Annotated in this window: 85 protein-coding genes, 2 tRNA genes, 1 other RNA gene and 2 pseudogenes (1 of these 90 cut by a window edge); 54 read left to right on the forward strand and 36 right to left on the reverse strand. The window is 59.3% G+C overall.

Features of this window, described 5'->3' with window-relative positions:
• Together ACCD02_RS16830 and ACCD02_RS16835 are read left to right on the forward strand one after the other, a co-directional pair.
• On the forward strand, positions 1-75 hold the 3' end of the coding sequence (locus ACCD02_RS16830; RefSeq protein ID WP_413303946.1) for a LysR substrate-binding domain-containing protein. 843 nt of this gene lie to the left of the window's left edge; the window shows 75 of its 918 coding nt (coding positions 844-918); its start codon lies beyond the left edge, outside the window; the stop codon is at positions 73-75.
• A gap of 6 nt (positions 76-81) precedes the next feature.
• Positions 82-231 (forward strand): annotated as a pseudogene (locus ACCD02_RS16835) (aldehyde dehydrogenase family protein); the annotation flags it as partial.
• Positions 232-357: 126 nt separating this feature from the next.
• Here the strand turns inward: ACCD02_RS16835 and ACCD02_RS16840 are convergent.
• The 5 genes from ACCD02_RS16840 to ACCD02_RS16860 are packed head-to-tail and all read right to left on the reverse strand — an operon-like array spanning position 358 to position 5751.
• Positions 358-1269, reverse strand: coding sequence for an SMP-30/gluconolactonase/LRE family protein (locus tag ACCD02_RS16840; RefSeq protein WP_413303948.1), 912 nt, complete (start codon positions 1267-1269; stop codon positions 358-360).
• A 15-nt stretch (positions 1270-1284) separates the two neighbouring features.
• The gene (locus ACCD02_RS16845; RefSeq protein WP_413303951.1) at positions 1285-2247 is read right to left on the reverse strand and encodes an ABC transporter permease; all 963 of its coding nucleotides are present in this window, start codon (positions 2245-2247) and stop codon (positions 1285-1287) included.
• Positions 2244-3230: an ABC transporter permease gene (locus ACCD02_RS16850; RefSeq protein WP_413303954.1), complete on the reverse strand. Its 987-nt coding sequence runs from the start codon at positions 3228-3230 to the stop codon at positions 2244-2246. Before ACCD02_RS16850 ends, ACCD02_RS16845 begins: the two co-directional genes overlap by 4 nt.
• A complete protein-coding gene (locus ACCD02_RS16855) occupies positions 3227-4681 on the reverse strand; it encodes a sugar ABC transporter ATP-binding protein (RefSeq protein ID WP_413303958.1) in 1455 nt (484 codons plus the stop codon). The genes ACCD02_RS16850 and ACCD02_RS16855 overlap by 4 nt, the downstream gene beginning before the upstream one ends.
• Before the next feature lie 47 nt (positions 4682-4728).
• On the reverse strand, positions 4729-5751 hold the full coding sequence (locus ACCD02_RS16860) for a substrate-binding domain-containing protein (protein WP_413303961.1): 1023 nt from the start codon (positions 5749-5751) through the stop codon (positions 4729-4731).
• A gap of 278 nt (positions 5752-6029) precedes the next feature.
• On the opposite strand from ACCD02_RS16860, the gene ACCD02_RS16865 reads away from it, so the two are divergent.
• The 4 genes from ACCD02_RS16865 to ACCD02_RS16880 all read left to right on the forward strand — a co-directional run bounded on the left by ACCD02_RS16865 (position 6030) and on the right by ACCD02_RS16880 (position 9417).
• Positions 6030-7292, forward strand: a complete 1263-nt coding sequence (locus tag ACCD02_RS16865; RefSeq protein WP_413303963.1) for an ATP-binding protein — start codon at positions 6030-6032, stop codon at positions 7290-7292.
• Positions 7289-8059 carry a response regulator gene (locus ACCD02_RS16870; RefSeq protein ID WP_413303966.1) on the forward strand — a complete coding sequence of 257 codons (771 nt, stop codon included), beginning with the start codon at positions 7289-7291 and terminating at the stop codon, positions 8057-8059. The genes ACCD02_RS16865 and ACCD02_RS16870 overlap by 4 nt, the downstream gene beginning before the upstream one ends.
• 239 nt (positions 8060-8298) lie before the next feature.
• On the forward strand, positions 8299-8982 hold the full coding sequence (locus ACCD02_RS16875; protein ID WP_413303969.1) for an N-acetylmuramoyl-L-alanine amidase family protein: 684 nt from the start codon (positions 8299-8301) through the stop codon (positions 8980-8982).
• Between the two features lie 57 nt (positions 8983-9039).
• Positions 9040-9417, forward strand: coding sequence for a lysozyme inhibitor LprI family protein (locus ACCD02_RS16880; protein ID WP_413303973.1), 378 nt, complete (start codon positions 9040-9042; stop codon positions 9415-9417).
• Between the two features lie 210 nt (positions 9418-9627).
• Here the strand turns inward: ACCD02_RS16880 and ACCD02_RS16885 are convergent, their stop codons facing one another.
• Entirely contained in the window at positions 9628-9885 is a 258-nt protein-coding gene (locus ACCD02_RS16885) for a DUF1652 domain-containing protein (protein WP_413303976.1), read from the reverse strand.
• Between the two features lie 180 nt (positions 9886-10065).
• Between ACCD02_RS16885 and ACCD02_RS16890 the strand changes: the two genes are divergently transcribed.
• From ACCD02_RS16890 to ACCD02_RS16915, 6 genes are all read left to right on the forward strand, one after another.
• Positions 10066-10302 (forward strand): hypothetical protein, encoded by a 237-nt coding sequence (locus ACCD02_RS16890; protein ID WP_413303978.1) that lies wholly within the window; start codon positions 10066-10068, stop codon positions 10300-10302.
• A gap of 105 nt (positions 10303-10407) precedes the next feature.
• Positions 10408-10878, forward strand: coding sequence for a helix-turn-helix transcriptional regulator (locus tag ACCD02_RS16895; RefSeq protein ID WP_413303980.1), 471 nt, complete (start codon positions 10408-10410; stop codon positions 10876-10878).
• A 323-nt stretch (positions 10879-11201) separates the two neighbouring features.
• Positions 11202-13184, forward strand: coding sequence for a type I restriction-modification system subunit M (locus tag ACCD02_RS16900; RefSeq protein ID WP_413303982.1), 1983 nt, complete (start codon positions 11202-11204; stop codon positions 13182-13184).
• Entirely contained in the window at positions 13181-14578 is a 1398-nt protein-coding gene (locus ACCD02_RS16905) for a restriction endonuclease subunit S (RefSeq protein WP_413303984.1), read from the forward strand. The genes ACCD02_RS16900 and ACCD02_RS16905 overlap by 4 nt, the downstream gene beginning before the upstream one ends.
• Entirely contained in the window at positions 14579-17779 is a 3201-nt protein-coding gene (locus ACCD02_RS16910; RefSeq protein ID WP_413303986.1) for a type I restriction endonuclease subunit R, read from the forward strand. It begins immediately after the preceding gene.
• A gap of 27 nt (positions 17780-17806) precedes the next feature.
• Positions 17807-18718: a restriction endonuclease gene (locus tag ACCD02_RS16915; protein WP_413303989.1), complete on the forward strand. Its 912-nt coding sequence runs from the start codon at positions 17807-17809 to the stop codon at positions 18716-18718.
• A 282-nt stretch (positions 18719-19000) separates the two neighbouring features.
• On the opposite strand, the gene ssrA is transcribed toward ACCD02_RS16915, so the two are convergent.
• The 4 genes from ssrA to ACCD02_RS16935 all read right to left on the reverse strand — a co-directional run bounded on the left by ssrA (position 19001) and on the right by ACCD02_RS16935 (position 24809).
• Positions 19001-19392, reverse strand: a transfer-messenger RNA (tmRNA) gene (gene ssrA, locus ACCD02_RS16920).
• Between the two features lie 125 nt (positions 19393-19517).
• A complete protein-coding gene (locus ACCD02_RS16925) occupies positions 19518-19808 on the reverse strand; it encodes a hypothetical protein (protein WP_413303992.1) in 291 nt (96 codons plus the stop codon).
• A 366-nt stretch (positions 19809-20174) separates the two neighbouring features.
• The gene (locus tag ACCD02_RS16930; protein WP_413303994.1) at positions 20175-22985 is read right to left on the reverse strand and encodes an FAD-binding and (Fe-S)-binding domain-containing protein; all 2811 of its coding nucleotides are present in this window, start codon (positions 22983-22985) and stop codon (positions 20175-20177) included.
• A 129-nt stretch (positions 22986-23114) separates the two neighbouring features.
• A complete protein-coding gene (locus ACCD02_RS16935) occupies positions 23115-24809 on the reverse strand; it encodes a lactate permease LctP family transporter (RefSeq protein ID WP_413303997.1) in 1695 nt (564 codons plus the stop codon).
• Positions 24810-25141: 332 nt separating this feature from the next.
• Between ACCD02_RS16935 and ACCD02_RS16940 the strand changes: the two genes are divergently transcribed.
• Positions 25142-25909, forward strand: coding sequence for a GntR family transcriptional regulator (locus ACCD02_RS16940; protein WP_413304000.1), 768 nt, complete (start codon positions 25142-25144; stop codon positions 25907-25909).
• Between the two features lie 360 nt (positions 25910-26269).
• On the opposite strand, the gene smpB is transcribed toward ACCD02_RS16940, so the two are convergent.
• On the reverse strand, positions 26270-26752 hold the full coding sequence (smpB, locus tag ACCD02_RS16945) for an SsrA-binding protein SmpB (RefSeq protein WP_413304003.1): 483 nt from the start codon (positions 26750-26752) through the stop codon (positions 26270-26272).
• A 114-nt stretch (positions 26753-26866) separates the two neighbouring features.
• Between smpB and ACCD02_RS16950 the strand changes: the two genes are divergently transcribed.
• Genes ACCD02_RS16950 through ACCD02_RS16960 form a run of 3 tightly spaced genes read left to right on the forward strand, consistent with a single transcriptional unit; the run spans position 26867 to position 29025 of the window.
• Positions 26867-28270, forward strand: a complete 1404-nt coding sequence (locus ACCD02_RS16950) for a sodium-dependent transporter (RefSeq protein WP_413304156.1) — start codon at positions 26867-26869, stop codon at positions 28268-28270.
• A gap of 7 nt (positions 28271-28277) precedes the next feature.
• Positions 28278-28712, forward strand: coding sequence for a type II toxin-antitoxin system RatA family toxin (locus tag ACCD02_RS16955; RefSeq protein WP_413304006.1), 435 nt, complete (start codon positions 28278-28280; stop codon positions 28710-28712).
• The gene (locus ACCD02_RS16960; RefSeq protein ID WP_413304009.1) at positions 28705-29025 is read left to right on the forward strand and encodes an RnfH family protein; all 321 of its coding nucleotides are present in this window, start codon (positions 28705-28707) and stop codon (positions 29023-29025) included. The genes ACCD02_RS16955 and ACCD02_RS16960 overlap by 8 nt, the downstream gene beginning before the upstream one ends.
• Positions 29026-29090: 65 nt before the next feature.
• Here ACCD02_RS16960 and ACCD02_RS16965 read toward each other — a convergent pair whose 3' ends face one another.
• The gene (locus tag ACCD02_RS16965) at positions 29091-29615 is read right to left on the reverse strand and encodes an outer membrane protein assembly factor BamE (protein ID WP_413304011.1); all 525 of its coding nucleotides are present in this window, start codon (positions 29613-29615) and stop codon (positions 29091-29093) included.
• Positions 29616-29713: 98 nt separating this feature from the next.
• On the opposite strand from ACCD02_RS16965, the gene fur reads away from it, so the two are divergent.
• Positions 29714-30121 (forward strand): ferric iron uptake transcriptional regulator, encoded by a 408-nt coding sequence (gene fur, locus ACCD02_RS16970; protein ID WP_413304013.1) that lies wholly within the window; start codon positions 29714-29716, stop codon positions 30119-30121.
• 219 nt (positions 30122-30340) lie between these two features.
• On the opposite strand, the gene recN is transcribed toward fur, so the two are convergent.
• Complete coding sequence (recN, locus tag ACCD02_RS16975; protein WP_413304016.1) at positions 30341-32014, reverse strand: DNA repair protein RecN; 1674 nt, start codon at positions 32012-32014, stop codon at positions 30341-30343.
• Between the two features lie 272 nt (positions 32015-32286).
• Here recN and grpE point away from each other — a divergent pair, with 272 nt between their 5' ends.
• From grpE to ACCD02_RS17015, 8 genes are all read left to right on the forward strand, one after another.
• Complete coding sequence (gene grpE, locus ACCD02_RS16980; RefSeq protein WP_413304018.1) at positions 32287-32850, forward strand: nucleotide exchange factor GrpE; 564 nt, start codon at positions 32287-32289, stop codon at positions 32848-32850.
• Between the two features lie 106 nt (positions 32851-32956).
• A complete protein-coding gene (gene dnaK / locus ACCD02_RS16985) occupies positions 32957-34879 on the forward strand; it encodes a molecular chaperone DnaK (protein WP_413304021.1) in 1923 nt (640 codons plus the stop codon).
• Positions 34880-35057: 178 nt separating this feature from the next.
• The gene (gene dnaJ, locus ACCD02_RS16990; RefSeq protein WP_413304024.1) at positions 35058-36194 is read left to right on the forward strand and encodes a molecular chaperone DnaJ; all 1137 of its coding nucleotides are present in this window, start codon (positions 35058-35060) and stop codon (positions 36192-36194) included.
• 10 nt (positions 36195-36204) lie between these two features.
• Complete coding sequence (gene dapB / locus ACCD02_RS16995; protein ID WP_413304027.1) at positions 36205-37008, forward strand: 4-hydroxy-tetrahydrodipicolinate reductase; 804 nt, start codon at positions 36205-36207, stop codon at positions 37006-37008.
• A 394-nt stretch (positions 37009-37402) separates the two neighbouring features.
• Positions 37403-38539 (forward strand): glutamine-hydrolyzing carbamoyl-phosphate synthase small subunit, encoded by a 1137-nt coding sequence (gene carA / locus ACCD02_RS17000; RefSeq protein ID WP_413304030.1) that lies wholly within the window; start codon positions 37403-37405, stop codon positions 38537-38539.
• A 133-nt stretch (positions 38540-38672) separates the two neighbouring features.
• Positions 38673-41894, forward strand: a complete 3222-nt coding sequence (gene carB / locus ACCD02_RS17005; protein ID WP_413304032.1) for a carbamoyl-phosphate synthase large subunit — start codon at positions 38673-38675, stop codon at positions 41892-41894.
• Positions 41895-41896: 2 nt separating this feature from the next.
• Positions 41897-42373 carry a transcription elongation factor GreA gene (greA, locus tag ACCD02_RS17010; RefSeq protein WP_413304158.1) on the forward strand — a complete coding sequence of 159 codons (477 nt, stop codon included), beginning with the start codon at positions 41897-41899 and terminating at the stop codon, positions 42371-42373.
• Positions 42351-42794 (forward strand): MFS transporter, encoded by a 444-nt coding sequence (locus tag ACCD02_RS17015; protein WP_413304035.1) that lies wholly within the window; start codon positions 42351-42353, stop codon positions 42792-42794. The genes greA and ACCD02_RS17015 overlap by 23 nt, the downstream gene beginning before the upstream one ends.
• A 24-nt stretch (positions 42795-42818) precedes the next feature.
• Here the strand turns inward: ACCD02_RS17015 and ACCD02_RS17020 are convergent, their stop codons facing one another.
• A complete protein-coding gene (locus ACCD02_RS17020; RefSeq protein ID WP_413304037.1) occupies positions 42819-43127 on the reverse strand; it encodes a YhbY family RNA-binding protein in 309 nt (102 codons plus the stop codon).
• A 103-nt stretch (positions 43128-43230) separates the two neighbouring features.
• On the opposite strand from ACCD02_RS17020, the gene rlmE reads away from it, so the two are divergent.
• The 16 genes from rlmE (at position 43231) to ACCD02_RS17100 (ending at position 59247) form a co-directional block, all read left to right on the forward strand.
• Positions 43231-43881: a 23S rRNA (uridine(2552)-2'-O)-methyltransferase RlmE gene (gene rlmE, locus ACCD02_RS17025; protein WP_413304039.1), complete on the forward strand. Its 651-nt coding sequence runs from the start codon at positions 43231-43233 to the stop codon at positions 43879-43881.
• 193 nt (positions 43882-44074) lie between these two features.
• The gene (ftsH, locus tag ACCD02_RS17030) at positions 44075-45985 is read left to right on the forward strand and encodes an ATP-dependent zinc metalloprotease FtsH (RefSeq protein ID WP_413304041.1); all 1911 of its coding nucleotides are present in this window, start codon (positions 44075-44077) and stop codon (positions 45983-45985) included.
• Between the two features lie 8 nt (positions 45986-45993).
• A complete protein-coding gene (gene folP / locus ACCD02_RS17035; protein ID WP_413304044.1) occupies positions 45994-46845 on the forward strand; it encodes a dihydropteroate synthase in 852 nt (283 codons plus the stop codon).
• A 15-nt stretch (positions 46846-46860) separates the two neighbouring features.
• Positions 46861-48201, forward strand: coding sequence for a phosphoglucosamine mutase (gene glmM / locus ACCD02_RS17040; RefSeq protein WP_413304047.1), 1341 nt, complete (start codon positions 46861-46863; stop codon positions 48199-48201).
• Between the two features lie 66 nt (positions 48202-48267).
• Entirely contained in the window at positions 48268-49023 is a 756-nt protein-coding gene (tpiA, locus tag ACCD02_RS17045; RefSeq protein WP_413304049.1) for a triose-phosphate isomerase, read from the forward strand.
• Between the two features lie 4 nt (positions 49024-49027).
• Positions 49028-49411, forward strand: a complete 384-nt coding sequence (gene secG / locus ACCD02_RS17050) for a preprotein translocase subunit SecG (protein WP_413304161.1) — start codon at positions 49028-49030, stop codon at positions 49409-49411.
• A gap of 47 nt (positions 49412-49458) precedes the next feature.
• Positions 49459-49544 (forward strand) — tRNA-Leu (locus tag ACCD02_RS17055).
• A gap of 96 nt (positions 49545-49640) precedes the next feature.
• Positions 49641-49717, forward strand: a tRNA-Met gene (locus ACCD02_RS17060).
• A gap of 131 nt (positions 49718-49848) precedes the next feature.
• Positions 49849-50307 (forward strand): ribosome maturation factor RimP, encoded by a 459-nt coding sequence (gene rimP / locus ACCD02_RS17065; RefSeq protein ID WP_413304052.1) that lies wholly within the window; start codon positions 49849-49851, stop codon positions 50305-50307.
• A gap of 59 nt (positions 50308-50366) precedes the next feature.
• Positions 50367-51848: a transcription termination factor NusA gene (gene nusA, locus ACCD02_RS17070; RefSeq protein ID WP_413304054.1), complete on the forward strand. Its 1482-nt coding sequence runs from the start codon at positions 50367-50369 to the stop codon at positions 51846-51848.
• Between the two features lie 27 nt (positions 51849-51875).
• On the forward strand, positions 51876-54422 hold the full coding sequence (infB, locus tag ACCD02_RS17075) for a translation initiation factor IF-2 (protein WP_413304057.1): 2547 nt from the start codon (positions 51876-51878) through the stop codon (positions 54420-54422).
• Between the two features lie 158 nt (positions 54423-54580).
• Positions 54581-54982: a 30S ribosome-binding factor RbfA gene (gene rbfA, locus ACCD02_RS17080; RefSeq protein WP_259106687.1), complete on the forward strand. Its 402-nt coding sequence runs from the start codon at positions 54581-54583 to the stop codon at positions 54980-54982.
• A 3-nt stretch (positions 54983-54985) separates the two neighbouring features.
• Positions 54986-55903: a tRNA pseudouridine(55) synthase TruB gene (gene truB / locus ACCD02_RS17085; protein ID WP_413304061.1), complete on the forward strand. Its 918-nt coding sequence runs from the start codon at positions 54986-54988 to the stop codon at positions 55901-55903.
• A 144-nt stretch (positions 55904-56047) separates the two neighbouring features.
• Positions 56048-56317, forward strand: coding sequence for a 30S ribosomal protein S15 (gene rpsO / locus ACCD02_RS17090; protein WP_002555121.1), 270 nt, complete (start codon positions 56048-56050; stop codon positions 56315-56317).
• Between the two features lie 173 nt (positions 56318-56490).
• Positions 56491-58596: a polyribonucleotide nucleotidyltransferase gene (gene pnp, locus ACCD02_RS17095; protein WP_413304066.1), complete on the forward strand. Its 2106-nt coding sequence runs from the start codon at positions 56491-56493 to the stop codon at positions 58594-58596.
• Between the two features lie 294 nt (positions 58597-58890).
• A complete protein-coding gene (locus tag ACCD02_RS17100; protein WP_413304069.1) occupies positions 58891-59247 on the forward strand; it encodes a BON domain-containing protein in 357 nt (118 codons plus the stop codon).
• Positions 59248-59378: 131 nt separating this feature from the next.
• Here ACCD02_RS17100 and ACCD02_RS17105 read toward each other — a convergent pair whose 3' ends face one another.
• The 16 genes from ACCD02_RS17105 to dksA all read right to left on the reverse strand — a co-directional run bounded on the left by ACCD02_RS17105 (position 59379) and on the right by dksA (position 79082).
• On the reverse strand, positions 59379-59666 hold the full coding sequence (locus tag ACCD02_RS17105; protein ID WP_413304164.1) for a DUF2845 domain-containing protein: 288 nt from the start codon (positions 59664-59666) through the stop codon (positions 59379-59381).
• 33 nt (positions 59667-59699) lie between these two features.
• Positions 59700-62642 (reverse strand): DUF748 domain-containing protein, encoded by a 2943-nt coding sequence (locus ACCD02_RS17110; RefSeq protein WP_413304072.1) that lies wholly within the window; start codon positions 62640-62642, stop codon positions 59700-59702.
• A 112-nt stretch (positions 62643-62754) separates the two neighbouring features.
• Positions 62755-63771 carry a class I SAM-dependent rRNA methyltransferase gene (locus tag ACCD02_RS17115; protein ID WP_413304075.1) on the reverse strand — a complete coding sequence of 339 codons (1017 nt, stop codon included), beginning with the start codon at positions 63769-63771 and terminating at the stop codon, positions 62755-62757.
• Between the two features lie 186 nt (positions 63772-63957).
• Complete coding sequence (locus tag ACCD02_RS17120) at positions 63958-65136, reverse strand: acetyl-CoA C-acetyltransferase (RefSeq protein ID WP_413304077.1); 1179 nt, start codon at positions 65134-65136, stop codon at positions 63958-63960.
• A gap of 116 nt (positions 65137-65252) precedes the next feature.
• A complete protein-coding gene (locus ACCD02_RS17125; RefSeq protein ID WP_413304079.1) occupies positions 65253-66122 on the reverse strand; it encodes an oxygenase MpaB family protein in 870 nt (289 codons plus the stop codon).
• Positions 66123-66252: 130 nt separating this feature from the next.
• Positions 66253-67917 carry a glucose-6-phosphate isomerase gene (gene pgi / locus ACCD02_RS17130; protein WP_413304082.1) on the reverse strand — a complete coding sequence of 555 codons (1665 nt, stop codon included), beginning with the start codon at positions 67915-67917 and terminating at the stop codon, positions 66253-66255.
• A gap of 167 nt (positions 67918-68084) precedes the next feature.
• Complete coding sequence (panD, locus tag ACCD02_RS17135; protein ID WP_259106727.1) at positions 68085-68465, reverse strand: aspartate 1-decarboxylase; 381 nt, start codon at positions 68463-68465, stop codon at positions 68085-68087.
• Between the two features lie 8 nt (positions 68466-68473).
• Complete coding sequence (gene panC / locus ACCD02_RS17140) at positions 68474-69325, reverse strand: pantoate--beta-alanine ligase (RefSeq protein WP_413304086.1); 852 nt, start codon at positions 69323-69325, stop codon at positions 68474-68476.
• Positions 69322-70122, reverse strand: coding sequence for a 3-methyl-2-oxobutanoate hydroxymethyltransferase (panB, locus tag ACCD02_RS17145; RefSeq protein ID WP_413304089.1), 801 nt, complete (start codon positions 70120-70122; stop codon positions 69322-69324). The genes panC and panB overlap by 4 nt, the downstream gene beginning before the upstream one ends.
• A gap of 234 nt (positions 70123-70356) precedes the next feature.
• The gene (gene folK, locus ACCD02_RS17150; RefSeq protein ID WP_413304092.1) at positions 70357-70842 is read right to left on the reverse strand and encodes a 2-amino-4-hydroxy-6-hydroxymethyldihydropteridine diphosphokinase; all 486 of its coding nucleotides are present in this window, start codon (positions 70840-70842) and stop codon (positions 70357-70359) included.
• 5 nt (positions 70843-70847) lie between these two features.
• A complete protein-coding gene (locus tag ACCD02_RS17155; RefSeq protein ID WP_413304095.1) occupies positions 70848-72251 on the reverse strand; it encodes a polynucleotide adenylyltransferase PcnB in 1404 nt (467 codons plus the stop codon).
• Between the two features lie 709 nt (positions 72252-72960).
• A complete protein-coding gene (locus tag ACCD02_RS17160; RefSeq protein WP_413304098.1) occupies positions 72961-74394 on the reverse strand; it encodes a sigma-54-dependent transcriptional regulator in 1434 nt (477 codons plus the stop codon).
• 22 nt (positions 74395-74416) lie between these two features.
• On the reverse strand, positions 74417-77371 hold the full coding sequence (locus ACCD02_RS17165) for a sensor histidine kinase (RefSeq protein ID WP_413304101.1): 2955 nt from the start codon (positions 77369-77371) through the stop codon (positions 74417-74419).
• Positions 77355-77531, reverse strand: coding sequence for a hypothetical protein (locus ACCD02_RS17170; RefSeq protein WP_259106756.1), 177 nt, complete (start codon positions 77529-77531; stop codon positions 77355-77357). Before ACCD02_RS17170 ends, ACCD02_RS17165 begins: the two co-directional genes overlap by 17 nt.
• 139 nt (positions 77532-77670) lie before the next feature.
• A complete protein-coding gene (gene gluQRS / locus ACCD02_RS17175; RefSeq protein WP_413304104.1) occupies positions 77671-78558 on the reverse strand; it encodes a tRNA glutamyl-Q(34) synthetase GluQRS in 888 nt (295 codons plus the stop codon).
• Between the two features lie 86 nt (positions 78559-78644).
• Entirely contained in the window at positions 78645-79082 is a 438-nt protein-coding gene (gene dksA / locus ACCD02_RS17180; RefSeq protein WP_413304107.1) for an RNA polymerase-binding protein DksA, read from the reverse strand.
• Positions 79083-79431: 349 nt separating this feature from the next.
• Between dksA and ACCD02_RS17185 the strand changes: the two genes are divergently transcribed.
• Together ACCD02_RS17185 and sfsA are read left to right on the forward strand one after the other, a co-directional pair.
• Complete coding sequence (locus ACCD02_RS17185) at positions 79432-80604, forward strand: pyridoxal phosphate-dependent aminotransferase (RefSeq protein ID WP_413304110.1); 1173 nt, start codon at positions 79432-79434, stop codon at positions 80602-80604.
• The gene (gene sfsA, locus ACCD02_RS17190) at positions 80604-81377 is read left to right on the forward strand and encodes a DNA/RNA nuclease SfsA (RefSeq protein WP_413304113.1); all 774 of its coding nucleotides are present in this window, start codon (positions 80604-80606) and stop codon (positions 81375-81377) included. Before ACCD02_RS17185 ends, sfsA begins: the two co-directional genes overlap by 1 nt.
• Here sfsA and ACCD02_RS17195 read toward each other — a convergent pair.
• Entirely contained in the window at positions 81312-81641 is a 330-nt protein-coding gene (locus ACCD02_RS17195) for a Rieske (2Fe-2S) protein (RefSeq protein WP_413304166.1), read from the reverse strand. The genes sfsA and ACCD02_RS17195 overlap by 66 nt on opposite strands.
• A 215-nt stretch (positions 81642-81856) precedes the next feature.
• On the opposite strand from ACCD02_RS17195, the gene ACCD02_RS17200 reads away from it, so the two are divergent.
• Together ACCD02_RS17200 and deoC are read left to right on the forward strand one after the other, a co-directional pair.
• The gene (locus ACCD02_RS17200) at positions 81857-82582 is read left to right on the forward strand and encodes a ChaN family lipoprotein (protein WP_413304115.1); all 726 of its coding nucleotides are present in this window, start codon (positions 81857-81859) and stop codon (positions 82580-82582) included.
• 270 nt (positions 82583-82852) lie between these two features.
• Complete coding sequence (gene deoC / locus ACCD02_RS17205) at positions 82853-83629, forward strand: deoxyribose-phosphate aldolase (protein WP_413304117.1); 777 nt, start codon at positions 82853-82855, stop codon at positions 83627-83629.
• 188 nt (positions 83630-83817) lie between these two features.
• On the opposite strand, the gene ACCD02_RS17210 is transcribed toward deoC, so the two are convergent.
• The 3 genes from ACCD02_RS17210 to ACCD02_RS17220 form a co-directional block, all read right to left on the reverse strand.
• Entirely contained in the window at positions 83818-84084 is a 267-nt protein-coding gene (locus ACCD02_RS17210; protein WP_413304119.1) for a TfoX/Sxy family protein, read from the reverse strand.
• Between the two features lie 202 nt (positions 84085-84286).
• A complete protein-coding gene (locus tag ACCD02_RS17215; RefSeq protein ID WP_413304121.1) occupies positions 84287-84631 on the reverse strand; it encodes a pentapeptide repeat-containing protein in 345 nt (114 codons plus the stop codon).
• Positions 84632-84720: 89 nt separating this feature from the next.
• Positions 84721-86256 carry an AAA family ATPase gene (locus ACCD02_RS17220; protein ID WP_413304123.1) on the reverse strand — a complete coding sequence of 512 codons (1536 nt, stop codon included), beginning with the start codon at positions 86254-86256 and terminating at the stop codon, positions 84721-84723.
• A gap of 128 nt (positions 86257-86384) precedes the next feature.
• Here ACCD02_RS17220 and mrcB point away from each other — a divergent pair, with 128 nt between their 5' ends.
• Genes mrcB through ACCD02_RS17235 form a run of 3 tightly spaced genes read left to right on the forward strand, consistent with a single transcriptional unit; the run spans position 86385 to position 89822 of the window.
• Positions 86385-88706, forward strand: coding sequence for a penicillin-binding protein 1B (mrcB, locus tag ACCD02_RS17225; RefSeq protein ID WP_413304126.1), 2322 nt, complete (start codon positions 86385-86387; stop codon positions 88704-88706).
• 16 nt (positions 88707-88722) lie between these two features.
• Positions 88723-89496: a hypothetical protein gene (locus tag ACCD02_RS17230; RefSeq protein WP_413304129.1), complete on the forward strand. Its 774-nt coding sequence runs from the start codon at positions 88723-88725 to the stop codon at positions 89494-89496.
• Positions 89496-89822, forward strand: a complete 327-nt coding sequence (locus ACCD02_RS17235) for a YqcC family protein (protein ID WP_413304132.1) — start codon at positions 89496-89498, stop codon at positions 89820-89822. The genes ACCD02_RS17230 and ACCD02_RS17235 overlap by 1 nt, the downstream gene beginning before the upstream one ends.
• Positions 89823-89945: 123 nt before the next feature.
• Here the strand turns inward: ACCD02_RS17235 and ACCD02_RS17240 are convergent, their stop codons facing one another.
• Positions 89946-90383: a DUF4124 domain-containing protein gene (locus ACCD02_RS17240; protein WP_413304134.1), complete on the reverse strand. Its 438-nt coding sequence runs from the start codon at positions 90381-90383 to the stop codon at positions 89946-89948.
• A gap of 401 nt (positions 90384-90784) precedes the next feature.
• Here ACCD02_RS17240 and ACCD02_RS17245 point away from each other — a divergent pair, with 401 nt between their 5' ends.
• The 6 genes from ACCD02_RS17245 (at position 90785) to msrQ (ending at position 96841) form a co-directional block, all read left to right on the forward strand.
• A complete protein-coding gene (locus tag ACCD02_RS17245; protein ID WP_413304137.1) occupies positions 90785-92509 on the forward strand; it encodes an acetolactate synthase 3 large subunit in 1725 nt (574 codons plus the stop codon).
• Positions 92510-92511: 2 nt separating this feature from the next.
• On the forward strand, positions 92512-93003 hold the full coding sequence (gene ilvN, locus ACCD02_RS17250; RefSeq protein WP_032625001.1) for an acetolactate synthase small subunit: 492 nt from the start codon (positions 92512-92514) through the stop codon (positions 93001-93003).
• A 46-nt stretch (positions 93004-93049) separates the two neighbouring features.
• Complete coding sequence (ilvC, locus tag ACCD02_RS17255; protein WP_259106813.1) at positions 93050-94066, forward strand: ketol-acid reductoisomerase; 1017 nt, start codon at positions 93050-93052, stop codon at positions 94064-94066.
• Positions 94067-94212: 146 nt separating this feature from the next.
• Entirely contained in the window at positions 94213-95064 is an 852-nt protein-coding gene (gene pssA, locus ACCD02_RS17260; protein ID WP_413304141.1) for a CDP-diacylglycerol--serine O-phosphatidyltransferase, read from the forward strand.
• A gap of 131 nt (positions 95065-95195) precedes the next feature.
• On the forward strand, positions 95196-96209 hold the full coding sequence (msrP, locus tag ACCD02_RS17265) for a protein-methionine-sulfoxide reductase catalytic subunit MsrP (RefSeq protein ID WP_413304144.1): 1014 nt from the start codon (positions 95196-95198) through the stop codon (positions 96207-96209).
• On the forward strand, positions 96209-96841 hold the full coding sequence (gene msrQ, locus ACCD02_RS17270; RefSeq protein ID WP_413304147.1) for a protein-methionine-sulfoxide reductase heme-binding subunit MsrQ: 633 nt from the start codon (positions 96209-96211) through the stop codon (positions 96839-96841). The genes msrP and msrQ overlap by 1 nt, the downstream gene beginning before the upstream one ends.
• A 177-nt stretch (positions 96842-97018) precedes the next feature.
• Here the strand turns inward: msrQ and ACCD02_RS17275 are convergent.
• Positions 97019-97299: pseudogene (locus tag ACCD02_RS17275) on the reverse strand (hypothetical protein); the annotation flags it as partial.

Genomic DNA, 97299 nt, shown 5'->3' on the forward strand with positions numbered 1-97299 from the left:
CGCAATTTACCGGCGGCGGTTTCTGCATTCAGGGATTTTCTGATTGCTGAACTGACGAAGGCAAAGCGTCGTTGAGAAGGCGTCAGCTCGCCGCTGGAAGGCGACGCCTTGGTGCAGGAAGAAGTATTTGGGCCTGCCACCATCGTCATTAAAATCGCCGATCAGGCAGAGTTGGTTGCGACACTCAATGGCCTGCGCGGTCAGCTGACCGCCACGATATTGGGTGAGACCGACGCACGAGGCACCTTGGTGGGAACATTGGCCATACACGGACGGAGCACTTTAGGAATAAGTGGCGCTACCCATAGAAAAACCGCCTTGAGGCGGTTTTTTATTATTAATACGGCGCTGGCAGGTTTACGGCATCTGCGCCCCTGCCACCGCTACATGGATCATGTACAGCGAGGTATTGGCGGTGATGAACAAGCGGTTGCGGCGCGGCCCGCCGAACGTCAGGTTGGCGACTTTCTCCGGCAACAGAATCTTGCCCAGTAACGTCCCATCGGCGGCAAAGCATTGAATGCCATCTCCTGCGCTGGTCCAGACGTTCCCTTGCACATCGACACGAAACCCGTCGGGAATCCCGGGTTCGATCTCTGCGAATATCCGCGAGCGACCCAGTCGGCAATTGTCGAGTACGTCCAGCGCACGGATGTGGTGGGGGGCTGAGGCAGAGTGGGAGCGCGCTGAGTCGGCCACGTACAGAGTGTTGCCGTCTGGTGAAAACGCCAACCCGTTGGGTTGAACGAAATCCGCGGCCACGCAGCGAATTTCAGCCGTATTCGGATCGACCCGATAGACGTTGCGCCCCGCCTGTTCCGGCTCGGCCTTGAAGCCTTCGTAATCGCTCATGATTCCGTAGGTCGGGTCGGTGAACCAGATGGCACCATCGCGATGAACCACTACGTCGTTCGGTGAGTTCAGACGCTTACCCTCGAAGCGGTCCGCAATCACCGTAATCGACCCGTCCGGTTCAGTACGTGTCACGCGTCGCGTACCGTGCTCACAGGTGACTAGTCTTCCCTGGAGATCGCGGGTATTGCCGTTGGCGAAGTTGGAGTCGGGACGAAACACCGAGACGCCTTGCTCTGGGGTCCAGCGCAAAATACGTTGATTGGGAATGTCACTCCACAACAGGTAACCACCGTCGTTGAACCAGACCGGCCCCTCGGCCCAGCGGCATTGGTTGTACAGCTGCTCAAGCTGGGTGTTGGGCAGGGTCAACGCCCGGAAGCGCTCATCGATGTATTCATACTGAGGTTCAAACATGGAAATACCCTTGCTTCAGGCAGTGCGTGCCGTTTTACGGCCACTGACGGCGGTGATGACCGCAATGATGATCAGGCCAGTGAGTATCAGGCGCACCCCGGCGCTGGCGCCAAAGGTGTTGAGCATGCTCACCAGCAGGTAGAGAAACAGCGCCGCGCCCCAGATGCCTGGCACGTTGGAAAAGCCGCCCGCCACCGACGTCCCGCCGATCACCACCACGGCAATCGACGCCAGCAGGTACTCCTCGCCCATGCTCAACGACGCACCACCGGAAAAGCCGGCCAGTAGCAGGCCGCAGACACTGGCGAAGACCGCACTGAGTACGTAGGTCGCGAAGCGGATACGGTTGACGCGTCCCCCGGCGAGTTCTGCTGCACGGGCGTTCTGGCCAATGGCGATGGTCCAGCGACCGTAAAGGCTGCGCGTCAGCACGTAGCCCATGACCACAGCCAACAACACGACACTGATTGCCAGATAAGGCACGCCCAAAATGTGACCTGTGCAGAACTGATAGAAAATCTCTGGTGGCTGGATGCGTACGCTACGGCCGTAGGCGATCGCCATGGATTGCAACAGGAAACTGGCCGACAACGTGGCAATAATGGGCGGGATGCGCAGTAGCCGGATCAGCGCGTAGTTGGCGCAACCAATCAACACGCCAGCGGCTAAAACGCCCAGCACGCCTAGCCAGATCAAGCCGGCCTGGCTGTCCATCAACTTCATCCCGATGGCCCCGCTCAGGGCAATGTTGGCCGGTATCGACAAATCAATGTTGCCGGGGCCGGTCGTGATCACGAACATCTGACCGATGCCGACGATAACGAAGAACGCCGAGAAACTGAGTGCACCTGATAACAGCGAACCGGCGCCTTCGCCGCCGGTGAAGGCGATGGTGGCGATCCAAATCAGTAACGCCGCCAGAAACGACCATAACCAGGGCTTGCCCATGACCGTATTCAAGAAAGGAGCAGTCTTCATAGTGGGTGCGCCTCAAGACGGTTGACGGACGTACGCAGCGCCAGGACCAGAATCAAGATCGCGCCTTGCGCGCCGATCTGCCAGTCCGGGGAAATGCGCATGAAAGACAGCAATGAACCGGCCAACACCAACGTCAGTGCCCCGAGCACGGCACCAGTGGGCGAGACCCTGCCACCGACAAACTCACCGCCGCCAAGGATTACGCCAGCGATGGACAGCAGGGTGTAGCGCAGCGCAATGCTGGCGTCGGCGGAGGTGGTCAGGCCCACCAGAAAGAGACCAGAGAACACCCCGAACGTACCGGCCAGCGCGTACATCGTCACTTTGATGCGCAGCAGCGACCAACCCGCCTTGGCGATTGCCAGCGGGTTGCCGCCCGCGCCCCGCAATACGACGCCCAGCGTGGAACGCATCAAAAAGACATGCACCGCAATCGCCAGGACCACACAGACGATGATCGCGAACGGCAGCAACGGCGTCTTGATGCGTACCAGGCTTTGCAGCCATTGCGGCGCACTGCCGCCTGGCGCTGGCAACAGCAGCACGGCACCGCCCATCCAGATGAACGACATGCCCAGGGTCACGACGATGGAAGGCAAGTTGCGCAGGTGGATCAGCGCACCCAGCAAGGCATACACCGCGATGCAGCCCAGCAACACCAGGCAGCCGAGTACCGGTTGCTGGTTGAGCAACGTTGCCGAAACGCAGGCCACGAAACTGATAAAGCTGCCCATCGACAGATCAAGGTCGTTGACTGTGATGATCAGCATCTGTGCGATAGTCGCCAAGGCTATCGGTACTGCCAGATTGAGCATCAGGTTCATGCCCATGTAACTCATCGCCCTGGGCTGCATGATGAAAATGGTGATGAGCAGTACCGTTAGCGAGACCCCCGGCAATGCACTGCGCAACAGGCGTGCGCGGTTTAATCCGGGGGGCTTTACGGGGACTGCCTTCGACGGGAGAGAGGTGGATGCATTCATGCCATTTGCTCCTTGAAGGAGCAGCGCAGGATCTGCTCCTCGCTCAATTCACTGCGTGGCAGGTCCAGCACAGCCTGGCCATCACGAAAAACATAGATGTGGTTGCAGTAATCGAGCTCTTCCAGCTCAGTGGTGTACCAAATGAAGGTGCGGCCTTTGGCCGCCTCCTCGGTGATGATGGAATAAACCTCACGCTTGGTGCCGACATCGACGCCACGCATGGGGTCGTCCATCAGGATCAAATCGCTACGGGACGCCAGTGCACGGGCGAACAGGGCTTTTTGCTGGTTGCCCCCGGACAGCGACAAAATCGGATTGGCCATGTCGGGTGTGCGGATAGCCATGCGTTTTTGCCATTCCTGCGCCATGGCCTGCTCTGCATCCGGGTCGATCAGGGCGCCGCGTTTCAGATGGCCCAGGGAGCTGATCGTGATGTTTTGCGCAATCGACCACATTGGAAATATGCCGTCACTTTGCCGATCCCCCGCGACTAGCGCGGCCCCTTGCCCGCTGGCAATACGTTGGCGCAGCACCTGAATAAGCAACTGGCTTTGACCATGCCCGGCAAGCCCGGCCAAGCCAACGATTTCGCCGGGATGCGCATTGACGGTGAGCGCGTTGGTCTGACGGGCCGGGCGCTGAGCGACCGCAGGGGATGTGTGGGTGCGTCGCGAGACAAATACCTGCTGCTTGGCAGCCTCCTTGGCAGCACTGCCCATGCACTCCACAAGCGACGCATGGGTAAAGTCATTCGCTGCGCGAGTCTCCACCACGCTGCCATCTCGCATGACTGCGATACGGTCACAGGTGTCGAGCATTTCCCCAAGGATATGGCTGATCAGGACGATACTGCCGCCAGCCCCGACGAAGCGCCGGACGAACTGCAGCAGTTGTTCGGCAACGCGCGAGTCCAGTGATGATGTGGGTTCGTCGAGGATCACCAGGTCAAGGCGCTCATCGACCCGCACAAAGGCCCGAGCGATCTCGACCATTTGGCGTTTGCCGATCGGTAACTCTGCGACGATATCGTCGGCGTGAATATCGTGACCCGGAAAAATCTCATCAAGCTGCGTGTCGATCAGCGCCTTGGCTTTGCGTCGCCAGCCCCATCCACGAATGGCCGGTGACATCAGCCGGGTATTTTCGGCGACGCTGAGGTTGGGGCACAACGACAGCTCCTGAAACACACAGCGAATACCGCGCAGGCGCGCCGCCTGCACGCCGTAGCTGGACCGCACGTCTTCAGCGCCGACCAGCAGTACCCCGCTGTCAGCCTCAAGGGTACCCGCCAGAACCTGCATCAGGGTCGATTTGCCTGCGCCATTGTGACCGATCAAGCCCAGGCACTCACCGGCTTGCACACTCAGGTTGACGTTACACAGGGCACGCACGGCGCCAAACGATTTGCTGGCATCCTTGAAGGTCACCAGCGCACGTTGAAAGGTAGTCATGACATTCTCCTCGGCATTGCCGCGCACGTGGGCGCGGCATGCGTTGGTCATTGAGCGGATGGGCTTTTCAGCTTGGCGACGTCATCGACGCTGTACACCTGGCTGACGATCCCGCCCTTTTCAAGACCCTTGAGCGAGGCTTCGAGGGTGTCCTGGGTCACGCTGACCGCTGGCGATAGCAAGTCATGAGGCATTTGTTTGCCATCGAGCAGTTGCTGGGCAACCCAGAACGCGAGGCTGGAGATGCTCGGCGCGCTGGAAATCGAAAAACTCTGATAACCGTTGGCGTCTTTTTGCTTCTTCCACCACGACAACTCTTCTTCGCGGTTACCGAAGATAATCGTCGGTGTCGGCCGCCCCGCAGCGGCGAAGGCCTGGGCCGCGCCATAACCGTCATCACCCTGAGTCACCAGAGCATCGACCTTGGGCAGGCTGGGCAAGATACCAGCCACTGCTTTTTGCGCGGCCGTCTGTGACCAATTGCCGTTGACTGCGCCGACGATCTTCAGGTTCGGGTGTTTTTTCGCGCCGGCGATGATCCCGGAATGGATCAGCTCATCCACAGAGACGCCCGCCAGACCACGGACCTCGAGGACGTTCGCGCCGTCAGGAAATCGCTTGGCCAGATAGTCCATCTGGTCGATCCCGCTTTGCTTGAAGTCCATGGAAATACGATAGGCGCAGGGTTCGGTGACCACGCCGTCGAACGAGACGACGATGATGCCCGCGTCGCAGGCCTGCTTGATGGCGCCGTTCAGGGCAGTAGGGGAGGCCGCGTTGACGACGATGGCGTTGTAGCCCTGCAGGATCAGGTTCTGGATTTGTGCCGCTTGCTCGGTCGGCTGGTTCTCACCGGTGGTGAAGGAGTCTGCCGAGGCGATAATGCCTTTTTTGACAGCATCCTCGGTGGTCTGCTTCCAACTGCTGAGCATGTTCTGACGCCAGGAGTTACCGGCGTAGTTATTGGAGAGGGCGATGGTTTTATCGGCCGTATCGGCCTGAGCCTGCATGAAGGGAGACAGTAACAGCGCACTCGATAGAAGCACGCACCGCAACGGGTGAGTTTTCATGGATTGACCTTTGTTATTGTTTTTGGATGTCTGGCGGCCCGATTGATCGGTGCTCGCCGGTTTACAGCATGCTCGCGATTCAGTCTGCGCTGTCTTGTCGTCAGCGTCTGTGACCATCGGTGCAGACATTGCGCGCAACGCCGCACTTAATATGCGTGATCACGCAACACAAGTGCGGGGCCTCGCAGCTCTTCAGGCGGGCACCTGTTTACCGTTGCGTAGAGCGTGCCAGTGCTCATCGATAGCGCGTATGGTGGGGCTTACAAGAATAAAGGTGCATGACCGTGCAACGACCAAAGTTTCAGCCCGAGGATGTGCTCCATCACTTTCTCGGCATCTCCAGGGCCTTGGCCGGGCAGCTGGATTTTCAGTCGATGATTGACGCGATTTCCGAGGAAATACGCATCATCCTGCCCCATGACCACCTGGACGTCAGCTTGCTGCTGCTCGATGGGGAAAACCATCTGCATGCCTATGAAACCGGGATGCATACCGCATGGAGCGACTTCGTCAATCACCCGCTGCCGATAGCGCAAAGCCCTCTGCGTACGGTATTGCTGGGAGAAGAGCCGTTCATCCTCAGCAAGGACGCGATGACCGATCCACGCTTTCGGTTTGCCGAAGCCTTCAATCATCCGATTTTTGATGCCCAGCTTCGCAGCCGGCTCCACGTACCATTGCGCGCGCGGGGTGAAATCATCGGCGCATTGAGCTGCTCCAAGCATGCCGCCGATTACTACACCCTGGACGATGTACACCACACCCAGCATGTCGCTGACCTGCTGGCGTCCTATCTCTACGCACTGCGTCAGACCGATCAGGCAAAAAAACTGGCAATTGCCGAGACCCGGATCCGTGCCCGGGAAGAAGGCCTGCGCCTGGGGGCTCTGCGATTGACCGAAGAGTTGGAAAGCGAACGGCAGCGCATTGGGATGGATCTACACGATCAGACGCTGGCCGACATGACACGCCTGCATCGCCGCATCGCTCGCCTGACGTTGCTCGATACGCTGTCAGGGCGCGATTTACAGCCCGTCAGCGAGGCCTTGCAAGAGAGCATGCAGGAGCTGCGCCTGATCATCGACGCGGTCAAACCCACCGTGCTCCAGTTGTTCGGTTTCGAGGAAGGGCTGGAGGACCTGTTACTGCGTAGCGTGCGCAACAGTGGTTTGAACATTGCCACACACTTGCGCGACAACACCGACGGGCAAGCCAACAAGCTGGCGGAACCACAAAAAATTGCGCTGTTCCGCATCATCCAGGAAGCGGTTAACAACGCAATCAAACACGCTTATCCAGAGTCCATCGACATTGACATCAGCCGTGTGGATGGCCACCTGCTGTTGTCCATTATCGATGATGGCCTGGGGCTTGAACGCGACAATCTGCTGGATACCGGCGGTATCAAGAACATGCAGATACGCGCCCAGTTGCTTGACGCCGATCTGCAGATTGACTGCGGCCCGCAGGGCAAGGGCACCCACGTTCGCCTCAGCCTGCCGTTGCCTGACCGCCACATCGACCCGGAGCACGCCTTATGATGGATGTCTTGTTGATAGAAGATGACCCCGTGCATCGCGCATTCCTCAAGGAGGTGATTGAGCAGGCGTTGCCTGAATGCACCCGCTTGCTGGAAGCCGAAGACGGGCAAATAGGTGAGCGCCTGGCCCATGAGCACAGCGTCGCGGCAGTGGTCATGGATTTGCAGATGCCTAGACGCACCGGCGTAGAGGCCGCCAAGACGATCTGGAAGGACCGGCCCGATACGTCGATTCTGTTCTGGTCCAACTACGCCGATGAAGCCTATGTGCGAGGAATCTCGCGCATCGTCCCAGAGGGCGCGGCCTATGGTTATGTGCTCAAGACCGCCTCTGAGGAGCGCTTGCGGCTGGCATTGCGCAGCCTGTTTATCGAACAGCAATGCGTTATTGATCGCGAGATACGCGGTGTGCAGCAAAAGTCGCAGGACCAGGTGCTGGGTTTATCCGACACCGAGTATGAAGTTCTGCAAGACATCGCATTAGGGCTGACCGACCGCGCCATTGCCAGCCGCCGCAGCCTGTCGCTGCGCAGCGTGCAAAACCGCTTGCAGCAGTTGTACGAAAAGCTGGGCGTCTACCGACCCACCGACCCCCAATGCGGTAGCCACGCGTTCAACCTCAGAGCACGGGCTGTCAGCATCGCGCTGCTGCGCAAACTGCTCAATCGCAACGCCCTGGAACAGGCCGAGGCCGAGTTACAGCAATGGCTCAATGATCCTCGGCATGGGTACTCTGCAATGGCGGGCAGCAGGGGAGGGGGCGCGTAATTCGGTGCGTTGGAAGCGTTGGCTGTGGTCATGCGCCAGCATCCACTCATGCGGTTTTTCAGCGATGGGCCTGTTGTTTGGCGCAATCGCCAACGGTCTTCGTCGCCCCCACATTCGAAGGCCGTAATTCGCTACACTGCATGTCAAATGTCAGCAGCATTTAGGCGCAATGCATTTTGGATACGCATCTTCGCTATGATCGATGACGCTCCATCAACCAACACGGTCTGCAAAATACAATGCTCAAAGTGCTGACTTCGAGAATTATGCCGTTTGTTTTCGTGTTGTGCGCCTCGCCTTGCTACGCAGACCGGGTCATCGTCGATGCGGGTCACACACCTGCTCATCCAGGTGCAACGGGGGCAAGCGGCAGGGTCGAGCATCTTTACAACCTGGATATGAGCGCGGCAGTCGCACACGACCTCCAGACCGACGGTTATCGCGTCACGCGTACAGGTGCCGACAATCGCGAAATCGGGCTAGCCGACAGACCTAATGCCGAACCGGGTGCGAACCTGTTCGTTTCAATTCACCATGACTCGATGCAGCAGGCGTGGATCGACGCGGGTCGCCGTCGAGAGTTCAAGGGATACTCGATTTTCGTGTCCACACTGAACCCGCATTATCAACAAAGCCTCGCCTGCGCCAAGGCAATTGGTGAAAAGCTGCTCGCTGCTGGCGAAATGCCCTCTCTTTATCATGCTACGCCGATCAAAGGCGAAAACCGGCCACTTATCGATCAGCGACTCGGTATTCACCGTTTCGACGATCTGATCGTGCTCAAAACGGCTCCGATGCCGGCTGTACTCGTTGAAGCGGGTGTAATTGCCAATCCCGACGAGGAACCCCGCCTGCAGGGCCCTGCAACGATTGCGAAAATCGCAAATGCAATTTCGCAAGGGGTCGTTGCTTGCCAGCCGTGACGGGCTGGAATATCTCTACTCAGCCAAGAATTTCAACCCAGAGAAGTGAGTGTGACGATGAAGAAAATCGCAATTGTCCTGATGGCTGTCGTTTTTCCCCTCGGGGCACAAGCCGCGGGGTGCGCCAAGCCCCGTAATGCGTTTGATCAGGTTTACTGTGCAGGTAACCTGTTCTCGCAGGCGGACCGCGATCTGAATCAGGAATACACAGGCCTGCGTAAACATCTCAATCCAACGCAGCAGACTTCGCTGAAAAATGGCCAACTCGCCTGGATCAAGCAGCGCGATAATCAATGCAGCGAAGAGAAGCCGAGCGGCTACTTCGTCAATCTGGACTGTGCGGTAGACATGACCCAGAAACGCATGGCATTCCTGCAGGAACGCGAACGCGAGTGCACCAGTACCGGCTGCGTCGAGTCGAAGCTCGGCCAGTAAGACCGCGAGCGACCCCGTACGCACGGGGTCGTTCCCCGCAGCTGCGGCGCACGGTTTCTATCATAGCGTCGCGCAAACCGCTCGATATCCCGATCATTCTCGACGGGGGATAAGGACACGACCGCTGTCGCGAGCCGGTTAATGGCTGCCCGTAGTGCCAGGCGCGATCTGCACGCCTCCCGGCCCAGCGCCGGGCTTTTTTTATCGGGCCTACCCCAGCCGCTTCATCGATAATTCCATCTTGCCCATAAGGTCTCTCTGCTCTCTCAGCGAGAGTACCAACCTGGCTATGGACCTGCTGGTAGACAGCTCAGACAAAGGCATGCTTGTTACATACAGCTCGATATCGCCTGATTCGGGATTGATGAGCTTCACCGAGAAGCTGTCGTTCGCACCGATGACGCATTCGCACCTCGAGGGTAAAAACGCTGTTTCAAGAACTCGCTGGATATCTGGTTTTGAATGCATCGTGCGTCCTCTGCTGGCCAATAGTTTCCTCAACTATGGACAATCCTACGCCGATTTGTTGCAGATAAAAGCCCGGGCAAGCGCTGGGCTTTTTCGTTTTGCCCCACCCTGCTAACCTGACCGGCTCTGTTCGCCAGGGCGAGCGCACTCCTGTTGCGCTCCATCAGCCCCGAGACAGTCATGAGCAGAAGCCGCCGTAAAAACCCCATCTGCGCAATTACCACCGCCACAACCGAGCGCCTGGGCAAACAATGCTGGCATCGAGCATTCCGCAAGGCTGTCCGCCAGCGTATTGCGATCGACCTTGACTCTGAAATTCCTCACCTGCGCGAGTTTTTCAACCCATGGACGATGGAGAAGGACGGCAAGCGCTATTGGGGCGCGCGCCACGCCAAGGCAGACTGGTTGCGCAAGTAATCGGCCAAGGCAGACGCCAATGCGCCGCTTGCCTCGAAGTTCGAGGCGACCATCGCGACCACCACCGAATAAACCCTTCGCCGGCCGCGCGGGACGGAGCAGTAAATGAACACGGCATTGAAAGGCGAGCCAATTGAACTCATCAGGCGGCCGGCCGTGAAAGCATTGACCCGCATCGGCACCACCAATATTTATGAGGTGGCCAGGGCCGGGGCATTTCCGCGACAGGTCAAGCAGGGCGGGCGAGGCGTGGAGTGGGGCAAGGCCGAGGTCATGGCGTGGAACCGGGCGCAAGTAGCCGCTGCCAGGCCCACTCATACGTCATCGCCAGCCGCTGATCGGGGGGAAGAAAGCCAGAAGTTGGCCTGCGGCGTGCACATCAACGACTTTGCTGATTATCTGGATGCGCAGCATCGGTTTGCGAAGATAGAGCACGAGCGGCGGGTGGGGTGCAGGTGGGATGCTGACGTGTGCACTACATCCTCAGTACAAAAGCTGGCATTAAGCTGGCATAGCCGAGCCAAGTCAGCCCATATAGGCATAAAAAAGCACTTACGATATTCGCTAAGTGGCTGATTTTTATAGATTGTTTGGTAGGGCGGGGTAAGTTGAGTTGGTTCGGCAGTTTATTGATTTATGGCGTTAATTTCGATTTTTGTTTTTGGCTGCAATACCAATTGGAATACTAGCCACTTCAATCCTCCGTTTTCACTCGATTCATTCAGAACCTTTTGCACCCTAGTTGGCGACGACCTGCCTATAGCTAGTTGTCAAAACTGACAAACCCGGCGATTAGCGGCATTGCGCTCGGCGATCGTTCACAACCTAAGCGGACGCTCCTGGTAGGCACCCTCGGGTGTTAGAATCGCGGTTTTGCCCCTACTCCAAGGAATTGTTGCGTGAACACGGAAAATCATTCCCAGACGGCCGCGTTTCTTTGGTCCATTGCCGATCTGTTGCGCGGTGACTTCAAGCAATCGCAATACGGCCGCATCATCCTGCCGTTTACCTTGTTACGCCGGATGGAGTGCGTGCTCGCGCCGACCAAGGAAGAGGTGATTAAGCAGACCTTCGCTCAAGAAGGCCGCCCCGATACCGTGCGTGAGATGATCCTGCTGCGCGCGGCCGGTCAGCAGTTCTTCAACGCCTCACCGCTGACCCTTGGCACGCTGTCCGACACCCAGACCGCCGCCGACCTGATGAGTTACGTGCAGGCCTTCAGCAAGGATGCCCGCGAAATATTCGAGCATTTCCACTTTGAAGATTTCGTTCATCAGCTGGAAAGCGCCAACCTGCTGTATCAAGTGGTGCAGCGCTTCGCCGTCGCACCATTGGAGCCCGAGGTCATCAGCAACTTCGGTATGGGCATCATCTTCGAAGAGCTGATCCGCAAGTTTGCAGAAAGCTCCAACGAAACCGCCGGTGAGCACTTCACCCCGCGCGATATCGTGCACCTCACCACATCCTTGCTGATTACCAATCAGCACCACAAGCTCGCGCCCAACAGCATCGTCACCATCTATGACCCAACCGCTGGCACGGGCGGCTTTCTGTCGGAGGGTGATGAGTACATCCAGTCCATCAGCGAAAAGGTCAGCGTGTCGCTGCACGGCCAGGAGCTCAACCCCGAGTCCTACGCCATCTGCAAGGCGGACATGCTGATTAAAGGGCAGAAGGTCGAGAACATTAAACTCGGCAACACCCTGTCCAACGACCAACTGGCCGGCCCAGAACATCACTTCGACTTTATGCTCAGCAACCCGCCGTTCGGCGTGGAATGGAAGAAGGTGCAAAAGCAGATCACCGACGAACACAGCCACAAGGGCTTCGACGGTCGCTTCGGCCCGGGCCTGCCGCGTGTGTCCGACGGCTCGCTGCTGTTCCTCTTGCACCTGGTCAGCAAGATGCGTGACCCACGCGACGGTGGCTCGCGCATTGGTATCATCCTCAACGGTTCGCCGCTGTTTACCGGCGGCGCGGGTTCGGGTGAGTCGGAGATTCGCCGCTACCTGCTGCAGAACGATCTGGTCGAAGCCATCGTCGCGTTGCCGACGGACATGTTCTACAACACCGGCATCGCCACCTATGTGTGGATTCTCTCCAACCACAAAACCAGTGCGCGCCAGGGCAAGGTGCAGTTGATCGACGGCAGCCAGCACTACGCCAAGATGCGCAAGTCGCTGGGCAGCAAGCGCCAGTACATCACCGACGAGCAAATCAGCGAGCTGGTGCGCCTGTATGGCAGCTTCGAGCAAACCGCACAGAGCAAAATCTTCCCGATCGAAGCCTTCGGCTACCGCCGTATCACCGTCGAGCGCCCGCTGCGGCTGAACTTCCAAACCAGCGCCGAGCGCATCGCTAAAGTGCTGGAAGAAAAAGCCCTGCAGAAGCTCGACAGCGCCGCCCAGCAACAGTTGCTGGCTGCCCTGCAATCCATCGATGCCAGCCAACTGCACCGCAACCGCGAGCAGTTCAGCAAACTGCTGAAAAAAGCCCTCACCGCGCACAGCGTCAGCCTTCGCACGCCGGAGCTAAAAGCCCTGATGAGCGTCCTGAGCGAGCGCGACCCCGAGGCGGATATCTGCATGACCAAAGGCCAGCCGGAAGCCGACGCTGGCCTGCGCGACAACGAGAACGTGCCGTTGGGCGAATCGGTGCACGACTACTTCCTGCGCGAAGTCATCCCCCATGTGCCGGATGCCTGGATCGACGAGAGCAAAACCGATGCGCAGGATGGTGAGGTCGGCATTGTCGGTTTCGAGATTCCCTTTAACCGCCATTTCTATGTGTTCCAACCACCGCGCCCGTTGGCCGAGATCGATAGCGACCTGAAAGCCTGCACCGACCGTATCAAACAGATGATTGAGGGGCTGTCGGCATGACGTTTCCAGCGTATCCGGACTACAGGGATTCTGGGGTCGAGTGGCTAGGGGTTGTACCTGAACATTGGGGTGTTAAACCGCTCAGGTATCTCGGTCGCTTTAGAAAGGGGTTGACGATAACAAAGGCAGATTTAACTGATACAGGTATCCCTTGTCTGAACTATGGTGAAGTTCACTCCTTGTATCCTTTCGAGGTGAACCAAGACATACAGGCTCTAAAATGCGTGCCTGCGGAGTATCTGGAAACAGAGCCATCTTCTTATATTAGCTACGGCGATTTTGTGTTTGCCGATACCTCGGAAGACCTTGAAGGCGTCGGCAATTTCACTCATGTGTCAGGCTTGGAACCTCTTTTCGCTGGCTATCACACGATTATCTACAGCTTGGATTCGGATGTAAGTTCACGGTTTCTTGCCTATTGCTTAGAGTCTTTCGCCTTCAGAACCCAGTTACGTATGGGCGTAAAAGGGGTCAAGGTATTCAGTGTTACTCAGGAAATTCTTCGTGGAGGTATTGCTTGGATTCCTACAACAGCCGAGCAAACCCAAATCGCCCGCTTCCTCGATCACGAAACCACCCGCATCGACGCGCTGATCGAAGAGCAGCAACGCCTGATCGAACTGCTCAAGGAAAAGCGCCAGGCCGTGATCTCCCACGCAGTCACCAAAGGCATCGACCCGACGGTACCTATGAAAGACTCTGGCGTGGAGTGGTTAGGCGAGGTGCCGGCGCATTGGGAACTAACCCGAGTAGGTTGGCAGTGCATAGTCGGTAACGGCTGTACACCAGCAAGAGATAATCAAGGCTACTGGGACGACGGACATTACCCTTGGCTGAATAGCTCAAAAGTCAATTTGGAGCGGGTGGATGAAGCTGATCAATTTGTCACAAGTCAGGCATTAAAAGAGTGTGCTCTCCCAATTGTTAAGCCCGGCAGTGTTCTGATGGCAATCACAGGCGAGGGCAAGACTCGGGGCATGGTGACCATCACTGAAATTGAAGCGACGATCAATCAGCATGTTGCATTTATAGAGCCTAGAGGAAGTGAGTTACTTCCTACCTTTCTTCATGATTGGTTAAAAGCCAATTACTGCCGGCTTCGTCACGATTCAGCTGACTGGGGGAGCACTAAAGCGGCTATAACTTGTAGTGACATCCGGGCTTATCCGCTTCCACTTCCGCCGCTTGCTGAGCAGGTGGCGATTTGTCAGTTCGTTGACTCAAAGTCTTCGCTCCTCGACGAGTTAATTTTTTCAGCTGATGAAAATGTAAGCCTTCTCTACGAACGCCGCTCCGCCCTAATCTCCGCCGCTGTCACCGGCAAAATCGACGTGCGCGGCTGGCAGCCACCGGCCCGCGCGCAAGCCCCCGTATTACAAGCAGAGGCCGTATAAATGGCGGACAGCAAGGAAGCGCAATTTCAGCAGGACATTATCGTCGCCCTGGCCGCCCAAGGCTGGCTGGTCGGCACCGCCAGCGGCTACGACCGGCGCACGGCGCTGTATACCGAAGACGTGCTGGGTTACTTCAAGGACGCCTGGCCGGAGCGTTGGGACAAGTTTGCCAAGGCCAACCCGAACAACCCGGATGATGTGCTGGTGCAAAAGCTGGTGCGCGAGCTGGAGCAGAGCGGCACCCTGGATGTGCTGCGCCATGGCTTCAAGCTGCCGGCGGTAAAGGTGGAGCTGTGCAGCTTCCAGCCCGACCACGGCATGAACCCGGATACCTTGAAACGCTACCGCTGCAACCGCCTGCGCGTGGTGCCGGAGGTGTCTTATTCGCCACATGCACGTGAAGCCGGCAGCGATGGGCAGAGCTACAACCCACGGCTGGATCTGGTGCTGTTCGTCAACGGCATCCCAACCGCCACGCTGGAGCTGAAAAGCGAGTTCAAACAGTCGGTGGAAAACGCCAAACGCCAGTATCGCTACGACCGCCCAGTAAAGGACCCGCTCACGCGCAAACCCGAGCCGTTGCTGACCTTCAAACGCGGCGCGCTGGTGCACTTTGCAGTCGGCCAGAACGAAGTGGCGATGACCACCAAGCTGGAGGGTAAAGACACCTTCTTCCTGCCGTTCAACCTCGGCAGCGCGGAAGGCGGCGCGGGCAACCCTATGCCGGATGACGACAGCCAATACGTCACCAGTTACCTGTGGCAACGCCTGATGCAGCCGGATGCTTGGCTCAAGGTGTTGGGGCGCTTTTTGCACCTGGACAAGAAAACCAGCGAAGGCTTCGACGGCACGCCGGTGACCAAAGAGTCGATGATCTTCCCGCGTTACCACCAGTGGGAAGTGGTCAACAGGCTGATCAACACCACCCGCGCCGAAGGGCCGGGCCAGCGTTATTTGATCCAGCACAGCGCCGGCTCGGGCAAGTCCAACTCCATCGCCTGGACCGCCCATCAACTGGCCTCGCTGTACGACGAGGCCGGCCAGCGTTTGTTCAACTCGGTGATCGTGGTCACCGACCGCACGGTGCTGGACAGCCAGTTGCAGAACACCATCTACCAGTTCGAGCACGCGCAGGGCGTGGTCAAGCCGATCAGCCGGGATGTCGGCAACCAGAGCAAATCCGAACAACTGGCCGAGGCGTTGGCTGAGCAGACGCGCATTATCATCGTCACCATCCAGACCTTCCCGGCGCTGTTTGATGCCCTGGACAAGTACCCCAAGCTGGCCAGCGGGCGCTATGCGGTAATTGCCGACGAGGCGCATTCCTCGCAAACCGGCTCATCGGCCAGCAAGCTGAAACAGATTCTCGGCAGTGATGCGTTGGATGCCGAAGAGGTCAGCGCCGAAGAGCTGCTGGACGCGGCCGTGCAGGCGCGCCAACCGAACGAGCGCATCAGCTACTACGCCTTTACCGCCACGCCCAAGGCCAAGACCTTGGAGCTATTCGGTCGCCCGGCCGATCCGACACTGCCGGCCAGTGCTAGCAACAAACCAGAGGCGTTTCACCTGTACTCCATGCGCCAGGCCATCGAGGAGGGTTTTATCCTCGACGTGCTGCGCAATTACACCACCTACAGCACCGCCTGGAAGATCGCCCACCCGGATGGCGAAGACGACGAGGTAGACAGCAAAAAGGCGCGTATCAAGCTGGCCCGCTGGGTGCGTTTGCACCCTTACAACATCAGCCAGAAGGTCGAGGTGATCGTCGAGCACTTCCGCGCCAATATCCGTGGCCTGCTGGGTGGTCAGGCCAAGGCCATGGTAGTGACCAGCAGCCGTCAGGAGGCAGTGCGTTACCAGTTGGCAGTGAAGGCTTATGTGCAGCAGATGGGTTACAACGATGTGCACCCGTTGGTGGCGTTCTCCGGCAGCGTGTTGCCGGATGAGGTGATCCCCGAAGAGGTGACGGAAAGCAGCAGCCTGCTTAACGCCGGCCTGAATGGCCGCGACTTAGCACAGGCCTTCGACACCCAGGACTTCAACGTGATGATCGCCGCCAACAAGTACCAGACCGGCTTCGATCAGCCCAAGCTGTGCGCCATGTACGTGGACAAGAAGCTGCAAGGCGTGGACTGCGTGCAAACCCTGTCGCGGCTGAACCGTACCTTCGGTGACAGCAAGGAAACCTTCATCCTCGACTTCTTCAACGAGCCGCAGGACATTCTCGACGCCTTCTTGCCGTACTACACTAAGGCCGAACTGACCGACGTGACCGACCCGCAGATCATCTATGACCTGCAGAAGACGCTGGATGCCGAGGGCATCTATCACTGGCAGGAGGTCGAGGCGTTCGCCGTGGCCTTTTTCGACCCCAAGGCAGCGGCCAGCAAGCTCAGCTATTACTGCACGCCGGCCAAGGAGCGCTTTGCCAAGCGTTATGCCTTCTCCACGGAGTCGCGTCAGCAGGCCTTGGATTACAAGCGCACCGCCGAAGCCAACGGCGACAGCGCCGGCCTGAAAAAAGCCGAGCACGCGCTGAAAGAAGCTGGCGAGCAGGTGGACCAGCTCGATCTGTTCCGCAAGAACCTGCAGAGCTTTGTGCGCCTGTATGAGTTCCTATCGCAAATCGTGCCGTATGAGGACCGTGAACTAGAGCAGCTGTGCGTGTACGCCAAGCACCTGCACCCGCTGCTGCGCGTGGACCGCCTGCAACAAGACGACGTGGACGTGGCCGAGCTGCAACTGAGCCACTACCGCCTGAGCAAGCGCGCCGAGCATCAATTGCGCCTCAGCGAGGAAGACGGCGAATACCAGCTAAAACCGGGTAGCGACGTGGGCAGCGGCAAGCCGCATGACCCGGAGAAAAAGCGCCTGTCGGAAATCATCGAGGCGCTGAACGATATCTTCGGTGCCGAGGTAAGCGACGACGACCAGCTGCAGTTCCTCACCGGCATCGCCCAGCGCATCAGCCGTCAGGAAGATGTGATGGCCCAGGTGAACAACCACTCGGTGGAGCAAGTGATGCACGGCCTGTTTCCCAAGCGCGTCCTCGACACCGTGCTGGACGCCATGACCGACCACGAGAAGCTGTCACTGGAAGTATTGGATAACGAAAAGAAGAGCCGCGCGTTTGCGCTGGTGATTTTGAAAATGCTCAAGAGCGTAGCTAGCCTCGATGAGACTCGCGTGGGCGACGCCTAAAACAGCCGGTAAGATTAAGGAGTAATAGTGGCAATTCCGGACTTTCAAAGTGTGATGCGCCCAGTGCTGAGCACCGTGCAGAACGGTGCGCCGCTGCCGCTCAATGAATTGCGCGAGCGGGTGGCCGATCAGTTTCAGTTGACCGAGAACGAACGCAAGGAGCGCCTACCCTCAGGCCAGCAGACGGTGATCAACAACCGAGTAGGTTGGGCTCGCACCTATTTGAATAAGGCTGGGTTGCTGTGCATTCCGGCCAAGGGAATGGTGCAAATTACCCCGCGTGGCCTTGATGCTTTGACCAATGGTCCACAGCGCATCACTGTGAGCTGGTTGAAGCAGTTTCCCGAGTTTGCGGACTTCCATACGACCAAACCGCAATCAGTTGACGCTCCCTCCCTGCTAAACGTGAGTATTTCCGAAACCACGCCAGACGAACAGTTAGCCGAGGCGCATCAAGCTCTGATGCAGTCCCTGGCGGATGAGCTGCTGACGCAAGTCCGGATAGCCACCCCCAGCTTCTTTGAACAGTTGGTAGTCGATCTCATGATCGCCATGGGTTACGGCGGCTCGCGTAAAGAGGCTGGTAAGGCGACCCGAGCGACCAATGATGACGGTATCGACGGCATCATCAAAGAAGACAAGCTCGGCCTCGACGTTATCTATCTGCAGGCCAAGCGCTGGACCAACACGGTTCATCGTCCAGAGATCGACAAATTTATCGGCGCACTGACTCGTCAGCGTGCGCGCAAGGGCGTGTTCATCACGACCTCGGAGTTTTCCGAGGGGGCTCGTACTGCGGCGCTGGGGTTGGACATCAAGGTGGTATTGATCGACGGAGTTGCGCTGGCGCGGTTGATGGTGGAAAACAACCTGGGTGTGAGCGTTAAACAGGTTTATGAAGTGAAGCAACTGGACAGTGATTACTTCGCTGAAGAGTGAGTCGCAACGCTGGTTGCTGGCTTATGTGTCGGCATGTGTGGGTCTCTGCGTGTAAGCCGACACAGATTTAAAAACGCTCACAGACCGCTGTGGCGCGTTTTCAAACCGGAAAAGCGACGGAAAACGTTTTGTCGGTTGTTGAGATAAAGGCGACAGCCAAGGATGGGCTTCGTGGGCAGGCAGGCTGTAATAAAGCTGGCATAACCGAGCCAAATCAGCCGCTATGGGCACAAAAAAAGGCACTTGCGAGATTCGCTAAGTGCCTGATTTGTATAGCTTGTTTGGTGGAGCCGGGGGGATTTGAACCCCCGTCCGCCAGTACTCCGCTGTCGGTCCTACATGCTTAGCCGTGTCTATTAAGTTAACCCTCAGCGACCCGACGGGCAGGGTGCTTTGGGCGAGTTGTGTAAGTTTTAGCCGCTTCGTCCACAACGTACTGCACGGCGATTCTGTTCTATATGACAATCACTTCGGGTTTACAGACATCCCCTAGTGATTGCTGGACCCGAAGGTACCAGGAGGAAGGCTAGCGCCGCTTACGCAGCGAGAGCTTGTTCCCCGTAATGGTCGTCATTGGCAACTATAAGTAGTTGCAACAGTGGATTTACGACTTCTGTTACCAAGTCGGCATGCACCTAAAGTTTCATCACCGGCGTCGAATCCTAATCGGCCCCAGTGGCTGCCAGAAGCAGCCAGGTGGTGGAGTCTACGCCAATCAATAGCTTGCGTCGACCCGTGTTGCATTTTGCCAGTGGCGAAGGGGGCTCGTCGAGAGCCCCTTCGGCCAATGGATCAGCCTTTACTTGGCGGTGCCGCCGTCGGTGCCGGAGCCGGTATTTTTCAGCTCGCTGATTTGCTTGGTGGTCAGCTCGATGCATTTTTTATCATCGCCAGCTGTTTGTGCAGCTGTGGCTGCCTTAATGGTTTTTTCGATTTCCGCTTTCGTTTCAGTGCTCTGGTTGGTGCTGGACGAGGTGTGTGCGTCCTTGAGGGTCTGCAGATTGGCACCACACAGATTGTCAGCGGCAAATACCGGGGAAGCCAACAGTGCGGTAGTGAGGAACAATCCAGCGAATACGGTACGTTTCATGTGTATCTCCTTGGCCTGTGGACCTGGTTTGACCGGTCTATGAGGGCCGAATCCAAAGTCAGAAATAAGCCCCGTCTGGTTGAGGGGCTTAAATAGATGACTGTGGTGGTTCGCAGGGGTTCTATTTATTTTGCGCTGGGAAGGAGTGATGGTCGTCGGTGGCTTCGCTTGCTGGCGATGGCGTCAGGTCAGTCACGGGTGCCTTTGCGAGCGCTTTGCGCTTGATCGCCAGCAAGCTGGCTCATACAAAATATCGTTTTAATTCAGTGTGTTGTGCTGATTGTGGGATAAGCGGCTTTGGCCGTGAGATTGCTCTCGCGGCTAAAGCCGGTTCTATCCCGGTCTTGTGAATGGATTTGTTACAAATCACGCCCGGCGCGGTTGGGTCACGCGATCTACCAGGTAGACCAGCCCGTGGTAATCGATGCCGCCGTGGCGGGTCAGGCCGATTTCGCAGGTGCGGCTGGTGGAGATGCCTTCTTCGCAGTACTGCACGGCGTTCTTGAGGGTGCGCAGTGAGTGGGCGTTGAGTTCGGGCTGGGTGAAGCCCTTGTCGCCGGCAAAGCCGCAGCAGTGAATGCCTTCGGGAATGACCACGTTGACGCTGCACAGCCGCGCCAGCTCGATCAGCGCCTGGCTTTCGCCCAGGTGCTGGGTGCTGCACGTCACGTGGACGGCAATGGGTTGTTGCTGTGGGGTGAAGGTCAGTTTGTCCAACAGATGCGTGCGGATGAAACGCACCGGGTCATAGAGGTCGAGGCGGGTATCCTTGAGGTCCTGGACCAGACGCAGGGTGCAGGGGCTGGTGTCGCAGTAGATCGGATCGAGGCCGCCGCGACTGGCCTTGCTCAGGGCCGCGAGCAGTTCGTCGCGCTTGGCGTCGGCCTGTTCGTTGTAGCCCTTGGAGGCGAACGGCTGGCCGCAGCAAAGGCTGTCCTGGTTGTCCGGGAACACCACCTGATAACCGGCTTTTTCCAGCAGGCCGCGGGTTTTGTCCAGCAGCGACATTTGCTCGCGATCGCCCGCCGCCGGGCCCATGACCCGTGATACACAGGCCGCCAGATAGACCACCCGTGGCCGCTGATCTTCAACCACCGGGCTGATGCGGATGGCCTGTTCGGCCTGGGGCATGGCCGGGGTCCATTGCGGGACGCGACCGGCTGAGACCCTGGTCAGCGCTGCGGAGATTTTTGCCAGGCGCGGCGCGCCCAGCAGCATGCGTGCACCATTGGCGGCATGCAGGGTAAAGCGTGCGCCTTGCAGGGCCGTCTTGAAGTGGTCGGCCAGCCAGGTGGCGGTCTTGTCGTGGTGGGCTTCGCGGCTGCGCAGTTTTTTCACCAGTTCGCCGGTGTTGATCCCCACGGGGCAGCGTTGTGAGCACAGGCCGGTGGCGGCGCAGGTGTCGATGCCCTGGTAGTGGTAGTCCCGTTCCAGCTCGGTGGTGTCGATGCCGGCGCGTTTTTTTGCCTGAATATCGCGCCAGATGACGATGCGCTGGCGTGGGGTCAGGGTCAGGCCATTGGAGGGGCAGACCGGTTCGCAGAAGCCGCACTCGATGCACTTGTCGACGATCTCGTCGGCAGCGGGCAGCGGCTTGAGGTTCTTCAGGTGGATCTGTGGGTCGGTGCTCAACACCACGTCGGGGTTGAGGATGCCGTTGGGGTCGAGCAGGCGCTTGAGCTGCCACATCAACTGATAGGCGTCGTGGCCCCATTCCAGCTCGACGAAGGGCGCCATATTGCGGCCGGTGCCGTGTTCGGCCTTGAGCGAGCCACCGAATTCCACTGCCACCAGTTGCGCGACGTCTTCCATGAAGGCGCTATAGCGCGCTACTTGTTCGGGGTTGTCGAAGCCCTGGGTGAAGACGAAGTGCAGGTTGCCCTCAAGCGCATGGCCGAACAGGATCGCCTCGTCGTAATGGTGTTTGTCGAACAGCTCGATCAGACGGCGTACGCCGATGGCCAGTTGTTCTACCGGGAAGGTCACGTCTTCGATGATCACCGTGGTGCCGGTCTGGCGCACGGCGCCGACGGCGGGGAAGGTGTCTTTGCGTATGGCCCAGAGGCGGGCGTTTTCCTGCGGGTCTTCGGTGAAGTCGACCTGCTTCTCCACGGCGAAGGGCGCCAGGGAGGCCATGATCTGCGCCAGTTGCTCGTGCAGCAGTGCTTGCGACGCAGCGCGGGCTTCGATCAGCAGGGCGCAGGCGTTGTCCGACAGTTCGCGCACGAAGGCGGGCATGCCGGGCTTGTCCTGCACCGAGCGCATGCTGCGCCGGTCGAGCAGTTCGACGGCGGAGACTGGCTGGCTTTTCAGTACGGTCACGGCGTTGCAGCAGATTTCCACATCGGGGAAGATGATCAGCGCCGAGGCTTTGTGCGGGTGATCGGGTACGGTGTCGTAGGTCACCGCACTGATGAAGCCTAGGGTGCCTTCGGAGCCGACCAGCAGGTGGCTGAGGATATCCAATGGCTCATCGAAGTCGACCAGGGCATTGAGCGACAGGCCGGTGGTGTTTTTCAGGCGGTATTTGTGCCGAATTTTTGCTGCCAGTTCAGTGTTGGCGCGGGTTTCACGGCCCAGGCGGGCCAAGTGTTCCAGCAGGTCGCCATGGCTGGCGCGAAAGGCCGCGACGCTGGCCGGGTCTTCGCTGTCCAGGCGCGTGCCGTCGGCCAGGACCACGCGGATACCGGCCAGGGTGTGATAGCTGTTCTGGGCTGTGCCGCAGCACATGCCACTGGAATTATTGGCGACGATGCCGCCGATCTTGCAGGCGTTGATCGAGGCCGGATCAGGGCCGATCTTGCGCCCGAATGGTGCCAGCCAGGCGTTGGCCTGGGCGCCGATCACCCCGGGTTGCAAACGAATCTGCGCGCCTTGCTGGCGGACTTCACGACCGTTCCAGTTATCCCCCAGCACCAGCAGCACCGAGTCGGTAATCGCCTGGCCGGACAGGCTGGTGCCTGCGGCGCGGAAGGTTACCGGGACTTTTTCGGCCTGGGCCAGTTTCAGCAGGGCGACTACTTCGTCCTCGGATTCGACGCGGATCACCAGCTTGGGAATCAGTCGATAGAAGCTGGCGTCGGTGCCGAAGGCCAGGGTCGAGAGCGGGTCATCGAAGCGCCGTTGCGCCGGGATCAGGCGTTGGGCTTCGCGGATAAAGGCTGCGGGCAGACTCATGGCTACTCCAGGATCATCAGGCGTTTTTTCCGGGGCTGACTGGGTGGTCCCGGATATCCGTCCGGTGGGCCGGACTGGTTTAAGAATGGGGGGCGCCGCAGGCGGGCTGCGGCGTCCGGGGTGAGGCTATCAGTGCACCAGCATGCCAGTCAGCCAGTACGCCTGTGCATAAGTAATGCAGCCGACGATGGTGGCGAAGAACAGACTGTGCTTGAGGGTGAAACGGAACAGGTCCGATTCCTTGCCGACCAGGCCGGTGGCGGCGCAGGCGACAGCGATGGATTGCGGCGAGATCATCTTGCCGGTGACGCCACCGCTGGAGTTGGCCGCCACGGTGAGCACATCACTGATACCGAGCTGGTGTGCGGTGGTGGCTTGCAGTGAGCCGAACAGGGCGTTGGCCGAGGTGTCGGAGCCGGTCAGGAACACGCCCAGCCAGCCGAGGAACGGCGAGAAGAACGGGAAGGCCGCGCCGGTTCCCGCCAGCACCAGGGCCAGGGTCGATGACATGCCTGAGTAGTTCATGACGAAGGCGAAGGCCAGCACCATGCCGATGGAGACGATGGCCCAGCGCAGTTCGATCAGTGTTTCCTTAAAAGTGGTCAGACCAGTTTTTGCGCTTATGCGCAGGATGACCATCGATAGCAGCGCCGACAGCAGAATGGCGGTGCCGGAGGCAGCGATGATGTCGAACTTGTAGATCGCTGGCATCGCCGTGGGGGCGGCAACGATAGGCGCGGCTTTCATCACCAGTTGATCGAGGTGCGGGACCACGAAGCTGATGGTGAAGTCTTTCAGCGCGCCGCCTGCGGCGAACAGGGCCTTGAAGGGTTTCAGGGTCCAGATGGTGACGATCACGGTGAGGATCAGGAACGGTGACCAGGCCTTGAAAATCTGCCCGCTGGTGTAAGGCGAGGCAACGCGGCTGCGTGGCGCGGTAAAGCTGCCACCGGGGCCGCCGGCCAGTGCTGCACCGCCGCTGCCGACCACGACTGCGTCGGATTCCCGCGCCGGTTGCCAGACTTTAAGGAACAGGGTCAGGGAAACCAGGCTGACCAGTGCCGAAGTGATGTCCGGCAGTTCCGGGCCAATGAAGTTGGAGGTCAGGTATTGGGTCACGGCGAAGCTGGCACCGGCCACCAGGGCGGCTGGCCAGGTTTCCCTGACGCCGCGCAGGCCGTCCATCATGAACATCAGCCAGAACGGTACGAACAGCGACAGCAGCGGCAGTTGACGGCCTGCCATGGCGCCGATCTTGAACGCATCAATGCCCGAGACTTGCCCGGCCACGATGATCGGAATGCCCAATGCGCCGAACGCTACCGGCGCGGTATTGGCAATCAGGCACAGACCCGCTGCATACAACGGGTTCAGGCCCAGGCCCACCAGCAATGCCGCAGTAATGGCAACCGGTGCACCGAAGCCTGCCGCACCCTCGAGAAAGGCGCCGAAGCAGAAACCGATCAGCAGCACTTGCAGGCGCTGGTCATCGGTAATGGACATGACCGAGCTGCGGATGATTTCGAACTGGCCGCTCTTGACGGTCAGTTTGTAGAGAAATACCGCCGCGACAATGATCCAGGCGATGGGCCACAGGCCATAGGCAAAGCCGTAACCGGCCGCTGCGAAAGCCATGTCGGCGGGCATCTTGAAGGCAAAGATCGCCACCAGGATCGACAGTGCCAGGGTAATACTGCCGGCGATATGGCCTTTGAGCCGGAACACGGCCAGGGCCAGAAAGAAGAAAACGATGGGGATCAATGCCGCGAGTGCGGATAGACCGAGACTGCCGAGAGGTGCGTAGATCTGCTGCCAGGTTTGCATGTGGGATGGCCCCTAATTGTTTTTGGTTAGGCCCGGAGTCCGCCGTAACGGTCACCAGTTATAAAGCCTTTCATTGTGTGAAAGGTCTTGCAGTGCCCGTCCCCCGAACACTGGCATTGGATAATTGGTAATACCAATTTACAATGGCTGGTCGCTAGGTTAAAAGCCTTGTCTGTGGTGTGTCAATTTGTCTCTCTTAAACTTTGGTCGAGGTTGCCCGTCGATATGCGTCTGATGGGCTGTCTGTGGCGATATCTGGAGGGTGCTTGCGCGCCGTCAATCAGCCAGAATAGGCGGTCCCGGCAATTCTTCGGGGATGTGGAGTGAGGGTTATGGGGTTTGATCAGGTGCGTCAGCGCCGTTTGTCTGACGATATTGTCGAGCAGCTGGAAAGAATGATCCTGGAAGGAACATTGAAGTCGGGCGGTCGTTTACCCGCCGAGCGTGCACTGGCCGAGCGGTTCGGCGTGTCGCGTCCCTCCCTGCGTGAGGCGATTCAGAAGCTGACGGCCAAGGGCCTGTTGGTCAGTCGCCAGGGTGGCGGCAACTATGTGGTGGAAAACCTCGGCTCGACATTCAGCGACCCGCTACTGCATCTGCTGGAAAGCAGCCCTGATGCCCAGCGCGATCTGCTGGAGTTTCGCCAGACCCTTGAAGTGTCCTGCGCCTACTACGCGGCCGTCCGCGCCACGGACGTGGACCGCGAGCGTTTGAAGGCGGCGTTCGAGACCCTGCAGGATTGCTACACCCGGGTCGATGAAGTCAGCCGGGCGGAAGAGGGGGCCGCAGATGCCAACTTCCATCTGGCGATTGCCGAGGCCAGCCATAACGCTGTGCTGCTGCACACCATTCGCGGCCTGTTCGACCTGCTCAAGCGCAACGTGGTGACCAATATCGGTGGCATGTACAAACAACGCACGGAAACCCGCGACATGCTGATCGATCAGCATCGGGAGCTTTATTCGGCGATCATGGAAGGGCGTGCCCAGGACGCGCGGGAAGTCTCGGCACGGCATCTGTTGTATGTGCAGGAGGTGCTGGAAGAGGTGCGCCAGCAGGTGCAGCGCGCGGCCAGGGCGGAGCGGCGCAACGGAATGTGAGATCGCTGTAGATGTATTGTGGGAGCGGATTTATCCGCGAAGGGGTCGGTACACCCAGAAGATTGTCATCGTCTGGAATACCGCTTTCGCGAATGAATTGGCTCTGTCTGCATTAAGTGTTGCTTACGAGGTATCGCAAATTATGTGGGAGCGGATTCATCCGCGAAAATATCGTGATTGTGCACACTTCTTCGCGGATAAATCCGCTCCCACAACATCTACACCTCATTAGAACCGATGACGATGCAGCTGCCTGAATCGGCCAGGTAAATCGCTGGCCGCAACACCTGACGCAGACAGAGCGAATGAATTCGCTCCCACAATCGGCCATGCAAACCAGGCGGCAGGGCTGATCGTGCCCTACTCGTCCTTGCCCTTGTTGCGCACGGCGCGTTGCAGCTCGCGATTGGAGTCGCGTTCGCGCTCGGTGTCGCGCTTGTCGTACTCCTTCTTGCCTTTGCCCAGAGCGATTTCGCACTTGATCAAGTGCGCTTTCCAGTAAAGGGAGAGGGCCACGCAGGCATAGCCTTTCTGCGACACCGAGGTAATGAGCTTTTCCAGCTCGCGCTGGTTGAGCAGCAGTTTACGGGTGCGTGTCGGGTCAGCGATGACGTGTGTGCTGGCAGTCGTCAGTGGCGAGATATGGCTACCCATCAGCCAGGCCTCGCCATCCTTGAGCAGCACATAACTGTCGACCAGCTGTACCTTGTTGGCACGCAGGCTTTTTACTTCCCAGCCAGCCAGGACCAGACCGGCCTCGAACTTGTGTTCGATGAAGTAATCGTGTCGCGCCTTTTTGTTTTGCGCGATGGTCCCTGTGGGATGTTTCTTGAGCTTAGCCATAGGGGACGCATTATAGGGAGTCGCGGCATTGTCGGCTATGGGTAACCTGCGTGCTTGAGCACGTTGATTGAATCCCGGACAATGCGCGCTCTTTTTTGGTTGGGCGTGGGTGCGATGTCGACGGATAAGGTTTCGGTCCATGGAAGTTGGGCCAGTCGCTGGGTGTTCATTCTGGCGGCAACGGGTTCAGCGGTCGGGCTGGGCAGTATCTGGAAGTTTCCGTACATGGTCGGCGTCTATGGCGGCGGCGCGTTCGTACTGATGTTCCTGGCCTGTATCGCCCTGATCGGCATCCCGGTGATGATGGCCGAGACCCTGATCGGTCGCCGCGCCCGCCTGAGCCCGGCCAATGCGTTGAAGGTGCTGGCGCTGGAAGCCGGGCATTCGGCGCGCTGGTCATGGGGCGCCTTTGCCGGGATGATCACGGCGTTGCTGATCCTGTCCTTTTATAGCGTGGTGGGTGGCTGGTCCCTGGACTACATCATCGATATGGGCCGTGGCGATTTTCAGGGCGTGACCCCGGACAAGGTCGGCGCCTATTTCGGCGCAGTGATTGCCGACCCCTGGCGGCTGACCGCCTGGCATACGGCGTTCATGCTGCTGTCGGCGGTGGTGATCGCCAAGGGCGTGGTCGCCGGGCTTGAGCGCAGCCTGCGCATCATGATGCCGTTGCTGTTTCTGCTGATGATCATTCTGCTGGGCTACAGCCTGACCACCGGGCACTTCATGGAAGGCGTGCATTTCATGTTCGACTTCAATCCGGACAAGGTCCTCGATGGCTTGCTGCCGGCCATGGGGCATGCGTTCTTTTCCCTGAGCGTCGGCGTGGGCTCGATCATGATCTACGGCGCCTACATGACCAAGGGCGCCTCGATCAGCTCGACCGTCGTCGGCGTGGCCCTGCTCGACACCTTTGTCTCGCTGCTGGCCGGGCTGGCGCTGTTCCCCATCGTGTTCCAGGCCGGTTTGAACCCCAGTGAAGGCCCTGGCCTGATGTTCGTGACCTTGCCTTATGCGTTCGGTAACGTAGCCTTTGGCCAGGTGATGGGGGTAGTGTTCTTCGTGTTGGTGGCCATTGCCGCCTGGAGTTCTGCGATTTCCCTGCTGGAGCCAATGGTGGCTTATCTGGTCGAGCGGACCAAAGTCAGCCGCGCCTGGGTGACGTTCTGGCTGGCCTTCAGCTGCTGGTTTGTCGGTCTGGGGACGGTGTTCTCGTTCAACATCTGGCAGAAAGCCAAGTTTTTCGTGAACGATGCCAATGGCTTTCATCTCTACCAGTGGGGCGCGGAAAAAGGCCTGGATTTCTTCGGGGTCATCGATTTCTTCACCTCGCGGATCATGTTGCCGCTGGGTGGATTGTGTTTTGTACTGTTCGCAGGTTGGGTGATGGGTACGAAGGCAGTGCGCGACGAGTTGTCGATTCGCAGCCCTGTTCTGTTCGCCACAACGTTCTTTTTGATGCGCTATGTTGCGCCGATCGGCATTCTGGTTGTCTTTGCCGCTCAGCTTTGGAAATGACGCTGACATGACTACACATATTCAACGCTCGGCCTTGCTGCCTTACCCGGCGCGGGCGCTCTACGACCTGGTCAACGATGTCGCGAGATATTCCGAGTTCCTGCCTTGGTGCTCCTCTGCGGTGGTGCTCGATGCCAGCGATGAGAACATGCGCGCCAGCCTGGAGATCGCCAAGGGCGGCTTGAGCCAGCGCTTTGTGACCCGCAATACCCTGGTGCCGGGAGAGTCCATCGTGATGGATCTGGTCGAGGGGCCATTCAACCAGTTGCATGGTGTCTGGACCTTCAAGGCTTTGGGCGACAAGGCCTGCAAGATCAGCCTGGATCTGTCTTTCGACTACGCCGGGCCCATCGTGCGTGCGACCCTGGGGCCGCTGTTCAATCAGGCGGCCAATACCCTGGTAGATGCTTTTTGCCAGCGGGCGAAAGAACTGAATGCCTGAGGTACTGATCGAGGTCGAGGTGGTCTGTGCCATGGCCGACCGCCAGGTATTGATCAGTCTTGAGCTGCCGGGTGGTTCTACCGCTCGTCAGGCAATCCAGGCTTCTGCAATACAGGAGCAGTTTGCCGACCTGGACATTTCCCAGTGCGCTGTAGGGATTTTCGGAAAAGTGATCGGTAATCCTGAACAGCGGCTGTTGGAAGCTGGCGATCGTGTGGAGATCTATCGGCCTCTGCTCGCGGACCCCAAGGAAATCCGGCGTTTGCGTGCGGCCAAGGCGGCCAAGGCTCGTGCCGATGGCGAGTCTTCTTGAGGCGCTGAATCAGGCAGACACAAAAAAGCCCGGCATGCCGGGCTTTTTGCTGTACGCCGCACATATTAACGCGGGTTGGTATCCAGCGGTTCCTGGACGGGGACCGGGACGGTTTCCACTTTGTCCACGTCGTTCTGGATCTGTTGCAGCAGCGAACCAGGCTTGGCCGGTGCATCCGGTTTTGCCGGAGCAGCTTTGTCGGTTGGCGCAACTGTTGTATCAGTGCCTTTACCAAGGATGGCTTCATCGCGGCTGACGCCGGGCATGAAGTCGCCGTTCAGGCTGACCAGTTGGTCGTTGCTGTTGAAGATCAGCGTCATGCGTTCCTGTTGGCGTTCGCCGCCGCCAGGTTGCAGACTGTAGAGATAATCCCACCGATCCGCATGGAACGTATCGGTCAGCAGGGGATTACCCATGATAAACCGTACTTGTCGGCGGGTCATTCCCGGCCGTAACTGGTCTATCATGTCTTGCGTGACGACATTGCCCTGCTGGATGTCGATTTTATAAACCCCGGGGAATGAACAACCGGCGAGTGCGAGCAGTCCCACGAGGGTGAAACTGGTTAGCAGGAGCTTGGTGTTTTGCATCGGTGGGCGACTTCCACTATCTTGGCTGGGACAACGTAAACCCCGATCATACCTGCATTAAGAGAAGCTGCGAAGCAGCGTCTGCGAGAAAGCTGACCATGGTTGAAAATAGCGAACTCCGTAAAGCCGGATTAAAAGTGACCCTGCCAAGGGTCAAGATTCTACAGATGCTCGATTCCGCCGAGCAGCGTCACATGAGCGCAGAAGATGTGTACAAGGCGCTCATGGAAGCTAGCGAGGACGTTGGCCTGGCCACGGTCTACCGTGTCCTGACTCAATTCGAAGCTGCCGGACTGGTGGTTCGCCACAATTTCGACGGCGGTCATGCGGTATTCGAATTGGCTGACGGCGGCCACCACGACCATATGGTCAACGTGGAGTCTGGTGAGGTGATCGAATTTTTCGAAGAAGAAATCGAGAAGCTTCAGAAGGCGATCGTCGAGAAGCACGGTTATGAGCTTGTTGACCACAACCTCGTGCTCTACGTGCGTAAAAAGAAGGCGTAAGTCTTTTTATAGCTGCAGCGAAGGCGACCTCAGGGTCGCCTTTGTGCTTTTTGAAGATCGGAATTGGGTAAACGCCGCTTTTGTGGGAGCGAATTCATTCGCGAAAGCGGTGGTCTAGACAACAGCAATGTGCCGAGTGTGCCGGCCTCTTCGCGAATGAATTCGCTCCCACAATTCGCTTTCATAATTGTATTTCGCCGTCAGCGCCCTTGTTGGGCGTTAAACCTTCGCGGCCATCACCATCTTCTTCGCGTGAGCCAGGGATTCCTTGGTCAGGTCGATGCCGCCAAGCATCCGTGCCACTTCCTCAATGCGTTCGGTCTTGCTGAGCCTGGATACCGCCGTACGCGTCGCTTCGCTGTCCCGAACCTTGTGCACGAATAAATGCTGATGGCCCTGGGCCGCTACCTGAGGCAAATGGGTTACGGTCATGACTTGCCCTCGTTCACCGAGGCGGCGTAGCAACTGCCCGACAATTTCCGCCGTCGGGCCACCGATGCCGACGTCCACTTCGTCGAAGACCAGGGTCGGTATCCGCGAGGTCTGGGCGGTAATCACCTGGATGGCCAGGCTGATACGCGACAGTTCGCCGCCGGATGCCACTTTGGCCAGGGCCTTGAGGGGCTGGCCGGGGTTGGCGCTGACCAGCAGTTCGACCTGTTCCAGGCCATTGGGCAACAGATCCTTGCCGGTATTGGGGCGCAATTCGATGTTGAAGCGGCCGCCCGGCATGCCCAGACGCTGGATTTCCAGTTCCACGGCGTTGGCCAGCCCGGTTGCCGCCTGATGCCGCCGGTCACTGAGCTCCCGGGCCTTTTCCTGATAGTGCCGGGCAAAGGACGCCAGTTCGTGCTCAAGGCGTTCGATGGTTTCGTCGTTGGCGTTGAGGGTCTCGATTTCATCCAGCAGCTTCTGTTGCAGTGTGGCGACTTCGGTGGGCTGGATGCGGTGCTTGCGCGCCAGGGTGTAGATCGCGTCGAGGCGTTCCTCAAGCTGCTGCAGGCGCGCCGGATCGGCATCGAAGTGATCAAGGAAGCGATTGAGCTCGCCGACGGCTTCTTCCACCTGGATCTGCGCGCTGGCCAGCAGGTTGGTGGCTTCATTCAGCGCAGTCGGGGAATTGCTCACGCCACTGAGCCGATGCAGGCTGGCGGTCAGGGCGTTGAGCACATTGCCGGAATCGCTCTCGCTGCACTGCTCGACCACTTGTCGGCAGATGCTCAGCAGGCTTTCGGCGTTGGTCAGGTTCTTGTGTTCCTGCTCCAGCTCCAACAACTCGTTTTCGCCCAGGCTCAGGCTTTCCAGCTCTTCCAGTTGATAGCTGAGCAACTGATGGCGCGAGCGTTGCTCGTCACCGGAGTTGGACAGGCGTTCCAGCTCCTGGCGGGTCTGGCGCCAGCGCTGGGCGGCCAGGTGTACCTGGCGCGCCAGATCGGTGGCCCCGGCGTACTCGTCGAGCAGGCGGCGATGGGTGTCGGTCTTGAGCAGGGACTGGTGTTCATGCTGGCTGTGGATATCGATCAGCAGCTCGCCCAGGGCCTTGAGGTCGCCCTGGGGGCAGGGTGTGCCGTTGATATAGGCGCGCGAACGCCCTTCGGCGGTGATGACCCGGCGCAGGATGCACGGCCCGTCGTTGTCCAGGTCGCGTTCGGCGAGCCAGTCGCGGGCCTCGGGAATGTCGGCCAGGTCGAAGGTGGCCAGAATATCGGCCTTGTCGGCGCCGGGGCGGACCACTCCGCTGTCTGCGCGATCGCCCAGGGTCAGGCCCAGGGCATCGAGCATGATCGATTTGCCGGCGCCGGTTTCGCCGGTAATGACGCTCATGCCGCGATCCAGTTCGAGATCGAGATGTTCGACGATGGCGTAATTGTGTACGGAAAGATGTACCAGCATGGAGTGGCTCCCATGGATTTATCTGGTTATTTATACAGTGCTTTGTTCTGCATTGACAATGCCCGGCCTTAGCTCGATTTGCTTGGGTGGCAATGCTTTTTAGTCCGTCGGGTAATTTTGTTTGTTTCGGGCCATGACGGCCAAGGCCGGAAATATTGTGAGGATATGTTGGTGATCAGCGGTATCCGGCCCTTGAAGCTGAAAAAACCGCTCCCATATAGGGGGGCAGAAGCGCGAGTTGAGCTCGCGGACGTATTTGAAAGGAGAAATCTATGGCTGACGAACAGAATCTGGATGCGCAGGCTCAAGACCAAACTAACGAGGCGGTGTCCGGCGAAGAATTGGTAACCCGCGTGCAAGTGTTGGAAGAGCAATTGGCTACCGCACAGGACCAGGCTCTGCGCGTCGCTGCGGATTTGCAGAACATCCGTCGCCGCGCCGAGCAGGATGTCGAGAAGGCTCACAAGTTTGCCCTGGAGAAGTTTGCCGGTGACTTGCTGCCGATCATCGACAGCCTGGAGCGCGGTCTGGACCTGTCCAACCCGGATGACGAAAGCATCCGCCCGATGCGCGAAGGCATCGAGCTGACGCTGAAAATGTTCCAGGACACCCTCAAGCGCTTCCAGCTTGAAGCCATTGATCCTCACGGCCAGCCGTTCAACGCCGAAATGCATCAGGCCATGGCCATGCAGGAAAGCGCTGACGTCGAGCCTAACAGTGTCCTCAAGGTGTTCCAGAAGGGTTATCAGCTCAATGGTCGTTTGTTGCGCCCGGCCATGGTCGTGGTCAGCAAGGCACCGTCGCCTGCTACGCCGTCAATTGACGAGAAGGCTTGAAATCAGCTGATTGGCCCCCATTAACAGGCCATGCGTTTAAAGAGCTACCGCAATTTGTAAACGCAGTTGCGGCAACCAAATTCAAAGTTTCGGGAGAGTAATCAAGATGGGCAAGATTATCGGCATCGACCTGGGGACCACCAACTCCTGCGTCTCTATTCTGGAAAACGGCAAGGCCAAGGTCATCGAGAACGCCGAAGGCGCTCGCACCACGCCTTCGATCATCGCTTACGCCAACGACGGTGAAATCCTCGTCGGTCAGTCGGCCAAGCGTCAGGCTGTGACCAACCCGCACAACACCCTGTACGCGGTGAAGCGCCTGATCGGCCGTCGTTTCGACGAAGAAGTGGTACAGAAAGACATCCAGATGGTCCCTTACAAGATCGTCAAGGCTGACAACAGCGACGCCTGGGTTGAAGTGAACGGCCAGAAAATGGCTCCGCCACAGATCTCGGCTGAAATCCTGAAAAAGATGAAGAAAACCGCCGAGGATTACCTGGGCGAGCCTGTGACTGAAGCGGTCATCACCGTTCCGGCCTACTTCAACGACAGCCAGCGTCAGGCGACCAAAGACGCCGGCCGTATCGCTGGCCTGGACGTAAAACGCATCATCAACGAACCTACTGCAGCCGCACTGGCCTACGGTATGGACAAGGCCAAAGGCGACCACACTGTCATCGTTTATGACCTGGGTGGCGGTACTTTCGACGTTTCGGTTATCGAAATCGCTGAAGTCGATGGCGAGCACCAGTTTGAAGTACTGGCAACCAACGGCGACACCTTCCTCGGTGGTGAAGACTTCGACATTCGTCTGATCGACTACCTCGTCGACGAATTCAAGAAAGAAAGCGGCATGAACCTCAAGGGCGACCCGCTGGCCATGCAGCGCCTGAAAGAAGCCGCTGAAAAAGCCAAGATCGAGCTGTCCTCTTCGCAGCAGACCGACGTCAACCTGCCGTACATCACTGCAGATGCAACCGGTCCCAAGCACTTGAACGTGAAGATCTCCCGCGCCAAGCTGGAATCTCTGGTTGAAGACCTGGTTCAACGTACCGTCGAGCCTTGCCGTATCGCGCTGAAAGACGCCGGTATCGACATCGACAAGATCAACGACGTGATCCTGGTCGGTGGCCAGACCCGTATGCCGCTGGTGCAGAAGACCGTTACCGAGTTCTTCGGCAAAGAAGCGCGTAAAGACGTTAACCCTGACGAAGCTGTTGCCATGGGTGCTGCGATTCAAGGCGCGGTACTGGCCGGCGACGTCAAGGACGTCCTGCTGCTGGACGTCAGCCCGCTGACCCTGGGTATCGAAACCATGGGTGGCGTGATGACTGCGCTGATCGAGAAAAACACCACGATTCCTACCAAGAAATCGCAAGTGTTCTCGACCGCCGACGACAACCAGGGCGCTGTGACCATTCACGTGCTGCAAGGTGAGCGTAAGCAAGCCGGTCAGAACAAGTCCCTGGGCAAGTTCGACCTGGCCGAGATTCCACCGGCGCCACGTGGCGTGCCGCAGATCGAAGTGACCTTCGACATCGACGCCAACGGCATCCTGCACGTAGGTGCCAAGGACAAAGCGACCGGCAAGCAACAGTCGATCGTGATCAAGGCCAACTCCGGTCTGTCCGAGGAAGAAATCCAGCAGATGGTGCGTGACGCCGAAGTGAACGCTGAGGAAGACCGCAAGTTCGAAGAACTGGCCTCTGCCCGTAACCAGGGTGATGCACTGGTTCACTCGACTCGCAAAATGGTCAGCGATGCCGGTGACAAGGTGACCGCTGATGAGAAAGCAGCGATCGAAACGGCTGTAGTAGCCCTGGAAGCCGCTGTAAAAGGCGACGACAAGGCGGCCATCGAAGCCAAGATCGAAGAGCTGTCCAAGGTCTCGGCACCGGTTGCCCAGAAGATGTACGCGGATGCTGCCGAGAAGCCTGAAGCCGGTGCACAGCAACCTGGCCAGGAAGAAACCAAGCACGCCGACGACGTCGTTGATGCCGAGTTTGAAGAAGTCAAAGAACACAAGTAAGCGCAGGCTCACTTGAAAGCCGGTTCACTGCATTCGTGCGGTGGCTGGTAGGATGTCGCCGCGCGGGAGCTTGCTCCCGCGTTGGCGTGTCTGGAACATCAGAATTTTTTGGTGCATGGATCACGTCCGTGCGCCCTCAGGAGCGTTTGCCGGACGTCCTCAAGAGTGCAAATGAATTATGTCGAAGCGTGACTTTTACGAAGTGCTGGGAGTGGAGCGCGGCTCCAGTGAAGCAGACCTGAAGAAGGCTTATCGCCGTCTGGCGATGAAGCATCACCCTGACCGCAACCCTGGCGACAAGGCGTCGGAGGACCTCTTCAAGGAGGCCAACGAAGCTTATGAAGTGCTTTCCGATGCCAGCAAGCGAGCGGCGTATGATCAGTACGGTCATGCCGGTGTCGACCCGAGCATGGGTGGCGGCGGTGGCGGATTTGGTGCCGGTGGCGCGAACTTCTCCGATATCTTCGGTGATGTGTTCAGCGACTTCTTCGGCGGTGGCCGGGGTCAGGGCGGTGGTCGTGGCGGCGCTCAGCGTGGCAGTGACCTGCGCTATACCCTGGAGCTGAATCTCGAGGAAGCGGTGCGCGGCACGACCGTGAATATCCGTGTTCCGACGCTGGTCAACTGCAAGCCATGCGATGGCAGCGGTGCGAAGAAAGGCTCGTCGCCGATCACTTGCCCGACGTGCGGCGGTATTGGTCAGGTACGCATGCAGCAGGGCTTCTTCTCGGTGCAGCAGACCTGCCCGCGTTGCCATGGTCACGGCAAGATCATTTCCGATCCATGCGATTCGTGTAACGGCGAAGGCCGTATCGAAGAGTACAAGACGCTGTCGGTCAAGGTGCCGCCAGGTGTCGATACCGGCGACCGCATTCGCTTGTCGGGCGAAGGCGAGGCGGGAGCTCAGGGTGGCCCGACCGGCGACCTGTATGTGGTGATCAATGTGCGCGAGCACGCGATTTTCCAGCGCGACGGCAAGCATCTGTACTGCGAAGTGCCGATCAGCTTCACCGATGCGGCCCTGGGTGGCGAGCTGGAAGTGCCGACCCTGGATGGTCGGGTCAAGCTGAAAATCCCTGAAGGTACTCAGACTGGCAAGCAGTTCCGTCTGCGCGGCAAGGGCGTTGCCCCTGTACGTGGCGGCGGTGCGGGCGACCTGATGTGCCGTGTTGCCGTCGAGACTCCGGTCAACCTGGGTCGTCGTCAGCGCGAATTGCTCGAAGAGTTCCGTACCTCCCTTGAGGGCGACAACACGCATTCCCCGAAAGCCAGTGGCTGGTTCGAGGGTGTGAAGCGTTTCTTCGGCGATTTGTAAGGGGCGGGTTATGCGACGTATTGCTGTGATGGGCGCCGCCGGGCGCATGGGCAAGGCCCTGATCGAAGCGGTGCAGAAGGCGCCTGGCGCGGGTCTGACCGCTGCCGTGCACAAGCCGGACAGCACGCTGATCGGCGCTGATGCCGGTGAGCTGGCGGGCCTGGGGCGCATCGGTGTGCAACTGTCGGGCGACCTGGCCCATGTGGCTGACGAGTTCGACGTGCTGATCGACTTCACTCACCCGTCGGTGACCCTGAAGAACCTGGCTTTCTGCCGCAAGGCGGGCAAGGCCATGATCATCGGCACCACGGGTTTCAGTGCTGAAGAAAAGCAGCGTCTGGTCGAAGCCGGCAAGGATATTCCGATTGTCTTCGCCGCCAACTTCAGCGTCGGTGTGAACCTGTGCCTGAAGCTGCTCGACACTGCATCGCGGGTGTTGGGTGATGACGTGGATATCGAGATCAGCGAAGCGCATCACCGGCACAAGGTCGATGCGCCGTCGGGTACGGCGTTGCGCATGGGTGAAGTGGTGGCCAATGCCCTGGGTCGTGACTTGAGTGAAGTGGCGGTCTACGGGCGCGAAGGGCAGACCGGTGCACGTGATCGTCAGACCATCGGTTTTGCTACCGTGCGGGCCGGGGACATCGTCGGTGATCACACTGTGCTGTTCGCCGCCGATGGCGAGCGCGTCGAGATCACCCACAAGGCGTCCAGTCGCATGACCTTTGCCAAGGGCGCCGTTCGCGCCGCTATCTGGCTCGATGGTCAGGCGCCGGGGCTGTACGATATGCAGGATGTACTGGAGCTGCGTTGATTCCCGGCGGGCGAACCCGGTAGTAATGGATTCGCTGGGAGTGAATTTTGTGGGAGCGAATTCATTCGCGAAGAGGTCGGTACATTCGACGCATCTCTGTCGTCTGGATCGCCGCTTTCGCGAATGAATTCGCTCCCACAACCGCCCCGCAGCTACCCTCGCATTTATCTCCTGCCTCGCCTGCATCAGGGGCAGCTGTCTTCCTGTCGCATTCCCCCGCCTTTGAGACTCTTTTCCGGTAGACCAAAACAGGCTTTTTCTGTAAGCTACAGCTTTAGTGTGTCCACTAAAAGCGCGCAGATGATTCTATAAGAAAGCGGGGTGACGTATTACGTCATTCCGCTTTTTTGCAACCTGCGAATGCCCTTTCAGGCTTTAACTACGGGAGGTCTTCTTGACTAAGCCAGCCATACTTGCCCTTGCTGATGGCAGCATTTTTCGCGGCGAAGCCATTGGAGCCGACGGTCAAACCGTTGGTGAGGTGGTGTTCAACACCGCAATGACCGGCTATCAGGAAATCCTTACCGATCCTTCCTATGCCCAGCAAATCGTTACCCTGACTTACCCGCACATCGGCAACACCGGCACCACGCCGGAAGACGCCGAGTCCGATCGCGTCTGGTCTGCCGGCCTGGTCATCCGTGACCTGCCACTGGTAGCCAGCAACTGGCGCAACAAGATGTCCCTCGGGGATTACTTGAAGGCAAACAAGGTTGTTGCCATCGCCGGTATCGACACCCGTCGCCTGACCCGCATCCTGCGTGAGAAAGGCGCACAAAACGGCTGCATCCTGGCCGGTGACAACATTTCCGAAGAAGCGGCCATCGCCGCTGCGCGCGGCTTCCCGGGTCTCAAGGGCATGGACCTGGCAAAGGAAGTCAGCACCAAAGAGAGCTACCAGTGGCGCTCCAGCGTCTGGAGCCTGAAAACCGACAGCCATCCTGACATCGCTGATGCAGAGCTGCCGTACCACGTCGTTGCCTACGACTACGGCGTCAAGCTCAATATCCTGCGCATGCTGGTAGAGCGCGGCTGCCGCCTGACCGTGGTCCCGGCGCAGACGCCTGCGGCTGACGTGCTGGCCCTCAATCCGGACGGCGTGTTCCTGTCCAACGGCCCTGGTGATCCCGAGCCGTGCGACTACGCGATCAAGGCGATCCAGGAAGTCCTGGAAACCGAGATCCCGGTCTTCGGCATCTGCCTGGGTCACCAACTGCTGGCCCTGGCCTCCGGTGCCAAGACTGTGAAAATGGGTCATGGTCACCACGGTGCCAACCACCCGGTGCAGGACCTGGACACGGGCGTGGTCATGATCACCAGCCAGAACCACGGTTTTGCGGTGGACGAGTCCACGCTGCCGGGCAACGTACGCGCCATTCACAAGTCGCTGTTCGACGGCACCCTGCAGGGTATCGAGCGCACCGACAAGAGCGCGTTCAGCTTCCAGGGTCACCCTGAAGCGAGCCCGGGCCCGAACGACGTTGCGCCACTGTTTGATCGCTTTATCGAAGCCATGGCCAAGCGCCGCTGACGGTTGCCTTGAGAATGTAGCGCGAAGATGGCCGGGCCCGAACGACACGCTGTTCGGTGATGAACAACCCGGCCACCTCAGAAGAAAATTCAAGACGGCTTGCCGACTGACTTGCGGATTTGAGTGACAACCCATGCCAAAACGTACAGATATTAAAAGCATCCTGATTCTCGGCGCCGGCCCCATCGTGATCGGCCAGGCCTGTGAATTCGACTACTCCGGCGCCCAGGCCTGTAAAGCCCTGCGCGAGGAGGGTTACCGTGTCATCCTGGTGAACTCCAACCCGGCCACCATCATGACCGACCCGTCGATGGCCGACGCCACCTACATCGAGCCGATCAAGTGGCAGACCGTTGCCAAGATCATCGAGAAGGAGCGCCCGGACGCGCTGCTGCCGACCATGGGCGGCCAGACCGCGCTGAACTGCGCCCTGGACCTGGAGCGCGAAGGCGTTCTGGAGAAGTTCGGTGTGGAAATGATCGGCGCCAATGCCGACACCATCGACAAGGCCGAAGACCGCTCGCGTTTCGACAAGGCCATGAAATCCATCGGCCTGGACTGCCCGCGCTCGGGTATCGCCCACACCATGGAAGAGGCCAACGCGGTTCTCGAAAAGCTGGGCTTCCCGTGCATCATCCGTCCATCCTTCACCATGGGCGGCACGGGCGGCGGTATTGCCTACAACCGTGAAGAGTTCGAAGAAATCTGCACCCGTGGCCTGGACCTGTCGCCGACCAAGGAACTGCTGATCGACGAATCGCTGATCGGCTGGAAAGAGTACGAGATGGAAGTGGTCCGCGACAAAAAGGACAACTGCATCATCGTCTGCTCCATCGAAAACTTCGACCCGATGGGCGTCCACACCGGCGACTCCATCACTGTTGCGCCAGCCCAGACGCTGACCGACAAGGAATACCAGATCATGCGGAACGCCTCCCTGGCGGTACTGCGTGAAATCGGCGTGGAAACCGGTGGTTCCAACGTTCAGTTCGGCATCTGCCCGGACACCGGCCGCATGGTCGTGATCGAGATGAACCCGCGTGTATCGCGTTCGTCGGCCCTGGCGTCGAAAGCCACCGGCTTCCCGATCGCCCGCGTTGCCGCCAAGCTGGCAATCGGCTACACCCTCGACGAGCTGCAAAACGAAATCACCGGCGGCAAGACCCCGGCGTCCTTCGAGCCGTCCATCGACTACGTCGTGACCAAGCTGCCACGTTTCGCCTTCGAGAAGTTCTCCAAGGCCGATGCGCGCCTGACCACCCAGATGAAATCGGTCGGTGAAGTCATGGCCATCGGCCGGACCTTCCAGGAGTCCCTGCAGAAAGCCCTGCGTGGCCTGGAAGTGGGCGTCTGCGGTCTCGATCCGAAACTGGACCTGAGCAACCCGGAAAGCATGAGCGTGCTCAAGCGCGAGCTGACCGTGCCGGGCGCCGAGCGTATCTGGTACGTGGCTGACGCCTTCCGTGCCGGCATGACCGTCGAGCAGATCTTCGGCATGAACATGATCGACCCTTGGTTCCTGGTACAGATCGAAGATCTGATCAAGGACGAAGAGAAGGTCAAGACCCTGGGTCTTTCGGCCATCGATCGCGACCTGATGTACCGTCTCAAGCGCAAGGGCTTCTCCGATGCGCGTCTGGCCAAGCTGCTGGGCGTCACCGAGAAGAACCTGCGCACGCATCGCCACAAGCTTGAAGTGTTCCCGGTCTACAAGCGCGTCGACACCTGCGCCGCCGAGTTCGCCACCGATACCGCCTACCTGTACTCGACCTACGAGGAAGAGTGCGAAGCTGCGCCGTCGGATCGCAAGAAAATCATGATCCTCGGTGGCGGTCCCAACCGCATCGGCCAGGGTATCGAGTTCGACTACTGCTGCGTCCATGCTGCCCTCGCCCTGCGCGAAGACGGTTACGAGACCATCATGGTCAACTGCAACCCGGAAACCGTTTCCACCGACTACGACACCTCTGATCGCCTGTACTTCGAGCCGGTTACCCTGGAAGACGTGCTGGAAATCGTCCGCGTCGAGAAGCCCCACGGTGTCATCGTCCAGTACGGCGGCCAGACTCCGCTGAAACTGGCCCGTGCCCTGGAAGCTGCCGGCGTGCCGATCATCGGTACCAGCCCTGATGCCATCGACCGTGCCGAAGACCGCGAGCGCTTCCAGCAGATGGTCGAGCGCCTGAACCTGCGTCAGCCGCCAAATGCCACCGTGCGCAGCGAAGACGAAGCGATTCGCGCTGCCAGCAAGATCGGCTACCCGCTGGTCGTGCGTCCGTCCTATGTACTGGGCGGCCGGGCGATGGAAATCGTCTACGAGGAAGAAGAACTCAAGCGCTACCTGCGTGAGGCGGTGCAAGTGTCCAACGACAGCCCGGTGCTGCTGGACCACTTCCTCAACTGCGCCATCGAAATGGACGTGGATGCGGTCAGCGACGGCACCGACGTGGTGATCGGCGCGATCATGCAGCACATCGAACAGGCGGGCGTTCACTCCGGTGACTCCGCGTGCTCGTTGCCGCCGTACTCGCTGCCAGCGCACATCCAGGACGAGATGCGCGAACAGGTCAAGAAAATGGCCCTGGAACTGGGCGTGGTCGGCCTGATGAACGTACAGCTGGCCCTGCAGGGCGAGGATATCTACGTCATCGAAGTCAACCCGCGCGCTTCCCGGACCGTGCCGTTCGTGTCCAAGTGCATCGGTGTTTCCCTGGCGATGGTCGCGGCCCGTGTCATGGCCGGCAAGACCCTGAAGGAGCTGAACTTCACCAAGGAAATCATCCCGAACTTCTATAGCGTCAAGGAAGCGGTGTTCCCGTTCGCCAAGTTCCCGGGCGTCGACCCGATTCTTGGCCCGGAGATGAAGTCCACCGGTGAAGTCATGGGCGTGGGCGACAGCTTCGGTGAAGCGTTCGCCAAGGCCCAGATGGGCGCCAGTGAAGTGCTGCCGACCGGCGGTACTGCATTCATCAGCGTGCGTGACGATGACAAGCCACTGGTTGCCGGTGTCGCTCGCGACCTGATCAGTCTGGGCTTCGAAATTGTCGCTACCGCTGGTACCGCGCGCCTGATCGAAGAAGCGGGCCTGAAGGTCCGTCGCGTGAACAAGGTGACAGAAGGCCGTCCGCACGTGGTCGACATGATCAAGAATGACGAAGTCACCCTGATCATCAACACTACCGAAGGTCGCCAGTCGATCGCCGATTCCTATTCCATCCGTCGTAATGCCCTGCAGCACAAGATTTACTGCACCACTACCATTGCTGCGGGCGAGGCCATCTGCGAAGCGCTCAAGTTCGGTCCGGAAAAGACCGTGCGTCGCTTGCAGGATCTACATGCAGGATTGAAGGCATGAGCATAACCAAGTACCCAATGACCGTTCAGGGCGCTCGCGCCCTGGAAGAAGAACACACTCACCTGACCAAGGTCGTGCGTCCCAAGCTCAGTTCCGATATCGGCACTGCGCGTGAGCTGGGCGACCTCAAGGAAAACGCCGAATACCATGCTGCCCGCGAGCAGCAGGGTATGGTCGAGGCGCGGATTCGTGACATCGAAGGTCGTATGCAGAACGCTGTGATCATCGACGTGACGACCATCCCGCACACCGGCAAGGTGATCTTCGGTACGACTGTAGAGATCGCCAACGTCGAAACCGACGAAAGCGTGACCTACCAGATCGTTGGTGAAGACGAGGCTGATATCAAGCTCGGCAAGATCTCGGTAGGTTCGCCTATCGCCCGTGCCCTCATCGCCAAGGAAGAAGGTGATGTGGTTGCCGTCAAGACACCGAGCGGTGTGATCGAGTACGAGATTGTCGAAGTCCGCCACATTTGACCTTGGCCGCCCGTTTCCAGCGGGCGCCATTATCTGGCAGCTCACCCAGACACTTTGGGTGGGTGGCCTGGTTTTGCTGCATCTGGCGACGCTGGCGGTAATGGACCAGACAGGCCTGGCGCCGTTGTTGATCGACGAGTTCGCCAATCTGTCCGGTGGTCTGCTGGTGGGGTTTGCCGGCGGGTGTGTGCTGTTGCAGATTGCCGTTCTGATCAAGGTCGAACGGCTGTCGAGCCTGTGGTGTGATCTGCGTGGCCAGCTGTTGTCTATCGCACTGCTGGCTGCAGCGGGCTATTACATGCTCAGACACTGGCTGCCGGAGGCTGTGCACTGGCAGTTATTGAGTTATCTGGTATTGGGGCTGGCCGGGTTGTTGCTGGTTGTGCAACCGGTACCGGGAAGGAATGGCAGGGCACGCTGATGGCGGCCCTGTTCTTCATGTATATCAGTTGAAACGGTGGATGTTGGACAGTTGCTTGTTGACCTTGGGGTTCTTGCGATAGATCAACGCCATCTTGCCGATGACTTGCACCAGATCCGCCTTGCCTGTCTTGCACAGCTCGGCGATGGTCGCCAGGCGGCTTTCGCGGTCAAGGATATTGAGCTTGATCTTGATCAGCTCGTGATCGCCCAGTGCGCGTTCAAGTTCGGCCAAAACACCTTCAGTCAAACCATTGTCCGCCACGATCAATACCGGTTTCAGATGGTGACCAATGGATTTGTACTGTTTCTTCTGCTCCGGAGTGAGCGGCATAATCTGACCTCTGTGTCTGATCTTGTAAAAACGGCGGCCAGTTTACCCGAGCGAGTCCGGGGCCGCCCAAGTTAATCACGACTCGTTATTTTCGAGGTGCCCCGTGGCCCGATCCAAGACAAGCCATAACTGGCTCAAAGAACACTTTGACGACCCGTACGTCAAAATGGCGCAAAAAGACGGGTATCGCTCCCGTGCCAGCTACAAGCTGCTGGAGATCCAGGAAAAGGACAAGATCATCCGTCCAGGCATGACCGTGATCGATCTCGGCGCCGCGCCGGGTGGCTGGTCTCAGGTGACCAGTCGTCTGATTGGTGGTCAGGGGCGACTGATCGCGTCCGATATCCTGGATATGGACAGCATCCCTGACGTGACCTTCATTAAGGGCGATTTCACCGAGGACGCCGTGCTTGCACAAATCCTCGACGCTGTCGGTAATACACAGGTAGACCTTGTGATTTCCGATATGGCCCCCAATATGAGTGGATTGAGCGCTGTGGATATGCCACGCGCAATGTTCCTGTGTGAATTGGCACTGGATCTCGCAGGCCGTGTTCTGCGCCCGGGTGGTGATTTTCTGATCAAGGTCTTCCAGGGTGAAGGCTTTGATGTCTATCACAAGGACATTCGCAAGCTGTTCGACAAGGTTCAGATGCGCAAGCCGTTGTCTTCGCGCGATCGCTCCCGGGAGCAGTATCTGCTGGCCCGCGGCTTTCGTGGGGTAGAGGGTTCGGAGAGTGTCGAGCGTTTTTGAAGCAGGGTGATAGGTATAATCTAATAGCCCTCTGGATGACACTGTACGAGCATCTTACGGTCAAATGTTTCACAAAGGGTTACAGACGGTGCCTGCCACATCTGTGGGTTCTGTAGTAAGTTAGGCCGGTGAATATCATGCGAGGCACGCTTGCTGCGTGGAGCTTGCTTCAGAGGGTAGCTAATTGAACGACATGGCAAAGAACTTGATCCTGTGGTTGATCATCGCGGCAGTCCTGGTGACGGTGATGAACAACTTCTCCAGCCCTAACGAGCCGCAGACCCTCAACTATTCCGAATTCATCCAGCAGGTCAAGGATGGCAAGGTCGAGAAAGTTGCCGTGGACGGCTACGTCATCACGGGCAAACGCAGCGACGGCGACACCTTCAAGACCATTCGTCCGGCGATTCAGGACAACGGTCTGATCGGTGACCTGGTCGACAACAACGTCGTGATCGAAGGCAAGCAACCAGAGCAGCAAAGCATCTGGACGCAACTGCTGGTCGCCAGTTTCCCGATTCTGGTCATCATTGCCGTGTTCATGTTCTTCATGCGCCAGATGCAAGGTGGTGCGGGAGGCAAGGGCGGGCCGATGAGTTTCGGCAAGAGCAAGGCACGCCTGCTCTCCGAAGATCAGGTCAAGACCACCCTGGCTGACGTTGCCGGTTGCGACGAAGCCAAGGAAGAAGTCGGCGAACTGGTCGAATTCCTCCGTGATCCGGGCAAATTCCAGCGTCTGGGCGGTCGCATTCCCCGCGGCGTGCTGATGGTGGGGCCACCTGGTACAGGTAAGACCCTGATCGCCAAGGCGATCGCCGGTGAAGCCAAGGTGCCGTTCTTCACTATCTCCGGTTCCGATTTCGTTGAAATGTTCGTGGGTGTCGGCGCAAGCCGCGTTCGTGACATGTTCGAACAGGCCAAGAAACACGCTCCGTGCATCATCTTCATCGACGAAATCGATGCCGTCGGTCGCCATCGTGGCAACGGCATGGGTGGTGGTCACGACGAGCGCGAGCAGACTCTCAACCAGTTGCTGGTCGAGATGGACGGCTTTGAAATGAATGACGGCATCATCGTCATCGCCGCGACCAACCGTCCGGACGTACTCGACCCCGCATTGCTGCGTCCGGGCCGTTTCGACCGTCAGGTTGTCGTCGGTCTGCCGGATATCCGTGGCCGCGAGCAGATTCTCAAGGTTCACATGCGCAAGGTGCCAATGGGCGAAGACGTTAATCCGGGTGTTATCGCCCGTGGTACGCCTGGCTTCTCCGGTGCCGACCTGGCCAACCTGGTCAACGAGGCCTCGCTGTTCGCCGCTCGCTCCGGCAAGCGTATTGTTGAAATGAAGGAATTCGAGCTGGCCAAGGACAAGATCATGATGGGCGCCGAGCGCAAATCCATGGTCATGTCCGATAAGGAAAAACGTAACACCGCCTATCATGAAGCGGGCCATGCCATCGTAGGTCGCCTCGTGCCTGAGCATGATCCGGTTTACAAGGTATCGATCATTCCCCGCGGCCGTGCCCTGGGTGTGACCATGTTCCTGCCGGAAGAGGATCGTTACAGCCTGTCCAAGCGTGCGCTGATCAGCCAGATTTGCTCGCTTTATGGTGGTCGTATCGCCGAAGAGATGACGCTTGGGTTTGACGGAGTTACCACCGGTGCTTCCAACGACATCATGCGTGCCAGCCAGATTGCGCGGAACATGGTGACCAAGTGGGGACTGTCGGAAAAACTCGGTCCGCTGATGTATGCCGAAGACGAAGACTCGGGCTTCCTGGGGCGCGGCGGTAGCCAGAACTCCAGTTTCTCTGGCGAAACCGCCAAGCTGATCGACTCTGAAGTACGCTTGATCATCGACCAGTGCTACAGCACCGCCAAGCAGATCCTGACTGAAGGCCGCGACAAGCTTGAAGCCATGGCTGATGCCCTGATGAAGTACGAAACCATTGATGCCGATCAGATCGACGACATCATGGCTGGCCGCCCGCCACGTGAGCCACGTGACTGGGAAGGCGGTGGTTCGGGCACTTCCGGTACACCGCTGCCACCAGTGGATCCGCGCCCAGAAACGCCAATCGGTGGCCCTGCCGCTGAACATTAAGGTCTGACATGACTTCAGTGTTTCACCCAACCCGGTTGCCTTGCGGCAACCGGGTTCTTGATTTGTCCCGCACCCACGTGATGGGCATCCTTAACGCCACGCCTGATTCCTTTTCCGATGGTGGTCGCTTCAGTCAGCTTGATGCGGCTTTGCGCCATGCTGAAGCCATGGTCGCGGCCGGGGCTACCCTGATCGATGTCGGCGGTGAGTCGACGCGCCCGGGTGCCCGTGCGGTTTCTCCGCTGGAAGAGCTGGAACGGGTTGCGCCGGTGGTCGAGGCGTTGAACCGCGAGCTGGATGTAATCATCTCCGTCGACACCTCCACGCCAGCGGTGATCCGCGAGTCGGCACGGTTGGGCGCAGGGCTGATCAACGATGTGCGCTCCCTGCGCCGCGATGGCGCCCTTGATGCTGCGGCGGCAACCGGTCTGCCGGTGTGTCTCATGCACATGCTCGGTGAGCCGGGAAATATGCAGGATGATCCGCACTATCAGGATCTGCTCGGTGAGGTCACGGCGTTTCTCGTTGAGCGCATGGATGCCTGTGCGACGGTGGGAATACCTGCCGAGCGCATTATCCTCGATCCCGGCTTTGGCTTTGCCAAGAGCCTGGATCACAACCTGAGCCTGTTCAAGCATATGGAGGCCCTTAATGCACTGGGTCGGCCACTGCTGGTCGGTGTCTCGCGCAAAAGTATGATTGGTGGGGTTCTGGGGCGTGCGGTTGGCGAGCGCCTGTACGGCGGCCTGGCCCTCGCCGCATTGGCGATGGTCAAGGGTGCGCGGATCCTGCGCGTGCATGATGTCGCCGAAACGATTGACGTTGTGCGGATGATTGCCGCTGTCGAGTCAGCTGAATAGAAAGATGGAGCATTCATGACAACTAAAAAATATTTCGGGACCGACGGTATTCGCGGTCGCGTCGGGCAATTTCCGATTACGCCTGACTTCATGCTGCGCCTCGGTTGGGCTGCTGGCATGGCTTTTCGCCGTCTTGGCGCCTGCCGGATTCTGGTCGGTAAAGACACGCGGATCTCCGGTTACATGTTCGAATCCGCTCTGGAGGCCGGTCTTTCTGCTGCCGGTGCCGATGTCATGCTGCTGGGCCCGATGCCCACGCCGGCCATCGCCTACCTGACGCGGACCTTCCATGCCGAAGCTGGCATTGTGATCAGCGCTTCGCATAACCCGCACTACGATAACGGCATCAAATTCTTTTCCGGCCAGGGCACCAAGCTGCCGGACGAGATCGAGATGATGATTGAAGAGTTGCTCGACACGCCCATGACCGTGGTCGAGTCAGAGAAGCTCGGCAAGGTCTCGCGGATCAACGACGCTGCAGGGCGCTATATCGAGTTCTGCAAGAGCAGCGTGCCGACCAGCACCGACTTCGCCGGGTTGCGCCTGGTCATCGACTGTGCCCACGGTGCGACCTACAAGGTGGCGCCCAATGTGTTCCGCGAGCTGGGTGCCCAGGTCACGGTACTGTCGGCTCAGCCCAATGGCCTGAACATCAACGAAAACTGTGGTTCGACCCACATGGGTGCGTTGCAGGCAGCGGTACTGGCTGAGGGCGCGGATCTGGGCATTGGCTTCGACGGTGACGGCGATCGGGTACTGATGGTCGATCACACCGGTGCCATTGTCGATGGTGATGATCTGCTGTTCATCATCGCTCGCGATCTGCAGGAGCGTGGGCACCTGCAGGGCGGGGTGGTGGGTACGCTGATGAGCAACCTGGGTCTCGAACTGGCCCTGGCCGAGCTGAACATTCCATTCGTGCGCGCCAATGTTGGCGACCGCTACGTGATTGCCGAGCTGTTGGAGCGCAACTGGCAGGTCGGCGGCGAGAACTCCGGTCACGTGGTGTGTCTGCAAAATACGACGACTGGCGATGCGATCATTGCGGCGTTGCAGGTATTGCTGGCCCTGCGCCGTCGTGGCGAAAGCCTGGCCCAGTCGCGTCAGGCCCTGCGCAAGTGCCCGCAGGTGCTGATCAATGTGCGCTTCGCGGGTGGTGTCGATCCTGTCAGCCATCCGGCTGTCACCGAGGCTTGTGCGCGTGTCACGGCGGCCATGGGTGGTCGTGGTCGGGTCTTGCTGCGCAAGTCGGGCACCGAGCCACTGGTGCGGGTGATGGTCGAGGGCGAAGACGAAACGCAGGTTACCGGCTACGCCGAAGAGCTGGCAAAACTGGTTGCAGAAGTTTGCGCCTGATTTCGGCTTGCCAGTGTTGAAACTGTTGGGTAACATCTGCGCCCACTTTGACTGACGGGGTGCAGCATGCGTCGCCCAATGGTAGCTGGTAACTGGAAAATGCACGGTACCCGCTCCAGCGTCGCTGAGCTGATACAGGGCCTTAGTGCTCAGGCACTGCCCGGTGATGTTGAAGTAGCGGTTTTTCCGCCGAGCTTGTATGTCACTCAGGTGATCGATGCTCTGCAAGGTACGTCGATTGCCGTGGGTGCGCAGAACTCTGCAACCCAGGCTGCGCAAGGTGCCTTGACCGGCGAGGTTTCGCCGGCGCAGTTCGCTGAAGTCGGTTGCAAGCTGGTTCTCGTGGGTCACTCGGAGCGTCGTCAGCTTCTGGGTGAACGTGATGAGGTCCTTAGCCGCAAGTTCGCGGCAGCTCAGGCTAGTGGCCTGACGCCTGTGCTCTGTGTAGGGGAAACCCTCGAAGAGCGTGAAGCAGGCAAGACACTCGAGATCGTCGGGCGTCAGCTGGACAGCATCATAGAAGAACTGGGCGTTGATGCATTTGTAAATGCAGTGATTGCTTATGAACCGGTCTGGGCCATTGGCACCGGACTGACGGCTTCGCCGCAACAAGCGCAGGATGTGCACGCAGCTATTCGTGCGCAGTTGGCGAAAGAGAATGCCGAAGTCGCACAAGGCGTGCGCCTTCTTTATGGCGGCAGCGTGAAGGCGGCCAATGCGGCCGAACTGTTCAGCATGCCGGATATCGATGGGGGGCTCATTGGTGGAGCTTCCCTGAATGCAGATGAGTTCGGTGCGATTTGTCGCGCCGCGGGAAACTGAAAAAATGCTGGAAACAGTCGTAGTCGTTTTTCATCTGTTGGGCGCTCTGGGCGTTGTTGTTCTGGTGTTGCTGCAGCAGGGTAAAGGTGCGGACGCCGGTGCGTCTTTCGGAGCAGGTGCATCAAATACTGTATTCGGAAGCCAAGGTTCCTCTACCTTTCTTAGTAAACTTACTGCTATACTAGCCGCCTGTTTCTTCATAACCAGCTTGGGTTTAGGTTACTTTGCTAAAGAGAAAGCTCACCAGCTGACTCAGGTAGGTTTGCCAGATCCAGCAGTGTTGGAAGTGAAGAAAAAGCCGGCAGCAGATGATGTGCCAGTGCTCGAAGGGCAACAGAAGCCAGCGGTAACTCCGGCTGATGTACCTCAGGCTCCAGAGCAGAAGTAACACGCAGTATCGGGCAGTGTTGTAGAGGCTGCCAAAAGAGTTGTATTGCCGAGGTGGTGGAATTGGTAGACACGCAACCTTGAGGTGGTTGTGCCCATAGGGTGTAGGGGTTCGAGTCCCCTTCTCGGTACCAATTATCAGGAGAGCCCGCATTAGCGGGCTTTCTTGCAGGTGGGATGTTCGATTGACCCTGAAAGGGATCAGTCGTATACTTCCGCCCCAGCTTTGTCGCGGGGTGGAGCAGTCTGGTAGCTCGTCGGGCTCATAACCCGAAGGTCGTTGGTTCAAATCCAGCCCCCGCAACCAGTTCTAGCGGAGCCCCTTTCTAAAGGGGCTTTTTGTTAGCTGGACAGTCTATAACGCTGCTTTGACAGCGTTCTCATGGATGGGCGTTTCGCCCATTTTTTTATTTTTAAAGCATGCACGAGGGGGTTCAAGTGTCGAGCAAGCTAGAAGAGTTGCAGGCCTTGCTGGCCCCGGTGGTCGTGGCCCTGGGCTATGAATGCTGGGGTATTGAGTTTACGGCTCAAGGTCGCCACTCAATGTTGCGTATTTATATCGATAAAGAAGGCGGCGTTCTGGTTGATGACTGCGCAATTGTCAGTCGCCAGGTCAGCGGGGTTCTCGATGTTGAAGACCCTATCGCTGTTGAATATACGCTTGAAGTGTCTTCACCTGGCATGGAACGCCCACTGTTCACAATCGAACAGTTTGCTGCGCACGCCGGGGAACAAGTGAAGATAAAGTTGCGCTCGCCTTTCGAAGGCCGACGCAATTTTCAGGGCCTTCTCCGCGGGGTGGAGGAGCAGGATGTCGTGGTGCAGGTGGATGACCATGAATTCCTGTTGCCGATCGACGGGATCGACAAAGCCAACATTATTCCCAAGTTTGACTGAGGCGTGCCAGATACTGCGGATCCCGCGGATCCAATGGCTTGCGAAAGGCGAGGCGTACGATGAGCAAAGAAGTACTGCTGGTTGTTGAGTCGGTATCCAATGAAAAGGGCGTACCGGCCGGTGTGATTTTTGAAGCGCTGGAGCTGGCTTTGGCCACGGCTACCAAGAAGCGCTTTGAAGATGAAGTAGAACTGCGTGTGGAAATCAATCGCCAGACCGGTAACTACGAAACGTTCCGTCTGTGGACCGTTGTTGAAGAAGACGACCTTGATGATCCGGCTATCGAAACCTGGCCGAGCAAGGTTGCACTGACTCATCCCGGCGCGAAAGTCGGCGATGTAGTAGAAGAAAAGATCGAATCCATCGAGTTCGGCCGTATTGCTGCGCAGACTGCCAAGCAAGTTATCGTGCAGAAAGTGCGTGAGGCCGAGCGTGCCCAGGTCGTGGACGCCTATCGCGAGCGTCTGGGTGAAATCATCTCCGGTACGGTCAAGAAGGTCACCCGTGACAACGTGATCGTTGACCTGGGGAATAACGCCGAAGCGCTGCTGGCACGTGAGGACATCATTTCGCGGGAGACTTTCCGCGTCGGTGTTCGCGTTCGTGCCCTGCTCAAGGAAATCCGCACCGAGAACCGTGGTCCGCAGTTGATCCTCTCGCGTACGGCTCCGGAAATGCTCATCGAGCTGTTCCGCATTGAAGTACCGGAAATCGCCGAAGGCCTGATCGAGGTGATGGCTGCCTCCCGTGATCCGGGCTCTCGTGCAAAAATCGCTGTCCGTTCCAAGGACAAGCGTATCGATCCGCAAGGTGCCTGTATCGGCATGCGCGGTTCGCGTGTTCAGGCTGTATCGGGTGAGCTGGGTGGCGAGCGTGTGGACATCGTTCTTTGGGACGATAACCCTGCGCAGTTCGTCATCAACGCCATGTCGCCCGCTGAAGTCGCGGCAATCATCGTCGATGAGGATGCCCATGCAATGGACATCGCCGTCGGCGCGGACAATCTGGCCCAGGCGATCGGCCGTGGCGGTCAGAACGTGCGTCTGGCCAGTCAGTTGACCGGCTGGACCCTGAACGTGATGACCGAATCGGACATCCAGGCTAAGCAACAAGCGGAAACCGGCGACATCCTGCGCAACTTCATCGACGAGCTGGAAGTCGACGAAGATCTGGCACAGGTGCTGGTCGACGAAGGCTTCACCAGCCTGGAAGAGATTGCCTACGTACCGGTGGAAGAAATGCTCAACATCGACGGCTTTGACGAAGATACCGTCAACGAGCTTCGTGCTCGTGCCAAGGATCGTTTGTTGACCAAAGCTATCGCTACTGAGGAAAAGCTGGCAGACGCCCATCCGGCCGAAGACCTGCTCTCGCTTGAGGGTATGGACAAGGATTTGGCGATGGAACTGGCGGTGCGCGGCGTAATTACCCGCGAAGACCTGGCCGAGCAGTCTATTGATGACCTGCTCGACATCGACGGCATTGACGATGATCGTGCCGGCAAGTTGATCATGGCCGCCCGAGCCCACTGGTTCGAGTAAGTAGGCGCGGCCTGAGGAGAGAAGTGCATGACGCAAGTCACGGTGAAAGAACTGGCCAAAGTGGTCGACACACCGGTAGAGCGCCTGTTACAGCAGATGCGTGAGGCAGGTCTGCCGCACACCGCCGCCGAGCAAGTTGTGACCGATAACGAGAAACAAGCCCTGTTGACGCATTTGAAAAGCGGTCACAAGGCCAAGGTGGAAGAGCCTCGCAAGATTACCTTGCAGCGCAAGACCACCAGCACCCTGCGCGTTGCTGGCAGCAAGAGCATCAGCGTTGAAGTGCGCAAGAAGAAAGTTTTCGTACAGCGCAGCCCCGAGGAAATCGAGGCTGAGCGCAAGCGTGAGCAGGAAGAGCGCCGTGCAGTAGAGAATGCTGCGCGTCAGAAGGCTGAAGAAGAAAGCAAGCGTCGCGCCGAAGAAGAAGCGCGTCGCCAGCCGGCTGCTGCTCAGGATTCGTCCGCTCCAGCTGTTGCTGCTCCTGTCCAGGAAGCGGCTCCTGCTGTATCGGCGGCTCCGGTTCTGGAAGCAATTGCCAATTCGGCAATCGACGCACCCGCAGCTCCTGCTGTCGATGCGCGCAAGCGTGACGAACCGCGTCGCCCTGACAAGCCGCGTGCCGACGACAACCGTCGTGGCAGCAGCGACGGTGATCGCAAGAACGCCCCGCACCGCGCTTCGGTCAAGGAAAAGGCTCCGGCTCCGCGTGTTGCGCCTCGTACCACCGACGAAGAAAGCGACAGCTTCCGTCGTGGCGGTCGTGGCAAGGCCAAGCTGAAGAAACGCAACGCTCACGGTTTCCAGAGCCCAACCGGCCCTGTCGTGCGTGAAGTGAAGATCGGCGAGACCATCACTGTGGGCGATCTGGCCCAGCAGATGTCGGTCAAGGCTGCTGAAATCATCAAGTTCATGTTCAAACTGGGTACGCCAGCGACCATCAACCAGGTGCTCGATCAGGAAACTGCTCAGCTGGTTGCCGAGGAGCTGGGCCACAAAGTGACCCTGGTCAGCGACACCGCCCTGGAAGATTCCCTGGCCGAGTCCCTGAAGTTTGAAGGTGAGGCAGTTTCCCGTGCTCCAGTCGTGACCGTAATGGGCCACGTTGACCACGGTAAGACTTCCCTGCTCGACTACATCCGTCGTGCCAAGGTAGCTGCTGGCGAAGCCGGTGGTATCACCCAGCACATCGGCGCATACCACGTCGAAACCGACCGTGGCATGGTGACGTTCCTCGACACCCCTGGTCACGCTGCGTTTACCGCAATGCGTGCCCGTGGTGCCAAGGCGACCGACATCGTGATCCTGGTGGTTGCGGCGGACGACGGCGTGATGCCGCAGACCATCGAAGCTGTTCAGCATGCCAAGGCCGCCGGTGTTCCGCTGGTCGTTGCAGTGAACAAGATCGACAAGCCGGGCGCCGATCTCGATCGCATCCGCAGCGAACTGTCGGTCCACGGCGTGACCTCGGAAGAGTGGGGTGGTGACACGCCATTCGTACCGGTCTCGGCGAAGATGGGTACCGGTGTCGACGAACTGCTCGAAGCCGTATTGCTGCAAGCCGAAGTTCTGGAACTGACCGCTACTCCTTCGGCCCCTGGCCGTGGTGTGGTCGTTGAATCGCGTCTGGACAAGGGCCGTGGCCCGGTGGCTACTGTTCTGGTTCAGGACGGTACGCTGCGTCAGGGCGACATGGTCCTGGTCGGTTCGAACTACGGCCGTGTACGTGCCATGCTCGACGAGAACGGCAAGTCCATCAAGGAAGCCGGTCCTTCCATCCCGGTCGAGATCCTCGGCCTGGACGGTACCCCGGACGCTGGCGACGAGATGAGCGTTGTGGCTGACGAGAAGAAAGCCCGTGAAGTGGCTCTGTTCCGTCAAGGCAAGTTCCGCGAGGTCAAACTGGCTCGTGCTCACGCCGGCAAGCTGGAAAACATCTTCGAGAACATGGGTCAGGAAGAGAAGAAGACGCTCAACATCGTCCTCAAATCCGACGTCCGCGGTTCTCTGGAAGCGTTGAACGGCGCCTTGAACGGCCTGGGTAACGACGAAGTGCAAGTGCGTGTTGTCGGTGGCGGTGTCGGTGGTATCACCGAGTCCGACGCCAACCTGGCACTGGCTTCCAACGCTGTACTGTTCGGCTTCAACGTGCGTGCCGATGCCGGCGCTCGCAAGATCGTCGAGCAGGAAGGCCTGGATATGCGTTACTACAACGTGATCTACGACATCATCGAAGACGTCAAGAAAGCCCTCACCGGCATGCTTGGCAGCGACGTCCGGGAGAACATCCTGGGTATCGCCGAAGTGCGTGACGTGTTCCGTTCGCCGAAGTTCGGTGCGATCGCAGGTTGCATGGTCATCGAAGGTGTTGTTCACCGTAACCGTCCAATCCGCGTACTGCGCGAAGACATCGTTATCTTTGAAGGCGAGCTGGAATCCCTGCGCCGCTTCAAGGATGACGCGTCCGAAGTGCGTGCCGGCATGGAATGCGGTATCGGCGTCAAGAGCTACAACGACGTCAAGGTCGGTGACAAGATCGAAGTCTTCGAGAAGGTCCAAGTGGCTCGCAGCCTTTAAGTCGCGAGCTGTAGGAGCCATGGTGGGTCGTTGCATGAAAATGCCTGCGCTCACCCTGGACTCTAAACGCAACGCCCGGTCCGGCATCCGCCAGGCCGGGCGTTTGCCGCTTTCAGACCATGCGGGTCGTACTGCAGGTCAGTGACAGGTAACAAGACATGGCAAAAGAATACAGCCGTACCCAACGTATCGGCGATCAGATGCAGCGCGAGCTGGCCCAGCTGATCCGTCGCGAAGTAAAAGACCCGCGCGTAGGCCTGGTGACCATCACTGCGGTCGACGTCAGCCGTGACGTCGGCCACGCCAAGATCTTCATCACCGTGATGGGGCAGGACAGCGCCGAAGACATCGCCCAGTCGATCAAGGTGCTGAACTCCGCCGCCGGCTTCCTGCGTATGCAGTTGGCCCGTGAAATGAAGCTGCGCAGCGTGCCTCAGTTGCACTTCCACTACGACGAAAGCGTCGTGCGTGGTGCTCACCTGTCGGCGTTGATCGAGCGTGCGGTAGCCGAAGACGGTCAGCACCCGCAAGCTGAAAAGCCAGACGGTACTGAGGAGTAAGGCGTGGCTCAGGTCAAGCGTATACGCCGCAACGTCAGTGGAATCATCCTGCTCGACAAGCCCCTGGGCTTCACCTCCAACGCCGCCTTGCAGAAGGTGCGCTGGCTGCTTAATGCAGAGAAGGCCGGGCATACCGGTAGCCTCGATCCACTGGCCACGGGCGTCTTGCCCCTGTGCTTCGGTGAGGCGACCAAGTTCTCGCAATACCTGCTCGATTCCGACAAAGGCTACGAAACCCTGATGCAACTGGGCAAGACCACCACCACCGCCGACGCGGAAGGTGACGTTTTGCAGGTTCGTCCGGTGACCGTTGGTCGTGCCGATATTGAAGCGGTATTACCGTCTTTCCGGGGCGAAATCAGTCAGATACCGCCTATGTACTCGGCTCTCAAGCGTGACGGACAGCCCCTTTACAAGCTGGCCCGGGCCGGGGAAGTGGTGGAGCGCGAGGCGCGTTCTGTTACTATTGCGCGCCTGGAATTGCTGGCCTGTGAAGGCGAGACCGCCCGTTTGGCTGTCGATTGCAGCAAAGGCACCTATATCCGCACGCTGGTCGAAGATATTGGTGAAAAACTGGGTTGTGGTGCTTATGTAGCGCAGTTGCGTCGCACACAAGCGGGACCATTCAACCTGGCCCAGACAGTGACCCTGGAAGAGCTGGAACGTGTGCATGCCGAAGGTGGCAATGAAGCCATTGACCAATTTCTCATGCCTTCCGACAGCGGGTTGCTACACTGGCCGCTGTTGCAGTTTTCCGAGCACAGTTCGTTCTACTGGCTGCATGGCCAGGCAGTAAGAGCACCGGACGCGCCGCAGTCGGGCATGGTTCGGGTGCAAGATCATGAAGGACGCTTCATCGGTATCGGTGAAGTCAGTGAAGACGGGCGGATCGCGCCACGTCGCTTGATTCGGTCAGAATGACCGAACCCCAGGCCATGCGAATGGCCCGGGTACGAGGATGGCTGTCAACAGGCACGGTCATATCTCACTTTTTAATACGAGGGTTTGCCCTCGGCCTGTTGAAACCGTCTCTTCGGAGCGGTTTCTTGATAAAGGAATGCCCACATGGCACTCAGCGTTGAAGAAAAAGCTCAGATCGTAACCGACTACCAGCAAGCTGTTGGTGATACTGGTTCGCCAGAAGTGCAAGTTGCACTGCTGACCGCCAACATCAACAAACTGCAAGGCCACTTCAAGGCCAACGGTAAGGACCACCACTCGCGTCGTGGTCTGATCCGTATGGTAAACCAGCGTCGCAAGCTGCTGGATTACCTGAAAGGTAAGGACGTTAGCCGTTACAGCGCCCTGATCGGTCGTCTGGGTCTGCGTCGCTAATAACGATGCGGTAAGAGGTTGGTTGTCTGTCGCGATCCGTCGGTTTACCGGTGGTTCCGGCAGGCTCCCAGCCTCTAGTTTTATCTGGACTGCCGAAGGGTCCGATTCCCCTCGCTGCCCAAGAATTCGCAAGAAACCAGTTCCCCCAAGAGCCACAAAGAAGGTAGGAAACCGTGAACCCGGTAATCAAAAAGTTTCAATTCGGTCAATCGACCGTAACCCTCGAGACTGGCCGTATTGCCCGTCAAGCCTCTGGCGCTGTATTGGTCACCGTTGACGATGATGTCACCGTTCTCGTGACTGTGGTCGGCGCCAAGACAGCCGACCCAAGCAAAGGCTTCTTCCCCCTTTCCGTGCACTATCAGGAAAAAACCTACGCTGCGGGCAAGATCCCTGGTGGCTTCTTCAAGCGCGAAGGCCGTCCTTCCGAGAAAGAGACCCTGACCTCGCGTCTGATCGACCGTCCGATCCGCCCGCTGTTCCCTGAAGGCTTCATGAACGAAGTGCAGGTTGTCTGCACAGTCGTTTCCACCAGCAAGAAAACCGATCCGGACATCGCTGCGATGATCGGTACTTCGGCTGCCCTGGCCATCTCCGGTATTCCGTTCGACGGCCCGATCGGCGCCGCTCGCGTTGCTTTCCATGAAAGCACCGGCTACCTGCTGAACCCGACTTACGAGCAACTCAAGGCGTCGAGCCTGGACATGGTCGTTGCCGGTACCGAAGAAGCCGTACTGATGGTTGAATCGGAAGCCAAAGAGCTGACCGAAGACCAGATGCTGGGCGCCGTACTGTTCGCCCACGATGAATTCCAGTCGGTGATCAAAGCCGTCAAAGAGCTGGCTGCCGAAGCGGCCAAGCCTACCTGGACCTGGGAAGCCAAGCCGGAAGCCACCGCGCTGCTGGGCGCCATCCGTGCCGAATTCGGCGACGCGATCTCCCAGGCCTACACCATCACCGTCAAGGCCGATCGTTACGCTCGCCTGGGTGAGTTGAAAGATCAGATCGTTGCCAAGCTGGCTGTTGAAGACGGCAGCCCGTCGGCCAGCGAAGTCAAAGCGGCGTTCGGCGAAATCGAATACCGCACCGTTCGCGAAAACATCGTCAACGGCAAGCCACGTATCGACGGTCGCGACACCCGCACTGTACGCCCGCTGAACATCGAAGTCGGTGTTCTGCCGAAGACTCACGGTTCGGCACTGTTCACCCGTGGCGAGACTCAGGCGCTGGTCGTTGCCACCCTGGGTACCGCGCGTGACGCACAGCTGCTCGATACCCTTGAAGGCGAGAAAAAAGACCCCTTCATGCTGCACTACAACTTCCCTCCGTTCTCGGTGGGCGAGTGTGGTCGCATGGGCGGCGCTGGTCGCCGTGAAATCGGTCACGGCCGTCTGGCTCGTCGTTCGGTCCAGGCCATGCTGCCTGCTGCCGACGTATTCCCGTACACCATCCGTGTAGTGTCGGAAATCACCGAGTCCAACGGTTCCAGCTCCATGGCTTCGGTCTGCGGCGCTTCCCTGGCTCTGATGGACGCTGGCGTGCCGATGAAGGCACCGGTTGCCGGTATCGCCATGGGCCTGGTTAAAGAAGGCGAGAAGTTCGCCATCCTGACCGACATCCTGGGTGACGAAGACCACCTGGGCGACATGGACTTCAAGGTAGCCGGTACCGCCAAGGGTGTTACTGCGCTGCAGATGGACATCAAGATCAAGGGCATCACCGAAGAAATCATGGAGATCGCCCTGGGCCAGGCCCTGGAAGCTCGCCTGAACATCCTCGGTCAGATGAACCAGATCATCGGTCAGTCCCGTAGCGAACTGTCGGAAAATGCTCCGACCATGATCGCCATGAAGATCGACACCGACAAGATCCGTGACGTCATCGGTAAAGGCGGCGCCACCATCCGTGCCATCTGTGAAGAGACCAAGGCTTCGATCGACATCGAAGACGACGGCTCCATCAAGATCTTCGGCGAATCCAAGGAAGCGGCTGAGGCAGCACGTCAGCGCGTTCTGGGTATCACCGCTGAAGCGGAGATCGGCAAGATCTACGTCGGTAAGGTTGAGCGCATCGTCGACTTCGGCGCATTCGTCAACATCCTGCCTGGCAAGGACGGTCTGGTGCACATCTCGATGCTGAGCGACGCTCGCGTAGAGAAAGTCACCGACATCCTGAAAGAAGGCCAGGAAGTTGAAGTACTGGTACTGGACGTGGACAACCGCGGCCGTATCAAGCTGTCGATCAAAGACGTCGCAGCAGCCAAGGCATCGGGCGTTTAATCACCCCCCGTACCTGGATGTTACGAGAAGGGCCCTTCGGGGCCCTTTTTCGTGGGCGCAGGAAAAAACCAGGGGGGAACTTTTTGCTGATTTTGATACACATGCAAGTTGCATGTGCGCAGACGGGCGAACGGGCAATCTGCACGATTGAGTGAGATTTTTAGTTTTATAAGCTATTGATTTATAACGATTTAATTTTAAAAACGAGTTGGCACAGCGATTGCGATAGTAACGGTAACCCTGCTGCCACGATTGATACTGGCGCAGATCTTGAAGAAAAACAGGAGTTACCCCATGAAGAAGTTCGCTATCGCTGCTGCTACTGCCACCGCCCTGACGCTGACCCTGGCAAACGCTGCGTTTGCCGACACGGCTGCTCCGACTCAAAAGCCGATGGTTCTCGCTGCCGGTGAAGTGACCAAAGCCAAGGAAGAGACTTCGGACACCTGGATCACCACCAAAGTCAAATCCGACCTGGTTACCGAGAAAGGCATCCCGGGTACTGACATCAAGGTAGAAACCAACAAAGGCGTGGTTTCCCTGTCGTCGACTGTAGCAATCACCAAAGCTCAGAAAGACACCGCTGTCGCCATCACCAAGAAAATCAAAGGCGTGCGTGCTGTTTCGGCTGACGGCCTGAAAGCCGAGTAAGGTTCAAGCATTTGCCCTGAGTCCTGGATAAGGGCATTGCTGGCCCCGACCTTGTGTCGGGGCCTTTTTACATCTGGCGCAAATCATCGCTCCCACAGAGCTGTGCAATGGGCCAAATGCATCAATTGCTGTCAATCTCCGCGCCGACTATCAATGCGCACCAACCGCCCACCCTCGAACCGCAGATACTGATACATGCCGTTATTGGGCCCGTAGATCCACTCTTCGACTTTCACCTCATCACGCTGGCGGTAGTGGCTGAAGGTGGACTTGGTGCCGATCAGGTCCTGGCTGACCGGCATGCCGCACTTTTGCTGCACCTCGAAGGCCCTGTCGCCCACGCTGATCAGTTGGGTACCGCAACGTAAGGTGTCGGCCTGTGCCAGGGCGCACAGGCTTGCGGAGGCGATCAGCAGCATGGCGCGCTGATAAGTCTTGCGGGTCAAATCGGATTACTCACTGTCCAGATGCAGAGGAGTGACCACACGCTTGTCGGATTCAGCCTCACCCAGGCGTGCGTCGATGAAGTAGACGCGATCATCCGCCAGTTTGCCCTTGTCGACCAGATAGTCCTTGATGCTGCTGGCGCGGTCCTGGCCCAACTTGCGCAGTAACACTTCGTTGCTGCTCCAGAACTTGAGCACAGCGCTGCGCAGCTGGTTCTGCCGTTCTTCCTTGCCAAGATCGACCCATTGCGCCGGCGGCTGCTGCTTGAGCTGGTCGCGGTAGATGCCGTCGAGCATCGGCGCCTTTTCGTTATCCGGTACGTTCAGCAGGCCAGCCCTGGCCGGGACCTTGTCACCGCGCCGTTGCAGGATCTTGTAATAGGTGTACTGATACTCCCGCTCCAGTCGGTCCTGAGCCAACAGCGGGCCATCGGTGCTGGCAGCGCTGGTGCCTTCGATTTCCAGGCGCAGGGTCGGACGCTCTTTCAGGGCTGCCGAGAGCTTGTCCAGAGCGCCTTGGGCCTGTGGGCTCAGCTCGCTGGAGCCCGCGGCGAACGACACACTGCTCAGATCCTCCGAGCCGCCACCGCTGACCAGCCCGCCAATGAATTTGAACGGCGCCTGGGCGGCGCGCAGCACCAGATTGCGCAGGGTCTGCCAGACAATCGGCATGACGCTGAACTGCGGGTTATTCAGATCGCCGGAGATCGGCAGCTCGATGGAGATCTTGCCGTCCGTGTCCTTGAGCAGGGCGATGGCCAGGCGAATCGGCAGGTCCACGGCATCCGGGCTGTCGACTTTCTCACCCAGTTGCAGTTGCTCGACCACCACCTTGTTCTCGGCCTTGAGCTGGCCCTTGGTCACCATGTAATGCAGATCGAGGTCCAACCGGCCCTTACGGATCCGGTAGCCCGCGAACTTGCCGGAGTAGGGGGTCAAGGTGGTCAGCTCGACACGTTTGAAGCTGGTGGCGATATCCAGGCTGGCCAAAGGATCGAACGGGTTAAGGCTGCCCTTGATGGTCACTGGCGCATAGCGGTCCACCTTGCCCTTGATGTCCACGGCGGCCGGGGTCGACTGGCGATTGTCCAGGGTGCCGATCTGGCCGTTGAGCTGCTGAATGGCGGTGGCGAAGTTCGGCGTCAGGCTGAAGTCGGCGAAGTTGGCCGAGCCGTCATTGATGCTGATTGCACCGATCTTGATCCCCAGGGGCTTGGTGTTGCTGGCGGGGGCGGCCTTGGGTGCGTTCTTGCTTTCCGGCGGCTGGGGGATCAACAGGTCATCGACGTTAGTGGTGCGGTCATTGTTGATCATGAAGCGGGCGTAAGGTTGCTCCAGGTTGACCTTGGCGATGGTCAGGCTGTCGCCGTGCTGATAGTTCAGGCCGTCCAGAGTGAGCTGCTGCCATTTGAGAAAGTCGCGCTGCTTGAGCGTGTCCAGGGTATGCAGCTGATTGACCTGGGCCTTGCCGGTGATGCCGAAGGCCAGAGGCTCGGTACTTTTCAGATCTACCGCCAGATCGCTGCCGAGCATGCCGCTGCGCAACTCCAGGCGGATGAACGGGCTGATATAGGCCTGGGCTACGCGCAGGTCGATGTCCTGGGTGGAGACCTGCAACCTGGCGGTCACCGGGCTCAGGTTGACCTCGCCCGCGGCGGTGATCTTGCCTTGCTTGCCCAGCCCGGTATCGAGCTTGAGGGTGAAGGGCGATTTATTCAGGCTGTCGAAGTCTTTCAGATCCAGGTTCAGCGGACCGACGTCCAGGGCGACCGGCTCTTTCGGCACGCGGTCGGCCAGATGCACCTGGTAGTCGCGCAATTGCACGTCGCGTAACAGCACCTGCCAGGGCTTGCTCGGCTGCGCAGGCTGGGCGGGTGCCGTCGCCGACGCTTGCGCCTCGCCGGCCTTCTCATCGACGGCAGGTTTGCTCGCTGCCGGCTTGGCTGGCTGCCCGGCGAAGAGTTTCTGCCAATCGAGCTGGCCATCGGCCTCGCGGGCGGCCCAAGTCTCGAGTTTATTGCTGCGAATCTTGCCGACGGTGACCAGTTGCTTGACCAGGTCGATCGAAGTGTCACTGACATTCAGGCTTTGCAGGCGTACCAGAGGGCGGCCATCAGGGGTCTTGAGGGCCAGGGAGGCGACGCCGAGTTGGGTGTCGGTCAGCTTCAGTTCAGTGCCCTTGGACAGGTTGAGCGAGTAAGCGGTGCTGAAATCCAGTACCCCGTCCTCCAAAGCCAGCGGCAGCGCATCGCGTACATAAGGCCACCACAGCTTCATCTTGTTGCCGGTGACCTTCAGGGTGCCTTCGGAGGTAATGGGGATCAGACCGATACGCCCGACCCAGTCGATCTGACCACCGTCCGGCCCGGCCGCGACCAGCGTCATATCGGCGTTGTCTTCTGGCAGGGTGCTGAGATGTTTCAGCTCCAGATTGAGTTTGTCGTAGAGGAATTCGATAGGTTCGCTGGGGCGCTGATCCTGAAAACGGACGTAGCCATCAGCCAGCTTGATCGTGTCGACGCGCACCGGAAACGGCTTGCTCGCAGGTTGCTCCGGGGTTGGCTCGCCGGGCGGCAACTTGAATAGCTGCGCCAGGTTCATCTTGCCTTGTTTATCGAACAGCAGCTCGGTCTTGGGCTGGGTCAGTTCCACATCTGCCAGGTGCAGGGCGCCTGTCCAGAGGCTGTCCACCTGCAGATTCGCATAGAGCTTGGCAAAGCCCACCTGCTCCTTGCCGGGCGTGCCGATATTCAGCCCCCACAGCGTCAGTTCAAGACTGTAGGGATTGAGCTCCAGCCGTTCGAGCCGGGCCGGGACTGTGGAGTATTTCGCCAGCTGTTGATTGACCACGCGCAAGGCGATGCCTGGCAGAATCAGAAATCCCAGAAGCGTATAGAGGGCGACGGCAGTCAGCAGGACAGCGAGGCTGCGTTTCAATCCTTTGGGCATGTGCGGCGTCAACTCTCTCGGTTCGGAGGTCCTTGGAGTATGGCACGGCAATGTGGTTCCAGATGTGACGTCTGCAAAGCTTGTAGGAAGATTCCCGCGAAGCCGAGCGATATCACAGTTGCAGAATCAAGGTCTTGAGAGGCGGTTGCTGATCCAATGACGGAAAGTCGTCAGCCGGTGTCATGAGCTGCCAGTCGCGCACGGGCCTGCCAAGCTTGGTTGCGCAGCGCAGGACTTGCTCGCGCCAGTCGTCCATGCTGACCTTCGCCAGATTGTTGCAGCAGATCAGTACGCCGTTATCTGCAGTGGCCAGTAACGCGGGCTTGAGCAGGCTCTGATAGTCGCGCAGCAGGTCCACTGTGCCGAAGGCGCTCTTGGCCCAGGCCGGAGGGTCAAGCAATACCAGGTCGTACTGGCGTTGCTCCAGGCGCACGTAGGCGGGCAGCTTGTGACCACGACGCTGAGTGATCGGCAGCCCGGCCAGTTGGCGGATCGCCGGAAAGTAATCGGACTGGATGAACTGCATCGTCGGCAGTTCGGGGTTGAGCGCGCCGTTTTCCTTGCCCACCGCCAGATTGCCCTCGGCGAAGTCCAGGTTGCAGACTTCCCTGGCGCCGCCGGCCGCCGCACTCAGGCCGACGCCGCAGGTATAGGCGAACAGGTTCAGCACGCTTTTGCCCTGACTGTGCTGCTTGACCCAGCCACGGGTGTTGCGCAGGTCGAGGAACAGCAGCGGATCCTGGCCCGGATGGCGGCCGCGTACCCGGTAGTTCAGGCCCCACTCATGGCCGACCAGGTCTTGCAGCGCCTCGGCATCGGCCTTGTACACCGTGTCTTCACGGTCGATACGCGAATTACCCTGGGAGCGATCGTTGTAGACCAGCAGCAGTTCCAGGTCCAGGTGGGCATTGACGTGAGCATGCAGCGCCAACAGATCATCCCTTTCCAACCGGGTATGAAAGCTCTGCACCAGCAGTTGCGGGCCGTAACGATCGAGGGTCAGGCCGCTGGCGCCTTCCTGGCTGCCATGGAACAGCCGATAGCAGTCCGTACCCTGCTGATGCAGTTCGGCAAGCAGGACCTGACGGTTATCGAGGGCGACGCTGAGCGAGTGGATCAGGGGAAGCATGCTTGGCGCCTTGGGCTGGAAATGGGCGCCGCAGTTTAGCAGTTAAGGGGTAGCGCTGTGTTCGCGACACACCGCTGTATTACCGTAAATGTATACCCAATGTGGGACCGGCTTTAGCCGGGAAGGCGTATTCCCGGCTGAAGCCGGTCCCACCGTTGTGTTTGCAGCGCAAGAGCGCTGCAGGGGTTAACGAGCCAAGGCCAACGCTACACCCTGGCCGCCACCGATACACAAGGTCGCCAGACCTTTCCTGGCATCACGCTTGATCATTTCATGCAACAGCGTGACCAATACGCGGCAGCCCGATGCACCGATCGGGTGGCCGATGGCGATGGCGCCGCCGTTGACGTTGACCTTGGCCTGGTCCCAGCCCAGTTCCTTGCCCACCGACAGTGATTGTGCGGCGAAGGCTTCGTTGGCTTCGATCAGGTCCAGTTGCTCGAGGGTCCAGCCAGCCTTGTCCAGGCAGCGACGGGTAGCGCTGACCGGGCCGATGCCCATGATGGCCGGATCGACACCCGCGTTGGCGTAGGCGGCGATGCGCGCCAGTACCGGCAGGCCCAATTGTTCGGCCTTGGCCGCGCTCATCAGAATTACCGCAGCAGCGCCGTCATTGAGCGATGAAGCGTTGCCCGCGGTCACGGTGCCGTCTTTCTTGAAGGCAGGCTTTAACTTGCTCAGGGATTCGGCGGTAGTGCCTGCGCGGGGCTGTTCGTCGGTGGCGAAGGACACCGGGTCGCCTTTGCGCTGAGGGATCAGGATCGGGGTGATTTCATCGACGAAACGCCCGGCTTCAATGGCGGCGCAGGCTTTCTGCTGAGAGGCTGCGGCGAAGGCATCTTGCGCCTCACGGCTGATGTCGAATTTTTCCGACAGGTTTTCGGCCGTAATACCCATGTGATAGTCGTTGAAGGCGTCCCACAGACCGTCGCTGATCATGGTGTCGATCACGCTGCTGTGGCCCATGCGCAGGCCGGTGCGAGCGCCGGGCATGACGTAGTTGGACAGGCTCATGTTTTCCTGACCGCCGGCAATGATCACCTCGGCATCGCCACAACGGATCGCCTGGGCGCCCAGGTGCAGGGCCTTGAGGCCCGAGCCGCAGACTTTGTTCAGGGTCATGGCCGGTACCGAGAACGGCAGACCGGCCTTGATCGCAGCCTGACGTGCAGGGTTTTGCCCCGCACCGGCGGTCAGCACCTGACCCATGATCACTTCATCGACTTGCGCACCCTCCAGGCCGGTCTGCGCCAGCAACTGGCGGATAACCGCAGCGCCCAGATCAACGGCCGGAATATTCGCCAGGGAACCCTGGAAACTGCCGACTGCGGTACGGGTGGCGGCAACGATAACAACGTCTTGCATGGCACGGTTCCTCATTGTTCTTGGGGGAGGCGACGGGCAACAGACAACCGGCCCTGATCGCAGGAAACGAAGGAGCGCATGTTGGCACAGATGGGGGACGAGGTTCCAATCGACCGTTACAACAGGCCCATGCGCCGTTTGGCCCGGTGGACCGAGGCGTTGCGTACCGACCAGCGCAGTACTGGGGCGACGGTGTGCACGCCGGTGCGGATCAGGCGGCGTTGCAGGGTGCTCTGCTGGATGCCGAACATGTCCCGGGCCCAGTCCGGCAGCAGATCGATGCCGCCCTGCATCATCAGGTTGCCCACTGGTTTGGCCATGCGGCTCGGCGCTGGCGCGTCGAGGAGCAGGCTCAGCACTGTGTGGCTGCGCTCGTTGCAGAGCAATTGCGGGCGCAGGCGTTGCAGGTATTCGGCCACGGCTTCTCGTGAGCGGGGAATGTTCCTGGCGCCCAGGCGTTCGGCCACCAGAGCGGTTTCGGCGTAGTAACGGTCCTGATCGGCCAGTGACAGGTGCGGGTTGAGGTAGCGCAAATGTGCGGCGAGAAAGCTGCTCACCTCAGCGACATGCACCCAGGTCAGCAGGTCAGGATCGCTGGCGGCATAAGGCCGACCGTCTGGCGCAGTGCCGACCACTTGCAGGTGGATGGTGCGCACCTTATCGATCAGCCAGTTGGCATCTTGAGTCGAGCCGAAGGTGGTGCCGGAAATGAACTGGCCGGTGCGGCGCAGGCGGCCGAGCATGTCCTGGCGAAAATTCGAGTGGTCCCATACCCCGGCCAAAGCCAAGGGGTGAAGCATTTGCAGGAGCAGGGCGCTGATGCCACCGGTCAGCATGCTGGGAAAGTCACCATGGACCTGCCAGCAGATGGCGTCAGGCCCATAGAGTCCGGGGTCGCCCTTGGGGTTTTCCAGATCCAGCTGGCCCAGAGCCAGGCCGGTCAGGCTCATGACCTGGGTTTCAATGCGACGACGAATGAATTCCATGGATTCTCGGTTTTGTTACAGCAGACACCGCCTGACCATGCCCCGCTTGTGGTGACGATACAAGTGTACGGGCAAGAAAAACCCGCCGTCTCTTGCGAGTACGGCGGGTTTGTCTGACGCAAAGGCGGGATCAGCCGCGATGACGACCGCGGAAGTAGTTGATCAGGCCCTGTGTGGAAGCATCATCGGCAGGCTCTTCGATGCCGCCGGTCAGGCGTTGATAGACGCCCTTGCCCAGTTCCTTGCCCAACTCCACGCCCCACTGGTCGAAGGCGTTGATGCCCCAGACCACACTCTGGACGAAGACCTTGTGTTCGTACATCGCCACCAGGGCGCCGAGGCGACGCGGGCTGATGCGTTCGACCACCAGGGTGTTGCTCGGGCGGTTGCCCGGAATGACCTTGTGCACGGCAAGCTTCTGCACCTGATCTTCCGGCATGCCCTTGTCGCGCAGCTCGGCTTCGGCCTCGGCGCGGGTCTTGCCGAGCATCAGTGCCTGGCTTTGTGACAGGCAGTTGGCGTACAGCCACTGGTGATGATCGGAGACCGGGTTGAAGCTGACAATCGGCACGATGAAGTCGGCCGGAATCAGTTGGGTGCCCTGATGCAGGAGCTGGTGGTAGGCATGCTGGCCGTTGCAACCCACGCCGCCCCAGATGACCGGGCCGGTATCGGTGGACACCGGTGTACCATCCTGGCGCACGCTCTTGCCGTTGGATTCCATGTCCAGTTGCTGCAAGTGCTTGGTGATGTTGCGCAGGTAGTGGTCGTACGGCAGGATCGCGTGGCTCTGCGCGCCCCAGAAGTTGCCGTACCAGACGCCCAGCAGGCCCAGCAGCACCGGCATGTTCTGTTCGAACGGCGCGCTCTGGAAATGCTGGTCCATGGTGTAGGCACCGGACAGCAGTTCCTTGAAGTTGGACATGCCGATGGCCAGGGCAATCGGCAGACCAATGGCCGACCACAGCGAGTAACGACCGCCAACCCAGTCCCACATCGGGAAGATGTTCTCTTCGCGGATGCCGAACGCCACCGCAGCAGCGTTGTTGCTCGATACGGCGATGAAGTGCTTGTACAGCTCCGCCTCGGAACCGCCCTGCGCCAGGTACCAGGCACGAGCTGCCGTGGCGTTCTTGAGGGTTTCCAGAGTGCTGAAGGTTTTCGACGAAACGATGAACAGCGTCGTCTCGGCACGCAGCTTCATGGTCAGCTCGTGGAACTCACTGCCGTCGATATTGGCGAGGTAGTGGCAGCGCACGCCTTTCTGGGCGTAGGACAACAGCGCTTCGGAGACCAGCTCAGGGCCGAGGAACGAGCCGCCGATGCCGATATTGACCACGTCGGTAATCGGTTTCTCGCTGTAGCCGCGCCACAGGCCATCGTGGATGCGCCCGACCAGATCGGTCATCTGGTTAAGGACCTTGTGCACTTCCGGCATCACATCGACGCCTTTGACCAGCAGCTTGTCGCCTACCGGGCGGCGCAGTGCGGTGTGCAAGGCCGGACGGCCTTCGGAAGCATTGACCAGTTCGCCGTCGTACTGCGCCTTGATGGCGTCCTTGAGGCCCACTTCATTGGCCAGGTTCACCAACAGTGAACGGGTTTCGGCGTTGATCAGGTTTTTCGAGTAATCGAGGAACAGCCCGCAGCTACTGAGGGTGAATTGACTGAAACGCTGCGGGTCTGCGTTGAAGGCCTCGCGCATGCTGAAGTTCTGCATGCTTTCGCGGTGTTGGAGCAACGCCTGCCAGGCTGGCAGAGCGGTAACGTCGGAAGGAGTGCGGTAGTACGCCATCGCTGCGGGTTTCCTTGTACGGGGAACTGCCTTGGACATTGAAGCGAGTCGGGCCAATCAGGCACACGCAGCAGCCTAAACCCTGCGTGTCGTCCTGTCTGCGCCTCGCTTTACCTGGGCTCGGTACTTTTTCACACAATGTGGTGATCCGGCCTGTGAACCTGTCGTTACGCAAACTGTACCGGTATGGCATTGCTGGTATGGCTAAGTTCATTTCCCGGCGACATGTACAGCATGCGCGGCTTGAAATCGACCAGCTCTGCGTCGGAGTACTGAGCATAGGCACAGATGATCACCCGATCACCGACTTTTGCCTTATGCGCAGCAGCGCCGTTGACCGATATCATGCGCGAACCGGCTTCACCACGAATAGCGTAGGTGGTAAAGCGCTCGCCGTTGTCGACGTTGTAGATCTGGATCTGTTCGTACTCGCGTATGCCTGACAGGTCCAGCCAGTCGCCGTCGATGGCGCAAGAGCCTTCGTAGTCGAGCACCGCGTGGGTCACTTCTGCACGGTGCAGCTTGGCTTTGAGCATGATGGTGTGCATGGATCGTGTTAGTCCTTGGTCAGGTGCAGGTTGTCGATCAGACGCGTGGTGCCGAGGAAGGCGGCGGCGAGTATCACCAGATCAGTGTCTTCGGCCGTGGCGGGGCGCAATTGCGCGGCCTCGCGGACTTCCAGGTAGTCCGGACGCAAGCCCCGGGCCTGGAGGTCGCGCTTGCCGGTCTCTAGCAGTCGGGCGAAATCGCGGTCGCCGCCGCGAATGGCCGCACCAATGCGAGTAATGACCTGATACAGGGTTGGCGCGACGGCGCGCTGCTCTGGCGTCAGGTAGCCATTGCGCGACGACAGGGCCAGGCCGTCGGTATCACGCACCGTCGGCTCACCAATGATCTGGATCGGCATGTTCAGGTCCCGCACCAGGGCGCGGATGACCGTCAGTTGCTGGAAATCTTTTTCGCCGAACACCGCCAGGTCAGGCTGGACCATGTTGAACAGCTTGCTGACCACCGTGGCCACGCCATCGAAATGGCCGGGACGGCTGGCGCCGCAAAGGCCTTCGGAGAGTACTGGCACGCTGACGATGGTCTGGTCGTTCATGCCGTGGGGGTACATTTCTTCCACGGTAGGGGTGAACAGCAGGTGGCAACCGGCCTGAAGGAGTTTTTCCTGGTCGGCGGCGAGGGTGCGCGGGTAGGTCGCCAGGTCTTCGTTGGGGCCGAATTGCAGCGGGTTGACGAAAATCGTCGCCACCACGAAGTCGGCGCGCTGGGCGGCCTTGGTGATCAGTGCGGCATGTCCGCTGTGCAGGTTGCCCATGGTCGGTGCCAGACCGATGCGCTTGCCTTCGCTGCGTGCGCGGGCGACGGCGGCGCGCAGCTCGCGGACCGTTTTGACTGTGTTCATGCCGAGAATCCGTGTTCAGGGGCCGGGAAGCTGGCGTCTTTGACAGCCGCGACATAAGCCTGGAGGGCCGACTGGATATCCGTCTGGCCAATCATGAAGTTTCTGACGAACTTGGGTACGCGGCCGCTGATCGACAGACCGAGCATGTCATGCAGCACCAATACCTGGCCGTCGGTGGCGCTGCCGGCGCCGATGCCGATCACCGGGATTTTCACCGCGTGGGTGATTTCCTCGGCGAGTTCGCTTGGCACGCACTCCAGCAGGATCATGGCCGCGCCAGCCTGCTCGATGGTGATGGCATCGGCACGCATTTGCCGCGCCTGGGATTCGGCACGTCCCTGGACTTTGTAGCCGCCGAGGACATTCACCGACTGCGGGGTCAGGCCCATGTGGGCGCAGACCGGGATGCCGCGCTCGGCGAGCAGGCGGATCGATTCCGTCAGCCAGGCCGCGCCTTCGACTTTGACCATGTGCGCACCGGCCTGCATCAGGGCGGCGCTGTTGGCGAAGGTCTGTTCGAGGGTGGCGTAAGCCATGAACGGCAGGTCGGCGAGGATCATGGCGCCCTGGTTGCCGCGTTTGACACTGGCAACGTGGTAGGCCATCTCGGCGGTGGTGACGGGCAGGGTGCTGTCATGGCCTTGCAGCACCATGCCCAGCGAATCGCCGACCAACAACACCTCGACCCCGGCCTGGCTGGCGGCGTGGGCGAATGTTGCGTCGTAGCAGGTCAGCATGGTGATTTTTTCACCTTTTTGCTTGAGGGCCTGCAACGACGTAACGGTTATCTCTGGCATGGAAAAGTCCTCGGTCAGGCGCTGTGAACTGTAGATTCATTCTGTCTGAGGCAGGCACGCCGTCGTTGTGCGGTGTTAATTACAGCCTGCTTTGCGCCCATTTACTCGTCATAAGCAACGGGACGCCTATCTTCGTGAGGAGGGGGCATGAAGTCAATTGCAGGTGTTACCAGATATTCGGGTGTGTTACGGCTGATGTGTTACGGCTGACGTGTGATGGGTGACACCCGGCAATCAGGCGCTGGCAGGCAGACGCTCGAGGCCTTCGAATGGACAGGCCGCGAGCAACTGCTCCAGCGCACGGCCGTCGGCCAGTTGCAGGTCGGGGGCGAGTTCGGCAAGGGGGTAGAGCACGAAGGCGCGGGCCTGCATATGATAGTGCGGCACTTTCAGGCGCGGCTCATCGATCAGGCGATTGCCGAATACCAGGATATCCAGGTCCAGGGTGCGCGGGCCCCAGCGTTCATGGCGTTCACGACCCTGATCCAGTTCGATGCCTTGCAGGGCATCGAGCAGCGTCAAGGGCGCCAGTGTCGTGTCCAGTGCCGCCACGGCATTGGTGTAGCGAGGCTGGCCGGGCAGCAGCGAGTCACTGATATAGAAAGACGAGACCGCCGCCAACTGCGTGTCGGGCAATTGCGCCATGGCCTTGATGGCATTGCGCAATTGCTCGGCGGGATCGGTCAGGTTGCTGCCCAGGCCTATATAGACGCGTTCCATCAAGGTCACTCGCCTGCGACGTTCGACGCTTCACTGCTGCCCTTGCGCTTGCCCGGGCTGCGTCGACGCTTGCGTGGTGCCGGGCCGGTGCCTTCGGGCTTGTTGCTCAGATCGCGGATCATGTTGCGGCGTTCGCTGTCGTTGGCATCCTGATACGCGGTCCACCAGTCGCCCAGGCCGTCGGTCTGTTCGCCGGCGGCTTCGCGCAGCAACAGAAAGTCGTAACCGGCGCGGAAGCGGGAGTTGTCCAGCAGTAGGTCGGCACGCTTGCCGGAACGACGTGGCAGGCGTTCCTGCATGTCCCAGATTTCCCGGATCGGCAGGGTGAAGCGCTTCGGAATCGCGATGCGCTGGCACTGCTCGATGATCAGGTCGTGGGCGGCTTCCTGCATGGCCGCGATTGGCGGCATGCCGCGTTCCTGCAGACGCAGGACCTTGGCGGGCAGGGCAGGCCACAACAGGGCGGCAAACAGGAATGCCGGAGTTACCGGTTTGTTTTGCTTGATGCGCAGATCGGTGTTGATCAAGGCCTGGCTGATCAGCGTGTGGGTGTAGGTCGGGTTGTATTCCAGGGCCTTGGAGCTGGCCGGGAACAGCGGTTCGAACAACTCGAGGTCGACCAGCATCTCGAACACAGGCTCGGCGTAACCGGAGAGGAAGAGCTTGAGCACTTCTTCGAACAGACGCGCCGCCGGGATATCCCGCAGCATCGGTGCCAGCGGGCGGATCGGCGTGGTGCTGTGTTTCTCGATACCGAAATCCAGCTTGGCAGCGAAGCGCACGGCACGCAGCATGCGCACCGGGTCTTCCTTGTAGCGTTGCTGCGGATCGCCGATCAGACGGATCAGGCGATTGCGAATGTCGTGCACGCCATTGGCGTAATCGAGCACGCGCTCGGTGACCGGGTCGTAATACAGGGCATTGATGGTGAAGTCGCGGCGTTGCGCGTCTTCTTCCAGGGTGCCGTAGACGTTATCGCGCAGGATGCGTCCGCTTTCATTGCGCGAGGACTGGTTGCTGTCCTCTTCTTCGTCATCCTGGGGATGATTGGCGCGAAAGGTCGCCACTTCGATGATCTCGCGACCGAAGTGGATATGGACCAGTTTGAAGCGGCGACCGATGATCCGCGCGTTGCGGAATTCAGCGCGAACCTGTTCCGGCGTGGCGCTGGTGGCGACGTCGAAGTCCTTGGGTTCAATGTTCAGCATCAGGTCGCGGACACAGCCACCGACCAGATAAGCCTGGTAGCCGGCGGTTTGCAGGCGCTCGACGATATTGACCGCGTAACGGCTGAATTGGCCTCGTTGCAGCGAATGCTGGCTGCTGTTGAGCACTTCAGGCGTGGTACGGAAGTGTTGCTGCGGTGGCCGCAGAGGGGAACGCAATGACTGGAACAGCTTCTTCAGCATGGGATGCACTGTTTGAAGGAATATTCGGCCAAAAATGGAGAATGGCCGCACGATGGGCGGGGATTCTAGCATTTAGTCGAAGGATGGTGTAGGACGCGACGTGAAGTGGCAGGAATGCATCAGGAGGGAGAAGCTACTGGGGGAGCCGAAGCTCCCCCAAAGTGTGTGCTCTTATTTTTATTGTGGTTGTGGGCTTTTTGTTTTTGTTGAGTGCCCATTCACGAGGCTTTCGCCTGTGAAACCTCCCAATCGGGAGTCAAGAGCAAACGGATTGCTTTGGTCGCTGTGTTGCAATGATCAATCGATCCAACCAGTTCAGGCGCTACCTTGGGGTAGTTTTTTATTGTTCTCAGCCTGGTCGTGGGGCAAGCCCCAAATACAACGCCTCTCCAAAAGAATCAGTTAGCTGCGCCTCCGCCGTGTTGTTCTTGTTATGCGTGAGTCGATTCGTCTTGTTTTTATTATGGGTTTTGCATTTTGCTTTTTGTTGTTCTTGTACAAGAGATATAGCAGGAGCCGTGCCAACTTTTGCAAATCCCCTTAAACCGGGGCTTTCAGCGATATGGCTATTTTTGCGGGGATAAAAAAGCCGGGGTTTCGTTACCGTAAACCCCGGCTTTTGTTACGCGAATCGAGTGCGGTAACAGTTTTTTCACAAAGGCTGGAGCCCGCACGCTAGAGCCTTTTTATTGCTGAAACGTATCAGTCATCACGTCTCGCTGGCCACGCCCTTGCGCCGTGGAATGCCCAGGCGCTGGCGGCGTTCCCACAGGCACTTGCGGCTGACCCCGAGTTTGCGTGCCAGCTCGGTTTCGGTCATGTGATCCTGGTGCTCGAGGACGAAGTGCTGGAAGTAATCTTCCAGGGACAGGTCTTCGGTCGGCTCGTGGCTGCTAGGGTTGGCCGGATTCTGCTGGGGCGCCAGGCCGATGAACTCGTCATCTTCCAGATCGCTCAGCTCGATATCTATACCCAACAGGTCGGCAGAGATTTCCGGGCTTTCACACAGGATAACCGCACGCTCGACGGCGTTTTCCAGTTCCCGAACGTTACCGGGCCAGGTGTAGTGACGAATGGCCTGTTCGGCGTCGGCGGCGAAGCGCAGATCGCTACGGCCAGCCTTGGCGCTTTGCCGGGCCAGGAACGCCCGGGCGATTTCATTGACGTCGGCGCCCCGTTCACGCAGCGGGGGCAGCTTCAGGGCGATGACGTGCAGGCGGTAATAAAGGTCTTCGCGGAACTGGCCGATCTTGGCCAGGCCCTTGAGGTCACGGTGGGTCGCGGCGATCAGGCGCACATCGACTTTCTGTGACTGCACCGAGCCGACCCGGCGAATCTCGCCTTCCTGCAATACACGCAGCAGGCGGGCCTGGGCTTCCAGGGGCAATTCACCGATTTCGTCGAGGAACAGGGTGCCGCCGTCCGCCGCCTCCACCAGACCGGCACGCCCGGCGCTGGCACCGGTAAACGCGCCTTTCTCGTGGCCGAACAGCTCGGACTCGATCAGGCTTTCCGGAATCGCTGCGCAGTTCACCGAAATCATCGGTGCCTTGGCCCGGCGCGAGAGGTTGTGCAGAGCGCGGGCGACCAGTTCCTTGCCGGTTCCGGACTCACCCTGGACCAGCACATTGGAGTCGCTCGGCGCGACCTTGCGAATCTTGCTGTAGAGGTCCTGCATGGGCGGGCAGGAACCAATGATGCCGATCTCGCCGTTGCTGTTATCCACCACGCCGCCCTTGTCACCGGCGGCCGGTTTGGCGGCGGCGCGTTCGGCCTGCATGCCTTGCAGGGTCTGGCGGTCGCGCAGGATTCGGGCGACGGCCTGGAGCATTTCGTCGTGGTCGAAGGGCTTGGCGATGTAATCCACCGCGCCCATTTTCATCGAGTCGACGGCAGAACGCAGGCTGGCATAGCTGGTCATGATCAGCACCGGCTTGCCCTGACCGAGCTTGATCAGCTCTGTGCCGGGAGCGCCAGGCAGGCGCAGGTCACTGACAATCAGGTCAAACGAGGGGATGCTGAACCGTTCCTGGGCTTCCTGCACCGAACCGGCTTCGCTGACCTCGTACTGGTTGCGCTCCAGCAGCCGACGCAGGGCTGAACGGATAATGGTTTCGTCTTCGACGATCAAAATATGCGGCATTGATTCGGTTCTCTCGACGGTCTCAGTTCACGGCGGACGTCGCTTCGACATGGCGCGGCAAGGTCACCCGAATACGGGTCCCGCGCTGGTGCTCGGCGTCTGCCGGGCTGTCGATGGTGATTTGTCCATAATGCTCTTCAACGATGGAATAGACCAGTGCGAGGCCCAGTCCGGTTCCTTCCCCAGGCTCCTTGGTGGTGAAGAACGGTTCGAACAATCGATCCATGATTGCCTTGGGTATGCCACTGCCTTCGTCTTCGACTATGAGGTCGACGGTGTGTTCGCAGGCTTCACTCTTGACCCGCACCGCACTGCCCGCAGGTGACGCGTCACGGGCGTTGGAAAGCAGGTTGATCAACACCTGTGCCAAGCGTTGCGGGTCACCATCGACCCAATGCTCGGGATTGCACAGATTGTAGAATTGCACTTCGAAGTTGCGCCGGTTCAGCGCCAGCAGACCAATGGCATCCTGGGCCACTTCGGCCAGACAGACGGCTTCGTCACTGTGCTGATGACTGCCGGCGTGGGCGAAGCTCATCAGCGACTGGACGATGCGCGAGACCCGTTTGGTCTGTTCGAGAATCTGGCTGCTGATCTCGGTCAACTCGCCGTCTTCCTCGCGTTCTTCGCGCAGGTTCTGCGCCAGACAGGCGATGCCGGTGATCGGGTTGCCGATCTCGTGGGCCACGCCCGCCGCCAGGCGACCGATACTGGCCAGACGCTCGGAATGCACCAGCTTGTCTTCGAGCATCTGCGTGTCGGTCAGGTCTTCTACCAGTAGCACCAGGCCGCTGTTACCCGGCGCCAGGGGCTCGTCGATGGCCGCCTTGTGCAGGTTCAGCCAACGGGTCTGGCCGTCATGGGTCAGGCGATGCTTGTGCAGGTGTTCGTCGGGAATATTGATAAAGCCCAGCAGCAGTTCCTTCCACGGCTCGCCAATGGTCGGCAGGCGCGAACCGACCACCCGCTGGGCGGGCACGCCGGTAAGTTCTTCCATGGCCTTGTTCCACATCAGGATCTCCTGATCCTTGGCCAGGGAGCAGACGCCCATGGGCAGTTCCTGCAAGGTCTGGCGGTGGTAGCGGCGCAGGGCGTCGAGTTCGGCGGCCAGCCCGGTCAGGCGCGAGTGGTAGTCCTCGAGGCGGCTTTCGATGAAGTGAATGTCTTCGGTCACGTAGTTCTCGCCGCCGGACTTGTACGGCAGAAAGGTTTCCACCATGTCCTGGGCCACGCTCGGCCCCATCAGGCCTGACAGGTTGGCTTCGATCCGGTCGCGCAGGCGCCGCAGGGCATAGGGGCGACGCTCGTCAAAGGGCAGATACAGGTCGCGCAGAGCCTGTTCGACTTCCTTCTGTGCGGCCTTGGCACCCAACGGTTTGGCCAGTTGTGTAGCGAACTCCTGGGGCGACGCGGCATGCAGCTCACGGCGCTGCGGACGACGCACGTTATCCACGGCACAGGCTTCGGCGGCGCTGGCTTCTTCCGGGCTGGCATTGCTGAACAGCGAAATCAGGGTGAAGAACAGCACGTTGGCGGCCAGGGAGGCGATGGCTGCCATGTGCCAGCTGGTGTCGTCGAGCACGTAGATCATGTTCAGCAGGGGAATGTAGAACCCCTGGAAGTGGCCAATCAGTGGCAGGAGCATGCTGATGACCCAGACCGTCATGCCCGCCAGCAGCCCGGCGATGAAGCCGCGCCGATTGGCGGTGGGCCAGTACAGCACCGACAACACGCCGGGGAGGAATTGCAGCGTGGCGACGAAGGCGACGATACCCAGGTTGGCCAGGTCCTGCTGCGCGCCGAGCAGCAGATAGAAACCATAGCCGGCCATGATGATGGCGACGATCAGGCCGCGTCGCGTCCATTTCAGCCAGCGGTAGATATTGCCCTCGGCGGGTGGCTGGTACAGCGGCAGCACCAGGTGGTTGAGGGCCATGCCCGACAACGCCAGGGTGGTGACGATGATCAGGCCGCTGGCCGCCGACAATCCGCCGACGTAGGCCAGCAGGGCCAACGCCTGATTGTTGGTGGCCATGCCGATGCCGAGGATGAAGTATTCGGGGCTGGTGCTGGCGCCCAGTTTCAGCCCGGCCCAGAGAATCAGCGGCACCGCCAGGCTGATCAGCAACAGGAACAGTGGCAGGCCCCAACTGGCACTGACCAAAGAACGCGGGCTGAGATTTTCGGTAAAGGTCATGTGATACATGTGCGGCATGACGATGGCCGAAGCGAAGAACACCAGCAGCAAGGTGCGCCACGGCCCTTCCTGTAAAGGCGTATGCAGCGCCGCCAGGGCGCTCTGGTTCTGCAGCAACCAGACCTCGAGCTGCTGCGGGCCGTCGAATACGCCGTACAGCGCATACAGGCCGACGCCGCCGATGGCGGCGAGCTTGATCACCGATTCGAAGGCAATGGCGAAGACCAGGCCTTCGTGTTTCTCCCGGGTAGCGATGTGCCGGGAGCCGAAGAAAATGGTGAACAGGGTAATCAGCGCGCAGAACGCCACTGCGACATGGTGCTGCACCGGCTCCTGAGTGAGGATGCCGATGGAGTCGGCCACTGCCTGGATCTGCAGGGCCAGTAACGGCAACACGCCGATCAGCATGAAAATAGTAGTCAGGGCACCGGCCCAGGTGCTGCGAAAGCGAAAGGCGAACAGATCGGCCAGGGACGACAGCTGGTAGGTACGGGTGATACGCAGGATCGGATACAGCAGAACGGGAGCCAGCAGAAACGCCCCGGAAACCCCCAGGTAACTGGACAGGAAACCGTAGCCGTACTCGTAGGCCAGGCCCACCGTGCCGTAGAACGCCCAGGCGCTGGCGTAGACGCCCAGAGACAGGGTGTAGGTCAATGGATGGCGGATGATCCAGCGCGGGATGACGCCGCGCTCGCTGATCCACGCCACTGCGAACAGCGCCAGCAGGTAGGCCGCGCTGACCAGGATCATCTGGGTCAGGCTAAAGCTCATCGGCATCTCGCTGGCTTTGCAGGATGAAGGTCACGGCAATGAGGATCAGCCATAACAGGTAGGGCCGGTACCAGGCCCCTGTGGCGTCGATCCACCAGTCCATGATCGCTGGTGAAAACAGGTAGATGCCTACAACCAGAAGCAGGACCAAGCGGTAGATATACATCGGACCTCCTTAATGTCTGGTGGGTAACACGGTGCGGCATGGTAAACGATGGCGAACAAGCTGCAAGCGGCGTTTCTGCCGTGCTTTGGCCGAAGGCTCAAGTGCCCTGTCGCGTGAATTTGCGAGACAGGACACTTGATTAGTCTATACAGGCTTCATCAACCGTGCGCAGGGAAGGAATCAGCCCGGCATTCCAGCGCGGTATCGCCCATCTGAGGACGTCGGCCGGGGTTGCGTCATTCAGTTCTACTGCCGTTGGCTGACCCAATGCGCGCAATGCCCGCAGCAACAAAGGCGTGGCCTGATCCGAGGGCAGCGGCGCCGAGCGGTAGGACTTGCCCAGTTTATTGCCATCGGGCTGGGTGATCAGCGGTATATGCAGATAGCGTGGGTGCGGCAGGCCGAGCAGCTCCTGCAAATACAGCTGCCGAGGCGTGGAGTCGAGCAGATCGGCGCCGCGGACGATATCGGTAATGCCCTGCCAGGCATCGTCCAGTACCACGGCCAGTTGATAAGCATAAAAGCCATCACGGCGGCGAATGACGAAATCGCCGACATCCCGGCCCAGATGCTGCTGAAATTCGCCCTGCACACGGTCCTGAAAGCGATAGGTCAATTCCGGCACGCGAATGCGAATCGCGGCGTTCTCGGGCTCGTGACCGGCATTGCGACACAGTCCCGGATAGATCCCCTGATACTCCTCCAATTGCTTGCGCGAACAGATGCAGGCATAGGCCAGGCCATGGCTGAACCAGCGATTCAGCACTTCGGCGTAGGCCTCATGCCGGTCGCTCTGTCGTACGCATTCGCCATCCCACTCGAATCCATAGCCCTCCAGGGTCTCGAGGATAGCCTTTTGCGCGCCGGGGACTTCACGGGGCGGGTCGAGGTCTTCCATGCGCATCAGCCATTTCCCACCAACAGCACGGGCGTCCAGGTAGGAGGCGAGGGCGGCAACCAGTGAGCCGAAGTGCAGAAAGCCGCTGGGCGTCGGGGCAAAACGCCCGATATAGGCAGAAGGGGGCATGGGCAGTGAAGATCCTGGGCAGGGAAGAAAAGGCCACAACGCAAAAGAGACGCCGAAGCGTCTCTTTGTTCAAGGCGTCAGGCAGGTTATTTACCGACCTGTTTTTCCTTGATTTCTGCCAGGGTCTTGCAGTCGACGCACAAGTCGGCGGTAGGCCGGGCTTCCAGACGCTTGAGGCCGATCTCGACACCGCAGGACTCGCACCAGCCATACTCTTCGTCTTCGATGAGTTGCAGGGTCTTGTCGATTTTCTTGAGCAGTTTGCGCTCGCGGTCACGTGCACGCAGTTCCAGGGCGAATTCTTCTTCCTGGCTGGCACGGTCGGCCGGATCAGGGAAGTTGGCCGCCTCGTCTTTCATGTGATCTACAGTGCGATCCACTTCATGCATCAAGTCCTGTTTCCACTTGTTCAGGATCTTGGTGAAATGAGCGCGCATGGGCTTGCCCATGTACTCTTCGTCCTTCGCTGGAACGTAGGGTTCGAAACCGCTGATCGCGTTGTCTTTCTGTTTTTCGGTGGGCATGGAATGGACCGCCTCTCACTCTTTAATCCATTTGCGCAGGATAGGTCCTTCACCGACACCCGTCGGCCCTGCGACTGCAAGCGGGCGAACTTACCAGATCAAATCAGAGTGCGCTACTCCCGGTTGTCGAGCCCGGCTTGACGGGGCTCGGTGTTTATGAAGTTCGTCAAAGTTCCGTGTTCATATGAACTCTCCGGGATTTATTTTAGTAGGCGCCCGGATTGCGCTCGGAGTTTTTCTTCCAGGCGTAAGCCCTGGTGAATATTTGCCGTCGCGCCGAACTGAGGCTTGGGTAGAATCAGCGCTCTTAGTTCACCCGTTCCATTCCCCGGTTGCAGAAGGAAAGCCAATGGCTCCCCCGTACAGTGCGCGCAGTCGCGACATCGAACCGTTCCATGTGATGGCGCTGCTGGCGCGGGCCAACGAATTGCAGGCGGCCGGTCATGACGTCATTCACCTGGAGATCGGGGAGCCAGACTTCACCACGGCTGCACCGATCATCGCCGCCGGACAGGCCGCGCTGGCGGCAGGGCAGACGCGCTACACCGCCGCCCGCGGCTTGCCGCAATTGCGCGAGGCTATCAGTGGTTTCTATGCCCGGCGCTATAAGGTCGATATCGATCCGCAACGCATTCTCATCACCCCTGGTGGTTCGGGGGCGCTGTTGCTTGCCAGCAGTTTGCTGGTCGATCCGGGAAAGCACTGGTTGCTGGCTGATCCGGGGTATCCGTGCAACCGGCATTTCCTGCGTCTGGTCGAGGGCGCTGCGCAACTGGTGCCGTCGGGCCCCGAGACGCGCTATCAACTGACTCCTGAACTGGTGGCGCAACACTGGAACGGCGACAGCGTGGGCGCATTGGTCGCGTCCCCTGCCAATCCCACCGGCACACTGCTGCATCGCGATGAGCTGGCCGCGTTGTCTGCGGCCCTGAAACAACGTAATGGCCATTTGGTAGTGGATGAGATTTACCACGGCCTGACCTACGGAATTGATGCGGCCAGTGTGCTGGAAGTTGATGACGATGCGTTTGTGCTCAATAGTTTTTCCAAATATTTCGGAATGACTGGCTGGCGCCTCGGTTGGCTGGTGGCGCCGCCCGAGGCCGTGGCGGATCTGGAGAAGCTGGCGCAAAACCTGTACATCAGCGCACCGACCATGGCCCAGTATGCCGCGCTGGCCTGTTTCGAGCCGCAAACCCTGGAGATTCTCGAAGAACGTCGCGGTGAATTTGCCCGGCGTCGTGACTTCCTCCTGCCAGCCCTGCGCGAACTGGGCTTTGGTATTGCCGTCGAGCCGGAAGGCGCGTTCTACCTGTACGCCGATATCAGCGCCTTCGGCGGCGATGCCTTCGCCTTCTGCCACCACATTCTGGAAACCGAGCACGTGGCGATCACGCCGGGGCTGGACTTCGGGCGCTTCAAGGCCGGGCATCATGTGCGCTTTGCCTATACCCAGAGCCTGCCGCGCCTGCAGGAAGCGGTCGAACGTATTCAACGCGGTTTGCGGAGCTGGCAAGGCTGATGGAATTTTCTCCGGCGCTCGAACAGGGGCGGTTGGTTCAACGCTACAAGCGTTTTCTGGCCGATATCGAAACCGACAACGGTGAACAGTTGACCATTCATTGTCCCAATACCGGGTCGATGTTCAATTGCATGCTGCCCGGCGGCAGGGTCTGGTTCAGCCGCTCCAACGACCCCAGGCGCAAGCTGCCCGGCACCTGGGAAATCAGCGAAACGCCCCAGGGGCGTCTGGCCTGTATCAATACAGCCCGGGCCAATCCGCTGGTCGAGGAAGCTTTGCGTGCCGGGGTCATCACCGAGCTGAACGGCTTTGTCGCCCTCAAACGCGAAGTGCCCTATGGCCTGGAGAAGAGCCGGGTGGACTTTCGCCTGGATTATCCGGAAGGCCCGGCCTATGTCGAGGTCAAGAGCGTTACCCTGGGCTTCGCCGATTCGACGGTGGCTGCCTTTCCCGATGCCGTGACCCAGCGAGGCGCCCGTCATCTGCGAGAGTTGGCCGCCTTGTCCCGGGACGGTGTCCGGGCGGTGTTGTTGTATTGCGTCAACCTGACCGGCGTCGATGCCGTGCGCCCGGCTGAAGAAGTCGACCCCGGCTATGCGGCGGCCTTGCGCGAAGCTGTCGCCGCTGGGGTGCTGGTATTGGCTTATGGGGTGCAGCTGACGCCGGAGTCCATCCGTATAGACCGCCGTCTCGATATCCACCTGCCTTCAGTCGTCCTCGACCAGGCTGACCCAGATGCCGTCGCTGTTCTCGCGGCAGGCAAGGGCCTGTAGCGACTCGCCCTCGCAAGGGCCGGCCACGCACTCACCACTTTCGATCAGGAACAGCGCACCGTGGGTCGCGCAGCGGATCAGGCTGGCGCTGTCATCGAGGAATTGGTCAGCTTGCCAGTCCAGCCTGACCCGTCGATGAGGGCAGCGATTGCGATAGACGAAAACCTCGCCTGCCCGACGCACGGCCAGCAGGGCCTGGCCCTGTCGTTCGAAACCGCGGCTGTGAGCTTCCGGCAGTTGGTCCGAGGTACAGAGAAAGTCCAGAGCGTGTCTCCCGCAGGCTGACGGTTGATGATGTACGTCATGATGACAGGTCGCATTGCCTGGTGCCTGCGGCTATCGACAGACTGGTGATCTTGTCTTGCCAGGGCTTTCCGATAAGTCTGTACGCCGCGTCGGTGCTTGCCAAGCACCCTGTTCGTTGTCGAAACTAGAGGTTTTGCGCGGCGCTCGCCATCTGGACGAGCTTTGGATTTGGCATGATTCGCGACATCAAGAACGGGCAGGATCTGAGTGCCCAAGAGCTGGCCGAGCGTCTTGCTGCTGCTACCCATGTGCTGGTAGGTGCCGGGCATGACGACCCGGATCACCTGGCCTTGCAGTTGTGGTTGTTGCAAAGCCTTGCCGATCGGCGTGCCCAGGGCAGCTTGCTGCTGCCCATGTTGACGCCCGGTCAGAAGGACAGGGTTGCGGCGGTTCAGGCTGACATTGCCCGGGGCGACTTTCCGAAGGATCTCTCGGTGGCCCTGGAATGGCAGGCGCAATGGGACTGGGCGCTGTACGGGCCGCTGATGCGCTATTCCATGGCCGAGCCCCATCCGGTGCTGGCGGTGGGCCTGAGTCCTGACGAGGCGCAGGCGATTGAGCAGCGGCCTCAACGTCTGAGTGGTTCGCACTCGACGAGCGCGGACGTACGTCATCGCCTGCTGGAGCGAATCAGCCTGCTGCACCCGGCACAATCCGCCCCGGCCCTCCTCGCCGTGCATCAACAGCGTGACCGGCGCATGGCACAGGAGCTGCTGGCGGCGCCGCTTCCGGCGTTGCTGTTTGCCGCTGCCGAGCATGTTCGCAAGGATATGGGTGTGCCCCTGCATATGGCCGATCTGGGCGGCAACACAACGCCTGTCGTGCTGATCCTCGCGCGCAGCGATACGCCGGTGGAGCCGGGGGCGGCGGATTATGTCTGGTACACCTCGCCGCCTTGATGGCAGAAATTGTGGCCGCACTGACTCTTGCGTTGTAGCGAGGCTTGCCCGCGAACGGGTCGAGGCGGTGTCTCGGACGACCCACGCCGAAGCGTTCGCGGGCAAGCCCGGCCCAATCCGCTAAATCCCGACCCCGGGTCTTCGCGCTTTTGCAGGACATTTCTGTTTCTTCTGTCGTCCCGCTCCTTGATTGCGTCTTGGGGGCATCTGTCTGAGGCCGCCTCGTTTACTGTCACCGGTCAACGGCTGAGTGGCTTTCGAGAGCGTGACATGAGTAGACAGATGACGGCGGAAGATGAACAGCAGGCGCGGCTGATGCTGGGATTGCTTGAGCTGACGGCCCTGAATGCAGACGAGACCGAAGGGCGTGTTATCGCCCTGTGCGAGCGGGCGATGACGCCATTGGGTAATGTTGCAGCGATCTGTGTGCCGCTGCGTTTCACTTTGCTGGCCAGGGTCACCCTCGACCGCCTGGGCGCAAGGGATGTGCGGGTGGTGTCGGTGGCCAATTTTCCCTACGGCGGTTCCTCCATCGAGTCGGTGGTGTCTCAGGTGCAGGCAGCGCTGCTGGTGGGAGCCGACGAGATTGATATGGTGTATCCCTTTCGCGCGCTGCTTTCCGGGGATAGCCGCACGGGCTTCGAAATGATCATGGCCTGCAAGCAATGCTGCCCTGATCCCAAGAAACTGACGGTGACCCTGGAGACAGGCGACCTGCGAGATCCGCAGCTTATTCGTCAGGCCTGCCAGGGGGCGATCATGGCAGGTGCCGATTTTATCAAGACCAGTACTGGCAAAACCGTGATCAACGCCACGCCACAGGCAGCCCGGATCATGATCGAGGCGATTGCCGAAGTCGGCGGGATGACCGGGATCAAGGCGGCCGGTGGTATTCGGACCTTCGACGAGGCCCTGGTTTATTTGAAAATGACCCAGACCCGTTTCGGCAGTGCCTGGGTGACGCCCGAGCATGTGCGCCTGAGCGCATCGAGCCTGCTGGACGATGTGCTGAGTGCGCTGGGTATGCTGCCAGCGGCCGGTTACTAGTTTTCGATGGCAAAAAAAGACCCGGCAAAAGTGCCGGGTCAAAAACCGTGATTAGCCTGATGAGGAGATAATCTGAGAGTCCGAACCAAGGTCTGTCAAATCATCACTGGCCTCGCGACCAGATGTGCTAATCATAACGATTCTCATTTGTATGTCAACTACGCTTACGCAATTATTTCGGTGGTGCGTCAAACGATCTTGCCGGCCTTCATACAATAGCTATCGAGGCTCCTCTTGCGCTCGGCGGGCAGATCGCTCCAACGAATATCCTTCAACGCTGCATCAATTGCGTAGAGCAATACCTTCGATGCTCGAAACCCGCGTTTTCGCACGGCCCAATAGGCGGCTACTGCGCCCAGGCGACGTAAATCAGCGCAATTATGAATGCCTGCGGCGTGCAACCACTGCGCCGAGGTCTTGCCAACGTTTTTCAGGTTTGTCAGGTCGTCGTTCATCATGCCTCCTTGCGATGCTGAGCTGCTCACTGCGTTACAACTCAATGAGTCTAGCGTTACAGCGCGGCGCCGTTATGGGCGTCCGGACATATGGATGCAGGCCAGACGGCATCAATTGCACAGAGGCGGGGCAGAGGATTCAAGGTTCAACGACCGCGACCCCATATGCCTTGGCATGCGGGGTCGGGAAGGGAGGGGATACCTAGCGGGTGTTGTAACGCAGCCGAGTGCCGAAATTTACCGACATGAGGATCTCGTCAGCGGTCAGTTCCCGTGGAAAGTATGCCCCCGAGATCTGTGCATGGGCGATGCTGGCGCCTTCCATGGGAACGTCGCGCAGATCCAGCCCGCGCAGATCCGCCGAGCGGAAGTAAGCATCGGTGAAATCAATGCCGGAGGTGTCCAGCTCTCGCAGGTCCAGCCCCCGGAAATCCCCCCCGGCCATGTCGATAGTGCCGCTGCGTGGCTTCTCCTGGTTGAAGCCGATCACATCATCTTGGCGCAGCATTACGTAAAGGGGGGAGTCGAGTTGTTTCGGCTGGCTCATGGATCGTCTCCGTTGGAATTATGACGCCAGTATATCGCCACTATTTTCAAGCCGTGAAGCGATAAGTGCTAAACGGCTTGAACATTCGTTTAAAGGCCTGGCAAACGTTGGCGGATGCCAGAGACGAGGTTATCCATATCCTCGCCTTTATGGGTTTCGACCCGCTTGCTGCAGAGAATTTCTTCGGCCGTCAGCGGCTCGCGATTGGCTTGCTGGGCCTTGATGACTTCCAGCGTAGCGTCGGATGGATCGACGTTCTCTGCCTGGCGCTCGCTGAGCCAGGTCTCGATGACGGCCTGGGGGGCTTCGCAGTCGAGGATCAGGAACGGCGCCCCCTTGGTTTCGGCAACCTTGGCCGCCGCTGCGCGCTGTTCGCGCTTGAGGTAGGTGGCGTCGATCACCACCGGGAAACCGGCGTGCAGCACGGTCGCCGCCAGTTCATGCAGGCGCTGGTAGGTCGCCGCGCTGACGTTGGCGTCGTAGAGGTCGCTGCTTTGGCTGAACAGGCGCTTGCGCTCGACATCCGAACGCAGGCGAATCGCGCCCAGGGACTCGACCAGACGCATGGCTACATGGCTTTTGCCCACGGCCGAGACACCATGGGTGATGACCAGAAAACGCGAAGGAATGGCGCTGTAGCTTTCCGCCAGGTTGGCGTAATTGCGGTACTGGCGCATGGTGGTGCCGCGTTGTACGGCGTCGGCGTCAGCGGGCAGGCCGAACAGGGCAACCTTGGCCCGGACCAGGGCACGGTAGGCCTTGTAGAAATTCAACACTTCCAGGCCCTGATAGTCGCCGGTCAGCTCCAGGTACTGGCTGATCAGGCGCCGCGACAGCGACTTGAGACCGCGGTCTTCCAGGTCCATGGCCAGAAAGCCGATATCGGCGTAAACGTCGGTCTTGCGGAACGGTTCGTTGAATTCGATGCAGTCGAAAATGACCACTTTGCCGTCGATCAAGGTGGCGTTGCCCAGGTGAATATCACCGTGGCATTCGCGGATGAAGCCTTGGGCCTTGCGCTCGCTCAGCAACGGCTTGAGACGTTCGAAGCTCGACTCGGCCCAGGCTTGTAGGGCGTCGAGTTGAGTCAGGTCGGATTTTTCGCTGAGGAAAGGACGAATCTGCTCAAAGTTCTGTAGGACCGGAGCCATCACGCTGTCAGGCGAACCCAGTTCGGTCTCTGCCCCAACTTGTGGTGCGTGGATATGGAACTCTGCTATCTGTTTTGCCATCTCATCGATCTGGGAAACCGTGAGTTCGCCGTTGGCCTGCAAAGTGCTCAGCAACCCGTCCTGCGGGAACTGACGCATTTTCAGGGCGTATTCGATGACTTCGCCTTCGCCACCCAGTTGCGGCGCTTCGGCGCTGCCGGTGATTGGCAGGACTTCCAGATAAAGATCCTGGGTCAGGCGTTGGTTCAGACGCAGCTCTTCATTACAGAAGTGCTTGCGCGATGCCAGGGTCGTGAAGTCGAGGAAACCGAAGTTGACCGGTTTCTTGAATTTGTAGACATAGGGCCCCGTGAGCAAAACCCACGAAATGTGCGTCTCGATGACCTGGAAGCCTTCTACCGGATGCGGGAAGAGGGCCGGGTTCTGCAGGGCTGCAATCAGTGACTGGCTCACGGACGATCCTTAAAGGCTGTTGTTCAAATGTAGTTACTCAGGCTGGCATTATGGCTGCTTGAGTCACCGCTGCAAACCGCCTTCCAGGCGCCTGTCGATCACCTCTAAAGTGCGTATAATCCGCGGCCATGACCCGATCCCGTACCCCCCGCAACAAAAAGAAACCGCCTTCCAACCGCCTGCGCAGCCTGCTGGGCTGGGCGTTGAAGCTCAGCCTTGTCGGTCTTGTGATCCTCGGTTGCTTCGCGGTTTATCTCGATTCCATCGTTCAGGAAAAGTTTTCCGGCAAGCGCTGGACCATTCCGGCCAAGGTCTATGCCCGGCCGCTGGAGCTGTTCGTCGGCCAGAAGCTGACCCGCGACGATTTCCTTACCGAGCTCGATGCCCTGGGTTATCGACGCGAGGCGGTTGCCAATGGCCCCGGTGCTGCCGCAGTCAACGGCAATACCGTGGATCTGAACACCCGCGGCTTCCAGTTCTATGAAGGGACTGATCCGGCGCAGCAGATTCGCGTGCGCTTCTCGGCCGACTCCGTGGCCGAGCTGAGTTCCGGTGCCGGCGCCAAGCTGGCCGTGGCGCGTCTCGAGCCGCTGTTGATCGGCGGGCTGTATCCGAAGAATCTTGAAGACCGCATCCTGATCAAGCTCGATCAGGTGCCGCCTTATCTGCTCGATACCCTGGTTACGGTCGAGGACCGCGACTTTTATCACCACTGGGGCGTGTCACCCAAGTCCATTGCGCGGGCCTTTCTGGTCAACGCTTCGGCCGGGCAAATGCGTCAGGGCGGCAGTACCCTGACCCAACAGTTGGTGAAGAACTTCTATCTGACCAACGAGCGCAGCCTCAGCCGCAAGCTCACGGAAGTCATGATGGCGATGCTGCTGGAGTTGCATTACAGCAAGCAGGAAATCCTCGAGGCGTACCTCAACGAGGTGTTTATCGGTCAGGACGGCCAGCGCGCCGTGCATGGCTTCGGTCTGGCCAGCCAGTATTTCTTCAGCCAGCCATTGTCCGAGCTGAAGCTGCATCAGGTGGCGTTGCTGGTGGCGATGGTCAAGGGACCGTCGTACTACAACCCGCGACGCAATCCTGATCGCGCCCTTGAGCGGCGCAACCTGGTGCTTGATCTGCTGGAGCAGCAAGGTGTCGCTACCGCTGATGTGGTCGCCGCCGCGAAAAAAATGCCACTGGGTGTGTCCAAGACCGGCAGCCTGGCGGACAGCTCGTTCCCCGGCTTCCTTGATCTGGTCAAACGCCAGTTGCGCGAGGATTACCGCGACGAAGACTTGACCGAGGAAGGTCTGCGCATTTTCACCAGCTTCGATCCGATCCTGCAGATGAAAGCCGAAGCTTCGATGAACGATACGTTCAAGAAGCTGGCCGGGCGCAAGGGCGCCGAGGATGTGGAAGCGGCGATGGTCATCACCAACCCGGAAACCGGTGAGGTGCAGGGGCTGCTGGGCAGCCGTCAGGCCGGATTCGCCGGGTTCAACCGGGCGCTCGATGCCGTGCGGCCGATCGGCTCGCTGGTCAAGCCGTCTATTTATCTGACTGCGCTGGAACGTCCGAGCCAGTACACCCTGACCAGTTGGGTGGTGGATGCGCCGTTCGAGGTCAAGGGTGCGGACGGGCAGATATGGAAGCCGCAGAACTTCGAGCATCGCGCCTTCGGCAATATTTTCCTGTATCAGGGGCTGGCGCATTCCTACAACCTCACCACGGCCAGGCTCGGGATGGATCTGGGCTTGCCGAATGTGTTCAAGACGCTGGCCAAGCTCGGTGTCAATCGCGAATGGCCGCAATACCCGTCGATGTTGTTGGGTGCAGGCGGTCTGAGCCCGATGGAAGTGGCGACCATGTACCAGACCATCGCCAACGGTGGCTTCAATACGCCAATGCGGGCGATCCGCAGCGTACTGACCGCTGAAGGCGAGCCGCTCAAACGCTATCCGTTCCAGGTCGAGCAGCGTTTTGATCCGGGGGCCATTTATCTGGTGCAGAACGCCATGCAGCGGGTGCTGCGCGAGGGTACCGGCAAGTCGGTCTATAACGTCATTCCGGGCAACGTCAATCTGGCGGGCAAGACCGGTACCAGTAACGACTCCCGTGACAGCTGGTTCGCCGGTTTCGGCCAGGATCTGCTGGCGGTCGTATGGATTGGTCGCGACGATAATGGTCAGACACCCTTTACCGGCGCCACGGGTGCCTTGCAGGTCTGGACCTCCTTCATGCGCAAGGCCAACCCGCAGTCGCTGGAGATGCAGGTGCCGGACAATATCACCAAGGTCTGGATCAATTCCCAGACCGGGCAGGGTTCCGATGTGAACTGCCCGAATGCCGTACAGATGCCGTATATTCGCGGCAGTGAGCCAGCACCCGGCGCTGCCTGCGGTGGCAGCTCGGCCCCGGCCGACTCGGTGATGGATTGGGTCAAGGGCTGGTTGAATTAAGTGAAGAGGGTGTGACGTGAACAAGTGTTGGATTCCTGTTTTAAGCGCCCTGGCGTTGCTGACCGGCTGTGCCAGTGTGCAGCCCGGCTCGATTCCGGTGGTCGATGCAAGCTCTCGGGTGTCGAACAGCGAGCGTGTTTCGGCGCAGAAGACTGGCGGTTATCGCCAGACCACGACCCAGGTTCGTCAGCAGGCGCAAGCCGTGCCGCAGGACTCGGGGGTAACGGTCATGGTGCCGGGCGGCAACGGCGCGCCTGTTCAGGCTTTCGTGCCACCAGCCGATACGGCGCCGATCAGCGTCGATAACGCGCCGCTCAATACGACATCGCCTTCCATGGCGCAGCCGCAGACGACTTATAGCGCGCAACCGCCGGTCAATACCGCCTACAACACACCGCCGGTTCCAGTGGTGCCAACGGGCATACCTTCAAGCAGTACGGGAGGTGGCTTGTCGGCTGACGAGCAGTTGGATGGCCCGGTGCTCGCACTGCTGACAACCGCTCAGCAGCAGCAGAACGGTGGCGATCTCAATGGCGCGTCGTCGAGTCTGGAGCGCGCCCAACGCGTTGCCCCGCGTGAGCCGCAGGTGCTGTACCGCCTGGCCCAGGTGCGTCTGGCCCAAGGTGATGCAGCCCAGGCCGAGCAGCTTGCCCGTCGCGGCCTGACCTACGCCAATGGCCGTGCCAGCCTGCAGGCCAGCCTGTGGGAATTGATCGCGCAGTCCCGTGAGAAGCAGGGCGACGCCTCGGGCGCAGCCCTGGCTCGCCAGAAAGCCAAGGTCGGTGCTTGATGGATCGGCGGTTTCCCGAAGTGGCTGATCAATTGTTGCTGATTGAACGCGAGCTTCGTGTACTGGGGTGGTGGAGCGATCTGCCACCCAGCGCCGAAGCCCTGGCCAGTGTCGAGCCGTTCAGCGTCGATACCCTGGACTTTCACCAGTGGCTGCAGTGGATTTTCCTGCCGCGGATGAAACAGATCCTCGAGCATGACCTGCCATTGCCCAATGCCTCGGGCATCCTGGAAATGGCCGAGATGGTCTATGCCGGTCGGCAGGACACTGCACCGTTGCAGGCGTCTCTGGCGCGTTTCGACCGACTGATTGCCCAGGCTGTCTAAAAGCGCTAACGGCTGAATTGAAGTGCGATTCTTTTAGGTGCTGCCGAAGGCTGCGAAAACGGGGTGTCTGACAGACCCATTCGCAGCTTTCGGCAGCTCCTACAGTCACCACGTTCAGATCGGCTAATCCTTACAGGACTCATCCAGCGACTTCTGCGTCTGGGTGAGTTGCTGCTGGCGCTCTTCTTCGGTCATGCGCCGCACCTCTGACCCCACCTGCAAGCGTACCCGCGAGTTGATCTGCAACTGCGCAAGATTGGTGCGCAGGGTTTCGCAGATTTCCTTGCGTTTGGCTTCCTGCTCGGCCACCTGCTTCCTGACCTTGTCATCGATGGCCTTCTGGCTGGCGGCAGGATCCGGCGCCGGTTTTGCCACGGTGGCGGGCGCAGGCGGCGGCGGTGGCGGTTTCTGCACGTCGATCTGCTGAACCTGCTGACCGGCCGGCGGCTGGGCGTCGAAGTGCGTAACGCCCTGGGCATCGACCCATTTATAGATTTGTGCGGCCTGGCTGGCGGTGCTCAGTGCCAGCGTCAATGCGGCCACGAGAATCTTGCAACCCATGGATCTTCCTTAGATGTATGTGCGCAGGCAACCTACCACAAGCACGTCCCGGCGACCTCATTCAGTGCGTTTTCAGGCACATGCACAGAATAAAACTGAACGATGACTTGACTTGGCGTGGCCTAATCACAACAATTCAAAGTTCGCTGTGGAAGGACTGCCAGAAGCAGGCCATCTCGGTAGATCATGAGGCGCACATCCGCGCCGACCTGTTACACCCGCAACGCGTTACCTCGCGCTGGGTGGGAAAGCCCCGCAACACTCAGGGGTCATCCCAATACTTGCTCAGTCAGTGCTGACGTAGTCGGCGACCACCGTCGCTCATGCTCTGCTTGGCAGTAAACCTATTAAGACCCGTTCTCGTTTGTGGACGGTATTCTGGCGTTTTAGAGGTGAACAACGTGGAGCTCTTATCCGGCGCTGAAATGGTCGTCCGCTTTTTGCGTGACGAAGGCGTTAAGCATATCTACGGGTACCCAGGTGGTGCCCTCCTGCATATTTACGATGCGCTGTTCAAAGAACCTGCCGTGAGCCACATCCTTGTGCGCCATGAACAGGCTGCCACGCACATGGCCGACGGTTATGCGCGCGCTACCGGCAAAGCCGGCGTGGTACTGGTGACGTCCGGTCCCGGTGCGACCAACGCCATCACCGGTATTGCCACTGCCTACATGGACTCCATTCCGATGGTCGTCCTGTCCGGTCAGGTTCCTAGCACGCTGGTGGGTACCGATGCTTTCCAGGAAACCGACATGATCGGTATCTCCCGGCCGATCGTGAAACACAGCTTCATGATCAAGCATCCGTCGGAAATCCCGGAAGTCCTGAAAAAGGCTTTCTATCTGGCGCAGTCCGGTCGTCCCGGTCCGGTCGTGGTCGATATCCCGAAAGACATGACCAACCCGGCTGAAAAGTTCGAGTACGTGTTCCCCAAGAAAGCCAAGCTGCGTTCCTACAGCCCGGCCGTTCGTGGGCACTCGGGTCAGATCCGCAAAGCCGTCGAGATGCTCCTGGCCGCCAAGCGTCCGATCATCTATGCCGGTGGTGGCGTGGTCATGGGCAACGGTTCGGAGCAACTGACCGAACTGGGCAAACTGCTCAACGCGCCGGTCACCAACACGCTGATGGGACTGGGTGCCTATCCGGGTACTGATCGTCAATTCGTCGGCATGCTCGGTATGCATGGCAGCTACACCGCCAACCTGGCGATGCACCACGCCGACGTGATCCTGGCCGTGGGCGCGCGCTTCGATGACCGTGTCATCAACGGCCCGAGCAAGTTCTGCCCGAACGCCAAGGTCATTCATGTCGATATCGACCCGGCTTCGATTTCCAAGACCATCAAGGCAGACGTGCCTATCGTGGGTCCGGTTGAAAGCGTGCTGACTGAAATGGTCGCCACCTTCAAGGAAATCGGCGAGACCCCGAACAAGGAGTCCGTTGCCAGCTGGTGGAAGCAGATCGACGAGTGGCGTGGCGAGCGCGACCTGTTCCCGTACAACCACGGCGATGGCAGTGTCATCAAGCCGCAGAAAGTCATCGAGACCCTGCACGAAGTGACCAAGGGTGATGCCTACGTCACCTCCGACGTCGGTCAACACCAGATGTTCGCGGCGCAGTACTACCGGTTCGACAAGCCTAACCGCTGGATCAACTCCGGTGGCCTGGGCACCATGGGCTTCGGTTTCCCGGCGGCCATGGGCGTCAAGCTGAGCTTCCCGGATGCCGACGTCGCCTGTGTGACCGGCGAAGGCAGTATCCAGATGAACATTCAGGAACTGTCGACCTGCCTGCAGTACGACTTGCCGGTGAAGATCATCCTGCTCAACAACGGCGTGCTTGGCATGGTCCGTCAATGGCAGGACATGAGCTACAGCGGTCGCCACTCGCACTCCTACATGGAGTCGCTGCCTGACTTCGTGAAGCTGGTCGAGGCTTATGGCCATGTCGGCATGAAGATCACTGATCTGAAAGACTTGAAGCCGAAGATGGAAGAAGCATTCGCCATGAAGGATCGGTTGGTGTTCATCGACATTCAGGTCGATGTCTCCGAGCATGTCTACCCGATGCAGATCCGGGACGGCGCCATGCGCGATATGTGGCTGAGCAAGACGGAGCGGACTTAATCATGCGGCATATCATTTCGCTACTGCTGGAAAACGAACCGGGCGCACTGTCTCGCGTAGTCGGCCTGTTTTCCCAACGCAACTACAACATCGAAAGCCTGACCGTGGCGCCGACCGAAGACCCGACTCTGTCGCGTCTGACGCTGACCACTGTCGGCCATGATGAAGTGATCGAGCAGATCACCAAGAACCTCAACAAGCTGGTTGAAGTGGTCAAGCTGGTCGACCTGTCGGAGAGTGCTCACATCGAGCGCGAACTGATGCTGATCAAGGTCAAGGCCACCGGCGCCCAGCGCGCCGAGATCAAGCGCACCACGGATATATTCCGTGGGCAGATCGTCGATGTTTCGGCCAGCGTCTATACCGTGCAACTGACCGGCACAAGCGACAAGCTGGACAGCTTCATTCAGGCCATCGGCACCGCCGCTATCCTTGAAACAGTACGCAGTGGCGTGACGGGCATTGCCCGTGGCGACAAAGTGCTGAGCATCTAACTCATTTAGCAAATGGCCTGAACGGCCAAGATAACAGGGGAATTTCATGAAAGTTTATTACGACAAAGACTGCGACCTTTCGATCATCCAGGGCAAGAAAGTTGCCATCATCGGTTACGGTTCCCAGGGCCACGCTCAAGCGTGCAACCTGAAAGACTCCGGCGTTGATGTCACTGTTGGCCTGCGCAAAGGTTCGGCTACTGTCGCCAAGGCTGAAGCTCACGGCTTGAAAGTGACTGATGTTGCTACCGCCGTTGCTGCTGCTGACCTGGTCATGATCCTGACCCCGGACGAGTTCCAGTCCGCTCTGTACAAGAACGAAGTCGAGCCTAACCTGAAGAAGGGCGCAACCCTGGCCTTCTCCCACGGCTTCGCTATTCACTACAACCAGGTCGTGCCGCGCGCTGACCTGGACGTGATCATGATCGCCCCTAAGGCGCCAGGTCACACCGTACGTACCGAGTTCGTCAAGGGCGGCGGTATCCCTGACCTGATCGCTGTTTACCAGGACGCTTCCGGCAACGCCAAGAACGTTGCCCTGTCTTACGCTTCTGGCGTGGGCGGCGGCCGTACCGGCATCATCGAAACCACCTTCAAGGACGAGACTGAAACCGACCTGTTCGGCGAACAAGCCGTTCTGTGCGGCGGTACCGTCGAGCTGGTCAAAGCCGGTTTCGAAACCCTGGTTGAAGCTGGCTACGCGCCAGAAATGGCCTACTTCGAGTGCCTGCACGAACTGAAGCTGATCGTTGACCTCATGTACGAAGGCGGCATCGCCAACATGAACTACTCGATCTCCAACAACGCCGAATACGGCGAGTACGTGACCGGCCCTGAAGTCATCAACGCCGAATCCCGTCAGGCCATGCGCAACGCTCTGAAACGCATCCAGGACGGCGAATACGCGAAGATGTTCATCAGCGAAGGCGCTACCGGCTACCCATCGATGACCGCCAAGCGTCGCAACAACGCTGCTCACGGCATCGAAATCATCGGCGAGCAACTGCGTTCGATGATGCCTTGGATCGCGGCGAACAAAATCGTCGACAAAGCCAAGAACTAATCGGCTTTGGCTTCACGAAGAACGCGACCCACGGGTCGCGTTTTTTCGTTATGGGGGTATCTGGTATAAGCTGCAACGATCGCCGTGGCGAATTATCGTCGACGGTCCATGTCGAAATTTTCCAGAACTGCTGCAAGGTAAAGTCAATGAGCGAACGTCCTGAAGAGCCAACCAAGGCCTCTGACGCCGAAAGCCTGCTACCAATCGATGAACATATAGAAGAAGGTCACGATGCCGAGGGACGTAAAGTCCGGCACCGCGGCATTTATCTGCTGCCCAACCTGTTCACTACGGCCAATCTGTTTGCCGGCTTCTACTCCATCATCAGCTCCATGAGTGCGCAGAGTGCGTTGAAAGCCGGCAATCTGGCAGCGGCGAGCAACTACTTCTCCGTTGCTGCTGCCGCCATTTTCATCGCGATGGTGCTCGATGGCCTGGATGGTCGTGTGGCGCGCATGACCAATACGCAAAGTGCATTCGGTGCAGAGTACGATTCGCTGTCCGACATGGTCGCCTTTGGCGTGGCTCCGGCGCTGCTGGCCTTTGGCTGGGCACTGGGGGATATCGGCAAGGTCGGCTGGATGGTCGCCTTTATCTATGTCGCCGGTGCGGCGTTGCGTCTGGCGCGCTTCAATACCCAGGTCGGCAAGAGCGACAAGCGTTACTTCATAGGCCTGGCCAGCCCGGCAGCCGCAGGAGTGGTGGCCGGTACGGTGTGGGCATTCGCCGATCACGGTTTCGAGGGTTCAAGCTGGTCGTTCCTGGTCGCCCTCCTGGTTGCTGCGGCCGGTATGCTGATGGTCAGCAACATCAAGTACAACAGCTTCAAGGAACTCGACCTGCGCGGGCGTGTGCCCTTCGTGGCGATCCTTGTAGTGGTGCTGGTGTTTGCCGTCGTTTTCAGCGATCCGCCGCGCATCCTGCTGCTGATTTTCCTCGGTTATGCCGCATCCGGTCCGATCCAGTTTCTGTTGCATCGCGGGAAAAAGCCGCAGTAAGCCCGATTACGGCTGCTCCCCGCCGGGCAGCCGTTATAAAAACGTTATGTTTGGGCTAAAGCAATCGCTCAGGATTGTCCTCATACTCCACGCCAGACGATGCGTAAATTCCTCATCGCTGTGGAGTCCTCATGCTGATCAAATTACCGCGTACGTCCGCCTGCAAAGAGTCGGACGTCACCCCTGAAGGGTTTTATCTCTCCCGTCGTGCGCTATTGGGTGGATCTCTGGCCGGTCTGGCCGTGGGTGCTTTGCCGGGTGTTGCCATGGCGGCCGATCCTTCCCGTTACCCGGATGTGGAGCCAGGCAATGCGCCCGCCTGGCTCAACGAAAAACTCACCTCTACCCAGTGGCAGGCGGTCAACGTCAAGAACGAAGCGGTGACGCCGTTCAAGGATGCGACCCACTACAACAACTTCTACGAATTCGGCACCGAGAAAACCGATCCGGCGAAAAACGCTGGAGCGTTCAAGACCGAGCCGTGGAAGGTTGTTGTCGATGGTGAGGTCGGCAAGCCGGGCAGCTATGCCCTGGAAGACTTCATGAAGCCGTACCAGTTGGAAGAGCGGATCTACCGTCTGCGTTGCGTCGAGGCCTGGTCGATGGTGATTCCCTGGATCGGCTTCCCGATCTCGGCGTTGCTCAAGCAGGTCGAGCCGACCTCCAAGGCCAGGTACATCCGTTTCGAAACCCTGCAGGATCCCAAGAGCATGCCGGGACAGCGTTCCGATTTTGCCCTGATCGACTGGCCTTATGTCGAAGGCCTGCGTCTGGATGAGGCGATGAACCCGCTGGCCATTCTTGCCGTGGGTATGTATGGCCGGGAACTGGCCAATCAGAACGGTGCGCCGTTGCGTCTGGTGGTGCCGTGGAAGTATGGCTTCAAGAGTGTGAAATCGATTGTCCGTATCAGTCTGGTCAGCGAGCAGCCGAAAACAACTTGGCAGAGTATCGCGGCCAACGAGTACGGGTTTTACGCCAACGTAAACCCGACGGTCGACCACCCGCGCTGGACCCAGGCCCATGAGCGCCGTCTGCCGGGCAGCCTGTTCAGCCCGAATATCCGCCAGACTGAGATGTTCAATGGTTATGGGGAGGAGGTTGCCTCCTTATATGCGGGCATGGATCTGCGGAAGAACTACTGATGCGCTATTGGCTGTGGCGGTTAAGTGTTTTCGTTGCTGCGTGCGCTGTTCCGGCTCACTGGCTGTATCAGGCCTGGATCTTCGCTCTCGGGCCTGATCCGGGAAAGGTATTGGTCGACCGCTTGGGGCTTGGCACTCTGGTATTGCTGCTGATTACGCTGGCGATGACGCCATTGCAGCGTGTGAGCGGGTGGCCGGGGTTCATATCCGTCCGCCGTCAGCTCGGGTTGTGGTGCTTTACCTACGTGCTCCTGCATATGCTGGCGTACAGCTTCTTTATCCTGGGCTTCGATTGGGGGCAATTGGGCGTCGAGCTGGTCAAGCGTCCGTACATCATTGTCGGCGCTTTGGGCTTTGTCGGTTTGTTGATGCTGGCGGTGACATCCAACCGTTATAGCCAGCGCCGCCTTGGCAGTCGCTGGAAGAAGTTGCACCGCTTGGTCTACGTGATTCTCGGGCTCGGTTTGCTGCATATGCTCTGGATTGTCAGGGCGGACCTGAAGGAATGGGCGGTCTATGCGTCTATAGGTGTAGTGCTGCTGGGATTGCGAGTGCCCTTTATTGCTCAGCGTCTGAAGCGCACAAAGGCAGGCGCTAGCGGCAAGTTGCAAGCTACAAGCCAGAAGCAGTAAGAGGGCGTTCCCGACTCTTGCTGCTTGTAGCCAGAAACTTGAAGCTTCCTGAAATAATCGCTTGACGCCCCTCAGAATCTATCTATAATTCGCCCCACTTCCGGCGCAGACGAAACGGAAAACTTCTTGATAATCAAGCAGTTAACCGAAGTAAGCAGCGAGGAAGGGTTTCGGTTTTCAAGGTGAATTCGGAAGCGGTGAAAAAGGTGGTTGACAGCAGGTTGTAACGCTGTAGAATTCGCCTCCCGCTAACGTGAGACGCCAAGTCAAACGAAGCGCAAGTGGTTGAAGTTGCAAAGGAAACTTTGAAAACTTCTGAAAATAACCGCTTGACAGATACAGAGGACGCTGTAGAATGCGCGCCTCGGTTGAGACGAAAGGATCAACCAACCGCTCTTTAACAACTGAATCAAGCAATTCGTGTGGGTGCTTGCGCTGTAAGACTGAAGTCAACTGAT

The sequence above is a fragment of the Pseudomonas sp. Pseusp88 genome, assembly GCF_047303955.1.
In the GTDB taxonomy this organism is placed as follows: domain Bacteria; phylum Pseudomonadota; class Gammaproteobacteria; order Pseudomonadales; family Pseudomonadaceae; genus Aquipseudomonas.

What these genes read in the sequence shown, in the direction of transcription:
- pssA (WP_413304141.1), top strand. Translation starts at nt 94,213, where the DNA reads ATGAGCGAACGTCCTGAAGAGCCAACCAAGGCCTCTGACGCCGAAAGC.
- ACCD02_RS16940 (WP_413304000.1), top strand. Translation starts at nt 25,142, where the DNA reads ATGGGGTTTGATCAGGTGCGTCAGCGCCGTTTGTCTGACGATATTGTC.
- dapB (WP_413304027.1), top strand. Translation starts at nt 36,205, where the DNA reads ATGCGACGTATTGCTGTGATGGGCGCCGCCGGGCGCATGGGCAAGGCC.
- ACCD02_RS16895 (WP_413303980.1), top strand. Translation starts at nt 10,408, where the DNA reads ATGAACACGGCATTGAAAGGCGAGCCAATTGAACTCATCAGGCGGCCG.
- tpiA (WP_413304049.1), top strand. Translation starts at nt 48,268, where the DNA reads ATGCGTCGCCCAATGGTAGCTGGTAACTGGAAAATGCACGGTACCCGC.
- panD (WP_259106727.1), bottom strand. Translation starts at nt 68,465, where the DNA reads ATGCACACCATCATGCTCAAAGCCAAGCTGCACCGTGCAGAAGTGACC.
- ACCD02_RS16935 (WP_413303997.1), bottom strand. Translation starts at nt 24,809, where the DNA reads ATGCAAACCTGGCAGCAGATCTACGCACCTCTCGGCAGTCTCGGTCTA.
- ACCD02_RS16925 (WP_413303992.1), bottom strand. Translation starts at nt 19,808, where the DNA reads ATGAAACGTACCGTATTCGCTGGATTGTTCCTCACTACCGCACTGTTG.
- ACCD02_RS16875 (WP_413303969.1), top strand. Translation starts at nt 8,299, where the DNA reads ATGCTCAAAGTGCTGACTTCGAGAATTATGCCGTTTGTTTTCGTGTTG.
- ACCD02_RS16860 (WP_413303961.1), bottom strand. Translation starts at nt 5,751, where the DNA reads ATGAAAACTCACCCGTTGCGGTGCGTGCTTCTATCGAGTGCGCTGTTA.
- ACCD02_RS16850 (WP_413303954.1), bottom strand. Translation starts at nt 3,230, where the DNA reads ATGAATGCATCCACCTCTCTCCCGTCGAAGGCAGTCCCCGTAAAGCCC.
- ACCD02_RS17240 (WP_413304134.1), bottom strand. Translation starts at nt 90,383, where the DNA reads ATGGGTTGCAAGATTCTCGTGGCCGCATTGACGCTGGCACTGAGCACC.
- gluQRS (WP_413304104.1), bottom strand. Translation starts at nt 78,558, where the DNA reads ATGCCCCCTTCTGCCTATATCGGGCGTTTTGCCCCGACGCCCAGCGGC.
- smpB (WP_413304003.1), bottom strand. Translation starts at nt 26,752, where the DNA reads ATGGCTAAGCTCAAGAAACATCCCACAGGGACCATCGCGCAAAACAAA.
- msrQ (WP_413304147.1), top strand. Translation starts at nt 96,209, where the DNA reads ATGCGCTATTGGCTGTGGCGGTTAAGTGTTTTCGTTGCTGCGTGCGCT.
- glmM (WP_413304047.1), top strand. Translation starts at nt 46,861, where the DNA reads ATGACAACTAAAAAATATTTCGGGACCGACGGTATTCGCGGTCGCGTC.
- panC (WP_413304086.1), bottom strand. Translation starts at nt 69,325, where the DNA reads ATGAACACAGTCAAAACGGTCCGCGAGCTGCGCGCCGCCGTCGCCCGC.
- nusA (WP_413304054.1), top strand. Translation starts at nt 50,367, where the DNA reads ATGAGCAAAGAAGTACTGCTGGTTGTTGAGTCGGTATCCAATGAAAAG.
- ACCD02_RS16910 (WP_413303986.1), top strand. Translation starts at nt 14,579, where the DNA reads ATGGCGGACAGCAAGGAAGCGCAATTTCAGCAGGACATTATCGTCGCC.
- ACCD02_RS17165 (WP_413304101.1), bottom strand. Translation starts at nt 77,371, where the DNA reads ATGCCGATGAGCTTTAGCCTGACCCAGATGATCCTGGTCAGCGCGGCC.
- deoC (WP_413304117.1), top strand. Translation starts at nt 82,853, where the DNA reads ATGAGTAGACAGATGACGGCGGAAGATGAACAGCAGGCGCGGCTGATG.
- ACCD02_RS17215 (WP_413304121.1), bottom strand. Translation starts at nt 84,631, where the DNA reads ATGAGCCAGCCGAAACAACTCGACTCCCCCCTTTACGTAATGCTGCGC.
- ACCD02_RS16845 (WP_413303951.1), bottom strand. Translation starts at nt 2,247, where the DNA reads ATGAAGACTGCTCCTTTCTTGAATACGGTCATGGGCAAGCCCTGGTTA.
- ilvN (WP_032625001.1), top strand. Translation starts at nt 92,512, where the DNA reads ATGCGGCATATCATTTCGCTACTGCTGGAAAACGAACCGGGCGCACTG.
- dksA (WP_413304107.1), bottom strand. Translation starts at nt 79,082, where the DNA reads ATGCCCACCGAAAAACAGAAAGACAACGCGATCAGCGGTTTCGAACCC.
- ACCD02_RS17210 (WP_413304119.1), bottom strand. Translation starts at nt 84,084, where the DNA reads ATGAACGACGACCTGACAAACCTGAAAAACGTTGGCAAGACCTCGGCG.
- ilvC (WP_259106813.1), top strand. Translation starts at nt 93,050, where the DNA reads ATGAAAGTTTATTACGACAAAGACTGCGACCTTTCGATCATCCAGGGC.
- ACCD02_RS17200 (WP_413304115.1), top strand. Translation starts at nt 81,857, where the DNA reads ATGATTCGCGACATCAAGAACGGGCAGGATCTGAGTGCCCAAGAGCTG.
- ftsH (WP_413304041.1), top strand. Translation starts at nt 44,075, where the DNA reads ATGGCAAAGAACTTGATCCTGTGGTTGATCATCGCGGCAGTCCTGGTG.
- pgi (WP_413304082.1), bottom strand. Translation starts at nt 67,917, where the DNA reads ATGGCGTACTACCGCACTCCTTCCGACGTTACCGCTCTGCCAGCCTGG.
- ACCD02_RS16855 (WP_413303958.1), bottom strand. Translation starts at nt 4,681, where the DNA reads ATGACTACCTTTCAACGTGCGCTGGTGACCTTCAAGGATGCCAGCAAA.
- ACCD02_RS17155 (WP_413304095.1), bottom strand. Translation starts at nt 72,251, where the DNA reads ATGCTGAAGAAGCTGTTCCAGTCATTGCGTTCCCCTCTGCGGCCACCG.
- rpsO (WP_002555121.1), top strand. Translation starts at nt 56,048, where the DNA reads ATGGCACTCAGCGTTGAAGAAAAAGCTCAGATCGTAACCGACTACCAG.
- ACCD02_RS17120 (WP_413304077.1), bottom strand. Translation starts at nt 65,136, where the DNA reads ATGCAAGACGTTGTTATCGTTGCCGCCACCCGTACCGCAGTCGGCAGT.
- ACCD02_RS16840 (WP_413303948.1), bottom strand. Translation starts at nt 1,269, where the DNA reads ATGTTTGAACCTCAGTATGAATACATCGATGAGCGCTTCCGGGCGTTG.
- ACCD02_RS17115 (WP_413304075.1), bottom strand. Translation starts at nt 63,771, where the DNA reads ATGCTTCCCCTGATCCACTCGCTCAGCGTCGCCCTCGATAACCGTCAG.
- panB (WP_413304089.1), bottom strand. Translation starts at nt 70,122, where the DNA reads ATGCCAGAGATAACCGTTACGTCGTTGCAGGCCCTCAAGCAAAAAGGT.
- msrP (WP_413304144.1), top strand. Translation starts at nt 95,196, where the DNA reads ATGCTGATCAAATTACCGCGTACGTCCGCCTGCAAAGAGTCGGACGTC.
- ACCD02_RS17105 (WP_413304164.1), bottom strand. Translation starts at nt 59,666, where the DNA reads ATGCTGCTGATCGCCTCCGCAAGCCTGTGCGCCCTGGCACAGGCCGAC.
- grpE (WP_413304018.1), top strand. Translation starts at nt 32,287, where the DNA reads ATGGCTGACGAACAGAATCTGGATGCGCAGGCTCAAGACCAAACTAAC.
- ACCD02_RS16870 (WP_413303966.1), top strand. Translation starts at nt 7,289, where the DNA reads ATGATGGATGTCTTGTTGATAGAAGATGACCCCGTGCATCGCGCATTC.
- dnaK (WP_413304021.1), top strand. Translation starts at nt 32,957, where the DNA reads ATGGGCAAGATTATCGGCATCGACCTGGGGACCACCAACTCCTGCGTC.
- ACCD02_RS16890 (WP_413303978.1), top strand. Translation starts at nt 10,066, where the DNA reads ATGAGCAGAAGCCGCCGTAAAAACCCCATCTGCGCAATTACCACCGCC.
- carB (WP_413304032.1), top strand. Translation starts at nt 38,673, where the DNA reads ATGCCAAAACGTACAGATATTAAAAGCATCCTGATTCTCGGCGCCGGC.
- ACCD02_RS17185 (WP_413304110.1), top strand. Translation starts at nt 79,432, where the DNA reads ATGGCTCCCCCGTACAGTGCGCGCAGTCGCGACATCGAACCGTTCCAT.
- ACCD02_RS16880 (WP_413303973.1), top strand. Translation starts at nt 9,040, where the DNA reads ATGAAGAAAATCGCAATTGTCCTGATGGCTGTCGTTTTTCCCCTCGGG.
- ACCD02_RS17020 (WP_413304037.1), bottom strand. Translation starts at nt 43,127, where the DNA reads ATGCCGCTCACTCCGGAGCAGAAGAAACAGTACAAATCCATTGGTCAC.
- ACCD02_RS17160 (WP_413304098.1), bottom strand. Translation starts at nt 74,394, where the DNA reads ATGCCGCATATTTTGATCGTCGAAGACGAAACCATTATCCGTTCAGCC.
- sfsA (WP_413304113.1), top strand. Translation starts at nt 80,604, where the DNA reads ATGGAATTTTCTCCGGCGCTCGAACAGGGGCGGTTGGTTCAACGCTAC.
- secG (WP_413304161.1), top strand. Translation starts at nt 49,028, where the DNA reads ATGCTGGAAACAGTCGTAGTCGTTTTTCATCTGTTGGGCGCTCTGGGC.
- ACCD02_RS16905 (WP_413303984.1), top strand. Translation starts at nt 13,181, where the DNA reads ATGACGTTTCCAGCGTATCCGGACTACAGGGATTCTGGGGTCGAGTGG.
- folK (WP_413304092.1), bottom strand. Translation starts at nt 70,842, where the DNA reads ATGGAACGCGTCTATATAGGCCTGGGCAGCAACCTGACCGATCCCGCC.
- ACCD02_RS16885 (WP_413303976.1), bottom strand. Translation starts at nt 9,885, where the DNA reads ATGCATTCAAAACCAGATATCCAGCGAGTTCTTGAAACAGCGTTTTTA.
- ACCD02_RS17100 (WP_413304069.1), top strand. Translation starts at nt 58,891, where the DNA reads ATGAAGAAGTTCGCTATCGCTGCTGCTACTGCCACCGCCCTGACGCTG.
- rbfA (WP_259106687.1), top strand. Translation starts at nt 54,581, where the DNA reads ATGGCAAAAGAATACAGCCGTACCCAACGTATCGGCGATCAGATGCAG.
- ACCD02_RS16965 (WP_413304011.1), bottom strand. Translation starts at nt 29,615, where the DNA reads ATGCAAAACACCAAGCTCCTGCTAACCAGTTTCACCCTCGTGGGACTG.
- infB (WP_413304057.1), top strand. Translation starts at nt 51,876, where the DNA reads ATGACGCAAGTCACGGTGAAAGAACTGGCCAAAGTGGTCGACACACCG.
- ACCD02_RS16865 (WP_413303963.1), top strand. Translation starts at nt 6,030, where the DNA reads ATGACCGTGCAACGACCAAAGTTTCAGCCCGAGGATGTGCTCCATCAC.
- ACCD02_RS17125 (WP_413304079.1), bottom strand. Translation starts at nt 66,122, where the DNA reads ATGGAATTCATTCGTCGTCGCATTGAAACCCAGGTCATGAGCCTGACC.
- dnaJ (WP_413304024.1), top strand. Translation starts at nt 35,058, where the DNA reads ATGTCGAAGCGTGACTTTTACGAAGTGCTGGGAGTGGAGCGCGGCTCC.
- fur (WP_413304013.1), top strand. Translation starts at nt 29,714, where the DNA reads ATGGTTGAAAATAGCGAACTCCGTAAAGCCGGATTAAAAGTGACCCTG.
- folP (WP_413304044.1), top strand. Translation starts at nt 45,994, where the DNA reads ATGACTTCAGTGTTTCACCCAACCCGGTTGCCTTGCGGCAACCGGGTT.
- ACCD02_RS16955 (WP_413304006.1), top strand. Translation starts at nt 28,278, where the DNA reads ATGACTACACATATTCAACGCTCGGCCTTGCTGCCTTACCCGGCGCGG.
- recN (WP_413304016.1), bottom strand. Translation starts at nt 32,014, where the DNA reads ATGCTGGTACATCTTTCCGTACACAATTACGCCATCGTCGAACATCTC.
- mrcB (WP_413304126.1), top strand. Translation starts at nt 86,385, where the DNA reads ATGACCCGATCCCGTACCCCCCGCAACAAAAAGAAACCGCCTTCCAAC.
- ACCD02_RS16950 (WP_413304156.1), top strand. Translation starts at nt 26,867, where the DNA reads ATGTCGACGGATAAGGTTTCGGTCCATGGAAGTTGGGCCAGTCGCTGG.
- ACCD02_RS17110 (WP_413304072.1), bottom strand. Translation starts at nt 62,642, where the DNA reads ATGCCCAAAGGATTGAAACGCAGCCTCGCTGTCCTGCTGACTGCCGTC.
- ACCD02_RS17170 (WP_259106756.1), bottom strand. Translation starts at nt 77,531, where the DNA reads ATGTATATCTACCGCTTGGTCCTGCTTCTGGTTGTAGGCATCTACCTG.
- ACCD02_RS17235 (WP_413304132.1), top strand. Translation starts at nt 89,496, where the DNA reads ATGGATCGGCGGTTTCCCGAAGTGGCTGATCAATTGTTGCTGATTGAA.
- ACCD02_RS16930 (WP_413303994.1), bottom strand. Translation starts at nt 22,985, where the DNA reads ATGAGTCTGCCCGCAGCCTTTATCCGCGAAGCCCAACGCCTGATCCCG.
- ACCD02_RS16960 (WP_413304009.1), top strand. Translation starts at nt 28,705, where the DNA reads ATGCCTGAGGTACTGATCGAGGTCGAGGTGGTCTGTGCCATGGCCGAC.